The sequence below is a fragment of the Hyphobacterium sp. SN044 genome (assembly GCF_021864465.1).
In the GTDB taxonomy this organism is placed as follows: Bacteria; Pseudomonadota; Alphaproteobacteria; order Caulobacterales; family Maricaulaceae; genus Hyphobacterium.
The window spans coordinates 171,814-270,616 of the sequence record NZ_JAKKUV010000004.1 but is presented as its reverse complement, the minus strand read 5'-3'; the positions used below and the strand labels follow the sequence as shown (position 1 = coordinate 270,616).

The 98,803-nt window shown below is 63.8% G+C and carries 84 protein-coding genes and 2 tRNA genes (1 of these 86 cut by a window edge); 48 read left to right on the top strand and 38 right to left on the bottom strand.

The window, feature by feature from the left end; genetic code table 11:
• Positions 1–112: 112 nt before the first annotated feature.
• The 9 genes from L5876_RS07835 to L5876_RS07795 all read left to right on the top strand — a co-directional run bounded on the left by L5876_RS07835 (position 113) and on the right by L5876_RS07795 (position 7,221).
• On the top strand, positions 113–2,275 hold the full coding sequence (locus tag L5876_RS07835) for a prolyl oligopeptidase family protein (RefSeq protein ID WP_236955626.1): 2,163 nt from the start codon (positions 113–115) through the stop codon (positions 2,273–2,275).
• A 114-nt stretch (positions 2,276–2,389) separates the two neighbouring features.
• Positions 2,390–3,340 carry a hypothetical protein gene (locus L5876_RS07830; RefSeq protein WP_236955625.1) on the top strand — a complete coding sequence of 317 codons (951 nt, stop codon included), beginning with the start codon at positions 2,390–2,392 and terminating at the stop codon, positions 3,338–3,340.
• Between the two features lie 97 nt (positions 3,341–3,437).
• Complete coding sequence (locus L5876_RS07825; protein WP_236955633.1) at positions 3,438–4,304, top strand: mechanosensitive ion channel family protein; 867 nt, start codon at positions 3,438–3,440, stop codon at positions 4,302–4,304.
• 45 nt (positions 4,305–4,349) lie between these two features.
• Positions 4,350–4,676 carry a DUF6460 domain-containing protein gene (locus tag L5876_RS07820; protein ID WP_236955624.1) on the top strand — a complete coding sequence of 109 codons (327 nt, stop codon included), beginning with the start codon at positions 4,350–4,352 and terminating at the stop codon, positions 4,674–4,676.
• An 80-nt stretch (positions 4,677–4,756) separates the two neighbouring features.
• The gene (locus L5876_RS07815) at positions 4,757–5,566 is read left to right on the top strand and encodes a PleD family two-component system response regulator (protein WP_236955623.1); all 810 of its coding nucleotides are present in this window, start codon (positions 4,757–4,759) and stop codon (positions 5,564–5,566) included.
• 102 nt (positions 5,567–5,668) lie between these two features.
• A complete protein-coding gene (locus L5876_RS07810) occupies positions 5,669–6,154 on the top strand; it encodes a PaaI family thioesterase (RefSeq protein ID WP_039718476.1) in 486 nt (161 codons plus the stop codon).
• A gap of 1 nt (position 6,155) precedes the next feature.
• The gene (locus L5876_RS07805) at positions 6,156–6,572 is read left to right on the top strand and encodes a PaaI family thioesterase (protein WP_236955621.1); all 417 of its coding nucleotides are present in this window, start codon (positions 6,156–6,158) and stop codon (positions 6,570–6,572) included.
• 147 nt (positions 6,573–6,719) lie between these two features.
• Entirely contained in the window at positions 6,720–7,079 is a 360-nt protein-coding gene (locus L5876_RS07800) for a thiol-disulfide oxidoreductase DCC family protein (protein ID WP_236955619.1), read from the top strand.
• Positions 7,080–7,086: 7 nt separating this feature from the next.
• The gene (locus tag L5876_RS07795; RefSeq protein WP_272906904.1) at positions 7,087–7,221 is read left to right on the top strand and encodes a DUF2256 domain-containing protein; all 135 of its coding nucleotides are present in this window, start codon (positions 7,087–7,089) and stop codon (positions 7,219–7,221) included.
• Here the strand turns inward: L5876_RS07795 and L5876_RS07790 are convergent.
• Complete coding sequence (locus L5876_RS07790) at positions 7,212–8,135, bottom strand: histone deacetylase (protein ID WP_236955615.1); 924 nt, start codon at positions 8,133–8,135, stop codon at positions 7,212–7,214. The genes L5876_RS07795 and L5876_RS07790 overlap by 10 nt on opposite strands.
• Positions 8,132–9,151: an NAD(P)-dependent alcohol dehydrogenase gene (locus L5876_RS07785; protein WP_236955613.1), complete on the bottom strand. Its 1,020-nt coding sequence runs from the start codon at positions 9,149–9,151 to the stop codon at positions 8,132–8,134. The genes L5876_RS07790 and L5876_RS07785 overlap by 4 nt, the downstream gene beginning before the upstream one ends.
• 106 nt (positions 9,152–9,257) lie before the next feature.
• Between L5876_RS07785 and L5876_RS07780 the strand changes: the two genes are divergently transcribed.
• Positions 9,258–10,583 carry an MATE family efflux transporter gene (locus L5876_RS07780; protein WP_236955611.1) on the top strand — a complete coding sequence of 442 codons (1,326 nt, stop codon included), beginning with the start codon at positions 9,258–9,260 and terminating at the stop codon, positions 10,581–10,583.
• Positions 10,584–10,731: 148 nt separating this feature from the next.
• On the opposite strand, the gene L5876_RS07775 is transcribed toward L5876_RS07780, so the two are convergent.
• Positions 10,732–11,769 carry a quinone-dependent dihydroorotate dehydrogenase gene (locus L5876_RS07775; RefSeq protein ID WP_236955610.1) on the bottom strand — a complete coding sequence of 346 codons (1,038 nt, stop codon included), beginning with the start codon at positions 11,767–11,769 and terminating at the stop codon, positions 10,732–10,734.
• Positions 11,766–12,125 carry a DUF952 domain-containing protein gene (locus L5876_RS07770; protein ID WP_236955609.1) on the bottom strand — a complete coding sequence of 120 codons (360 nt, stop codon included), beginning with the start codon at positions 12,123–12,125 and terminating at the stop codon, positions 11,766–11,768. The genes L5876_RS07775 and L5876_RS07770 overlap by 4 nt, the downstream gene beginning before the upstream one ends.
• Positions 12,126–12,241: 116 nt before the next feature.
• On the opposite strand from L5876_RS07770, the gene L5876_RS07765 reads away from it, so the two are divergent.
• Positions 12,242–12,868: a helix-turn-helix transcriptional regulator gene (locus L5876_RS07765; RefSeq protein ID WP_236955608.1), complete on the top strand. Its 627-nt coding sequence runs from the start codon at positions 12,242–12,244 to the stop codon at positions 12,866–12,868.
• Positions 12,869–13,008: 140 nt separating this feature from the next.
• Positions 13,009–13,365 carry a PRC-barrel domain-containing protein gene (locus L5876_RS07760; RefSeq protein ID WP_052290394.1) on the top strand — a complete coding sequence of 119 codons (357 nt, stop codon included), beginning with the start codon at positions 13,009–13,011 and terminating at the stop codon, positions 13,363–13,365.
• Positions 13,366–13,399: 34 nt separating this feature from the next.
• Here the strand turns inward: L5876_RS07760 and L5876_RS07755 are convergent, their stop codons facing one another.
• The 3 genes from L5876_RS07755 to L5876_RS07745 all read right to left on the bottom strand — a co-directional run bounded on the left by L5876_RS07755 (position 13,400) and on the right by L5876_RS07745 (position 15,750).
• Positions 13,400–13,618, bottom strand: a complete 219-nt coding sequence (locus L5876_RS07755) for a helix-turn-helix transcriptional regulator (RefSeq protein ID WP_272906903.1) — start codon at positions 13,616–13,618, stop codon at positions 13,400–13,402.
• 3 nt (positions 13,619–13,621) lie between these two features.
• A complete protein-coding gene (locus tag L5876_RS07750; RefSeq protein ID WP_236955607.1) occupies positions 13,622–14,056 on the bottom strand; it encodes a hypothetical protein in 435 nt (144 codons plus the stop codon).
• 101 nt (positions 14,057–14,157) lie between these two features.
• A complete protein-coding gene (locus tag L5876_RS07745; protein WP_236955606.1) occupies positions 14,158–15,750 on the bottom strand; it encodes a lysine--tRNA ligase in 1,593 nt (530 codons plus the stop codon).
• Between the two features lie 131 nt (positions 15,751–15,881).
• Between L5876_RS07745 and L5876_RS07740 the strand changes: the two genes are divergently transcribed.
• A complete protein-coding gene (locus tag L5876_RS07740; protein ID WP_236955605.1) occupies positions 15,882–16,409 on the top strand; it encodes a hypothetical protein in 528 nt (175 codons plus the stop codon).
• Positions 16,410–16,421: 12 nt separating this feature from the next.
• On the opposite strand, the gene L5876_RS07735 is transcribed toward L5876_RS07740, so the two are convergent.
• The 4 genes from L5876_RS07735 to L5876_RS07720 all read right to left on the bottom strand — a co-directional run bounded on the left by L5876_RS07735 (position 16,422) and on the right by L5876_RS07720 (position 20,405).
• Positions 16,422–17,996, bottom strand: a complete 1,575-nt coding sequence (locus L5876_RS07735) for a hypothetical protein (protein ID WP_236955604.1) — start codon at positions 17,994–17,996, stop codon at positions 16,422–16,424.
• A gap of 47 nt (positions 17,997–18,043) precedes the next feature.
• Complete coding sequence (locus L5876_RS07730; RefSeq protein ID WP_236955602.1) at positions 18,044–18,556, bottom strand: YgjV family protein; 513 nt, start codon at positions 18,554–18,556, stop codon at positions 18,044–18,046.
• On the bottom strand, positions 18,556–19,947 hold the full coding sequence (locus L5876_RS07725) for a hypothetical protein (RefSeq protein WP_236955601.1): 1,392 nt from the start codon (positions 19,945–19,947) through the stop codon (positions 18,556–18,558). Before L5876_RS07725 ends, L5876_RS07730 begins: the two co-directional genes overlap by 1 nt.
• Positions 19,948–20,036: 89 nt before the next feature.
• Positions 20,037–20,405 (bottom strand): hypothetical protein, encoded by a 369-nt coding sequence (locus L5876_RS07720; protein WP_236955600.1) that lies wholly within the window; start codon positions 20,403–20,405, stop codon positions 20,037–20,039.
• A gap of 392 nt (positions 20,406–20,797) precedes the next feature.
• Between L5876_RS07720 and L5876_RS07715 the strand changes: the two genes are divergently transcribed.
• From L5876_RS07715 to L5876_RS07700, 4 genes are read left to right on the top strand one after another with little or no spacing between them, the layout of a single operon-like run.
• Complete coding sequence (locus L5876_RS07715) at positions 20,798–21,436, top strand: TetR/AcrR family transcriptional regulator (protein ID WP_236955599.1); 639 nt, start codon at positions 20,798–20,800, stop codon at positions 21,434–21,436.
• Positions 21,433–22,368: an HlyD family secretion protein gene (locus tag L5876_RS07710; RefSeq protein ID WP_236955598.1), complete on the top strand. Its 936-nt coding sequence runs from the start codon at positions 21,433–21,435 to the stop codon at positions 22,366–22,368. The genes L5876_RS07715 and L5876_RS07710 overlap by 4 nt, the downstream gene beginning before the upstream one ends.
• Positions 22,365–23,306 (top strand): ABC transporter ATP-binding protein, encoded by a 942-nt coding sequence (locus L5876_RS07705; protein WP_236955597.1) that lies wholly within the window; start codon positions 22,365–22,367, stop codon positions 23,304–23,306. The genes L5876_RS07710 and L5876_RS07705 overlap by 4 nt, the downstream gene beginning before the upstream one ends.
• A complete protein-coding gene (locus L5876_RS07700; RefSeq protein ID WP_236955596.1) occupies positions 23,303–24,418 on the top strand; it encodes an ABC transporter permease in 1,116 nt (371 codons plus the stop codon). The genes L5876_RS07705 and L5876_RS07700 overlap by 4 nt, the downstream gene beginning before the upstream one ends.
• Before the next feature lie 12 nt (positions 24,419–24,430).
• On the opposite strand, the gene L5876_RS07695 is transcribed toward L5876_RS07700, so the two are convergent.
• On the bottom strand, positions 24,431–25,750 hold the full coding sequence (locus L5876_RS07695; protein WP_236955594.1) for an alpha/beta hydrolase: 1,320 nt from the start codon (positions 25,748–25,750) through the stop codon (positions 24,431–24,433).
• Between the two features lie 301 nt (positions 25,751–26,051).
• A complete protein-coding gene (locus L5876_RS07690) occupies positions 26,052–26,534 on the bottom strand; it encodes a histidine phosphatase family protein (protein ID WP_236955593.1) in 483 nt (160 codons plus the stop codon).
• A gap of 119 nt (positions 26,535–26,653) precedes the next feature.
• On the opposite strand from L5876_RS07690, the gene L5876_RS07685 reads away from it, so the two are divergent.
• From L5876_RS07685 to L5876_RS07675, 3 genes are all read left to right on the top strand, one after another.
• Positions 26,654–27,289 carry a peroxiredoxin gene (locus tag L5876_RS07685; protein ID WP_039710763.1) on the top strand — a complete coding sequence of 212 codons (636 nt, stop codon included), beginning with the start codon at positions 26,654–26,656 and terminating at the stop codon, positions 27,287–27,289.
• A gap of 114 nt (positions 27,290–27,403) precedes the next feature.
• Complete coding sequence (locus L5876_RS07680) at positions 27,404–29,002, top strand: FMN-binding glutamate synthase family protein (RefSeq protein WP_236955592.1); 1,599 nt, start codon at positions 27,404–27,406, stop codon at positions 29,000–29,002.
• Positions 29,003–29,069: 67 nt separating this feature from the next.
• The gene (locus tag L5876_RS07675) at positions 29,070–30,647 is read left to right on the top strand and encodes a glycosyltransferase family 2 protein (protein ID WP_236955591.1); all 1,578 of its coding nucleotides are present in this window, start codon (positions 29,070–29,072) and stop codon (positions 30,645–30,647) included.
• Between the two features lie 121 nt (positions 30,648–30,768).
• Here L5876_RS07675 and L5876_RS07670 read toward each other — a convergent pair.
• The 4 genes from L5876_RS07670 to L5876_RS07655 form a co-directional block, all read right to left on the bottom strand.
• Positions 30,769–30,842 (bottom strand) — tRNA-Gly (locus tag L5876_RS07670).
• A 74-nt stretch (positions 30,843–30,916) separates the two neighbouring features.
• Complete coding sequence (locus L5876_RS07665; protein ID WP_236955590.1) at positions 30,917–32,830, bottom strand: S9 family peptidase; 1,914 nt, start codon at positions 32,828–32,830, stop codon at positions 30,917–30,919.
• A 98-nt stretch (positions 32,831–32,928) separates the two neighbouring features.
• Positions 32,929–34,941 carry an alpha/beta fold hydrolase gene (locus tag L5876_RS07660; protein WP_236955589.1) on the bottom strand — a complete coding sequence of 671 codons (2,013 nt, stop codon included), beginning with the start codon at positions 34,939–34,941 and terminating at the stop codon, positions 32,929–32,931.
• Between the two features lie 93 nt (positions 34,942–35,034).
• Complete coding sequence (locus L5876_RS07655; protein WP_236955588.1) at positions 35,035–36,054, bottom strand: 2'-deoxycytidine 5'-triphosphate deaminase; 1,020 nt, start codon at positions 36,052–36,054, stop codon at positions 35,035–35,037.
• A gap of 133 nt (positions 36,055–36,187) precedes the next feature.
• Here L5876_RS07655 and apaG point away from each other — a divergent pair, with 133 nt between their 5' ends.
• Positions 36,188–36,580: a Co2+/Mg2+ efflux protein ApaG gene (gene apaG, locus L5876_RS07650; protein ID WP_236955586.1), complete on the top strand. Its 393-nt coding sequence runs from the start codon at positions 36,188–36,190 to the stop codon at positions 36,578–36,580.
• A gap of 19 nt (positions 36,581–36,599) precedes the next feature.
• Positions 36,600–38,054 (top strand): TrkH family potassium uptake protein, encoded by a 1,455-nt coding sequence (locus L5876_RS07645; RefSeq protein WP_236955584.1) that lies wholly within the window; start codon positions 36,600–36,602, stop codon positions 38,052–38,054.
• On the opposite strand, the gene L5876_RS07640 is transcribed toward L5876_RS07645, so the two are convergent.
• The 3 genes from L5876_RS07640 to L5876_RS07630 form a co-directional block, all read right to left on the bottom strand.
• Positions 38,051–38,962, bottom strand: a complete 912-nt coding sequence (locus L5876_RS07640) for an Hsp33 family molecular chaperone HslO (RefSeq protein ID WP_236955582.1) — start codon at positions 38,960–38,962, stop codon at positions 38,051–38,053. The genes L5876_RS07645 and L5876_RS07640 overlap by 4 nt on opposite strands.
• On the bottom strand, positions 38,959–40,152 hold the full coding sequence (locus tag L5876_RS07635) for an aspartate aminotransferase family protein (protein ID WP_236955580.1): 1,194 nt from the start codon (positions 40,150–40,152) through the stop codon (positions 38,959–38,961). Before L5876_RS07635 ends, L5876_RS07640 begins: the two co-directional genes overlap by 4 nt.
• A gap of 90 nt (positions 40,153–40,242) precedes the next feature.
• On the bottom strand, positions 40,243–41,055 hold the full coding sequence (locus L5876_RS07630; protein WP_236955579.1) for an ABC transporter permease: 813 nt from the start codon (positions 41,053–41,055) through the stop codon (positions 40,243–40,245).
• A gap of 228 nt (positions 41,056–41,283) precedes the next feature.
• On the opposite strand from L5876_RS07630, the gene L5876_RS07625 reads away from it, so the two are divergent.
• The gene (locus L5876_RS07625; RefSeq protein ID WP_236955631.1) at positions 41,284–41,805 is read left to right on the top strand and encodes a GcrA family cell cycle regulator; all 522 of its coding nucleotides are present in this window, start codon (positions 41,284–41,286) and stop codon (positions 41,803–41,805) included.
• 54 nt (positions 41,806–41,859) lie between these two features.
• On the opposite strand, the gene phoB is transcribed toward L5876_RS07625, so the two are convergent.
• From phoB to L5876_RS07595, 6 genes are all read right to left on the bottom strand, one after another.
• The gene (gene phoB, locus L5876_RS07620) at positions 41,860–42,552 is read right to left on the bottom strand and encodes a phosphate regulon transcriptional regulator PhoB (protein WP_236955578.1); all 693 of its coding nucleotides are present in this window, start codon (positions 42,550–42,552) and stop codon (positions 41,860–41,862) included.
• A 10-nt stretch (positions 42,553–42,562) separates the two neighbouring features.
• Positions 42,563–43,267, bottom strand: a complete 705-nt coding sequence (gene phoU, locus L5876_RS07615; RefSeq protein ID WP_039710739.1) for a phosphate signaling complex protein PhoU — start codon at positions 43,265–43,267, stop codon at positions 42,563–42,565.
• A 23-nt stretch (positions 43,268–43,290) separates the two neighbouring features.
• Entirely contained in the window at positions 43,291–44,079 is a 789-nt protein-coding gene (gene pstB, locus L5876_RS07610; RefSeq protein ID WP_236955577.1) for a phosphate ABC transporter ATP-binding protein PstB, read from the bottom strand.
• Between the two features lie 18 nt (positions 44,080–44,097).
• On the bottom strand, positions 44,098–45,828 hold the full coding sequence (pstA, locus tag L5876_RS07605) for a phosphate ABC transporter permease PstA (RefSeq protein WP_236955576.1): 1,731 nt from the start codon (positions 45,826–45,828) through the stop codon (positions 44,098–44,100).
• On the bottom strand, positions 45,821–47,080 hold the full coding sequence (pstC, locus tag L5876_RS07600; RefSeq protein ID WP_236955575.1) for a phosphate ABC transporter permease subunit PstC: 1,260 nt from the start codon (positions 47,078–47,080) through the stop codon (positions 45,821–45,823). The genes pstA and pstC overlap by 8 nt, the downstream gene beginning before the upstream one ends.
• Positions 47,081–47,215: 135 nt before the next feature.
• The gene (locus L5876_RS07595) at positions 47,216–48,574 is read right to left on the bottom strand and encodes an ATP-binding protein (RefSeq protein ID WP_236955574.1); all 1,359 of its coding nucleotides are present in this window, start codon (positions 48,572–48,574) and stop codon (positions 47,216–47,218) included.
• A 326-nt stretch (positions 48,575–48,900) separates the two neighbouring features.
• Here L5876_RS07595 and L5876_RS07590 point away from each other — a divergent pair, with 326 nt between their 5' ends.
• The 10 genes from L5876_RS07590 (at position 48,901) to L5876_RS07545 (ending at position 65,471) form a co-directional block, all read left to right on the top strand.
• Complete coding sequence (locus L5876_RS07590; protein WP_236955573.1) at positions 48,901–50,283, top strand: efflux transporter outer membrane subunit; 1,383 nt, start codon at positions 48,901–48,903, stop codon at positions 50,281–50,283.
• 9 nt (positions 50,284–50,292) lie between these two features.
• Positions 50,293–51,582: an efflux RND transporter periplasmic adaptor subunit gene (locus tag L5876_RS07585; RefSeq protein WP_236955572.1), complete on the top strand. Its 1,290-nt coding sequence runs from the start codon at positions 50,293–50,295 to the stop codon at positions 51,580–51,582.
• A gap of 30 nt (positions 51,583–51,612) precedes the next feature.
• The gene (locus L5876_RS07580) at positions 51,613–54,822 is read left to right on the top strand and encodes an efflux RND transporter permease subunit (protein WP_236955571.1); all 3,210 of its coding nucleotides are present in this window, start codon (positions 51,613–51,615) and stop codon (positions 54,820–54,822) included.
• Positions 54,823–54,968: 146 nt separating this feature from the next.
• The gene (locus tag L5876_RS07575) at positions 54,969–57,068 is read left to right on the top strand and encodes a M13 family metallopeptidase (RefSeq protein WP_236955570.1); all 2,100 of its coding nucleotides are present in this window, start codon (positions 54,969–54,971) and stop codon (positions 57,066–57,068) included.
• A gap of 152 nt (positions 57,069–57,220) precedes the next feature.
• On the top strand, positions 57,221–59,332 hold the full coding sequence (locus L5876_RS07570; protein ID WP_236955569.1) for a M13 family metallopeptidase: 2,112 nt from the start codon (positions 57,221–57,223) through the stop codon (positions 59,330–59,332).
• Between the two features lie 144 nt (positions 59,333–59,476).
• Complete coding sequence (locus L5876_RS07565) at positions 59,477–59,602, top strand: entericidin A/B family lipoprotein (RefSeq protein ID WP_063777223.1); 126 nt, start codon at positions 59,477–59,479, stop codon at positions 59,600–59,602.
• Between the two features lie 142 nt (positions 59,603–59,744).
• On the top strand, positions 59,745–61,856 hold the full coding sequence (locus L5876_RS07560; RefSeq protein ID WP_236955568.1) for a M13 family metallopeptidase: 2,112 nt from the start codon (positions 59,745–59,747) through the stop codon (positions 61,854–61,856).
• 100 nt (positions 61,857–61,956) lie between these two features.
• A complete protein-coding gene (gene rfbB / locus L5876_RS07555; protein ID WP_236955567.1) occupies positions 61,957–63,018 on the top strand; it encodes a dTDP-glucose 4,6-dehydratase in 1,062 nt (353 codons plus the stop codon).
• Between the two features lie 12 nt (positions 63,019–63,030).
• Complete coding sequence (gene rfbA / locus L5876_RS07550) at positions 63,031–63,912, top strand: glucose-1-phosphate thymidylyltransferase RfbA (RefSeq protein ID WP_236955566.1); 882 nt, start codon at positions 63,031–63,033, stop codon at positions 63,910–63,912.
• Between the two features lie 386 nt (positions 63,913–64,298).
• A complete protein-coding gene (locus L5876_RS07545) occupies positions 64,299–65,471 on the top strand; it encodes a site-specific integrase (protein WP_236955565.1) in 1,173 nt (390 codons plus the stop codon).
• A 46-nt stretch (positions 65,472–65,517) separates the two neighbouring features.
• Here the strand turns inward: L5876_RS07545 and drmB are convergent, their stop codons facing one another.
• The 4 genes from drmB to L5876_RS07525 are packed head-to-tail and all read right to left on the bottom strand — an operon-like array spanning position 65,518 to position 77,661.
• On the bottom strand, positions 65,518–67,350 hold the full coding sequence (gene drmB / locus L5876_RS07540) for a DUF1998 domain-containing protein (RefSeq protein WP_236955564.1): 1,833 nt from the start codon (positions 67,348–67,350) through the stop codon (positions 65,518–65,520).
• A 2-nt stretch (positions 67,351–67,352) separates the two neighbouring features.
• Positions 67,353–70,835, bottom strand: coding sequence for a DISARM system helicase DrmA (drmA, locus tag L5876_RS07535; RefSeq protein ID WP_236955563.1), 3,483 nt, complete (start codon positions 70,833–70,835; stop codon positions 67,353–67,355).
• Entirely contained in the window at positions 70,832–74,680 is a 3,849-nt protein-coding gene (locus tag L5876_RS07530) for a DNA methyltransferase (protein ID WP_236955562.1), read from the bottom strand. The genes drmA and L5876_RS07530 overlap by 4 nt, the downstream gene beginning before the upstream one ends.
• Positions 74,677–77,661 carry a DISARM system SNF2-like helicase DrmD gene (locus L5876_RS07525; RefSeq protein ID WP_236955561.1) on the bottom strand — a complete coding sequence of 995 codons (2,985 nt, stop codon included), beginning with the start codon at positions 77,659–77,661 and terminating at the stop codon, positions 74,677–74,679. Before L5876_RS07525 ends, L5876_RS07530 begins: the two co-directional genes overlap by 4 nt.
• Positions 77,662–77,758: 97 nt before the next feature.
• Here L5876_RS07525 and L5876_RS07520 point away from each other — a divergent pair, with 97 nt between their 5' ends.
• The 4 genes from L5876_RS07520 to L5876_RS07505 all read left to right on the top strand — a co-directional run bounded on the left by L5876_RS07520 (position 77,759) and on the right by L5876_RS07505 (position 83,190).
• Entirely contained in the window at positions 77,759–79,303 is a 1,545-nt protein-coding gene (locus tag L5876_RS07520; protein WP_236955560.1) for a hypothetical protein, read from the top strand.
• Positions 79,300–81,708, top strand: a complete 2,409-nt coding sequence (locus tag L5876_RS07515; protein WP_236955559.1) for a hypothetical protein — start codon at positions 79,300–79,302, stop codon at positions 81,706–81,708. The genes L5876_RS07520 and L5876_RS07515 overlap by 4 nt, the downstream gene beginning before the upstream one ends.
• Before the next feature lie 139 nt (positions 81,709–81,847).
• Entirely contained in the window at positions 81,848–82,240 is a 393-nt protein-coding gene (locus L5876_RS07510) for a hypothetical protein (RefSeq protein ID WP_236955558.1), read from the top strand.
• 38 nt (positions 82,241–82,278) lie between these two features.
• Entirely contained in the window at positions 82,279–83,190 is a 912-nt protein-coding gene (locus tag L5876_RS07505; protein WP_236955557.1) for a DUF6615 family protein, read from the top strand.
• A gap of 165 nt (positions 83,191–83,355) precedes the next feature.
• Here the strand turns inward: L5876_RS07505 and L5876_RS14855 are convergent, their stop codons facing one another.
• From L5876_RS14855 to L5876_RS07485, 5 genes are all read right to left on the bottom strand, one after another.
• Positions 83,356–84,144, bottom strand: a complete 789-nt coding sequence (locus tag L5876_RS14855; RefSeq protein WP_369281019.1) for a helix-turn-helix domain-containing protein — start codon at positions 84,142–84,144, stop codon at positions 83,356–83,358.
• 3 nt (positions 84,145–84,147) lie between these two features.
• Positions 84,148–84,354, bottom strand: a complete 207-nt coding sequence (locus L5876_RS07500; RefSeq protein WP_236955556.1) for an AlpA family transcriptional regulator — start codon at positions 84,352–84,354, stop codon at positions 84,148–84,150.
• Between the two features lie 96 nt (positions 84,355–84,450).
• A complete protein-coding gene (locus L5876_RS07495; RefSeq protein ID WP_236955555.1) occupies positions 84,451–85,131 on the bottom strand; it encodes a hypothetical protein in 681 nt (226 codons plus the stop codon).
• Positions 85,132–85,259: 128 nt separating this feature from the next.
• Positions 85,260–85,336 (bottom strand) — tRNA-Arg (locus L5876_RS07490).
• Between the two features lie 127 nt (positions 85,337–85,463).
• The gene (locus L5876_RS07485) at positions 85,464–86,447 is read right to left on the bottom strand and encodes a P1 family peptidase (protein WP_236955554.1); all 984 of its coding nucleotides are present in this window, start codon (positions 86,445–86,447) and stop codon (positions 85,464–85,466) included.
• Between the two features lie 69 nt (positions 86,448–86,516).
• On the opposite strand from L5876_RS07485, the gene ggt reads away from it, so the two are divergent.
• A complete protein-coding gene (gene ggt / locus L5876_RS07480; protein ID WP_236955553.1) occupies positions 86,517–88,247 on the top strand; it encodes a gamma-glutamyltransferase in 1,731 nt (576 codons plus the stop codon).
• A gap of 53 nt (positions 88,248–88,300) precedes the next feature.
• Here the strand turns inward: ggt and L5876_RS07475 are convergent, their stop codons facing one another.
• The 3 genes from L5876_RS07475 to L5876_RS07465 form a co-directional block, all read right to left on the bottom strand.
• Positions 88,301–88,648, bottom strand: a complete 348-nt coding sequence (locus L5876_RS07475) for an endonuclease domain-containing protein (protein WP_236955551.1) — start codon at positions 88,646–88,648, stop codon at positions 88,301–88,303.
• Positions 88,649–89,311: 663 nt separating this feature from the next.
• On the bottom strand, positions 89,312–90,190 hold the full coding sequence (locus tag L5876_RS07470; protein WP_236955550.1) for a PIN domain-containing protein: 879 nt from the start codon (positions 90,188–90,190) through the stop codon (positions 89,312–89,314).
• Positions 90,191–90,262: 72 nt separating this feature from the next.
• Positions 90,263–91,714 carry a HAMP domain-containing sensor histidine kinase gene (locus L5876_RS07465; protein WP_236955548.1) on the bottom strand — a complete coding sequence of 484 codons (1,452 nt, stop codon included), beginning with the start codon at positions 91,712–91,714 and terminating at the stop codon, positions 90,263–90,265.
• A 127-nt stretch (positions 91,715–91,841) separates the two neighbouring features.
• Here L5876_RS07465 and rpmH point away from each other — a divergent pair, with 127 nt between their 5' ends.
• The 10 genes from rpmH to L5876_RS07415 form a co-directional block, all read left to right on the top strand.
• The gene (gene rpmH / locus L5876_RS07460) at positions 91,842–91,976 is read left to right on the top strand and encodes a 50S ribosomal protein L34 (protein WP_236955547.1); all 135 of its coding nucleotides are present in this window, start codon (positions 91,842–91,844) and stop codon (positions 91,974–91,976) included.
• Positions 91,976–92,386 (top strand): ribonuclease P protein component, encoded by a 411-nt coding sequence (rnpA, locus tag L5876_RS07455; RefSeq protein WP_370469064.1) that lies wholly within the window; start codon positions 91,976–91,978, stop codon positions 92,384–92,386. The genes rpmH and rnpA overlap by 1 nt, the downstream gene beginning before the upstream one ends.
• The gene (gene yidC / locus L5876_RS07450; protein WP_236955546.1) at positions 92,376–94,154 is read left to right on the top strand and encodes a membrane protein insertase YidC; all 1,779 of its coding nucleotides are present in this window, start codon (positions 92,376–92,378) and stop codon (positions 94,152–94,154) included. The genes rnpA and yidC overlap by 11 nt, the downstream gene beginning before the upstream one ends.
• 62 nt (positions 94,155–94,216) lie before the next feature.
• On the top strand, positions 94,217–94,795 hold the full coding sequence (gene yihA / locus L5876_RS07445) for a ribosome biogenesis GTP-binding protein YihA/YsxC (protein WP_236955545.1): 579 nt from the start codon (positions 94,217–94,219) through the stop codon (positions 94,793–94,795).
• Between the two features lie 9 nt (positions 94,796–94,804).
• Complete coding sequence (locus L5876_RS07440) at positions 94,805–95,833, top strand: DUF1036 domain-containing protein (protein WP_236955544.1); 1,029 nt, start codon at positions 94,805–94,807, stop codon at positions 95,831–95,833.
• Positions 95,830–96,534 carry a pyrimidine 5'-nucleotidase gene (locus L5876_RS07435; protein WP_236955543.1) on the top strand — a complete coding sequence of 235 codons (705 nt, stop codon included), beginning with the start codon at positions 95,830–95,832 and terminating at the stop codon, positions 96,532–96,534. Before L5876_RS07440 ends, L5876_RS07435 begins: the two co-directional genes overlap by 4 nt.
• Positions 96,535–96,539: 5 nt before the next feature.
• On the top strand, positions 96,540–97,361 hold the full coding sequence (gene dapD / locus L5876_RS07430; RefSeq protein WP_236955542.1) for a 2,3,4,5-tetrahydropyridine-2,6-dicarboxylate N-succinyltransferase: 822 nt from the start codon (positions 96,540–96,542) through the stop codon (positions 97,359–97,361).
• A gap of 474 nt (positions 97,362–97,835) precedes the next feature.
• Positions 97,836–98,150 (top strand): autorepressor SdpR family transcription factor, encoded by a 315-nt coding sequence (locus L5876_RS07425; RefSeq protein ID WP_039710711.1) that lies wholly within the window; start codon positions 97,836–97,838, stop codon positions 98,148–98,150.
• Positions 98,147–98,734, top strand: a complete 588-nt coding sequence (locus L5876_RS07420) for a hypothetical protein (protein ID WP_236955541.1) — start codon at positions 98,147–98,149, stop codon at positions 98,732–98,734. The genes L5876_RS07425 and L5876_RS07420 overlap by 4 nt, the downstream gene beginning before the upstream one ends.
• A 3-nt stretch (positions 98,735–98,737) precedes the next feature.
• Positions 98,738–98,803, top strand: partial view of a hypothetical protein gene (locus tag L5876_RS07415; protein ID WP_236955540.1) — the 5' portion only. Its footprint extends 141 nt past the window's final position; the window shows 66 of its 207 coding nt (coding positions 1–66); its start codon is at positions 98,738–98,740; its stop codon lies beyond the right edge, outside the window.

Below are 98,803 nucleotides of genomic sequence, written 5' to 3'. Positions count from 1 at the left end.
GGGGGCCCCCCCCAGGGGGGGGGGGGGGCAAATCCCCCCTCGCCCCCGGAACAAGTCCGGGGGCACTCCCCCCGCAAGCGGGGGGAGAAACTCGATTGCCAAGAGGACCGTCATGCCCCGCACCCTGTTTTCCGCCCTTGCCCTGACCACCGCGCTGGCCGGCACTGCCCTGGCGCAGGAGGGTGAATATCTTGACTACCCCGAGACCGCGACGGTCGATCAGGTCGACACCTATCAGACGCCGGACGGCACCGAAGAGGTCGCAGACCCCTATCGCTGGCTCGAGGATTCGGTCCGCACCAATCCGGACGTCGCGGCCTGGGTCGCGGCGCAGAACGAGGTGACGAACGCCTATCTCGAAACCCTGCCCGGCCGGGCGGCGATCGAGGACCGTCTGACCGAGCTCTGGAATTACGAACGCTTCGACACGCCGGAAGAAGATGGCGGGCGATATTTCTACAGCCGTAATGACGGGCTCCAGAACCAGTCCGTCTACTACGTCCAGGACGGGCTCGACGGCGATCCGCGGGCGCTGATCGACCCGAATGCCTGGACCGAGGACGGCACCCAGGCGCTGGCCGGCACATCGCCGAGCCCTGACGGCTCAATGGTCGCCTATCTCGTCGCCGACGGCGGGTCGGACTGGCGCACCATCCACGTGATCGATGTCGAGACCGGCGAGGTCATGGACGACCGGATCGAGTGGGCGAAATTCACCGGCGTCAGTTGGGCCGCCGACGGTGCCGGCTTCTACTATTCCCGCTATCCGGCCCCGGACGAGGGGTCGGAATTCACCTCGCTGAACATGAACCAGGCGGTGTATTTCCACACCGTTGGCACACCGCAATCCGACGACGTAATGGTCATGTCCGATCCGGACAATCCCGAACTCGGCTGGGGCGCGACCGTGTCGGAAGACGGCGACTTTCTGGTCCTCACCTCCTGGACCGGCACCGACGGCAACGGCACCTACGTTCTGAGCCTGACCGAGCCGAATGCCCAGCCGGTCGAGATTTTCGAGGGCTTCGGCAACAACCACACCTACGTCACCAATGTAGGCAGCCGCTTCCTGTTCCAGACCGATCTGGATGCGCCGAACGGCCGTATCGTCGAAGTCGACGTGTTGAACCCGGATGACCGGAGCGACGTGATCGCCGAAGGAGAGACCCCGATCCAGAGCGCCAGCGCAGTCGGAAATCATCTGATCGTGGAACGCCTCGAAGACGCCAAGGCCGCGGTCAGCGTCTATGACCTCGACGGCAATCTGGTGCGCAATGTCGACCTTCCGGGCATCGGCTCGGTCGGTGGCTTCGGCGGTCATCTCGACTCGCCGGAAACCTTCTACACCTTCTCCAGCTTCAACCGCCCGGCCACGATCTACCGCTACGATGTCGAGTCCGGCGAGAGCGCGGTCTTCCGCGAACCCGACCTCAATTTCGATCCGGAAGACTATGTGGTGGAGCAGGTCTTCTTCGAATCGTCGGGCGACGCCCAGGTCCCGATGTTCATCGTGCGCCACCGCAGCGTCGAGGCAACAGGCGTGCAACCGACCCTGCTCTATGGCTATGGCGGCTTCGGCATCGCCCAACTGCCCACCTTCGACGTGCGCCGTCTGCAGTGGATGGAGATGGGCGGCGTCTTCGCTCTGGTGAATCTGCGCGGCGGCTCGGAATACGGCCGGGCCTGGCACGATGCCGGCCGCCTTCAGAACAAGCAGAATGTCTTCGACGACTTCATCAACGCCGCCGAGGAGCTGATCGATCTCGGCTGGACTACGCCGGACAATCTCGCCATCGAGGGCCGGTCCAATGGCGGCCTGCTGATCGGTGCCGTGGTCAACCAGCGCCCCGACCTGTTCGCGGCAGGCCTGCCCACCGTCGGCGTGATGGACATGCTGCGCTTCAACCAGTTCACCGCCGGCCGCTTCTGGGTCGACGATTACGGTTCGCCCCAGGACCCGGAGATGTTCGAGATCCTGCGCGCCTATTCGCCCTACCACAACGTGGCGGAGGGCGAGGATTATCCGGCGCTCCTGATCCTGACGGCCGATACGGACGACCGCGTCGTGCCGGGACACTCGTTCAAATATGCCGCCGCATTGCAGGCGGCGGAAACCGGACCGGCTCCGACGGTGATCCGCATCGAGACGCGTGCCGGCCACGGTGCGGGAACACCGGTCTCGAAACTGATCGAGGAAACCGCCGACAAGTGGGCCTTCATCGCCTTCCACACGGGTCTCGACCTGTCCGGCGGTCTGCCGCAACTCGGGGAGTAAGGCAGGATCACACCGGGGGGAATGCGCACAAGGTCATTCCCCCTGCCTTCTTGACGGCAGATTTGCGAGCTTCACTGCCTCGAGCCGGGGGGCGAGAGCAGTGAGGGATACGACATGGCCCATGCCGTGATCGAAAGATTTCAGGAACTGGAAGAAGCCTTTGCCGGAATCGCCGGCCGGGGTGGGCGCCTGCAGGCCCGCTTCTGCGCCGCCGCCGCGCTCGACTGCGACCTCGCCACTGACACGCTGATCCGCCGCACCGAACGGGAACTGGAAGCGCTGAATGCCGGCCTGTCACGCTGGCGTACGCCCGGCCCGCAGATGCGGCTCGTCTATGCCACGGCGCTGACCACCGCCGGGCGCGATGCCGGCCTGTTCCTCAACACCAAGGACACGCTGAAGGAAACCCGCAAACAGCGCGGTGGCCGCAGCCTGCAGGATGGCGGCGCCTGCGCCGCGCTCGTCCTGGTCGCCTCGGGCGGCTATCCGAGCCATTCCGGCATGTTCTACGACATCCTCGCGGCCATCGCCGCACCCTGGTGGCGGCGTTCCCCGCAGCAGGAAGAGGCCTGTGCCGCCGCGCTGACGGCTTCGGGTGAGACGCCGGACACCGCCGGAGACCTGATGTCGCGCACGCGGATCATGATGGACGCGGCGGGCGTGCCGGGCCGTCACATCGACAAGGCAGTGTATGACGTGGCGCTGAGCGACCCCGACCCGGATATCTATGCGCGCAGCTGGACGGCCCTCAATGTCGCCGCGCGCAGTCAACGCGGCCTGGTGCGTCACAGCGGGTATGACGGGCTCGCCATTCTCGCCTCGCAGGTCGAGGACGGGTCGGAAGCCGGCGATGCCCTGATCGCCGCCACCGAAGCGGTCAAGGCGATGCGGCCGCGCGTGTCGAGCATGGCGGCAGGCCGGCTGGCCCTGCGTCTTGCCGGATCGATGTGCGGCTCGCGCTCGCCCGGGGGCGCGGCTCGGGACCTGTCGGCGATCTATGCCATGCAGGCCGCCGTCATCGCGGCCACGACCGCCAGCGCCGCCGCCGTCGTCGCGGCGAGTTGAGCCCTTCGCGGCAGGTCACTCCCTGACCAAGGTTTGACCCCACGGGCTCCGGTGCTAGGTGGTATCGAACACCCAGCAACCGGAGATGTCCGACGTGATGACACCCGCCGACGCCGTACCGTCCACCGGAGCCGAAACCGCCGAAGGCGTGTTCAACCAGCAATTCATCGCCCAGCTCGTCGATATCGGCTTCGATGCCGCGGTCAATGTCGCTCTGGCGTCGCTGATCCTGTTCGTCGGATTCCTGGTCGCCGGTTTCGCGCGGCGCAGCGTGAAACATCTCGTCGAGAAGAATCCGAAAATCGATCCCACCCTCGCGGTCTTTTTCGGCGGCATTGTCCGTTATGCCATTCTGACGGTGGTCGGCATTGCGGTTCTCACCCGGTTCGGCGTCGAAACAACCTCGCTCGTTGCCGCCCTGGGTGCTGCGACACTGGCCATCGGCCTGGCCTTGCAGGGAACCCTGTCAAACGTCGCCGCCGGGGTGATGATCGTCTTCTTCCGCCCCTACAAACTGGGCGATTTCGTCGACATTGCCGGCGCCAGCGGCACGGTTCGGGACATCACCCTGTTCACCACCGAGCTGACCGCCATCGACGGCGTGCGCATCGTCGTTCCGAACGGACAGGCCTGGGGCGACGTAATCACGAACTACACGGCGAACCCGACCCGGCGCGTCGACTGGACATTCTCGATTTCCTACGACGACGACATCGACAAGGCCATGCAGGTCTTGCGCGACACCATCCTGCCCGACGAACGCATTCATGCCGAACCCGAACCGGTCATCGTCGTGGTGGCGCACAACACCTCGTCGATCGACATCTCGGTTCGCGTCTGGGCGGCGACCGCCGATCACTGGGCGATCAAGTGGGACATGTGGAAGAAGGTGAAGCAGGCCTTCGATGCCAACGACATCGAAATTCCCTATCCGCACCAGGTCGAGATTCACAAGGAAAGCTGATAGGCTTTGCCGCGATTAGGCCCCAATCGCAGGGGAAGAAGCGGCATGAGCAACGACGCACGCACCGAACCGGTTGAGGAAAATCAGCCGCGCAGCTTCCTTGGACGCTGGCTGAAGATCACGCCGGGCGATATTCTCCGCCTGGTCCTGATCTGCGTGGTGGTGGGCCTGATCCTCGCCGCCTTCCGCGTCGATCCGCGCCGTCTCTGGGTCGATTTCTTCGGCACCATGGTTGATGCCTGGCGCGAATTTATCGACATCTCGGCCGATCTCGTAACCTGGGGTCTCGACTACTTTCTCCTCGGCGCGGTGCTGGTCATTCCGATCTGGCTGATCGTGCACACCGTTCGGGCCATGCGCCGGTCGCGTTAGTAAAGTATTCAGCCTGAATCCGCTTTCCGCAGGAAATCGCTGGACATTTACCGTATCACTCGTTCTCCGGGAGAGGACGAATGTCGGCAAATTCAGCCATCGCAACGATCGATGCGCCCCCGCCTTGGCGGGAAGGGCACGCGCTCGTGCTCGAACCGGGTTCGCTCTTCCGTCAGCTCATGACCAGCACGCTGCGCCGGGAATCCGGCGCCCGCGTCTTCGCTGTCGGGCGGCAGGATGAGGCGCTCGACGTCATCAAGAACGAAGCGCCCAGCCTCGTCGTCATGGACTGGTCCCCATTTGACGAGAACGGCCAGGAAATGAAGCTCGTGCGCGCATTGCGCGAACACGAAAACCCGTTCGTTCAGCAGATCCCGCTTCTGGTGACCAGCAATCGCGCCCGGCGGCGCGATATCCTGCACGCCCGGAATATGGGGGCGACGGATTATGTTCTGAAGCCGGCATCGCCCCAGCGCGTCGTCGGGCGCGCCGACGAAGCCGAAATGAACCCGCAACCCTTCGTGAAGGCGACCCGCTATCGCGGTCCCGATCGCCGGCGCCGTCCGCGCGACGTGACGGACGAGCGCTACAAGCGCGGTGCCGACGTCCGCGCAGGACTGATCGACCCCCTCGCCGCCGCGCGAAATGGCGCGCTCGCCGTGGCAGAGGAAGTCGCGGCGTTTGGATGCCCGCTGACCCGCCGCGTCGTGGTCTCGCTGAAACGCTATCTCGAAGCGATCGACACGTTTACCGAGCGTGAGAACGAAGTGGTGGAAATCCACCGCGCCGCACTCGTCCAGCTCGAACGGGCCCGTTTCGAAGGCGGCGCGGGAACTGCCGTCGTCACAGGCCTCGAACAGGTCGTCGCCAACCGTCTGGGCCGCGTATAGGGCGTCCACGGCAAACGCGCCTTGCGATTTTGACAGCGCCCGCCCCTGTCCAATCCGGATCACAGTGGCTAACTCTGCACGCACGAAATGCCAGAGGATGCCATGGCCGAAAGCCTTCAGGACCTGCTTCATCGCCTCGCCCCGCTGCTGGTCGACGGCTCGCCGCATGCCCAGACACTCGGCCTGGCGCTCGACGGTCTCGGACCGGGCCGGGCGACGATGCGCGCGCCCTATCGCAAGGATCTGGTCGGCGACCCGGAAACCGGCGTCCTCCACGGCGGCGTGGTCACGGCCCTGCTCGACCATGCCTGCGGTGTCGCAGCCTTCTCCGGCCTCGGCGCGAAGGAAACCCCCGCCACACTTGATCTGCGGATCGACTACATGCGCCCCGCCCAGCCCGGCAAGGACATCATCGCCGAGGCGGAATGCGTTCGCGCCCACGGCCTGATCGCTTTCGTCCGCGCCACCGCCCATGACGGCGACGAGAGCGACCCGGTCGCCACTGCGCAGGCCGCCTTCATGGTCACGCGCCCCTCGAAGGAAGCGGCCGAACGGGTCAAGACCGCCATTGCCGAAGGGAAGCTGTGAGATGAGCGACGATCTGATCCGCACCCTTCTGGAAGTGCCCTATGTCTCGAAATTCGGCGTCCGCTTCGAGCGTCGCGGCGACGAGCTGACCGGCGTCCTGCCCTATGCCGAACACCTCGTTGGCAATCCGCTCGTGCCTGCCCTGCACGGCGGCGCGGTCGGCGCCTTCATGGAAGTCGTTGCGTCGGGTGCGTTGCTGGCGGCCCAGCCGCTGATGCGCCTGCCCAAACCGATCGACGTCGCGGTTGATTATCTCCGCCCGGCCCGGCCGCAGGACGTCTATGCCCGCGCCGTCATCGGCCGGTCGGGCTCGCGCGTGGCCAATGTCCGTGTCGAGGCCTGGCAGAACCGCCGGGATGCGCCGGTCGCCACCCTGCACGGTCATTTCCTGATCAAGCCCGTCCCGGCGGACTCCTGAGGTCACCCCACCCTGACCCTCCCCTCAAGGGGAGGGAATAGGCACGGCGTTTCGACTCCCTCCCCCGGCGGGGGAGGGTTGGGGTGGGGGGAGCTGCGACGACCTGCCCCCTCGCCGTTAGGCCGGTCCCGCTCTATCTTGAAGGGCATGAAACCCGACACGGTCATTGCCTATTATGACGGCGCGTGCCCGCTCTGCGTTCACGAGATGAAACTCTATGAACGCCGCGGTCAGGGTCATGTCGTGCTGCATGACGTGACCGGCGACATTCCGGACGACATCAACCGTCAGGCTGCGCTCGACGCGCTCCACGTCCGATTGGACGATGGCCGCGTTGTCACCGGTTGGGCTGCCTTCATCGAGATCTGGCGCGTCACGCCGGGCATGGGCTGGCTCGCCGCGCTGACCCGCCCGGCCCCGATCCGGGTGCCGCTCGACTGGCTCTACAGAAAGCTCGCCCCCTACCGTCCGCGCCGCAAATGTGCCGACGGGGCGTGCAGCCTCTGAACGCGCCTTGGCGCACAGGAAGCCGAACCTTCCAGAAAAGACCTGTCCCGTCTGTCAGCGCCCCTTCGCCTGGCGGAAAAAATGGGCGCGCGACTGGGATCAGGTGAAATACTGTTCGAGGCGCTGCGCCTCTCAGGCGTAGCGGGCGAGGCCTTCACCCAGCGCCCGGAACATGCCGGCATGGCGGCCGGCCAGCGCCTCGACATCCTTCGAATACCCGCCGCCCAACACCCCGCAGAGCGGCAGGCCGAGCGCCATCACCCGCTCCGCCACCATCCGGTCGCGGGCGAGCAGGCCGTCATCACTGAGCGAGAGCAGGCCCAGCCGGTCGTCCGCATGGGGGTCGACCCCGGCATTGTAGAAGACGAGATCCGGCTTCGGGCTATCCAGCACAATGTCGAGCGCGTCCGACAACGCGTCGAGATAGGCCGCATCGCCCATGCCCTCTGGCAGGCCAATGTCGAGATCGCTGCGTGCCTTGCGGCGCGGCCAGTTCTTCTCGCAGTGCAGCGACAGGGTAAAGACCCGGTCGTCGGCCTCGAAGATGCGCGCCGTCCCGTCGCCCTGGTGCACGTCGAGATCGATGACGAGCGCGCGGCTGATCGCGCCTTCGGCCAGGAGGGCCGACGCCGCGACGCCGACATCGTTGAACACGCAAAAGCCCGCCCCGCCCTCGCGGCTGGCGTGGTGGCTGCCCCCGGCCGCGCTGGCCGCCGCGCCGTGCTCCAGCGCCATACGCGCGGCAAGCGTCGTGCCCGCAGCCGAAGTCCGGGCGCGGCGCGAGATCGGCTCGGTGACCCTGAAGCCGATCCGGCGCTGCACATCGTCCGGCAGGCTCTGGGTCAGCACGCCATCGACGTAATCGCCGTCATGCGCCAGTTCGAGCCAGCTCGCAGGCGCGGCAATCGGCACGTGAAAGGCGTCGAAGCCCGGTACGATACCGTCCGCGACCAGCCGGCGCGCGACGGCCTCGTACTTCCCCATCGGGAAGCGGTGATGGTCCGGCACGTCGTGCGCGGTGTAGTCCGGCGACCAGACGACACTCAATTCCGTCACGCGAAGTCGTTCTCCAGCACGATGCGGTAGCGGGCTTTGCCCGCGCGCAGATGGTCAAACGCCTCGTTGATCTGCGACATCTTCATGTGTTCGGTTTGCGGCGTGATGCCGTGTCGGGCGCAGAAGTCCAGCATGGTCGCGGCAATGGCCGGCGTGCCGACCGAAGTCGCCGAAAGCTGCGCCTGCCCGCCCATCAGCGCGATCGGGGCCAGCCCCATCGGCTCGGTCGCCGCACCGACGAAATTGAGCCGCCCGTCCGGCGCGAGCGCCTGGACGTAGCGGGCCCATTCCAGCGGCACATTCACCGTCGAGAGCACCATGTCGAACCGGCCGCGCTCAGCCTTCAGCGCGTCCTTGTCGCGCGAATTGACGACCCGGTGCGCGCCGAACGCCATGGCTTCCTCTTCCTTGCCGGGCGAGGAGGTAAAAGCGGTCACTTCGCAGCCCCAGGCGCGGGCGAATTTCAGCGCCATATGCCCCAGCCCGCCGATCCCGATGATGCCGACCCGGTCAGTCGGACGGATTCCATAATGCACGAACGGGTAGAAAACGGTCAGCCCGCCGCAGAAAAGCGGTCCGGCCTTGGCCGCATCGACGCCCTCCGGGATCGGGATCGCCCATGCCCCCTGCGCTCGGACCCGCTCGGCAAACCCGCCGAACCGGCCCTGCCGCGCCGAAGCCACGCCGGTCGCCTCACGGCAGAGATTGTGCTGCCCGCTCATGCAGGTGTGACAACCGAGGCAGGAGTGCGCGAACCAGCCGACACCGACCCGGTCACCGGCTTTGAGGTGCTTCACCGAAGGGCCGGCCTCCACGATCCGGCCGACGATCTCGTGGCCCGGCACAAGCGGATAGGCCGAGACATTCCATTCGTCGTCGACCAGCGACATGTCGGAATGGCAGAGCCCGCAGGTCTCGACCGCGATCTCCACCTCGTCATCGGGCAGCGGCCCGGGATCGTATTCGAACGGGGTCAGCTTGCCCCCGGCTTCTTGTGCGGCCCAGGCCCGGATCATGTGCTTGTCCTCCCTCGCATTGCGACAAACATATAGGGTGGAGGGCCGTGATGTCGCGGGGCGGTTTTCGCTTGTTCCACATCGCACTGCGATCTAAGCGCCGCGGATGACCACCACACCGCTCACCCGCCGCAACGTCTTGCAGCGCGCCTGGCCGCTGGTCTTCGCGAATGCCGCCGTGCCGCTGGCCGGGGTCGCGGACACATTCGTGCTCGGCCTGCGCGGCGACGCCAGTGATCTGGCCGGTGTGGCGCTCGGCGCGGCAATCTTCAACATCGTCTACTGGTCGGTCTATTTCCTGCGCATGGGCACGACCGGCCTGACCGCCCAGGCCAATGGCTCGGACGACGAGGCTGAGGTCCAGCGCACCCTGCTGCGCGCACTCTTTCTCGCCGCGGTCATCGGCGTTCTGGTCTGGCTGATCCGCGCCCCTCTGGCGGATCTCGGTTTCGCCATCCTGCAGGGCGGGCCGGAGGCCGAAGCCGACGGCACCGCCTATTTCACCGCCCGCAGCTGGGGCGCCCTGCCCGCTTTCGGCGTTTTCGCCGTCACCGGCTGGCTGATTGGGCTGGGGCGGTCATCCGAAACCCTGATCGTTCACGGCATCATCAGCGCGGTGAATATCGGGCTCGATCTCTGGTTCGTTCTGGGTCTCGGCTATGGTCCGGGCGGGGTCGGCGCTGCGACTGCGATCGCGGAAGCCTGCGGACTGCTCGTGGCCATCGGCCTGCTCTGGCGCATCCTGTCGCGGCGGGGCGGCCTGTTGCCCGGCATTTTCGGGCGCACGGCCCTGCTCGATCCCGGCGCAATCCGCCGCATGGTCGACATCAATCTGAACCTGATGTTGCGCACCTGGGTGATGATCATCGGCTTTACCTGGTTCGCCAATGCCGGCGCGCGGCAGGGCACGGTGGCGCTGGCGGGCAATCACGTCCTTTTGCAGGTCATCACGATCTGGGCCTTCGTGCTGGATGCCTTCGCCTTCATTGCCGAAGCTGAATCCGGGCGAGCCGTTGGCCGCAAGTCCGTGCCGCACATGCGCCGGACGCTGCGTCTGACCACCGAACTGGCGCTCGCCACCGGCGTCCTGCTCGGCCTTCTGACCTGGATTTTCGGTCCCGCCATTCTGACCGCCGTGATCGGAGATCCCGACGCACGCGCCGCCGCCATCACCTTCCTGCCCTATTGCGCAGCCGTGCCCCTGCTCGGCGCGATGGCGTGGATTTTCGACGGCATCTTCATCGGCGCGACCAGGGGCGCAATGCTGCGCAATGCCAGTGTCGCCGCGGTTGTTGTCTATCTCGCAGCCGATTTCATCCTGACCCCGCCGCTCGGCAATCACGGCGTCTGGCTGGCATTTCTGGTCTATTATCTCGCCCGGGCGGGCGCACTGGCGGCCTATTATCCGGCGCTGGAAAGGCGGTTGGCTTGAACTGTACTTCCCCTCGCCCCCATTTGGGGGAAAGGGTGGCGCATAGCGCCGGGTGAGGGGGAACACGTAACCTTGGATTGCGGAACAGAACCCCTCATCCGCCCTTCGGGCACCTTCTCCCCTTCGAAAGGGGAGAAGGGATGAGCCGCTAACCCACCCCCACCGCCTCACTTACCGAGCCGAACCCGTCCGCCTTCAGCCGCTCGGTCAGGCCGCGCTTGATGCGGGTGACCAGGCCGGGCCCGTGATAGACGAGCGCGGAGTAGAGCTGGATGACGGACGCCCCGGCCCGGATTTTGGCATAGGCCGTGTTCGCATCCTCGACGCCTCCTACCCCGATCAGCGGCACGGACGGCCCGATCGCGGCGCGGAAATCCTTCAACAACGCGGTAGACCGCTCGAACAGCGGCCGGCCGGAAAGGCCGCCGGCCTCGCCCTTGCCGGCGCTTGTCAGGCTCTCAGGACGCTCGATCGTCGTGTTCGAAACAATCAGCCCGTCGAGCCCGTGGGCCACGACAGCGCCGGCGATGTCGGCGACATCGGCTTCAGTCAGATCCGGCGCGACCTTGAGGAAAACCGGCTCCGTCCCCTTCGCCGTCATGACGCGCGACAGGAGGTCATCCAGCGCGGCGCGCGACTGCAGCGCGCGCAGGCCCGGCGTGTTCGGAGAGGAGATGTTGATCGTGAAGAAGCTGGCAAGACCGGCGAGGCGCTTCAGGCTGGTAACATAGTCCGCCGCCCGGTCCTCGCTGTCCTTGTTGGCGCCGAGATTCACGCCGACGACGCCTGCCTGTCCGCGCCGCGCTTCAAGGCGCGCGGCGAAGGCTTCGAGCCCCTCATTGTTGAAGCCCATCCGGTTGATCACCGCGCGGTCCTCGGTCAGGCGGAAGACACGCGGCTTCGGATTGCCCGGCTGCGGGCGCGGGGTAACCGCGCCGCATTCCACGAAGCCGAAGCCGAGACCGAGCAGACAGTCGGGCACCTCGGCATTCTTGTCGTAGCCGGCGGCCAGGCCGACCGGATTGGACAGCTTCAGGCCAGCGAGTTCCGTCGCCAGAACCGGATCGTCGGGATGATGCACTGCGGGGACGAGACCGGCCTTCAGCGCCTTCAGGCTCGCCTGATGCGCGGTCTCGGGCGGAAGCAGACGCAGCGCGGCCGTGCCCAGCCGGTGGATCGCCGTCATGACAGGAAATCCTCCGGCAGTGTCCACTCGCCGTCAGCGCCGCGCGACAGGAGATGCGCCTCCACAACGGCGCTCAGCGGCAGATCGCCGTAGAGATGCGGAAAATCCTCCCCGCCCCGCGACTTCTCCCATTTCAGGGCCGTGCCCAGCGCCCCGGCATCGATTGCGGCGAACACCAGCCGCGTCGCCTCGGCGAAGTGCCTGAACAGCGTGCCTGGCGTCTGATCGGCGGTAGAGAAATGGATGAAACCGTCGCGGCGATCATGCTCCGACCCCGTATAGATGCCGGACAGAAGCGCCCCCCCCCAATCGGCGGGATCGGCGATCTTGTAGATGCGGGAAGGACGCTGGCTCATGCCGCTCCGGATATCCCCGCGCCGGGCCGCGCACAAGAGTTGCGGTTGCGCCGGACCCAGAGAGAGGATAATAATCCTTTCAGGTAGCACAAAACAGAAACAAAAGGAGGGGTTGTATGTTGACCCACATGCAGGTGTGGCGCGGCGTCGACCGACTCGCCGCCCGGGCCGGGATGACCCCTTCCGGATTGGCGAAGGCCGCGGGGCTCGACCCGACCACCTTCAACCCGTCCAAACGCACATCGGATCGCGGAACCCGGCCGCGCTGGCCCTCGACCGAAAGCCTCGCCAAGGCGCTCGAGGCGACACGCGTCAGTTTCGAGGATTTCGCCGCGATGGCCACCGGCGCGTCGACCGGGCGCACCGTCCCCCTGATCGGCATGGCCCAGGCCGGGGCGCAGGGCTTTTTCGACGATGCCGGCTTTCCGGCCGGTCAGGGCTGGCGCGATGTCCACTTTCCCGGTGTCGAGGACCCGTCCGCCTACGCACTCGAAATCACCGGCGATTCCATGCTGCCGGTCTATCGTGAAGGCGATGTCGTCGTGGTGGCTCCGGGCGACAATCCGCGCCGCGGCGATCGGGTTGTGGTGAAGGCGCGCAGCGGAGAAGTGATGGCCAAACGGCTGGAGCGGATGACCAGCCAGTCGATCACCCTGTCCTCCTTCAATCCGGATTTCCCGGACCGCATTCTCGATTTGCGGGAAGTGGTCTGGATGTCGCGAATTGTCTGGGCCAGCCAGTAATCCCCCGGCCTTCACAAATCCGCCACGAATGCGTCACGAAACCGACCGCGAATCAACGGCGTAAGGGGAACCGATCAGGCGCAAAAGCGTTCGATCATGGTTAACGGACACGCGTTTCCTGAGAAGAAGGAGTTCCGCCCATGTCCATCCTCCCCCGCATCACCACGGCGCAATCCCTCCATGGCATCACGGTCGTGTCGCCCTCCGGCCGCCGCATCGGCGAGCTGGAAGACATCGCCGTCGGCGTGACCACGGGCCGCGTCCTGCACGCCGTCCTCGCGCTCGATACGCCGAGCGAACTCGGCGAACGCTTCTACGCCGTGCCGTGGGAAACCCTGACGCTCGACAGCGCTCATGACCGCTGTGTGCTGAACGTGCCGGTCGAGACGCTCCGCGCCGCCCCGGCCCTGCCGACCGCCGACGCGATCGACCATGCCGATCCGCGGCTGCGCAGTGCCATCGCGACGCATTTCGGGCGCTACCCGAACGCGGCGTAGTCACCCGCGTGAGTATCCGGTGATCCGGAGGCGGTCAGGCCTCCGGATACTGGAACACCTCCTCGAGCGGCACGCGGAAGACCCGCGCGATCTGGAAGGCGACTTCCAGCGACGGGGAGTATTTTCCCTGCTCGATCGCGATGATGGTCTGCCGCGTGACCCCGACCCGTTTGGCGAGCTCCGCCTGGGTCATCTCCTCCGAGTGAAACCGCAAGGTCCGGATCTGGTTGGTGATGAGGGTAGGCTTGGCCATGGCTCACACCCCCCGGCGGTAGTCGATCAGCTTCGACACCGCCTTGACGATTTCGCCGGCCACAAGCCCGGCCAGGATCGCATTGGCAATCATCCAGACCGGAAAGCCCAGCATTGCGAGCGCCAGCGCGCCCAGGGAGATAACGCTCTGCACCACGCCGCCGCGCTGGTCACCGCGCATCTCGATCAGCTTGTCGCGCTCATCGCGGCTGTCATCGGCCTCGGACGGTTTCAGGATGGCGATGGCGATATGCGCGATGATCGCCAGGACGATGACCACGCCAACGGTAACGATCATCGTCGCATTGGTCGCGGCCAGCGCCTCTTCCGGCGGCACGTCCGCCGTCAATATGCCCAGCACCGCCCCGCCGAAATACACGCCATAGACGCCCAGCATGATGAGCAGCATGGCGATATTGCTTTTCTCGTGAAAACTCATGTTAGCCTCATTCGACCTTGTGTCTGTTATTTTCGACATTTGCAGACATAGACAGCCGATGACGCCATGTCAAACAAATGCGACTTCGTGTCGAAAAGGGGTTACGCGTCCGCCAATTCCCCGGCGAGGCCACGCTCGATGAGGGCGATGGTTTCCGGAATGCCGTAGACCGCCACGAAGCCGCCGAAGCGCGGCCCCTGGCTCTGGCCCAGCAGCACTTCGTACAGACCCTGGAACCAGTCGCGCAGATTCTCGAACGGCTGTTCCTTGCCCGCGGCATAGACCTCGTTCTGGATGGTCTCCGCATCGGTCTCGCCCGGGTCGAGCGCTTTCAGCCGCGCGACCAGATCCTGCATCGCCGCGCGCTCGATATCCGAAGCCAGGCGATAGGATTTGTTCGGCTTCACGAAGTCCTCGTAATAGGCGACCGCGCGTTCCGCGAGGGCGTCGAGGACCGGATGCGTGTCCGGCGTCGCGCCGTCGACATAGCGGCCGATAAAGCCCCACAGCGCCGTCTTGTCCTCGGCCCCGGAAGCCGAGGCGAGATTGAGGAGCAGCGCGAAGCTGATCGGCGGCACGTCGGATGGCGGGTTGCCGTCATGGATGTGCCAGACCGGGTTCTCCAGCTGCTTGTCTGCCTCCTGGCCGGCATAGGCGGCGAGGTGCTGGTAGTATTCGTCGACCGCCTTCGGGATCACGTCGAAATAGAGCCGCTTGGCGGTGCGGGGCTTGGCGAAATTGTAGAGCGACAGGCTCTCCTGCGTGCCGTAGCGCAGCCATTCCTCGACCGAAAGGCCATTGCCCTTGGACTTGGAAATCTTCTCGCCCTGCTCGTCGAGGAAGAGCTCGTAGACATATTGCACGGGCGGCTCGACGCCGAGGATCTTGCAGATGCGCGAATAGATCGGCGCATTGGTCTGGTGGTCCTTGCCGAACATCTCGAAATCGACGCCCAGCGCCGCCCAGCGCATGCCGAAATCCGGCTTCCACTGCAGCTTCGTGTGCCCGCCGGTGACCGTCATGGTGACGTCCGTGCCGTCCTCGTCCTCGAAAGTGATCGTACCCGCCTTGGGGTCGGTCGCCTTCATAGGGACATAGAGCACGCGGCCCGTCGTCGGCGAGATCGGCAGGAAGGGCGAATAGGTCGCCTGACGCTCCGGCCCCAGCGTCGGCAGCATCACGCCCATGATGTCGTCGAACTTTTCCAGCGCCCGGAGCAGCACGTCGTCAAACGCGCCGGAGCGGTATTGCTGCGTCGCCGACAGGAAGTCGTACTCGAAGCCGAAACTGTCGAGGAAGGCGCGCAGCCGCGCATTGTTGTGCTGGGCAAAGCCCTCATGCGTGGCGAACGGGTCCGGCACATCGGTCAGCGGCTTGCCGAGATGGGCGTGCAGCATCTCCTGGTTCGGCACGTTGGAGGGCACTTTGCGCATCCCGTCCATGTCGTCGGAAAAGCAGATCAGCCGTGTCGGATACTGGTCCCCGGTCAGAACCCGAAAGGCGTGCCGCACCATGGCGGTCCGCGCCACTTCACCGAACGTGCCCATATGCGGCAGGCCGGACGGGCCATAACCGGTCTCGAAGATCACCGACCCGCCATCGAGCCCGTTCCGCTCCACGCGTTTGAGCACGTCCCGCGCCAGTTCGAACGGCCAGGCCTTGGCGTTCCGGGCAAGGGCGGGAAGGTCACTCATTGCGTGTCGCTTTCTTTCTGGTGCTGCATGTCCCGCGCGGACTAGGCCCGGCGGCGCGCGCGGTCAACCGCGCGGATTGCGGGCGCGCACGCCGCCGCTATGCTTTAGCCGATCATTCGGGAGACTGCATCATGGTCCGGACCGTCCTCATTGCCCTCGCCGCATGGTGCGTCCTTGTGGCCGGTCGTCCTGCTGAGGCCACGCCCTACGCTCCCATGCAGGTCTTCGCGCCGATCGCCGGGCGAACATTCACCGGCGAAGGCACCGCGCCCGATGGAAATGCGGTCGCGGACGTGGCCCATTGGGAATACATCATCGGCGGGCGCGCGGTTCAGGCCACGCATTCGGTCAATGACGGGGCCTATGGCGGGCGCACCATCATCTTCTACGTCGATGGCGCGCAGGCTTATGTTTTCCACTATTTCACGACCGCGGGCTTTCACACCGAAGGCGTGCTCGAACCGGTCGAGGGCGGGTTCGACTTCGTGGAAACGATCATCGGACACCCGACGATCACGGAGGTGCGCGGCGAGCTCCGCTTCACTGGCGCCGGCTACGACCAGTTCTCGCGATCACTGTCGGACGGCGAATGGTCGGAAGCCGGCGGCTTCAGCTATGTCGAGACGCCGGGCGCGGACGTCCTTTTTCCTGCGGAATAGCCCGGACGTCCGTCAGTCCGGAAGATAAGGCCGAAGCGCCAGCAAACCGCTGATCCGCGCCGCAGGTTCCTCCGGAAGTCCATTATAGAGATCGAGAAGCAACGCCTCCGCCTCGTGCCGTCTGCCGCGCGCCAGAGCGCCATCGACCCACATGAGAGCCAGTGAGGTCCCGTCGCCTGCCAACGCCCCGCCGGCCCCGGATGGCAGCACAGCCTCTCGCGGCAGGCTCACCGAAACGGCCCGCGACAGCGCCTCGCGCCGCGCTTCCGGCAAAAGATCGCGAATCTCCGCGATCTGGTATGCGAGATAGGTTTGCGCGGCCGGCTCGGAGGGCATGCCGGCCGGCAATGCTTCCGCCAGATCGCGTCCGATCCGGCTTGCCTCCTCCCTGACAAGTTCAATCGCCCCCGAAGGCAGCCCGCAGGCCGCCTGCACGATCGCCAGGTCCACGACCCGCCCGTCTTCGTGACCCGGCTGCGGGGCCTCGTAGCCGTCAAACTCTTGGGCGCTCATCATCAGCACGGCCATGCGGGTAGAGGCGGCGAGCATCTGGACCCGCAGCGCGAGCGCGCAGTCACCGGACAGAGCCAGCAGACGGGCCGCTGTGCTCAGATCGTCCGCGGGCAGCGGTGGCGCCCCGCCGCCCAGGGTCAGTGCGAGCGCTCGGCGCGCGGCCCGGCGCGTCATGTCCGCCCGCCCCGCCTCCTGGTGAGCGCCCGCCAGCGTCAGCCAGAGATACACCTGTCCGGCGCGGTCCGGATGAAGCTCCACGATGATGGCGTCGCGCGCCCGGGCGGCCGGTTCCGTGTTCATCTGATCAAGGAATTGCAGGGTCGCGAACACCACCCCGTCTTCGAATACCGGTTCGCCGGTCCGCTCGCCGTCCGCCGCGAGTTGCGTGTGCAACGCTCTCAAAGCCCCCGCAGGGTCGCCGGCATCCGCCAGCACCTGAGCCGCGCGCAGGCGCAGATACAGCGAGAAGGCATTCCGATGGGCGCTGTCGGCCATCATCTGCCGGATCGTTTCCCGCGCGCTTGCGGGATCGCCGAACTCGAGGAAGGCGCGTGCCGCGTCGAGATTCGCAGTCTGGTGACGCATCGCACTCAAAAAATCATCCGCGATCGGCGCGCGGCCCGTCACATCGCGCAGCAGGGCGATCGCCTCGCCGGTCCGCCCGGCGCCATGGAGGGCGTGCGCGAACGACACGACGGCAGCGGGGTCCGCCTCCGCCGCGATGCGCAACTCGTCTTCGAAGGCACGCAAAAGGTCGGGCAGCAAATCGTCCGCGCCAAGTTCAGCCGCACTCGACAGGATCCGCATCCGCTCCGACGCCGCAGAAATCGCAAAGCCGGAACGGATCAACACCCGATCATTGCCGGGCGCGCGAGAGACCGCCCTCGCGGCCTCAAGCTCCGCACCCGTCTGGAGTGCTTCGGCGAGCGTCAGTATCTCACGCATGGCCGCCGCCTGCGTCGGCAACTCCTCCGCCACGGATTGCGCTTCGGGTGGCGGCGCATCCGTGTCTTGCGCCGACGCGGGGACGACCGCGAGGGCGATGACAAAGAGCGGAAGCAGCAGCCTGATCATCGCCCGCAGAGTAACAGCCTGTTTGACGGGTCGCGAGCGAAAGGAACTCAGGGGAGCGGCCGCCGCCTTCGCCAGCGCCGTGCCCGTCCATAGAGCCGTGCCGCGCGCCAGACCGCCACCGCGCCGTAGACGAGCGAGAATGCGATTTGGGGCCAGCTGCCGGTCAGGACGCCATACACGCCCCACAGCGTCGTCGACAGCGCGACCAGCGCCAGCGTCCGGGCGATGCCGCGGGCGAAGCGGGCGAGAATGGCCAGCGCCGTGCCCCCGGCCGCGACCGCACTGTGCCCGCCCGCCGCCAGCGCGACCCAGACCAGCCAGCGGAACCGCCGGTGCCAGCCATAGAGCGCCGCGATATCGAGCGAGCCGTAGAACAGGGAATACCCCGCCCCCGCCGGCTCCCCCAGCGCGAAATAGTGCGCCGCGACCAGCGCCACGCCCGCCGCATCGCGCATCAGGAAGCCGCGCTTCGTCCGCGCACGGGTCGACGCGATGATCAGACCGAATCCGGCCAGCCCCAGCCCCTGAATCAGGGCCTCGGTGACCGGAAATCCGTCCATCACATCCGCCGCGCCCGGGTGAACAGGACGAAGACGATGCCGAACACGGTCGCGCCCAGCGCCCCCATGGCCCAGGCCCAGCGCCACATGTCGGCGGTGTTGATGATCTCGCTCGATCCTGACGTGCCGTCGCGGAAGAACCAGGCGAAATCGCCGATCACCGAGATCAGCGTCAGGCTCGTCAAAATGCCGAACACGACATTGGTCAGCATCTGCAGCCGTTCCTGCGCCCGCGCCGCGGCCTGGTCGTAGATCTCGTTCAGGAATTCGCGTTTTTCCTCGAGATCCCGGGCCAGCGCTTCGAACCGCCACGAACCCATCAGCTGACCCCACAGCTGGCGCTCGAACGGTTTCAGCACGCCCAGCTCGTCATGATGGCGGTGCAGGAAGAAGGTCGTCATGTCGCGGAACAGCCGGAGCCGCTCGCGCAGCTTGCGGGCCCGCGCCCCGGTCCACTTGCCCTTCGAATCCTGGGCCGTTCGATTGAGGAAGCGCTCGGCGGCGAAGAACAAGCGCTCGTCCAGCAGCAGCATCGTCGCATAGGCATAGCCGTAATAGGCGATCAGCGGCTCGGGCGAATAGCGTTCCACGCCTGCTTCCGGCGCCACGACGAAGGAATTCATGTAGCCCGACCAGGCCAGCGCGCCGGGGCCGACTTCGGCGGGGTTTAGCCCGTCGAGCGTCGCCACCTCGAACAGCGGCCGCAGCGCCGCGATCCCCCCTTCGGGCAAGGTGTCCGGCGTGAAGCTCCAGACCCGGTGGACCGAGATCGGCTGGAAGTCCCAGTCAGCATCATCGTCGAGATGCTCGATCTGGTCCTGCACAATGGTGTCGATCTGGTTCGGCAGGGTCTTGGCGATCAGGGCGCAGACGTCCTGCGCTTCCGCCGCCACGCGGGCCGGCAGCTGGCTTTCCGCCAGCCAGTCCGCGAAAGCGCGCAGCCGCTCCGACGACACGCCGTCCGGCACGTCGACCTCGAACGTCCAGCCGAAGACCAGCACGCCGAAGTCGTGGATATTGTACCAGCGCGCATTGCATCGCGCCGTCAGCCCGTCATTGGAGAACGTCTCATGCCCCTGCCGCGCCATGAGGCGCAGAAAGGCATGGGGCGTGCGCGCCTTGCCGCCATAGTCGAGCCAGCCGATCGGCCGCGCCCCGCCATCCCGGCTGTCGGTCGCGGCTTCGTGCGGCGCTTCCGGGATCAGCACGGCCCAGGCCTCGCCAGCCTTGCTGCGCAGCGCCTCGGCCGCCGTCACCTGATCGGTGCGATAGGCGCTCGCCTTGCGCGAGGTGACCAGGAATTGCTCGGTGATGATCGGGCTGATCAGGCTCAGCCGGTAGATGCCCGGCCGCACGACCGGGCCGCTGCCCGGCGTGGTCGTATCCTGCATCGGCTCGTTCCCCCGCTGTCCGCTTCACGTCGATGCCGGACCATCAGACCCGATCGGGCCGGGGATTTGAACCCTTGGGGTGTACGAAATCAGGCGGGGTCAGCTTTCGACTGGAAGCTGATCATCTGACCGTTCGGGGCCGTCAGCATGTAGATCCGCTCGCCATGGGCGTCGGTCGGGCCTTTCGGGTCGAGCCCGTTGGCGCGGGCGTTGGCCGCGAAGGCGTCGGCATCGTCGACGACGATCTGCAGCATGGTCATCTCGCCCATGCCCTCACTTGAGGGCCAGAACTCCATCCAGCTGCCCTCGCCCGCCGGCAGGACGGCGCCGTGGAAGCTGCCATCGTCCGGCATGCCGAGATCGCGCGGCGCGACGCCCAGACCGGCCGTGCCGAGAAACCCGGCCAGCGCCTCGGCGTCCTTCGAAACCTGGCACCAGCGAATACCCAGGACTTTCATGGCGTGCTCCTCCCGCGTTTGCGGCAGGGTCGGGGTTCGGAGCGGGAGAGTCCAGCCGGACGCAGTGGCTTCTCAAAATACCTGACGCTTCCCGGACGGCGAAGCCGGTCCGGGATCCATGCCGTATTGCTTCTGGAGCCCGGTCTTCGCTTCGCGAAACCGGGGAGCGTCGAAGTTGGGTGACGTAGCGGTCGTACTCGCCGGGTCTCCTGCGCAGGCAGGAAACCAGTCTGGATCCCTGCCTTCGCAGGGATCCCGGGACAATACCTGACCCCCACCCCGGTCGGCTGGCTATCGCTCAGCCTCCCGGCCCTTCCCTCAAGGGGGAGGGCGGCAGGAGTTGCAGTAGCTCTCTGTTTGCAAATGACTGACCGGTCAGTTATTAACTCCGCATGTCCCGACCCAAGCGCCAGCGCCGCCCCGAAGACCGCCCCGACGAGATTCTCGACGCGGCCCTTGCCGTCTTCACCGAACAGGGTTTCGCCGCCGCGCGCGTCGACGACATCGCGAAGCGAGCGGGCCTGTCGAAGGGCGCCGTCTATCTCTACTTCCCGTCCAAGGAGGCGATGCTCAATGCGCTGGTCGAGCAGTCCGCCGGCCTTGTCGCGCAATCGGCGGAGCGCATGGTCGCCGCGGCTGCACCGGGCGATCCCGAACAGGCGTTTCGCGCCGTGCTGCGCATGGTGCTGACAGTGCTGTCCGACCCCGAAGTCTCCGCCGCGCCGCGCCTGGTGCTGAGCGAAGCCCCGCGCTTTCCGGAACTGGCGGCCTATTACCGCACGCATGTCATCGACATCGGCCAGCGCGCCTTCCGAGCCCTCTTCGCCGCCGGGATTGAGCGCGGCAGATTCCGCGCGGTCGACGCCGACACGGCGATGCGCGCGCTCATGGGGCCGGTGATCGCACATGTGCTGCTGACCACCGTCTTCAACCGCCCCGGCGATCCCCAACACGACCCCGCCGTCATGGCCGACGCCCTCGCCGACATTGTCCTGAACGGCCTGAAGCCCCGCCCCGGAGATGTGTCATGAAGCGCCTTTTTCTGCTTCCCGCCCTTATGCTGGCAGCCTGTGCCGGCGAGCCGGACGCCGGTTTCCACGGCTATGCCGAGGGCGATTACACCAGCCTCGCCCCGCTTGCATCCGGGCGAGTCGAGAGCGTCGAGGTGCGTGAAGGCGACACGGTCAGCGCTGGCGCGCTTCTCTTCACGCTCGACACCGAGAATGAGGAGGCGGCCCTCGGCGCCGCCGAAGCGCGTCTTGCCGCCGCGGAGGCCCGGTTCGACGATGCCGCCGCCGGAGGCCGTGCGCCGGAAATCGCCGCCGTCCGCGATCAGTTGAGCGCCGCCCGCGCCAGCGCGGCGCAGGCACAGGACGACCTGTCCCGCGCCCGCGAACTCTTCGGCCGCGGGGTCGTCCCGCGCGCGCGTCTGGATGATGCCGAGGCCGCGGCCACAGCCGCCAATGCCCGCGTCAGCGAATTGCGCGAGCGGGTCACCGTCGCCGAACTGCCCGCCCGGGAAGGTCAGCTGCGTGCGCTCACCGCCGAAATCGAAGCCGCAGAAGCGAGCGTCGTTCAGGCCCGTGAAGCCCTGTCACGCCGCCGGGTCAGCGCCCCTTCGGATGGACGTATCGAACGTCAGATCCGCTTTCCCGGGGAATTGGCCGGGCCGGCCCAGCCCGTCCTGCGCTTCCTGCCCGACGGGGCCGTCTTCGCCGTGCTCTTCATCCCGGCAGAAGACCTGTCCGCGACACCGGTGGGCACAGGCCTGAGCGTCGCCTGCGATGGCTGCCCGCCCGGGCTGACCGCGACGGTGATGCGGATCGACAGCGAGGCGGAATTCACCCCGCCCATCATCTATTCCGACAATGAGCGCGCCCGCCTCGTCTGGCGCGCCGAAGCCCGTTTCGAGGGCGAGGCCCCGCCGCCGGGAACCCCGCTAGCGCTGGAGCCGCGCGGATGAACGGCCCCGACGACGGTATCGATTACGTCATAGACGTGAAGGGCCTGACCAAGACCTTCGGCGACACAAGGGTCGTCGACGAGTTCGACATGCAGGTCCCGAAGGGCGCGATCTACGGCTTCCTCGGCCCAAACGGGTCGGGCAAGACGACGACGATCCGGATGATGTGCGGCCTGCTGAAACCCGATGCCGGATCGGGAACCGCGCTCGGCCTCGACATCATCGAACAGAGCCGCGAGATCAAGGCGCGCGTCGGCTACATGACGCAGAAATTCTCGCTCTACGAAGATCTGACGGTGCGGGAAAACCTCGACTTCATGGCGCGCCTGCACGCCCTGTCCGACAGGAAGGGCAAGGTCGAGGCCGCGCTGGAGGAATACGATCTCCGCCCCCGCGCGAAACAGCTCGCCGGCCAGCTGTCTGGCGGCTGGAAGCAGCGCCTCGCCCTGGCCGCCGTGTCGCTGCACAATCCGGGACTGCTGCTGCTCGACGAACCCACTGCGGGCGTCGATCCGAAAGCCCGCCGCGATTTCTGGGACCGTATCCGCGCCCTGTCGCGCAAGGGCGTCACCGTGCTCGTTTCCACGCACTACATGGACGAGGCGGTGCAGTGCGATTCCATCGCCTTTATCGCCTATGGCCGCAAGCTGATCGACGCGCCGTCGGCCGATATCCCCAAGGAGGTCGGGCTCCACACCTGGCGGATCGAGGGCAAGGGGCTCGCGGCGATCCAGGAAGATCTGGAAGCCAATCCCGACATCGAACAGATCGCCCGTTTCGGCTCGGCGATGCACGTGTCGAGCCGCGACGAAGCCGCGCTGAGGCGTGCCGTTCAGCCCTATGCCAGCCGTGAGGGAATCGAGGTCAGCCCGGCCAGGACCGGGCTCGAGGAGGCCTTCATCTATCTGATGGCCGGGGCGAAGGACAATTTCGCATGAGCTTGCAGGCGTCCCTCTCCCGCATCGCCGCCATCCTGGCGAAGGAATTCATCCAGATGCGGCGCGACCGGCTGACCTTCGGCATGATGGTCGGCATCCCGATCATGCAGCTTCTGCTGTTCGGCTATGCGATCAACACCGACCCGCGCCATTTGCCGACCTTCGTGGAAATGGGTGACACCGGCCCGGCTGCGCGCGCCATCGTCCAGGCGATGGAGACCAGCGATTACTTCGACATCGAGGGCGTGGTCTCCGGCCCTGACGAGGCCGACCGCCTGCTGCGCGAGGGTGAAGCCAGCTTCATTCTGACCATCCCGCCGAATTTCGAGCGCGACCTCCTCCGCGGCGACAGTCCGCAACTCCTCCTCGATGTCGACGCGACCGATCCGGTGGCTGCAGGCGCGGGAACGGGTGCGTTTCCCACCATCGTCCAGGAAGCGCTCGCACCGATCCTGGGAGACCGGACCCTGCCGGTCGAGCCGGTCATCCACCGGCGCTACAACCCGGCCGGCCGCACAGCGCTCAACATTGTCCCGGGCCTTCTGGGCATCATCCTCACCATGACAATGGCGATGATGACCTCGATGGCGCTGACCAAGGAGGCCGAGCGCGGCACGCTCGAAACCCTGCTCGCCACGCCGACCCGGCCGATGGAGGTGATGGCGGGCAAGATCGCGCCCTACATCCTCGTCGGTGCGATCCAGGTGATCCTGATGCTCGCCGGCGCGCGTTTCCTCTTCAACGTGCCCTTCCTGGGCGACCCCATCGCCTTCACACTCGCCGTCTCGCTCTTCATCCTGGTCAACCTGTCGCTCGGCTTCCTGTTCTCGACGATCGCGCGCAGTCAGATGCAGGCGATGCAGCTGACCTTCTTCATGTTTCTGCCGTCCATCCTGCTGTCGGGATTCATGTTCCCGTTTCACGGCATGCCGGGATGGGCGCAAGCCATCGGCCAGATCCTGCCAACGACGCACTTCATCCGCGCGGTACGCGGCGTGATGCTGAAAGGCGCGGAGTTTACCGATGTGATCCCGGACCTGTGGCCGCTGGCGCTGATCTTCTGTGTGATCGCGGCGCTGGCGATGATCCGCTACCGCCGCACGCTGGACTGATCGCCGCCGGGCCTATTCCGGCAGCGGGGGGCAATTTTCCGTCGCCGCGCCATCCTCGTCGAACACCCAGTATGTGAATCCGTCGCGGTTCACGCGCGGCCGCATGCCACTGTGGCGTTCCTCGGGGCTAATCGCCCCGAAGCGCAAAATGCAGGACATGTCCTCGATGATCGGCGTGCGCTCCATGTATTCCGAATGCCGCATCCGGCCGCGGCCGATCAGCGACCGCGTGGCGAAACCGAGGAAGGAAAACTCCCCCTCAGTCATGTCGATCGTGTGCGGGATCGCATCATCCCAGCCGACCTCGAAATTGAAGACCGGCGGCTCCGCACCGGACTGGAAGAAGCCGATCCGTTCCTTGATGTCCCGGTCCTCGTCGCGCGACGGGAAGAGGTTGCGCAGTAACGCGCTCGACGCGACGGCCACGTCGGTCGAGGAGGTGTAGAGCGTCAGGCTCTCCATGTTCCACGCCGCGGGCTGCGCCCATTCGAGAAACAGATTCCGGTCGAGATCGCCGGACGCAAAGAAGACATGGCCGAATTCGAAGCCGGGCTCGATCAGCTCGAGCCGGCTCAGCGCCTGCGCGAAGACGCGGGTGCCCATCGAGTGCGCCACCACGTTGATCTCGGCATCGGGCAAGGCGGCGCGCACGAGAAGAAGGAAATTGACGAGGGCGTCGACGCTCAGATCGGCGTCGTCCATGTCGGAAAGATAGTGAAAGACGCTGCCGTTCGCGGGCCAGGAATAGAAGAAGACCGGCCCCGGAAACTGCAGATCATACTTGATCTGGGCGGCGCGGAAGGCGGCGTCGCGGAAGCGCACGTTGAAGCCGTGGATGAAGACGATGGCCTGGTTGTCGTACTGACCGTCCATCTGGCCGATCGCTTCTTCCAGCATGACCTGCGCATAGCCGGCAAAGGCGCGCGCATCGAGTTCTGCATAGCTCCAGATCGAAAACAGCCGCGCGCGTTCCTCGTCAGTGATATCGCGGTCATTGCGCGCGACCGCCGTGATCGGATCGCCGCGTTCCCGGCTGTCGGGGACGGAGACCGTCATCACGCCGAGCCGGCACCAGGGCAATTCGCGTGTCTCCACCCCCGGTTCGCAGCCCGGATGCGGACGGGTCGAGTAGACATCTTGCTCGTCGAGACCGCCGAACTCGGCCACCGGTGCCCGATTGGTGCCGTAGAGCAGGGAGACGCAGGAATAGCCGGCACCGGTCGCAGCGTCGCCCGTGCCGCGCGGTGCACAATCCCCGTCGAAGACGGCCTCGTCTCGCGGGTCCTGGCTGTATTCAGGCATCGCCGTAACGACCACGGGATCGATCACCACGACATCGTCCGAACCCGAGCCGTTACCTTCCGGAGCCGGTGGTGGCGGAGGCGGAGGCGGAGGTGGTGGTGGCGGAGGTGGCGGCGGCGGAGGGGGTGGCGGAACGTCTGTGTCACGCGCATCACCGCCCTGTGTGGCGGCTGATCCGCGACCCGAATCGGCTTGTTCGCCCGTCTGCCCGTCTGGCAGCATCGCGCACCCGGCCAACCAACAACCCGCGGCCAGCGCCGCCCAACCCCGTAACGTCATGACCTTCCCCTGTGGCGATTACGCTAGGCGAAACGCTCGCAACAGAAAAGGCTCAGGCTTTCGGATTGAAGGCGGTGATCAATCTCGGTTCGCCCAGCGAGGCGCTGAGTTCGAACACGGTCGCCGCGCTCGTCGGGTAACCGTCGGGCAGAGCCGCATTGGCCCCCGCCTTCCAGGCGAGGTCGTGGGCCAGCGCCCCGATGCCGGGATTGTGGCCGACCATGACGATCGCCTGCGAACTGGCGAAGGCTTCGATCGCCGCACGCTCGAGGAAATCCTGCGAGGCATGATAGAGCGCCATGGGCGAGTCCACCGGAATCTCGCCGACCGCCGCCGACAAGATCGACCAGGTCTGCTTCGTGCGTTGCGCCGGCGAAACCAGTGCCAGCGCGGGCACGATGCCGACGGCCTTCAGCGCCTCTCCGGCCCGGCCGGCATCCTCGCGTCCGCGCGGCGTCAGACCGCGTGCGAAATCGTCCTCGGCATCCATCCGGTCGACGGCCTTCGCATGACGGACAAGGATCAGGACGGGCATCGGCAGCAGTCTCTCGTATTGGCAACAAGGATTCGCGGCGGCAAACCTTGCACAAGCCGGTTCGCACCGCCATCTCCGGTGGCGAGCACAACCGTCCTTTGACGTCCAAGGAGAGAAATATGGGCCTGCTGCTGGGCGATGTCGCCCCGAATTTCGACGCCGAGACCACCGACGGCAAGATCAACTTCCACGACTGGATCGGTGACAACTGGGTGGTCTTCTTCTCCCACCCCGCCGACTATACGCCGGTCTGCACGACCGAACTCGGCTACACCTCCAAGCTCCACGGCGAACTCGCCAAGCGCAATGCCAAGGCGATCGCCCTGTCGATCGACAGCGTCGAGGACCACAAGGGCTGGATCAAGGACATCGAGGAGACGCAGGGCTGCTCGGTCAACTTCCCGATCATCGCCGACGTCGACAAGAAGGTGTCGGAACTCTACTCGATGATCCACCCGAACGCGGACCCCAAGGTCACCGTGCGTTCGGTCTATGTCATCGACCCGAACAAGAAGATCCGTGCTACCTTCACCTATCCGCCGAGCGCCGGCCGGAACTTCAACGAGATCCTGCGCCTGATCGATTCCCTGCAACTGACCGATGGCTACAAGGTCGCCACCCCGGTGAACTGGGAGTCCGGTGACGACGTGATCGTCGTTCCGTCGCTGTCCGATGCGGACGCCGACAAGCTCTTCCCGAAGGGCTACAAGAAGATCAAGCCGTATCTGCGCGTCACGCCGCAGCCGAACAAGTAACGGTCTTAAGATCCGTTCGTTGCGGGAAGGCCCGGCCGGGATACTGGCCGGGCCTTCTTGTTTTTGCCGCCAGCCGCGCCATGCTCCTGATGACAAGCCGTCTCGCGGAACATCATGCGCTACCTGCCCTTTCTGATCATCGCCCTCCTCGCCGCGGCGCTTTCCGCGCTTGCGCTCCTGCATGCGCCCTGGTGGTGGATCGGTGGCGCCCCCTTCCTTCTCCTGACGGTCCTTGGGATCTGGGACTTCGTGCAGCCCTCGCACACGCTGATGCGGAATTATCCGGTGATCGCGCGGATCCGCTGGCTGTCTGAATCCCTGCGCCCCTTCGTCCAGAGTTATTTCGTGGAGGGCGATACGGAGGGCAAACCCTTCTCCCGGGAGGAACGCGCCCTTGTCTATCGCCGGTCGAAGAATATCGAGGGCGTGCAGCCCTTCGGGTCCGAACTCGATTTCCGCGCGCCTGACGTCGAGTGGCTGGAACACTCGATCGCCGCCCGCTCCGGCAAGGACGCGAATATCCGGCTCGATATCGGCGGACCGCAATGCGCGAAGCCCTATTCGGCCTCGATCTACAATATTTCCGCGATGAGCTTCGGCTCGCTCGGCGCCCGCGCCATCGAGACGCTCAATCTCGGCGCCAGGCTCGGCGGCTTCGCCCAGGACACGGGCGAAGGCGGCATCTCGAAATACCATCGCAAACATGGCGGCGACCTGATCTGGGAGATCGGCTCGGGATATTTCGGCTGCCGCAACCAGGACGGCAGTTTCGACCCTGAAGCGTTCAAGGCCCGTGCCGTCAGCGATCAGGTCAAGATGATCGAGATCAAGCTGTCGCAAGGCGCCAAGCCCGGCCATGGCGGCGTGCTGCCCGGGTCGAAAGTGACCGCGGAGATCGCCGAAGCGCGCGGCGTGGAAATCGGTGAGGAATGCGTCTCGCCGGCGGCCCATTCCGCCTTCTCCACGCCGGCGGAGATGATGGAATTCATCGCACAGCTTCGCGAATTGTCGGGCGGAAAACCGGTCGGCTTCAAGCTGTGCGTCGGACGCCGTGTCGAACTCTTTGCCCTGATGAAGGCGATGCAGTCGACGGGGGTCCAGCCGGACTTCATCGTCGTCGACGGCAAGGAGGGCGGCACCGGAGCGGCCCCGGCCGAATTCATGGACAGTGTCGGTTCACCGCTACGCGAAGGCCTGATCGCGGTGCGCGATGCCCTGATCGGTTCGGGGTATCGCGATACGGTCCGCATCGGGGCGGCCGGCAAGGTCGTGACCGGCGTGCGCTTCGCCACCAACATCGCGCTCGGTGCCGACTGGTGCAATTCGGCGCGCGGATTCATGTTCTCGCTCGGCTGTGTCCAGTCGATGCTGTGCGACACCAATCATTGCCCGACCGGCATCACGACGCACGATCCGTTGCGCCAGCGCGGCCTCGTCGTGGAAGACAAGGCCAAACGGGTCGCCGCCTTCCACGAGAACACCGTGCAGGCGCTTGTCCACATGGCCGCCGCCGCAGGCTGCGATCATCCGCACGAATTGCGCCCGGAACACGTCATGCGCCGTGTCGGCCCCGACCGCGCCGTCTCGCTGCGCGACCTCTATCCGCAAGTGCGGTCCGGCCAGTTCTGGGACGATGCCGGGGCCACGCCCTATGGCCGTGAATGGGCCGCCGCGACCCCGGACAGCTTCCACGCCCTCGCCCCGGCGGCCTGATTCGATTCGCCAATCCGATTCGCTCGCGTTAACGTTGTTGCGGGATGGATGGACCGGGGGAGCCGGCATGCGGGGGATGGCACGGGCAAAACCCGGATACGGCGGACTGCCGTTCCGCAATGCGCTGGAACGCATCCTCTCCCCGGCACAAGCGCGCGACTGGGCTGCCGAGGCCGCCAACGGGCTCTACAACCGCACACCGCAAGCCTCCGCCCGGCAGGGCATCGAAACCCGCCAGTTCGTCGCCGTCATCGCTCCCCTCATATTCCTGTTCGTCTGGGGCACAGCCTGGCCGCCGCTGACCGGTCTGGTGCTGTCTCTCGCCTCGGTTGCGATTTTGGCCTTGTCGGCCCTTCGGCTGTCGGCAGCGATCCTGTCACCCGCACCTTTGACCTCGCCTGAGCTGGACGATGACCACCTCCCGATCGTCACCATACTCGCACCCATGTTCCGGGAAGCGGCCGTTCTGCCCCAGCTCGTCCGGGCGCTCGACCGGATCGAATACCCGGCGGACAAGCTCGACATCAAACTGATCGTCGAGGCAGTCGACGCCGAAACGCTGAAGGCGGCCCGTGCCTGTGACCTCGATGCGCGCTTCGAGATTGTCGTCGTGCCGGACGGTAAGCCGCGCACCAAGCCGCGCGCGCTCAATTTCGCGATGCGCTTCGCGGTCGGTTCGGTCGTGTGCATCTATGACGCCGAGGACGTGCCCCATCCCCGCCAGGTCCGAACGGCGGCCGAAGTGTTCACCACGCATGACAGGCGGCTGGCCTGCCTGCAGGCCCCGCTCGGTTGGTACAATCACGGACGGAACTGGCTGACCCGGCAATTCGCGCTCGAATACGCCGCGCACTTTCACGCCCTGCTGCCACTTCTGGCGCGCCTTGGCTGGCCGCTTCCCCTCGGCGGGACCAGCAACTTCTTTCGCCGCGACGCGCTCGAAGCGGTTGGGCTCTGGGATCCGTGCAATGTGACCGAGGACGCCGATCTCGGATTTCGCCTCGCCGCGCATGGATACCGGACAGGCGTCATCGCCCCTTCGACAGGCGAAGAGGCTCCTGTTTGTCTAACCGCCTGGCTGGCGCAGCGTTCGCGCTGGATCAAGGGCCACGCCCAGACCTTTGCGGTCCATACGCGCGCCCCGCAATCGCTCTTCGCGGCCTCCGGGCGGGCAGGTCCGCTGTCCCTTGCCGCGACACTCGGTGCAACCGTGGTGTCCGCCCTGCTGCATGCGCCGACCGTGCTGCTCTGCCTTCTGTGGCTGGCTTCGGAACCGGCGCAGCCGGTCAGATGGGCCGCCCTCACACTCCTGGCCGCCGGCTATGGAGCGGCGGCGGCATGCGCAGCGGTCGGTGCGCGCCGGGCCGGACTGACGCCGCGCCTCACCGATCTCCTGACCATGCCGGCCTACTGGCCGTTGCAGACGCTTGCCGCCATCCGGGCCTTGTGGGAATTGCGGTCCAATCCCTATTTCTGGGCCAAGACCGAACACGGGCATTCGCCTGCCCCCGAAACCGCGCACCGGACCGAGGCCGAATGTCCCTCAATCTCACCCTCATCCTCATCGGCGTCTTCGCCGCGGGTTTCGGCCTTGCCGCCTGGATGTCGGGCCGCCCGCCGAACCTCGCGCGCGGGCCGCGCATGATCCCGTGGACGCTGATCGCCATCCTGTGCGCCGCGACGGAGGTTTTTCTCCTCGCTCACCTGGTCAATCTTCTGGGATTCGAGACCGGAAACGGCCGGGGCTTCTAGCGTGACTGAAGCGCTGGAGCGGGTGAAGGGAATCGAACCCTCGTCTTAAGCTTGGGAAGCTTCTGCTCTACCATTGAGCTACACCCGCGATCCGCCATGCGGACGCGGCGCGACTATACGCGAACCGGCGGCTCCGCCAAGACGGAGCCGCCGTTCCTCAGGTCATTCCGCGGGAAAATGCTCGGCGAGGAAGGCCGCGCTCTCGGCCAGCACCCGGGCCCGCGATGAACCCGTCGAGAGATAGTGGTCCTGCGACTCGATCTCCCGGTAGGTCAGGAGCGGGGAATCGCGCATCACGCGCTCGATCCCGCGGCTCTGTTCGACCGGCACGGTCAGATCGTTCTCGCCATGCAACAAGAGGAGCGGCGCGCGGATCTCGCCCGCACGCAACACGGGCGCAATGGCCCGGCGGTTCTCGCGATCCATGTAGAGCGAGCCGATATAGCGCTCCCAGTAGTCGAGGCCGATCAGGCGCTCTGACGTGTAATTCTCGCCCAGCATGGCATGGGGATCGCTGACCGCGTTGATCGCGATGATGCAGCGCACATGCTCCGGGTCGAGAATGCCCCCCATCAGCGCGGCATAGCCGCCATAGGACGCCCCGGCGATGCAGTAGCCCGGCCGCGCCAGGCCTTCGCGGACGAGGATTTGTGCACCTTCCAGCGAGTCGGTGACCATCCGGCGGCCGAACTCGCCATATCCCGCGGCGACGAATTCCTGGCCATAGCCGGCCGACCCCCGGAAGTTGGGTTGCAACACGGCATAGCCGAGCGAGGCATAGGCCTGCGCCATCCAGTCGAACGTGGCGTAGTCGCGCGCTTGCGGACCGCCATGGGGCAGGACGATCAGCGAAAACGGCCCGTCTTCCTGACTCATGCCGGGCGGGAGGGTCAGCATGGCGGGGATCGAGAGCCCGTCGCCCGCATCGTAGGACAGCGAGATCACCTCTCCGGTCTCGCGCCCGGCAAGCCCCGGATAGGCTTCGCCAAGCACCGAGACCTCGCCGGAAACCGTGTTGAAGACATAGAAGATTTCCGGCACGCCGCGGCTGAAGGCTGACGCAACGACGATCGACCGGTCACTCGACCAGGATTCGAGCAGCACCCGGTCCGTGCCGAGCGCGCCGAGCAGAGCGGCCTGAATCCCCGCCAGCTCCTCGTCGATATAGATGTGTTCGGGCATATCCTCGGCCGTCACGCCGACGCCGACCAGAAGATTGCGGTTCCGGTCGATGATCGGGGCATAGGTCATCCCGCTCTCGAGGCCGGGGATGGAGACCGGCGACAGGCCGCCAGCATCGAGGTCGAGACGCTGGAGGCCGCGATTCTCGCCTTCCGGGAAGACCATCGCCAGGGCATTGCCGCCATCGATCAACCCCCAGATGCTCGGCCGGTTGGACAGGTGACGGCCGGAATAGAAGGGATCGCGCCGCGTGCCGGGGCGGCGCACCTCGTAGAGCGACTGGTTGATGTTGATGTATTGCTCCGCAACGATCTCGCCCTGCGGATCCAGCACGTCATGGGTCACGTGATCGACGGCGCGGTGGATCGAGTCGCCCTCGCCGTCCTGCAGCGAGACTTCGAAGCGCTCGACGCCGATCGAATTGCGGACTTCCATGATGATCGTGTCGGGAGAGTCGATATTCAGCGACGCCACGAAGGAGGAGTAGACCTGCCCGACATTGTTCAGCAGCTGAACGCCGTTCCGGCTCTCGACGTCGAAAGCCACGGAACGCGAATAATACCCTTCCGCACCGCGAAAGCGCTCATAGCTCTGCACGGTGAAGATCAGATAGCGGTCCCGGGCCCAGAAATAGTCGACGATTTCTCCATCGCGCCACGGCTCCAGCGCAAACGGCGCCGATCCGCCGGTCAGGTCGTAAATGCACAGGGTCGGCAATTCGCCACCGCTGCACATCGACGCCAGACGGCTGCCATCCGGCGAGACTTCGGCGGACTGCAAGGACGGCAGGGTTGCAAAGGCTTCCAGTGACGGGTCCAGCACCGGCGCGTCCTGGGCTGTGGCGGCGCCATGGAATGACAGCGCGGTCAGAACCGCGAAAACGCGTGCGAACATGATTCCCCTCCCCCGTACCGGCTTTGCCGGCAAAGTCTTTTGTCTTGAAAGAAAAGGGGGCGCTGCAGTCCGCAGCGCCCCCTCCCGATCCGGCGGCCTTAGTCGGCCGGGTTATAGCGCCCGAGGAAGCTCAGCATGGCTTCGTAGAGCTGCCGGTTGTGGTCCGGCGTCATCAGAACGTAGACGTGAGGACCGCCTTCGATCTCCACATACTCGTTCGGACGTCCGGCTTCGTTCAGCGATTGCGCCATGATCTGCGCCTGTTCAACCGGAACGATCGTGTCTTCCGAACCGTGCACCAGCAGGATGGGCGGCGTGCGGTCGGAGATGTTCTGGCGCGGCGAGACCGAACGGATACGATCCGTGTCGCGGCGCCAGTCGCCTATGTATTCGGTCCAGTAGTCGACTGCGCCGCCAGCCGCGCCGTATTCGCGGCCTTCGACCCAGTTCATCATCTCGAAGATGTCGGACACTGGAGCACCGGCAATGGCACACTGGTAGAGTTCCGGGGTCAGCGTGGCACCGGCCAGCGCGGCATAACCGCCATAGGACCAGCCGAAGATGCACACGCGGTCTTCGTCGATGATGTTCTGTCCCGACAGGTAGGTGATGGTGTCGGACACATCGTCCTGCATCGCCCGGCCCCACTCGTTGTGGCCCGCCTCGATGAAGGATTGTCCGAAGCCGTCCGAACCGCGGAACTGCGGCTGGATCACGACATAGCCACGAGACGCCAGGATCTGGGCCCACGGGTCAAACCCGTAGAAGTCCCGCGCCTGCGGACCGCCGTGCGGCAGCACGATCAGCGGCAGGTTTTCCAGTTCACGGCCTGGCGGCAGGGTGACATAGGCGAGGATCGAGCGGCCATCGCGGGCGCGATAGTCCACCGGAAGCACCTCGGCGACCCATTCGTCCGGAATGTCCGGACGTTGACGCCCGATCAGCGACAGCGAACCCGCCGACCGGTCGAACAGGTAATAGGCCCCCGCCGACCCGCCGAGTTCGCGGTGCACGACGATACGGTTGGCCGAAGCATCCCAGGTCGTCATCTGGACGACGCTGCCCGGGAATGTGGCTTCGAGTTGCGCCTGCAATTCGCGCCAGGGTGAATCGAAATATTCGTAATGGGGGACTCCGTCATCCCAATAGGCCCCGATCACGCTGTTGTCGCGCCAGTCGGTCAGGAAGCCGCCAAAGTCCGCACCATTGGTGTCGAAATGCGGGCCGGTAATTTCCCCGGTTTCCGGATCGAACTGATAGGCCTGCCGCAGATCATCGCCAACACGAAGGGCCGCCATCCACACACGCAGGCCGTCCCCCGTCAGTCCCGAAGGTGTTCCCACATCCGCGCGGATACGCCGGGCCCGATTGCCACGGCCATAGCGTTCCACGGTGTAGTCGGACCGATAGGCTGTTCTCCAGCCGCTCCCGTTTCGAACAAAGAATTCGATCCGGTTCGCCCGGCTGTCATTGTCATAGCGGATGACGGGTTCGCCGGTTTCGTCGATCACGAAGCCGGACGTGGTTGCCTCTCCCACCGACACCTGATTCCGCCGGTCGCGTTCAATGTGATGGCGGTACAGCCCGATGGTGAACGACATGCCGTCCGCAGCGCCGGTGCGCCCGCGGGCCGTGAACCGATCATCGCGCAGCGTCGGCAGCGCGACAAGGATATGCTCGGGGTCGTCCGGGCGAATCGACACGATCTGGGTCGATGCCGGCATTTCATAGGATCGGCTTCCATCCGCCTTCAGAACGACATAACGGGGCAGGTTGGCGCTGAACGATCCGGCGTTCACGGGCCGCCGCTCCACGAACGACACCAGCAAGAATTCGTCGTTCAACCAGCGCACACTCAACGGCGATGTTCCGACCTGATCGGTCGCGGTCAGCACGCGCTGTCCCGAGCCGTCGATCCCGGTAACAATAATGACGCGCTCTTCACCCTCGACGGACGACAACATCGCAAGCCGTTCGCCATTCGGCGAAATCCGCACCGACGTCATTTGGTCATTGGCGGCATAGGCTTCGATCGGTGGCGGCTGTTGGGCGTGGGCACTCCCCCCGAACGCCATCACGGCCATTGCCGCGGCGGCTAGCAACTGACGCATGTCTTACTCCCCGGTTACAGACACATGGACGTTATATTGTGGTCCGGGTGGTGTGCGGGGCAAGGCCAAGATTGCAGGCTGGGGACGAAAACCTCAGATAGGCGCGAAATGTTTCGCAAGCTTCAGGTGCTGCGCCTGATAGTGCGAACCCGCCGTGCCATAGGGCCGTTCCGGCAGATCGGTCATCGGCTCGAACACCAGTTTCGCGACCGGCTGGCCGTGTTCGAGAATGAACGGCACGTCGTGTCCGCGCACTTCCAGAACCGCCCGCCCGCCTTTTCCGCCGATCGATTCGACCCCGAATCCCGGATCGAAGAAGCCGGCATAGTGAGCCCGGAACTCACCGATTTCCGGCGCGATCGGGGCCATTTCGGCGGCTTCGCCCAGCGGGATTTCCACTGCCTCGCGGGAGGCAAGTATGTAGAATTCGCCCGGATCGAGCACGAGCCGCCCGTCACCCGCCGGGATCGGCTCCCAGAATATGGACGGATCGTGACCGCCGACCCGTTTCAGATCGATCAGCCCGGCATGACGGCGCGCCCGGAAACCGATCGGTCCCGAGCCCTTGCCCTTGAGGTCGACACTGACCGTCAGTTCCCGGCCCGGCTGTCGCCCGCCGGCGCGCAGACGCGCCTGGACCAGCCGGTCGCCCGGCCGGGCGAGGATGGAGAAGGTCCGCGGACAGATCTCGACATAGAGCGGGCCTTCATACCCCTCCGGCGCCTGATCGAACGCCGCGGCATGGTCTGCAATCACGCGGGTGAAGACATCGAGCCGGCCGGTCGAGCTTTTCGGATTCATCGCCGCGCTGATCCCGGCGGGAAGTTTCAGGCTCTCCTGCAGCGGCGCGAGATAGACGCATCCGGTCTCCAGAACCGCCCCCTCGCTGAGGTCGAGCCGGTGCATCACCACGTCGCTGTCCAGCCGGTCGCGAACCGTATGCCCCGTTCCCGGCAGGAAGCTGGCGCGCAGGCGGTAGGCCGTCGTCCCCAGCCGCAGATCGACGCTGGCCGGTTGAACCTGACCCTCCTCGAACGGGCTCAGCCCCCTGATCGCGTCGCTGGCGATCAGGCTTCGAAGGCGCCGGTCGTTCAGAATTCCGGTTTCGGTCATGGCTGGCGGTCCGTCACGGGTTGAAAGCTGCGGTGCGGAAGATCGGGTCTAACCGAAGGACGGGGCTTGAGCCAGCGCCCGCGCCATCGGAGAATGTGCGGTAACGGTCCAGACGCGGACCGGAGGACGAACCATGTATGAATGCGAAACCGAAGGCGTGTGGATCCGCGTCGAGCCGGATTATCTCGACGAGGAATCCGAACCGGATGAAGGCCGCTTCGTCTGGGCCTACACGATCGAGATCGAGAATCGCGGCGAGGCGACGCTTCAGCTGGTGTCGCGCGAATGGGAGATCACCGATTCCCGCGGCCGGATCGAGATCGTCCGCGGCGATGGTGTTGTCGGTGAGCAGCCCGTCCTGCGCCCGGGCGAGAGCTTCCGCTATACGTCCGGCGCGCCGCTGGCCACTTCGTCCGGTTTCATGAGCGGCCAATACCAGATGCGCCGCGAGGACGGCTCGCGCTTCGCCGCCCGTATCCCGTCCTTCTCGCTCGACACCCCGTTCGACCGCCCGGCGCTGCACTGAGCGCGCGGTCCAGGCTGTCGTGAACGCTTCCGTCCGTCCCGTCGTTTTCGTGATCGGCACGCTGATCGTCGTTCTGTCGGCGGCGATGATCGTGCCCTTCTTGCTCGACCTTCATGACGGCCGGACGGAGAGCGCGCAGGCTTTCCTGTCTACGGGTTTCATCGGCATCGTCGCCGGCAGCGTGATGGCGATGGCCTCACGCGGGGACAATTCGAACCTGTCGGTTCGCGCCGGTTTCATCCTGACGGCCGGATCGTGGGCGGTGCTGGCCCTGTGGGCCGCCATCCCCATGCGCTATTCCGGCATCGGCCTCGACTGGACCGATGCGATCTTCGAATCCATGTCCGGCCTGACGACAACCGGCGCGACCGTCATCACCGGGCTCGACACCCAGCCGCGCGGTCTCCTGATGTGGCGCGCCATCCTGCAATGGATCGGCGGGATCGGGATCATCGTGACGGCAATGGCGGTGTGGCCGCTGCTCGGCGTCGGCGGCATGCAGCTCTTCCGCCTCGAATCTTCCGACAACTCGGAGAAAATCCTGCCGCGTGCCGCCCAGATCGCAGCCGCCATCGCCGCGCTTTATCTCGGCCTCACCGTGATTTGCGCGCTGTGCTACTCGGCCGTGGGCCTTTCCGCATTCGATTCCATCGCCCACGCGATGACGACGATCGCGACCGGCGGTTTCTCCACCCGCGACGCTTCGATTGGCGCCTTCCTCGATCAGGGCGGGGACCTCGTCGCGCTGGTCTTCATGATCGTGGCCGCCCTGCCCTTCGTCGCCTGGCTGGTGGCATTGCGCGGCCGCCCCTCCGCGCTTTGGAACGACCCGCAGGTTCGCGGCTTCCTCACCCTTGTCGTCGTCGCCACGCTCGTCCTGACCGTTCTGCTCATGGCCACGGGGGTGCATGGCAACGAGTCGTCCTGGCGCTTCGCGGCGGTCAACACGGTCTCGGTCATCACCGGCACGGGTTACGCAACCGCCGATTTCAACGCCTGGGGTCCGATTGCACAGGCCAGCCTGTTCGCGCTGATGTTCGCGGGCGGCTGCGCCGGTTCGACGACCTGCTCGGTGAAGATCTTCCGCTACCAGATCGCCATTCTGGCGATCCGCCGGCACCTGGTGTCGCTGGTCCACCCCAATGCGATCACGCCGATGCGCTATGGTAACCAGGTGGTCAGCCAGCAGACCGTCTATTCGGTGCTCGGCTTCCTTTTCGCCTTCATCCTGATCTTCATCGTCAGCGCGATCATCCTGAACGCGATGGGCCTCGACACGGTCACGGCGCTATCAGGCGCGGCGACCTCTCTGGCGAATGTCGGCCCCGGCCTCGGCCCGATGATCGGACCGGCTGGCACGTTCCAGCCCCTGCCGGATCCGGCGAAATGGGTGATGACGGCCAACATGCTGATCGGCCGCCTCGAAGTCATCACCGTGCTGGTCTTTTTGACGCCTAGATTCTGGAAGGGCTAACTCTTCGCGCCCGAACGCGCCGCCGCGATATCGGCCTGCGCGAATTCGAACCGCCTGTTGCAGTACTCGCAGGTCATCGCGACGGGGTCGTCCTCGCCGATCTCCGACGGATCGAAACTCGCCAGCACATTGACCAGCTTGGCCGTCGTGCACGGGCAGTAGCGCGGCACGGCGACCGGTTCGAACATCCGCACCCCGTCCTCGTGGAACAGGCGGAAGAGGAGGTCGCCGGCGGAAATCGCCGGATCGATCAGCTCGTCGGGCGCGATCGTGCCGAACAGGGCCCGGACATGGTGCCAGTCCTCTGCGACATCGCCGCGCGCGGCATCCGGCGCAATCGCCTGGATGATGGCGCCGCTGCCGCGCCATTCGGCGGGCGTGTCGCCGGTGACCACTTCGCCGGCGGCAATGCGGATCATGGTCGGCACCTGTTCCGATTGCGCGAAATAGGTCTCGGCGCAGGCCGACAGGCTCTCGCCTTCCAGTGCCACCAGCCCCTGATAGCGCTCCTTGCCTTCACCGGGATCGATCGTCATGGCGAACGACCCCTTGCCGAGCAGGTCGTGCAAGCTGGCGTCATCGGCAATTGTTTCGCCCGGGATCAGCTGCGCCATGGCGCGCACGCCCTGCCCCTTCACCCATTCCGCCACGACGAAACGGACGGGGCCCTCGCCATTCGCCTGCACGATCAGCCGCCCGTCGAACTTCAGTGTGTCGCCGACGAGCACGGCCAGAATCGCCGCCTCGGCCACGAGCCGCGCGACGGGCCGCGGATAGTCGTGCGCCCCGGCGATCAGGTCGAGCGTTGAACCGAGGCGCGCGATTCGCCCGCGAACCGGCCGGTTCTCGATCTGGAAAGCGGAAACGATATTGTCGTCCGCGCCGAGACTGTGGGCCGGCTCGCTCATCCCTTGAGGGATTGCGACGCGGCCTTCAGCGCCTCGTCGAGCTTTTCCAGCGCCGTGCGGGCATCGGCCTCGGTGATGGTCAGGGGCGGGGCCATGCGGGCGACATTGTCGCCGGCCGCACCGATCAGGAGGCCCCGGTCACGAACGCTGGCAACAAAGTCGCGAGCCACGACGGCGTCCTTCAGCTTCAGACCGATCAGCAGGCCGCGGCCGCGCACTTCCTCGACGACGTCCGGATAGGTGTCGGCGAGGCCGTGCAGCTGCTGCTTCAGGAAACCGGCCACGTCATTCACATGGTCCAGGAAGCCCGGCTTGGTCAACTCGTCGAAAACGGCATTGCCGACCGCCATGGCCAGCGGATTGCCGCCGAAGGTCGAACCGTGCGTGCCCATCTTCATGTGCTCGCCGGCCGCGTCCGTGGTCAGGCAGGCCCCCATCGGGAAGCCGCCGCCGACGCCCTTGGCAACCGCCATGATGTCCGGCTGCGCGCGCTCGGCCCACTCATGGGCGAACAGCTTGCCGGTCCGGCCGGCACCGCACTGGACCTCGTCATAGATCAGGAGCAGACCCTTCTCGTCGCATAGTTCGCGCAGGCCGCGCAGGCACTGGTCGGGCACCGCGCGAACGCCGCCTTCGCCCTGCACCGGCTCGACGAGAATGGCGGCCGTCTCTTCGGTGATCGCGGCATGCAGCGCGTCATGGTCGCCGAATTTGACCTGGTCGAACCCTTCCATCTGCGGGCCGAAACCTTCGAGATATTTCGGATTGCCGCCGGCATTGATCGCGCCATAGGAGCGGCCGTGGAAGGCACCCGTGAAAGTGATCACGCGATAGCGGTGCGGCTCGCCCTTGGCGAAGAAGTAGTGCCGCGCCGTCTTGATCGCGCACTCGATCGCCTCGGTACCGGAATTCGTGAAGAAGACCCGGTCCGCAAACGTGTTGTCGGTATACTTCTTCGCCAGTTCCAGCTGCCCCGGCACGCGGAACATGTTCGACGTGTGCCACAGCTTGTCGGCCTGCGCCTTCAGCGCGCCAACGAGGGCCGGGTGATTGTGACCGAGCGCGTTCACCGCGATGCCCGCGATGAAATCGAGATAGCGCTCGCCCTTGTCCGTGATCATCCAGACGCCGTCTCCGCGCACGAAATCGAGATCGGGCGGGGAATAGGTGTCCATCAACGGAGCGGGCATGTCGGTCTCTCCTCTAGGCAAACGCCGCGCATCGTGATCCGAGGCGCGGCGCAGGGCGTGTCTGTTGAATGCCGGTTTAGGCCTGTCCTGTCAGGTCTTCAAGCGCCAGCCTGATCGCAGCACCAGATAGCAGGCAACCAGCAGAACCAGATTGATCCCGGCGACCACCGCTGCGCCGATCACAACATTCCCGTCGGCATGACCGGTGAAGCCGTAGCGGAAGCCGTCGATCATGTAGAAGAACGGATTCCAGTGGCTCAGCGTCTGGAAGGGTTCGGGCAGGATCGAGACCGAATAGAAGGTCCCGGACAGGAAGGTCAGCGGCATGATGATGAAATTCGTCACCGCCGACATGTGGTCGAATTTCTCCGCCCAGACCCCGCCGATCACGCCGACCATGCCCAGCATCAGCGCCGCACCCAGCCCGAAATAGAGCGCCGCCCAGGGCATGTCGGGGACGAGGTCGATGAAGGGCATCATCGCCGCCGCGGTCACTGCGCCAACCATGATGCCGCGCGTTGCGGCGCCTGCGATGAAGGCGGCGGCCAGCTCGCCGGCCGAAAGCGGCGGCATCAGATAGTCGACCGTATTGCCTTGGACCTTTGACACCAGGATCGAGGACGACGAGTTCGCGAAGGCGTTGTTGAGGATGCTCATCAGGATGAGGCCCGGCGCCAGGAATTCGACGAAGGGCACACCGTCCACAGCCGGCCGGTTCTGTCCGAAGGCCAGTGAAAACACGATGATGAACAGCCAGGTCGTGACCGCCGGGGCCAGCAGCGTCTGCACGAAGACCTTGAGGAATCGCTGCACTTCCTTTCGGTAGAGCGTCCACAGGCCGAGCGTGTTGATCGCGCCGATCCGGCGCGGCTGGTGAAGGGCGTTTGGCGGGGTGTCGGTCATGGCCCGGAGCTAAACCGCGCCGCGCCGTCCGGCAAGGGGTGACGCGGCGAGTCGGGCCACCACTGCGAATCGAATCAGCTTTCCACAGGCGAATCAGCGACCGCATCTTGTGAGTCGGATCATTCTGGATACTGTATCTAGCAACAACCACGATATGTTGGGGTATAAGAAAATAGACCCCCAACGGGTTGTATGGATAATGGGGTTTCCGGAGGGAGAATGAGCGCCATGGCCTGGACCGACGAACGCGTCGAAATGTTGAAGAAGCTGTGGGCCGATGGCCTCTCGGCGAGCCAGATCGCCAAGCAGCTGGGCGGGGTCACCCGCAACGCCGTGATCGGCAAGGTGCACCGTCTCGGTTTGTCAGGCCGCGCGACCCCGTCGCGTCCGGTCCGCCGTCCGGCCCCCGCACCACGTCCGCGCCCGGCCGCGCAGCCGGCCAAGCCGCGCGTGACCGCCGAAGCCGCGCCCGCCACTCGCGAGCCGGTGAAGGCCCCGGAGCCGGAACCGCTTCCCAATGGCGAATTCGCGACCGTGCTGACGCTGAAGGATTCGATGTGCAAATGGCCGATCGGCGATCCGGCGACCGGCGATTTCCGCTTCTGCGGCCGCAAGTCCGATCCCGGCAACGCCTATTGCGACGCCCACGCGAAGATGGCCTACCAGCCGCAGCAGAAGCGCCGCCGCAAGACGTCGGACGCGAGCGCGGTTCTCGACTCGCTGGCCGCGACGCGCCGCCTGAATTTCTAGACTTTCCGGTTCGACACCAACTGACAGGCGGCTGCCCCGGCAGCCGCCTTTCTTTCAGGCGCGCTCCGCGTCGAGCGCGTAGCCGGCCGAACGGACGGTGCGGATCGGGTCACCCTCGCCGGCATTGTTCAGCGCCTTGCGCAAACGGCCGATATGCACGTCGACCGTGCGCGCCTCGACATAGACGTCCGAGCCCCAGACCGCATCGAGCAGCTGTTCGCGGGAGAAAACCCGTCCCGGATGCTGCATGAGATAGTCGAGCAGGCGGAATTCGGTCGGGCCGAGATGCACTTCCGTGCCGTCGCGCTTCACCCGATGGGCCACCCGGTCGATGACGATATCGCCGCACCGGACCTGATCGTCGGCGAGACCCGGGCGGATACGGCGCATCACCGCGCGGATGCGGGCGAACAGCTCGGTCATCGAGAATGGCTTCACGACGTAATCGTCGGCGCCGGTGTCGAGACCGCGGATCCGGTCGGCTTCCTCGCCGCGCGCCGTCAGCATGATGATCGGCACATTGCGCGATTCCTGGCGGCCGCGCAGGCGGCGGCAGACCTCGATGCCGGACACTTTCGGCAGCATCCAGTCCACCAGGACGAGGTCGGGATTGCTTTCCTCAGCAAGCATCATGGCCTCTTCGCCGTCACCGGCGACGGAGACCAGATAGCCCTCCTTCTCGAGATTGTACTGAAGCAGTGTGGCCAGTGCGTCTTCGTCTTCGATCACGAGGATATGGGGCTGCATGACGCTCTCCTCAGGATTCCCGGTCCGGGTCGGACATCGAGCGGTCGCGCCGCCAGTCCTCCCCGGTCAGGACGTAGTGAACCATTTCCGCAATGTTGGTGTTGTGGTCGCCGATCCGTTCGAGGTTCTTCGCGACGAACAGCATCTGGGTCGAGGGCGAGATCGTGCGCGCGTCTTCCATCATGTAGGTCAGAAGTTCGCGGAACAGGCTGTTGTAGATCTCGTCGATCTCGTCATCGGTCTTCATCGCCGAGTGCGCATCATCGAGCGAACCGGCGGAGAAGGCGTTGAGCACTTCGTGCATCTGGCTGATGACGAGACGGCCCATCCGCTCGACGCTGCGCGTCATCTCGTGGGGTTCGCTCTCGTTCAGCACCCGGCAACGGCGCGCGATATTCTTGGCGAGGTCGCCGACACGCTCGAGTTCGTGGCTGATCCGATAGGCGGCAATCGTCATGCGCAGATCGGTCGCCATCGGCTGGCGCAGCGCGAACAGGCGGATCACCCGCTTTTCGATGTCGCGCTCCATCTGGTCGACCTGGCGGTCGCGCTCGATCACGCTGTCCGCAAGCTCGCCGTCGCGGCGCATGACGGCCTGCAGGCAGTCGGAGACCAGCGTCTCGACCAGCCCGCCCATACGCGCGACATCGTCGGAGAGCCGGTCGAGCTCTTCGCCGAAGGATTTGACGGTATGGGTCTGGGTATTGGTGTTCATCGCCTGTCTTTCGTCGGACGGCCTCAGCCGAACCGTCCCGTAATATAGTCCTGCGTGCGCTGGTCGCGCGGATTGGTGAAGATCGCCTCGGTCGGTCCGTACTCGACCAGATCACCGAGGTGGAAGAAGGCAGTCATCTGCGAGACGCGTGCGGCCTGGGCCATCGAGTGCGTCACGATGATGATGCAGTAATTCTCGCGCAGCTCGTCGATCAGCTCCTCGATCTTCGCCGTCGCGATCGGGTCGAGCGCCGAACACGGCTCGTCCATCAGGATCACTTCCGGCGACACCGCGATGGCGCGAGCGATAACGAGACGCTGCTGCTGACCGCCGGACAGGCTGGTGCCCGGCTGGTCGAGCCGGTCGGCGACCTCGTTCCAGAGGCCGGCCTTCTTCAGGCTGGTTTCCACGATGGCGTCGAGCTCGGCCTTGCCCGAAGCGAGGCCGTGAATACGCGGCCCATAGGCGACGTTGTCATAGATAGACTTCGGGAACGGGTTCGGCTTCTGGAACACCATGCCGACGCGGGCGCGCAGCACGACCGGGTCGACCGACTTGGAATTGATCTCCTCGCCGTCGATCTTCACCGACCCGGACACGCGGGCAATGTCGATCGTGTCATTCATCCGGTTGATCGTGCGCAGCACGGTGGATTTGCCGCAGCCGGACGGACCGATGAAGGCCGTGACCGAGCGGTCGGGAATGCGCAGCGCAACGCCGCTGACGGCGGTCTTGCTGCCATAGGTGACGCCGACATTGTCGAGCTCGACCTTGGCATTCTCGATCTTCGTATCGTGATAGACCGTACTCATGCGTTCACGCTGTCCATTCTACCAACGGGTTTCGAAGCGGCGGCGGAGGAAGACCGCCAGCGCGTTGAAGGTGATCATCAGGCCGAGCAGCACGATGATCGCCGCGGCCGTGCGGGCCTCGAAGGCGCGCTCCGCGCCGTCGGACCACAGGAAAATCTGAACCGGCATCACCGTCGCCGGCTCTGTCAGTCCGTCGAGGCTCAGCGACGGCACGTCGGCAATGAAGGCGACCATGCCGATCATCAGGAGCGGCGCCGTCTCGCCCATCGCCTGGGCCATGCCGATGATCGAGCCGGTCAGGATGCCCGGTGCCGACAGCGGCAGGACGTGGTGGAAGACGGTTTGTGTCTTCGACGCGCCCACGCCCAGCGCGGCTTCGCGGATCGACGGCGGCACGGCTTTCAGCGCGGCGCGCGCCGAGATGATGATGGTCGGCAGCGTCATCAGCGCCAGCACCATACCACCGACAAGCGGCGCAGATCTTGGCAGTCCGAACGTGTTGATGAAAACCGCCAGGCCAAGCAGGCCGAACACGATCGACGGGACCGCCGCGAGGTTGTTGATATTCACCTCGATCAGGTCGGTCAGCCGGTTCTTCGGTGCAAACTCCTCGAGATAGATCGCGGTGAACACGCCGATCGGCATGGCCAGCGCCATCGTCACGGCGATGGTAAGCACGGTGCCGATCATTGCGCCGAGCACGCCGGCCAGCTCCGGCTCACGGCTGTCGGCATTGGTGAACAGCCAGGTATTGAACCCTTCGCTGACATTGCCGCGCGCCTGAAGCGCTTCGGTCCAGGCGATCTGCGCGTCCGAGAAGCGGCGATCCGCTTGCGGCACGCTGAGGGTCAGGACTTCGGCGCTCGCCGCCGTGTCGGCATCGCCGTCGACCAGGATGCGCCCCGAAACCGATCGTCCGTCGGCAGAGATGGCGTCGACGGACACGAAGCCGCCGGCGATGCGCACAAGCCGGCTCGGCAATTGCGGCGTCAGCTCCAGATCGCCGCCATCGTCGCGCGTCAGGGCGCGCAGCGCGGCCGCCTGTTGGCGCGCCGCTTCCGCGTCTTGCGACGATTGTTCGGAACGCGCGGCATCGCCCGCGGCTTCCGAACGCGTTTCATAGCGCTCGGCCCGGGCCTCGATCGCATCGGCGCGAAGGTCGAGATCGGCGCGGACCGCATCGCGAACCGCCGCGAAGACCCCGGCTTCCGAAATGATCGTCGCGCGTCCGTCGGCGCGGGAAATGGTGAAACCGCCCGCCAGAACCTCGCTCTCGCGGCCGGTGATCTGGCCCTTCAGATAGAGGTCGGCGTGGTCCGAAATCGGGAAGGTGAAGTCGATCGTCTGGCCGACGAGGTCAGGATTGTCGGCGACCTGGTTCAACAGGCGCGCGGCGACCAGCGGCGTGTAGAGGCCGAAAAGGTCACGCAAATCCTCGCGCTCGGTGACGGTGGGAAATTCGGCGCGCAGCGCGTCCTGCAACACGCCGTTATAGCTGCCGCGGCGAAGCGAGTCCGGGCTGCGGTCACCGGCCGGATCAACCCGTTCCGCATCGAGTTCCACCCGCAGGGTCAACTCGTTGACCGTGAAGGCCGAGATCGCCTGGCTGCCGATCGAACCGATCAGCAGGGCGAGCATGGCCAGGGCGAACACGATCGCGGCGATTCCGAACGCCCGGAACCGCGCCTCGTCGCGATAGCGCTTGAGCAGCCGCTTTTGCACGGCGGACTGGCGGTCGGCACTAGTCATACTTTTCCCGGTATTTCTGAACGACCCGGAGCGCGATCACGTTCAGCACGAGCGTGAAGGCGAAGAGAACAAGACCCAGCGCGAAGGCGGACAGCGTCTTCGGGCTGTCGAATTCCTGGTCGCCGGTCAGCAGCATCACGATCTGAACCGTGATCGTGGTGACCGATTCGAACGGATTGCCGGTCAGGTTCGCGCCCTGTCCGGCGGCCATGACCACGATCATCGTCTCGCCAACCGCGCGGCTGACGGCCAGCAGCAGCGCGCCGACAATGCCCGGCAACGCGGCGGGCAGAATGACTTCACGCACGGTTTCGGACTTGGTGGCACCCATCGCGTAGGAGCCGTCGCGCAGCGATTGCGGCACGGCGTTGATCACGTCGTCAGACAGTGACGACACGAAGGGGATGATCATCACGCCCATGACCAGACCGGCCGACAGCGCGCTCTGCGTCACCGCATTCTGCAGCGCGACGATGCCCGTCAGGTCGCCGACCCATTCCGCCGCGCCGCGGATGGCGGGGCCGATGGTGAGCAGCGCGAAGAAGCCGTAAACCACGGTCGGAATGCCCGCGAGGATTTCCAGAAGCGGCTTCACGATGCGGCGCGTCGTCGGCCCGGCGTATTCCGACAGGTAGATGGCCGAGAACAGGCCCACGGGCGCTGCCACGATCATCGCGATCAGCGTGATCATCGCCGTGCCGGCAAACAGCGGCACCGCACCGAACGCACCGGACTGGCCGACCTGATCGGCGCGGATCGCAATCTGCGGGCTCCAGTGGAGGCCGAACAGGAAGCGGTCGATTCGCCAGTCGATCGCCTCGAAGAATCGCAGCGATTCGAACAGCAGGGAGGCCACGATGCCGACCGTCGTCAGGATCGCGATGACCGAGCTGGCCAGCAAGACGACGTCGATCAGGCGCTCGACATGGTTCCGCGCGCGGAAGCCGGTATTGATGCGCCGCCGGGCCAGGGACAGGCCAGCGAGACCGGCCAGCACGCTGAGCACCGCCGTCAGGGCTGCCGACGTCCAGGCCGACATGCCGAGCTGGCGTTCGACGATCGTCGCGATGACGACGACGGCAAGCGCGGGGATCGCCGTCCAGGCGGCCAGGAAATAGCCGTGATAGTTCGGCAGGGAATGCAGGCGCACGGGCTTGTCGCCGGACACGGCAACGGCGCGCGCGCGGCCCGCATAGAAGGCGGCCGCAATCAGGACGAGCAGGGCAAGACCTGTAATCGCGCTGACGGACATGAAAATCGGTATCCAGTGCTGCCTGTCATTCACTGAACGGATCAAAACCCGTCCAATCCGGCCAGCCTCTACACCGCGCCTCGCTGCGGCTGTATGTCAGTTCCACAACAGTTTCGTGACAACCGCCGTAGGCCGTCACTCCGTGGAAGCGGCATCCTGAATCGCGGCTTTGGCCGCAGGCATGGGCATGAAGACCGAAAACACGGAGCCTTCGCCCTGCGCGCTTTCCACAATGAAGCCGCCGCGGTGCCGGCTGATGATGTGTTTCACGATCGCCAGCCCCAGCCCGGTCCCTTCCTTGGGACCGCTTTTCTGACCGTCGACCCGGTAGAATCGCTCCGACAACCGGGGCAGGTGGCGGCGTTCGATTCCGACCCCGGCATCGCGCACGCGCATGACGGCAAAGCGGCGCTTCGCCTGGCCCGAAATCGGCCCGCCCGGCAGCGCGATAGCGACCCGCGCCGCCTGATTGCCCAGTGCGTGGCTGGAATGTTCGGCCTGATCGCGGGTCAATCCGCCGCGCACCTCGATGACAACCCGCGATCCGCTGGCGGAATATTTGATCGCGTTCTCGACCAGGTTTTGCGCCACCTCGATCAACTGGTCGCGCTGCCCCACGACCAGCGTGGCTTCGTCGGCATCGGCCTCGATCAGGACGCCCTTTTCGCGCGCGATCGGTCCGAGCACGTCGATCGTGTCTCGGGCTATGGCGGCGATATCGACCTCGTCATTTGGCGGGAGGTGCTCGTCCATCTCCACGCGGCTGAGCGAGAGAAGATCGTCGATCAGGCGCCGCATGCGTTCCGTCTGATCGTGCATGATCGACAGGAAGCGGTCGCGGGCGCCGATATCCTCGCGCGCATGTCCGCGCAGCGTCTCGATGAAGCCCGCCAGCGAAGCCAGCGGCGTGCGCAATTCATGGCTGGCATTGGCCAGGAAATCGGCCCGCATCCGGTCGGCGCGCTTGATCGAGGTTTCGTCCGCCATGACCAGCAGCGCCCGCCAGGGGAAGGGCCCTTCCTGTCCGGTCTTCAGCGGAATCACGTGGGCGCGGATATGGCTCTCCATGGGAGCGAACGTCGAATACTCCACCGGTTTCTGGTTTTCCCCGCGCAGCGCGCCGGAGATCGACTCCAGCACTTTCGGCTGGCGAAGCACGGCAGAGAGCTGCGCCCCCTCCGCGCCCAGGCCCAGAAAGTCCCGCGCCGCCGGGTTCGCCTGCTCGATCCGGCCGCCGGGACCGATCACCAGGACGGGTGTCGGCAGGCGGGCGACGATCGTGTCGGCCAGCTGCAGCGGATTTTCGGCCGGGCGCGCCGCCGGCGCGATGATCGCGGGCGGCTCCCGGTTCACCGGCGCGGTCACAAGCAGATAGTAGATGAACCCGAGTGCGGCGATGGCCGCGGCGCTGGCGATCGCCTCCCAGACCCCGATCCCCCCGGTCACGGCGAGGACCATGAACACGACCGTCGCGATCGCGATCAGGGCGATCACATCGCGGCGCCGGAGCCGCGTACGTTCCCGAATCTGGGGATCAAGGTTGCTCAAAGTTCACTCGTTAGCGTGCCGAATTTGAAGTATTGCCCCCGCCTTGTGACACGCACTCGCGCACGGGGGGAGTCCGGTCACCGACCCTGCGCATTTTGTTTGCTTTCGTAAACATTTGTTCCGGACTCCCCTGATTGGGCATCACGAAAAACGAGAGGCTTTTCATGTTACTCGCTAAGCTTTTAGCGTTTTTCGATAAAAGTTTGTTGACTTTCGAGAGCGCACACATAGGATGCATCCAAAATTCCGATGCGGGACATCTGAACAACAATATGAAACGTCGTCTCCTCCTCCTCGCTGCGGTGAGCCTCACCGCAACGTCCTGCGCCAGCACAGATCTGGCGCAGGGCTCCGCCGCACTTCCCGCGGCCGGTTCCATCTGGAGCGGTCCGGCTGAGGCCGGCCCCCTGCCGGTCGACTGGGTGGCCACCTTCAATGATCCGCGTCTTGGCGAGCTTGTCGCCGAAGCGCAGCGGGCGAACCCGTCCGTGGCGGCCGCGGCGGCGCGTTTCGACGCGGCGCGCGCGTCAGCCCGGGCCGCGAATTCGAGCCGTCTGCCGTCCATCGGTGCCGGCGGCGACGCGACCCGGACCGAGACAAACGCCGGTGGCGGCAACGCCTTCGGCGCGGATCTGTCCGTGTCTTGGGAAGCCGATGTCTGGGGCCGTCTGAGCGATCGCGCGCGGGCCGGACTGGCCGATGCCGAGGCCAGCGGTGCCGATCTCGAAGCGGCGCGCCTTTCGCTCGCCGCTCAGGTCGCCAAGGCCTGGTTCTCGCTGCTCGAAGCGCGGCTGCAGACCGACCTCGCGGCGCGCGACGTGGAAATGAAGGAGCGTTCGCTGTCCTTCGTCGAGCGCCGCTTCGAAGCCGGCGTGTCGCGGTCGTCCGACGTGCGGACCTTCCGCAGCGCCCTCGCCTCCAGCCGCTCGACCCTGGCCCTGCGCCAGCGCGCCGAGGCGTCCGCCGCCCGGTCGCTCGAAATCCTGCTCGGCCGCTACCCGTCGAACACGATCGCGCACGACAACGACCTCCCGACGCTTGGCAATCTGACAGGTCTCGGTGAGCCGGCCGATCTGCTGGTACGCCGCCCGGATATCCTGGCCGCCGAAGCACGCCTGAATGCCTCGGGCTACCGCGCGAGCGAGGCCCGGCGCGCGTTGCTACCCCGCCTGTCCTTCACCGGCCGTAGCGGAACCGGCGGCAGCGATCTTGGCGATCTGCTCGATGCCGACACGCTCGTGACCAATTTGATCGGCTCGCTGACCGCGCCGATCTGGTCGGGCGGTGCGCTGCGCGCCGAACGCGACCGCGCCGAAGCGGCCGCCCGCGCCCAGCTGCATACCTATGTGAACACGGTGCTGTCGGCCTGGCGCGAAGCGGAAGACGCGATCTATTCAGACGCGCTTCTCGCCGACCGTCTCGCAGCACAGGCCGAAGCCTTCGAACAGGCCGCGGCCGCCGAGGGCCTGGTCGAGCGGCAATACCGCTCCGGTCTGGCCACCATCTTTGAACTGCTCGATGCGCAGAGCCGTAGAATCAGCGCCGAGAGCCTTCTGATCAGCGCCCGCCGCGAGCGGGCCACCAATCGTGTGGACATCTATCTCGCCCTCGGTGGCGACTTCCTCCCCGCCTATCCGTCCGCGGCGCAGGAATAGGAGACCGTTATGAGTAAGACGAAATCCCGTCTCGTTGGCATTTTCCTGCCCGTCGGCGTCATCCTGGCCTTCGTGGCCGCCTTCATCGTGTTGCAGGTCACCGCGCCTCGACCCGAGCGCGTCGATCCGCGCCCGCGTCCGGTCGCGGTCTTCGCCGCGCCGATCGAGCGCACCGACGTGGTTCTTCATGTCGACACGCAGGGCGAAGTCAGCCCGTTGACCCAGATCGACCTGGTTCCGCAAGTGGCCGGCCGCATCACCTATGTGAACCCGAACTTCATCGAGGGCGGCTTCTTCGAGGCCGGCGAAACGCTGATCCAGATCGACGATGCGGACTATCGCCTCGCCGTGACCCGCGCCTCGGCGCAAGTGGCCCAGGCCCGTCAGGCGCTGGTTCGCGAGGAAGCCGAAGCCGAACTCGCCGCCAGCGAATGGGCAGAAATCGGCGAAGGCCAGGCGTCGCCGCTGACCCTGCGCGAACCGCAGATGGCCCAGGCGCAAGCCGCCCTGGCTGCGGCCGAGGCCCAGCTTCAGGAAGCGCGGCTGAACCTCGGGCGCACGCGGATTTACGCACCGTTCGACGGCCGCGTGCGGACCAAGTCCGCGGACCTCGGCCAGTATGTCGGCCCGGGCACGCGTCTCGGCCAGGTGTTCGCGACGGACGCCGTGCAGATCCGCCTGCCGCTGACCAACAGCCAGCTGGCGATGCTGAACATCCCGGTGGCCTTCCAGGCGACCGAAGCCAATCCCGGCCCGAATGTGACCCTGTCCGCCGAGCTTGCGGGAGTGCATCGCGAATGGCAGGCCCAACTCGTGCGCACGGACAGCACGATCGACCCGCAGACCCGCGTGCTTTACGCCATCGCCGTGGTCAACGACCCCTATGGTCAGGCAGCCGCCGAGAATGGCGCGCCGCTTCCCGTGGGCTTGTTCGTCGATGCCGAGGTCGAAGGCCGCACCGTGGAAAACGCCTACGTCATGCCGCGTTCCGCGCTGCGGGGCACCGACACGGTCTATGTCGCCGAAGCCGGGGGCACACTCGTCTTCCGTAACATCAGCGTGATTTCGTCCAGCCGCGACCGCCTGGTTGTCTCGGGCGATGTACATGAAGGCGAAATGGCGATCACCTCGCCGGTCCGGGCCGCATCCAACGGCATGCGGATCCGAACCCTGACCGCCGATGGCGAGGAATTGCCGGAGTTCAGCGCCGACCTCTCCGCTGAAGACGAAGAGGCCGAAGACGAAACCGAAACCGATGATGCAGGCGAGCAGGCAGCCAATCTCGCCAGCGCCGAATAGGGAATCGCGCCCAGCGCGAAGGAGACGGTCATGACCGACCCCAATCACCAGACCGAACACCGCGGCATCATTGCCTGGTGGGCCCAGAATTCCGTCGCCGCCAACCTGTTGATGTTGGTGGCCATTGTCGGCGGCGTCCTCGGATATTTCGCGATGAACCGGGAAGTCTTCCCGACCGCGACCATGCCGGGCGTCGAGATTTCGGTGGCCTGGCCGGGCGCATCGCCGCAGGAAGTCGAAGAGCAGATCATCCTGCGCATCGAGGAAGCGGTGTCCGACGTTGACGGCATCGACACGCTTTATTCCACGGCCCGGGAAGGTTCGGCCTATGTCCGGATCGAAGGCCGTAATTCGGTCGACACTCAGGAATTCGTGAACCAGATCGAACAGCGGGTGAATTCGGTCAACAACCTGCCGCCATCGTCCTATCGCCCGAACATTTCCCAGATGCGCGATCAGAACCAGATCGTGATCTTTGCAGTCCATGGCGACATGCCCCGCCGCGACCTGCAGCGTGTGGCCGAAGAAATCCGAGATGAAGTGGCGGCCCAGGTGCCTGGTGCCTCGCTCGTCGAACTGATGTCGGTCATTCCAGAGGAAGTCGCGATCGAAGTCGATCAGGAGGCCATGCGCCGCTACGGCCTGACCTTCGACGAGATCGCCCGCTCGGTGCGCTCCTCTTCGCTGAACGCCTCCGCCGGCAACGTCCGCACCGATATCGGCGACGTGCCTCTCACGGCGCGCCAGCTGGCGGATTCCGCGGAAGACTTTGAAGACATCATCATCCGCCAGACCTCGGCGGGCGGCACGATCCGCATCGACGACGTCGCCGAAGTCATGGACGGGCTTGTCGACGCCAACATCCACGGCACGTTCAACGGCCAGACGATGGCGCTGGTCTCGGTCATGTCGGGCGAGAACACCGACGTGGTGACCGTGTCCGATGGCGTCGCGGCCTACATCGAACGCAAGAATGCCGAGCTGCCGGACAATGTTCAGCTGACCTCCTGGCTCGACTCCTCGGACGATTACCGCGGCCGGATGGAGACCATCCTGTCGAGCGCCATCTTCGGCATGCTGCTGGTGATGCTGACCCTCATCCTCTTCCTCAGGCCCATCGTGGCGCTGTGGGTGACGGTAGGGATTGGCGTGGCCTTCCTGGGCGCATTCCTTGTGCTGCCGATGTTCGGCGTGACGCTGAACATGCTGTCGCTGTTCGCCTTCCTGATCGTAATCGGCATCGTCGTCGACGACGCCATCATTGTCGGCGAGAACATCCACAACCGCGTCGAACGCGGCGAAACCGGCCTGACCGCCGCCGTGGTCGGCACGCAGATGGTGCTGAAGCCCGTCATCTTCGCCGTCATCACGACGATGATGATGTTCGCGCCCTGGATGCTGCTGACCGGCCCCGTGGTCCAGTACACGGCCCAGATTTCGATCGTGGTCATCGCCGCGCTCGGCTTCTCGCTGGTCGAATCCCTGCTCATCCTGCCGGCTCACCTGTCGCACATGAAGCCGCAGGAAAACCGCGGCTTCTTCAAGCCTCTGCTCGACCTGCAGGAACGCATCGCCGACTCGATGGTCTGGTTCGCCCGGCACATCTATCGCCCGGTCGCGGTCTTTGCGGTCCAGCGCCGATACTCGACGCTCTTCTTCTTCATCGGTGTCTTCGTCCTGGCGATCGGCCTGCAGATGACCAACCGGGTCGGATCGGTCTTCATGCCGGAGATCGAGTCGACGATGATCCGGGTGAACATCACGCTGGCCGAAGGCACGCCCTGGAACCGGACCGAGCAGGTCCGCGCACAACTGGAGCGCGCCGAGGAAGAGACGCAGGCCTATTACGCCGAGATGTTCCCGGGCGAAGGCGACATGATCCAGGGCCGCGCCACGCTGGCCACCGATGGCGGCGTGCGCGCCTGGATCACCCTGCCCGAGCCCCCGGAACGTCCGGGTCACCTGCCGACCCGTGACGTGGCCCAGCAAATGCGCGAATTCCTCGGTCCGATCCCGGATGCCGAGGAAGTCCGCCTCGATACTTCTCTTGACGGCGGCGGCTCGTCTGTCCGCTTCGCGCTCAGCCATACCGATCTGGACGAGCTGCGCGCGGCGGCCGACGACCTGAAGGAAGAGTTGCGCAGCTACGACACGCTCTATGACGTGGTCGACAACCTGCAATCCTCGCTTGACGAACTTCAGTTCACCCTGCGCCCGGATGCCCAGGCGCTCGGTCTGACGCTGGCCGATGTGACCCGTCAGGTCCGCCAGGCTTTCTATGGCGAGGAAATCCAGCGCCTGCCCCGCAACGGTCAGGACGTCCGCGTGATGCTGCGCTTCCCGCGGGAAGCCCGGGCCTCGCTCGACACGCTGAACGATTTCCGTATCCGCACCGCGGACGGCCGCGAAGTCCCGCTCGCAACCATTGCCGACGTCGAATACGCGCCGGGTCTCAACCGGATCAGCCGCCGCGACCGCATGCGGACGGTGACCGTCAGCGCAGAGCTGACCGATCCGGCCGCGCGTCAGGAAGTCTCCCAGAATCTGGAGCAGAACTTCTTCCCGGAATGGGAACAGCGTCACCCTGGCGTCAGCCGCGAGGAGACCGGCGAGTCCGAAGGCCAGCGTGAGTTCATGGCCGAGCTTGTCCGGCTCGTCATCCTGATGCTGGGCGGCATCTACATCCTGCTCGCGATCGCGTTCAAATCCTACGCCCAGCCCTTCCTGATCCTGATTGCCATTCCGTTCGCTTTGGCCGGTGCCCTGTTCGGACACCTCGTCTTCGGGATCTCGTTCGGCCTGTTCTCCTACTTCGGGGTCGGGGCCGCGGCCGGGGTCGTGATCAACGACAACCTGGTCCTGGTCGACTTCGTGAACCGGCTCAGAACCAACGGCGTGGGGGCCTTCCAGGCACTGATCGACGCGGGTGTGCAACGCTTCCGCCCGATCATTCTGACCTCGGTCACGACCTTCCTTGGCATCCTGCCGATGATGGCCGAGACCTCGACCCAGGCGCAGTTCCTGAAGCCGATGGTCGTGGGTCTGGGCTTCGCGGTCGTGTTCGCCCTGTTCCTGACGCTCTTCCTCGTCCCGGCGATGTACGCCATCGGGGTGGACATCAAGCGCCACTTCGTGGGCGCCTGGACGGGCGTGCGTCAGCCGGGCATCGGGTCCAGCTATCACGAAACCAAGGATGGTCAGCCGGACATCGATGTCGGCACCATTCAACCGGCCGAGTAGGGCCAATCCTGAACGCCGGGCAGACCCCTCTGTCCGGCGTTCGCATTTGCAACTTGAGCAGCACCGCGTTCACTTCCGGCCCGCTCTGGGCTAGACGGTAGCGCAACAATCACCGGGCAAGTGGCCCGGCAGGTGGGAGAGACTTCATGAGGAAACTGCTTCTGAGCGGCGCGTGTCTCGCGCTTCTGGCGGCGTGCGGCGAACCGACCGCGACCGACGAAACCAACACGCCCGAACAGGTGACGATGGAAGAAACCGGCGGCGAACAGACCGCAATGGCCGGTGACGCCGAGATCGGCGACTGGGGCTTCGACCAGACGGGTATGGATACCGCTGTCGATCCCGGTGACGACTTCTATCGCTACGCCAACGGCGCCTGGCTCGACCGGACGGAAATTCCGTCCGACCTGTCGAACTACGGCATGTTCACGGAATTGTCGCTCGAGGCCGAAGAGCAGATCGAGGACATCATCGTCGACCTGCAGAACGAGAACCCGGCCGACGGTACCGTGGAGCAGAAGGTCGGCGACCTCTATGCCAGCTGGATGGACACCTCGACCCTCGACGAGCGCGGCCTGGCGCCGATCATGCCGCTGATCGAGGAGATCAATGCTGCCGAAACGCACGACGATTTCGCGGCGCTGATGTCGACCCTTCACCACCAGTCCATGTTTGGCGCGGGCATCATCCCCGATCCGGCCGACACGACCCGCTATACGGTCTTCGTCGGTCAGGGCGGACTCGGCCTGCCGGATCGCGACTACTATCTCAACGAAGACGATCGCTTTGCGGAATACCGCTCGGGCTACCGCGACTATATCGCGCGGATTTTCGATCTCGCGGGGATCGACAATGGCCAGGCGCGCGCTGACGCCATTCTCGATCTGGAAATCCGGATCGCCCAGGTCCACTGGACGCAGGAAGACAGCCGCGACATCCAGCGCATCTACAACCCGATGCCGCTGTCGCAGCTTGCGGAACTGGCCCCGCAATTCAACTTCCAGCAGGGCTTCAACGGTCTCGGCATCGGCGGTGTGGAAAGCTATCTCGTCGCCCAGCCAAGCGCGATCGAGGGCACCGGCACGATCTTCGCCGAAACTCCGGTCGATGTTCTGCGCGACTACATGACCTTCCACCTCCTGAATTCGAACACCAACGCCCTGCCGCTGGCCTTCGACCAGGCCAGCTTCGAATTCTTCGGCCGCGAGTTGAACGGCACCGAGGAGCAGCGCGAGCGCAACCGCCGCGGTGTGAACCTCGTCGGCGGTTCGCTCGGTGAGGCGGTCGGCCAGATCTATGTCGAGCGTCACTTCCCGCCGTCCTCCAAGGACCAGATGGAAGACCTCGTCGCGAATCTGGTCGCGGCGTTCGAGGAACGCCTCGAAAACCTCGACTGGATGGACGACGAGACGCGCGAGCAGGCGCTGTTGAAACTGTCCACCTTCGAGCCGCGCATCGGCTACCCGGACGAATGGACGGATTACTCGAACCTGCAGATCGAGGCCGGTGATCTGTTCGGCAATCTCCAGCGCATCGCCGAATTCAACTGGAATGAGCAGGTCGCAGACCTGGCCGGACCGGTGGACCGCAACGAGTGGCCCTACCCGCCGCAGACGGTGAACGCGTCCTACAACCCGCTGATGAACCAGATCACCTTCCCGGCCGGCATCCTGCAGCCGCCCTTCTTCGACCCGAACGCCGATGCGGCGATCAATTACGGTGCCATCGGCGCGGTGATCGGTCACGAAATCGGCCACGGCTTCGACGACCAGGGCCGCCGCTTCGACGAGCAGGGCCGCATCCGCGACTGGTGGAGCACGGCCACGAACGCCCAGTTCGAAGAACGCTCGTCGCGTCTCGGTGCCCAGTACGACACCTACTCGCCGATCGAAGGCATGAATGTGAATGGCACCTTCACCATGGGCGAGAATATCGGCGACCTTGGCGGTGTTCAGATGGCCTACTCGGCCTATCAGCGCCATCTCGACAGCTGCTGCGGCGGCGAAGCGCCGGTGATCGACGGCATGACCGGCGATCAGCGTTTCTTCCTCGCCTGGGCCCAGGTCTGGCGCCGCCTCTATCGCGAGGACAATCTGCGCGCCCGTCTGACAACGGATCCGCACAGCCCGTCGCAATACCGCACCAACGGCGTGGTCCGGAATCTGGACGAATGGTATGAGGCATTCGACGTCGGTCCCGACGACGCGCTTTACCTGCCGCCGGAAGAACGCGTGAAGATCTGGTAGGTCACCGGCCTGTCAGAATGAGGATCAGGGCCCGGCAGAAATGCCGGGCCTTTTTCGTTCACCGGCCGTGCGCACTGGCCCCTCCCCTTTGCCCGGAAGGCCATTTGCACTAGATGGGGCGCAGGAAATCACTCCTGGGGAGAATTGAAATCATGAAGGCAAAATGGCTTGGCGGCGTGTGCGCCGCTCTGCTGCTCGCGGCCTGCAGTGAGCCGGCAGAGACGCCGGAAAACACGGACGCGGCAGCGCAAACCGAAATCGACGAAACGACCACCGCGGACGCCACGGCTTCGGCCCAAGGCGAGCCGCGTTTCGGCACGTTCGGCTTCGACGCAGCAGGCATGGACACCTCCGTATCTGCCGGCGACGACTTCAGCCGCTTCGCCAATGGCGGCTGGATCGACTCGACCGAAATTCCGGCCGACCGGTCCGCCTTTGGCATGTTCACCGTCCTCTCGCTCGAGGCCGAGGACCATGTCGAAGCCATCATCACCGAGGCCCAGGCCGCGGCGGGCGAAGCGGGTTCGAACACCCAGCTCGTCGGCGACCTCTACGCCAGCTGGATGAATGCCGACGCCATCGAGGCCGCCGGGCTCGATCCGATCCAGCCCTTCCTGGCGGAGATCGCGGCGGTAGAAACGCATGACGATGCGGCCGCGCTGTTCAACTCGGTTCATCACCAGAGCCCGTACGGCTTCGCCGTCTGGGCCGACCCGGCCAACCCCGAAGCCAATGCGCTGCGCCTCTTCCAGGGCGGGCTCGGCATGCCGAACCGCGACTATTATCTCAGCGAGGACGAGCGCTTCGTCGAATACCGCAACGCCTATCGCGACTACATTGCGCGCATTCACGAACTGGCGGGAATCGCCGACGGCGAGGCCAAGGCCGATGCCATCATCGCGTTCGAAACCCGCATCGCCGAGGCGCACTGGACCCGCGAACGTTCCCGCGAAGTGACCGAGACCTACAATCCGATGCCCGTCGCCGATCTCGACGCACTGGCACCGGCCTTCAACTTCCCGGAAGGCATGGACGCCCTCGGCATCGATGTCGATCAGGTCATCGTCGTGCAGCCCAGCGCGATCGAGGACACGGCCCGGATCTTCGCCGAAACCGACATCGCGACGATCCGCGACTATCTCGCCTTCCACTTCATCTCCGACCGGGCCAGCTGGCTTCCGGCGGCGTTCGACGAGGCGAGCTTTGCCTTCTTCAACCAGACGCTGAGCGGTCAGCAGGAACAGCGGGCGCGCAACAAGCGAGGCGTTCAGCTCGTCGGCGGCGCGCTTGGCCATGCCGTCGGCCAGATCTACGTCCAGCGCCACTTCCCGCCCTCCTCCAAGGAGCAGATGGAAGGCCTGGTCGAGAACCTGATCACGGCCTTCCGTGGCCGTCTCGAAAACCTCGAATGGATGGATGACGAGACACGTCAGCAGGCCCTGGAGAAGCTCTCCACCTTCGAGCCGCGCATCGGCTACCCGGAAATCTGGGACGAGTATGACGGCCTCGAAATCGCGTCGGACGACTATTTCGGCAACCGCATCCGCATGTCGGAATTCGCCTGGGCCGAGCAGCTGGAAGACCTCTCCCAGCCGGTCGATCCGCGCGAATGGAGCTGGCCGCCGCAAATCGTCAATGCGAGCTACAACCCGCTTCAGAACCAGATCACCTTCCCGGCTGGCATCCTGCAGGCCCCCTTCTTCGATCCGAACGCCGACCCGGCGATCAATTACGGCGCCATCGGCGCGGTGATCGGTCACGAGATCGGTCACGGCTTCGACGATCAGGGCCGCCGCTATGATGCTGAAGGCCGCCTGCGCGACTGGTGGACCACCGAGACCAATGCCCGCTTCGTCGAGCGGTCCGACCGTCTCGTCGAGCAATACAATGAATTCTGCCCGCTCGAGGGACAGTGCGTCAGCGGACGCCTGAGCCTCGGCGAGAATATCGGCGATCTCGGCGGCATGCAGATGGCCTACACGGCGTGGCGCAACTACGCCGAAGCCAACTACCCGAACGGCGAAGCCCCGGTCATCGACGGCTTCACTGGCGACCAGCGCTTCTTCCTGGCCTGGGCGCAGGTGTGGCGGATCATGTACCGCGAAGACGCGCTGCGCGCGCAGCTCGTCAATGGTCCGCACTCCCCGGGCATGTACCGCATCAACGGCGTCGTGCGGAATCTCGACGCCTGGTACGACGCCTTTGGCGTCACCGAAGGCGATGCGCTCTACCTGCCGCCGGAAGAACGCGTCCGGATCTGGTAACAGGCCCGCACGTGGCAATGAACGAGGCCCGGCAGTAATGCCGGGCCTTTTTCTTGGCCGGCACGGGAACTTTTCTCGACGTTGCGCGTCTTTAGGCGGCGGCAAATGATTGCCCCGCCTGGATCAACACGGGAGATTTTCGCGATGAAGAAGTGGATCGCCTTTCTGCTTGCCGCGTCTTCGCTGACGCTTGCCGCCTGCAATACCGTGCAAGGTATTGGCCGCGATGTCGAAGCCACGGGCGACGCCATCGAGGACGCCGCCGATTGATCACGACGGCGTGAAAACCGGGCCGGACGGGCAAGCCAGGCCCGTCCGCGCTTGTTCTTAACAGTTTGTTCAGTTGTCACCCCGCTCTCGCGGGCTACCCTCCCGGTTTGATTTTCATACCCGATGGGGAGGGTTTCTTCCGATGAAGACCTATTGGCTTGGCGGCGTCTGTGCCGCTCTGCTTCTTGCCGCGTGCAGCGAACCGGTCGATGCGCCGGCCGAGAACACCGAGGACACCGCCTCCGGCGCGGCAATGACGGACGGCACGTCCGGCACCGATACCGTCATGGCCGAAGCCGATCCGCGCCTCGGCGAATTCGGCGTCGAGACGCAGCACATTTCCGAAACCGTCGACCCGGGTGATGACTTCTTCACCTACGTCAACGAAGGCTGGCTCGAAACCGCCGAATACCCGCCCGGCTTCTCGAGCCTGAACGGCTTCACGGAACTCTATCTGGAAACCGAAGCCCGCATCGAAGAGATCATCCAGCGTTCGGCCAACGGCAATCCCGCCCCCGATACGCCGGAATACCAGATCGGCACGCTGTACAACGATTTCCTGAACACCGACCGGATCGAGGAGCTGGGTCTGACCCCGCTCCAGGCCGATATCGACGGCATCCTCGCCTCCGAGACGCACGAGGACATCGCACGCTGGTTCGGCCGCCCGTCGCAGATGTCGATGTTCTCCATGGGCGTCACGATCGATCCGGGCGACCCGACCCGCTACGTGATCTCGACCGGCCAGGCCGGCCTGGGCCTTCCGAACCGCGACTATTATCTGCGTGAGGACGATCCCTTCCCGGGTCACCGCGAAGCCTATGTCGACTACATGACCGGCCTGTTCGATCGCGCCGGCATCGACAATGGCCGCGAACGCGCTGAGGACATCCTCGCGCTCGAAACCGCCATCGCGGAAATCCACTGGGACCGTGCCCAGGTCCGCGACCGCATCGCGAACTACAACCTGATGACCGTCGACGAGCTGATCGAGTTCGCGCCGGGCTTTGATTGGCGGGCCTTCCTCGAGGAAGAGGACGTGGCCGGTCAGGAAGAGATCATCGTCAACACCGACACGGCGGTTCAGGCGCTCGCCCAGCTCTTCTCCGAGACGCCGGTCGAGACGCTGCGCTCCTACCTCGCCTTCCACTTCATCGACAATCACACGGCGATGCTGCCGGAAGCGTATGACACCGCCTCCTTCGAATTCTACGGCCGCCGTCTGAATGGCACCGAGGAACAGCGCCCGCGCGAACTGCGCGCCGTGCAGTTCGTGAACGGCCAGCTCGGCGAGCTGATCGGCCAGGTCTATGTCGAGGAGCATTTCCCGCCGGAATATCGCGAGCAGATGACCGAGCTCGTGGAATATCTCCGCCGGGCCTTCGCCGACCGCCTCGAAACCCTTGAGTGGATGGATGACGAGACCCGGGCCGAAGCCTTCGACAAGCTCGAAGCCTTCATCCCGAAGATCGGCTATCCGACCCAGTGGCGCGACTATTCCTCGATCGAGATGGAGCCGGGCCAGCTGATCGCCAACTCCAACGCGGTCGGCGACTGGGGCCGGGCGGATTCCCGCTCCCGTCTCGGCGGACCGATCCGCCAGTGGGAGTGGTTCATGAGCCCGCAGACGGTCAACGCCTACTACTCGTCCCAGCGCAACGAGATCGTCTTCCCGGCCGCCATCCTGCAGGCCCCCTTCTTCGATCCGCATGCCGACATGGCCGTGAATTTCGGCGCCATCGGCGGTGTGATCGGCCACGAGATGGGCCACGGTTTCGACGACCAGGGCAGCCGTTCCGACGGCACCGGCCTGCAGCGCAACTGGTGGACCGAATTCGCCCGCAACGAGTTCGAATCCCGCACCGCCGTGCTCGAGGAGCAGTATAATGGTTTCTGCCCGATCGAGGGCGACTGCGTCCGCGGCGCCCAGACGATGGGCGAGAATATCGGCGACCTCGGCGGCCTTTCGATCGCGCTTCACGCCTACCGCATGTATCTCGAGGATCATGGCGGCGGCGAGGAGATCGACGGCTTCACCCCGGAACAGCGCTTCTTCATGGGCTGGGCCCAGGTGTGGCGCGGCATCCAGACCGAGGACTCCATGCGCAACCGGCTGATCACGGGCGTGCACAGCCCCAATCAGTACCGGGTCAATGGTGTCGTGCGGAACATGGACGCCTGGTATGACGCCTTCGGCGTGACCGAGGAGGATGCGCTCTACCTCGCCCCGGAAAACCGGGTCTCGATCTGGTAGACCGCACGCAGAACTGGTGAACGGCCCGGCCCCCAACGCCGGGCCGTTTGCTTTTTTGCCCAAGCCGTTGCAATTCAGGCGCGGGCAGGAAGGAAGACCAATGCGCGTTCTCGTTACGGGTGGAGCCGGTTTCATCGGATCGGCGGTGGTGCGCCGTCTCGTCTCCGAGGGCCACGACGTTCTGAATTTCGACCTGATGACCTATGCCGGCGACGAGCGCGCTGTCGCGATATGCGCCGGCAAGCCCAACTATGGTTTCGTCAAAGGTGACGTCGCCGACCCGGCCGCGGTCTCGGCGGCGTTCGAGAGTTTCCAGCCCGAATACGTCATGCATCTCGCCGCGGAAACGCATGTCGATCGCTCGATCGACGGACCGTCAGCCTTTATCCGCACGAATTTGACCGGCACTGCCGTGATGCTGGAATGCGCGCTGGCCTACTGGAAATCGCTATCGCAATCGGCGCGCGCCGCCTTCCGGATGCTGCACGTCTCGACCGACGAGGTCTATGGCTCGCTCGGACCCGACGACCCCGCCTTTCTCGAAACGACGCCCTATGCGCCGAACAGTCCCTATGCCGCCTCGAAGGCCGGGGCGGACCATCTCGCGCGGGCCTGGCAGGTCACCTATGGCCTGCCCGTGGTGATCTCGAATTGTTCGAACAATTACGGGCCGTTCCAGCACCCCGAAAAGCTGATCCCGACCGTGATCCGCAAGGCGCTCGCCGGCGATCCGATCCCGGTCTATGGCCGCGGCGAGAACGTCCGCGACTGGCTGCATGTTGACGATCACGTCACCGGCCTGCTGGTGGCCATGACGCGCGGCACGCCGGGCGAGAAGTACAATTTCGGGGGCAATGCCGAACGCAGGAATATCGATCTCGTCCGCGAGCTTTGCCGCCAGATCGATGATGCCTTCCCCGCGCCGGACGGCCCCCGCGCCGACCGGATCCAGTTCGTTACTGATCGCCCCGGCCATGACCACCGATATGCAGTCGATGCCGGCAAGGCGAAGGCGGAACTGGGCTGGACTCCCGCCACCCCCCTGAACGAAGGATTGCGCGCAACCGTGGCTTGGTATCTGCAGAACCCGGCATGGCTGGCGCGCGATCCGTCCGAATTGGCACGGCTCGGCCTCGGCCGCGGCGATGCGGCAGCGGAATAGGAATTCACGACGATGGCGGCACCCTGGAAAGGCCTGATCCTGGCGGGCGGCACCGGCAGCCGCCTCTATCCGCTGACCCATGCGGTGAACAAGCACCTGCTGCCGGTCTACGACAAGCCGATGATCTACTACCCGCTGACGACGCTGATGCTCGCGGGGCTCAAGGATTTCGTCATCGTCTCCAGTCCGGACTCGCTCTCCCAGATCAAGGCGCTGCTCGGCGATGGCCGCCAATGGGGGCTGAGCTTCGCCTACGCCGCACAAGACCGGCCGGGCGGGATCGCCGAAGGGTTTCGCGTTGCTGCCAACGAACTCGAAGGCCACCGCGTCGCCCTCATTCTCGGCGACAACATCTTCTACGGCGACGGTCTGTCGAAACGCGTCCAGGAAGCCACGAAGCTGGAAAAAGGCGCGACCATTTTCGGCTATGAAGTTGCCGACCCCAGCGCCTTCGGCGTCGTCGAGGTGGACGCCAAGGGCAAGGCCATCTCGCTGGAAGAGAAGCCGAAAAAGCCGAAATCGAACCACGCCGTGCCCGGCCTGTATTTCTACGACGAATCCGTCCTCGACATGGCGTGGGATCTCAAGCCCTCGGCCCGGGGCGAACTCGAAATCACCGACATCAACCGCGCCTATATGGAGCGCGGCGACCTGAATGTGATGCTGATCGGACGCGGCGTGGCCTGGCTTGATGGCGGCACCCATGCCGACCTGTTCGAGGCTTCGCAATTCATCAAGGTGGTCGAGGAACGCACGGGCCTGAAGGTCGCCTGCCCTGAGGAAATCGCCTACCGGATGAAATTCATCGACCGCGCGCAATTCGCCGAACTGGTCGATGAATCCCCGAAGACCGAATACCAGCGCTATCTGAAACGCCTCCTGAAATCGCTCTGACGCGACAACGGGAACGCCTCATTCCAGTCCCGCACCTTCTTTTTGCGCCCCCGTGTTCAAGACGAGGCCGCTGCATTACCGCGCTTCATTCCCGCCCCGGCTTCGGGGAGGCAAACCGGGCGAAATGGGCCACGGCACGGCCGAACGCCCGGATGGGCTTGAGGATCAATCGAAAGGGAAATGGCGCGCCCGAAAGGATTCGAACCTCTGACCCCCAGATTCGTAGGGCGATTTGGGGCGTTATCTGACGATATTTCTCAATCTCTGGAGATAGATAAGCTACTGATTCCTATTGCATAAGGCGACTTTGTCGTTAGACCACCATATCCACGAATTTACGCGCGGTGCGCCCATGGTGCGCCCACGAAACGCGGGGATAGACGGCGATGCCAAGGCTCACGAAACGCCTGGTCGAGGCGATCCCAGGCTCCAGGCAACCGACCTATGTCTGGGATGATCAGTTGAAAGGATTCGGGGTCCGCACCGCGGCGAACGGGGCGAAATCCTATCTCGTTCGCTACCGCGCCGGGATCGGGCGACGGGCTCGGCAACGAAAGATAACAATCGGCCGGCACGGGTCACCCTGGACCGTCGAGACCGCGCGAAAGGAGGCGCTTCGAATCCTTTCGAGTGCTGCGCATGGAGAAGATCTCCTCGACCTCCGCCAAACAAAGAACGCGGAGCTCCGCTTTGCCGAACTCGCCGAGAAGTACATCACCGAGCACGCCATTCCGAACAAGAAGCCGTCGTCGGTTCGCGAAGACCAGCGGCTTTTCAGAACCACGCTGTTGCCGAGATTTGGTTCACTACGCGTTTCGGAAATCTGCGAGCGCGACATCCTGAAACTTCACTCGGATCTCGCCGGCACGAAGTCCAAGGCGAACCACTGCCTTTCCCTGCTCTCCAAGATGTTCAATCTTGCCGAGACTTGGGGATACCGCGAACGCCGCACCAACCCGTGCTACACGATCAGGAAATACAAGGTCGCACCGCGCGAGCGCTTCCTGAGCAAGGAAGAAATCGGCCGGCTCTTCTCGGTGCTTTCCCAAGAGGAGGAGATCGGCGGCACCCACCCCCACGCAATTACGATCTTGCGCTTGCTGATGCTCACCGGAGCACGAAAAGGCGAGATCATCTCACTCGAATGGAGTGAAATTGATCTCGACCGCCGGACCATCACCAAGAAGGACACGAAGACCGGTCGAAGAACCATGCCGATCAGCCAACCGGTGATCGACATCTTGTCAAACCTTGAGCGGCAGGTGGGGTCGCCTTTCGTATTCCCGGCAGCTCGCGGTGACAGTCATTTCCAGGGCCTGACCAAGGAATGGCTCAAGATACGCAGGCGCGCGGGTCTGGAAGACGTCAGGATTCACGACTTGCGTCACACCTTTGCCAGTCTCTCGATCGCGAGCGGTGTCTCGATCGCCGTCCTCAGCAAGTTACTGGGGCACGCTTCGATCACGACAACGGAGCGGTATGCGCACCTGACGAATGACCCGGTCCGCAAGGGTGCAGAAGAGGTGGGGACCGTTCTTTCTAGCTGGCTGATGAACTGACTCGTCGAACCGACGCTCTACAAAAAGAGCCTGAGAGGACCTAGCGTCAGGCTGTATTCAAAAGGGCGAAGAGCGACTTTCGATCGAGGAGCATGTTACGCTTTTCACAGCTCGTTTCCGCAGTGAACAAACAACCGTGACACGAGGCGCCAAACCCGGAAAAATCATCGTTCGCGATTGGGGTTGGGCTCGTTGAGCAAATCGGATCGTTCCCGCAGATCTCTATTCGTTCAAGGCCTCTGCGGACCAATTCCGGCACACGATCGGCCAGCTGAAGTAGGCCACCAAGCGTGCCCTGAGATCCGCTGCCTGCGGCATAGATTAGAACACCAATTTTCGAGATGCGGGAAGCGCCAGGCGAAGAAAGCGCATATATTCGTTCACTCAGTGACGTAGAGGGATATCCAGCGTCCAACGCTATTTGTTCCATGAGCATGTGAGACAGAGAGTGCGCAAACACATACGCGTGCCCCGGATACTCGCTTCGGTCGGGCTGCTTTTGTTTCCACACCAAATACCGTTGTTCAACTTTTTCAAAGTGCGTTCGGGCGTGGGTCGAATCCAGCTTTTGGGAAAACCAATCTGGATCGATTTGCAGAAAAAAGCCCTCTCCAAACTGTTCCATTGCAGGAAGCCATCGGATCTGCTCATCCAACGGCTGACCTCGTACCTGGAGGTTGATTTCCTCAAACGTCTCATCAAAAGGGGAATTTGCGGGCTCCAAACGCGTAAAACCGTACAAGGCAGTTACTACGCATAGTCGGCTCATCGCGACGATGTCACGAATGAAGCCAGTGTCGATGATATCGCGCCCGATCCAATCCGGGCGCGGTACCCGCCACCCTGTTAAGCGCGCATTCAACCCGTCCGAGCCAATCTTTGGTGCTGAGGCGAAAAGCTCAAATTCGGCTTCTTTTGGATGCTGGACGATGGGGCTTGCAGCTGCCTCAGCGCCTTCTTTCGCACGAACAGTTTGAATCGCCTTCCATATCTCTTCATGGGAGTATCCAGAAAACGCTTGGCGAACATCTTCTTCGCTGAACTTCAGTGCGATAGCCACTTCGCTCACGTTTTCCGCGCTTTTCAATCTCGGGTATTGGGCGATGACCATCTCAAGGTCGTCCGGGTCTTCTGGTAGAGCGATCAGGCTCAGGATCTGGCTGTAATAGTTGTTGATGGCCCCTCTCGTCATGGGCACTAGGGTTTCATCACAGCCTTCATCCCGCTTTCCCTCAAGCCAAGAGCGACGCCCGACGCATGGGCCCAGAGTCCCAGCCCCTGCATACAACTCGCTAAGTGGTCGCCGAGCACCGCAGTCACAAAGAATATCGATATATTGGGGATCGCTTCCTGAGCTCCGGTCCTCCAACCACATGTCTTGCTGACAATTTTTATCGGGCGCGCTGACGTGAACAAACCACCGCCAGTCGATGTCCTGAACATGGCCGTTCTTGCAGGCACCGACCCACCGGACCGGCGTTTTAGTCGTATTTTTCCGCTGTCGCTCGTTTGCTGTATACCGCTCAAGCTTTTGCTTTGTTGCTTCTGCCCCAGTTGCACCCGCGTGCGTCACCGTAACCCAGCGAGGAAAAATAACGGCCGGAATGGCGGGTGCGTCACCCCGATTGACCGCTTCCTCATTGAGCGGCGGCTCCCATAGTTCCAGCTCCGCATCTTCCGCTAGCCAGCTCCCCCCCTCGGCGTTCTCAAGGAGCTTTTTGAGATAGTAGACGAGGCGACGCTCGCGAATTTTTCGCGGCTTGTACTTGGGCCAAGAACCTAGACCGCGAATCATAACTGATGATTTAGGCAGGTCGACAATTGAGCCCGGTCCAAAGGTCTGAATGAGCTGCGCCAGTCTGATTTCGTCTTCCGCCATACTCACGCGCCCTTCGCCAAGTATTCTTCGATCTCGATAGCGACCCCGGGCTGCACATCCCGCATCGACCAGCCGGCCTCGAACAGCCTGAACTCATCCCTAAGTTTGGAAAGGTCCTGTAGTGGCGAGTGCATCAGCCCGGCATCATCCGGTTGGTGGGTATCCCAGTTGAGGCCTTCGCCCTCGCGATCGGCGGTGATGGCCATCCACGCCGCAATCAAGCGGTCGAGGTCAGCATTGCAGTCGAACCTTGAGGAAAGAAACGCGCTGGCTTGCTGCACGGCTGGGTGCTCTTCGTTGATCGCCTGCGCCCCTCTCGGCGGTGTTAGATCTGGATCCAAGTGCCTGACCAGTCCTGCGAAGACCGCCCCGAGTGCTCGATCCAGCGCGCCAGGGGCATTCGGCGTGACGCTTGTTGCTTCAACGGCGCGATAAAAAGCCTGGTGATAGGTCTCAAAATCTTCGTAATGCGCGCGATCGCGTGCGCGGTGCATGTTGAGAATAACGGCAACCAGGCCAGGTCGTTCATCGTCTCGGCCGACGCGGCTGGTGGCCTGGATGTATTCGGCGGCGCTCTTGGGCTGATTTTGTACCAACATCAGCCCCAGCCTGGAGATGTCGAGACCGACGGAAATCATGTTGGTCGCCAGCGCGACATCGAGGGGCTTGGGGCCTTTTGTTTCCTTGCCACCAAAAGACAGCGCCAGGCGCTGCTTGGTTTCAGCGACCTTGTCCGTTGAATCCCGGGAAGTAAGTTCCTCGGGTGCCCCGATCTGACGCCCAGCAAAAGCGCTTTCAGAAACGTCCTGTCCGGATCTAAGGCGCCTGACATTCCAATCTCGAAGGTTCGACGAAACCTCGTCCTCAACGATGCGCCTGGTCGCGCCAAGCTCGCGCAGCGCATTGAAATAACAAAGGGCCGTCATGTAGGGGTCTGCAGGGTTCTTTTCGCCCGCTGCAGACGCAGAATCGAACGCCTTTTGAGCCGCGGCCAACAAAGGCACGACGGTTCGCAGGTAGACCTTTCTTGGGCCAACACCGAGCGCGCTGATGCCGAAATATTGCCGCTGCCGGCTGGGATCTTCGCGGACAATCGCGAAATAGCTGTCCTTTCGGCTAATGCCCGGTGGCGGGAAGATCGCGGTCTTGTCCCGGCCAAACAGCTTCTTGATCTGGTCGTCGGCCCGCCGCACAGTCGCGGTCGAGGCGATGATCTTGGGGCCTCGCAGCCGTCCATTGATCTTGCGGCTGGCAAGGCGGTCGATCACCGCTTCATAGAGGCCGGCAATTGTTCCGAGCGGTCCCGAGATCAGGTGAAGCTCGTCCTGGATGATCAAGTCGGGGGGCGGCAGGCACTGACGCTGCGGGTCGAGGAGCTTTCCAACGCCTGGGCTGTCAGCACCATAGAAAGTCAGGTGTTTTGGATTGTCGGCGGATTCGATACGGTCCACGTGGCCGAAAAAGCGTCCAATTTCGCCGCGCCGCGGCAGCGCGGCAAACTTGTCGACCGTCGCGACGATGAAGGCGGGAAGGCGGTCATATATCTCTTCATCGACCGCAAGGACCGGCAGTCCACCGTTCGCAGCGCTAAAGTCGCACTCCAGGTTGCCGCAATTGATGAGCATACGTTTGCCCGCGATCTTGTAAGTGTCGCGGTCGAACGCCGTCCCGCACCATGGGCATTCTGTAATCGGTGCTGGTGACCCACCGCGCTTACTACGGTACCATTCGATCTTTCCATGGGCGTTTTTGGGTGGTGATCGGTCCTGCTCGCCTCGTCCGCCAATTTTGTTGGGTGTCGCTCCGGACCCGACCCATAGGCCTATTTCAATCGGCGCTTTGCCGAGAAGTTCCTGGCCTCGTTCATCTTTCCACGCGTCGGAGCGGCGCAGGAGCTCAAGTGCGCAGATCATGGCCGCGGCTCGGCCGAGCTGGTCGAGGGTCAGGAGCCGCAAGGTGTAGCGCATGATCACGCTGACGCCGCTTCCCAGCCAATCGGTATTGTCGAGACGGCGAAGCGCAATCTGATAGGCAGCAAGGCCGAGATAGGCCTCTGTCTTGCCGCCGCCTGTCGGGAAGAAAAGCAGATCGACGATGGACCGGTCATCGCTGAGCTTGTCCGTCATCCCGCGCAGATTGAGAAGAATGAAAGCGAGCTGGAACGGGCGCCAGCCCGGATTTTCGATCCCACGAGTATTCTCGAGATAAGACTTGATGGCCAGATTCATCGCCTTGAACGCCAGCCGCGCATTATGGCTCGTTCGAAGCAGTTCGACGCCGGCGACCATGCGCTCGTGTGCGGCGCGCTGGTTTGCCACAAGCGTCTCCGCGATCTCGCGCCGCCTTGGAATATCGAGCTTCCCGATCTCGCTTTGCTGAGACGAGATGAAGTCCGCCAGGTAAGCGGCTGGAAAGCGCGCAAGCGTATCTGCAAGTTCGTCAGGGCGTTCGGTGAGCTCGGCCAGTCGGCCCATATTGAATTCGCTGAGCGCAACCAGGTCGGTATTCTGATCAACTTTCTCGACGTGCACGGCCGGCAACGGGTCGCTCCAGACGCGCCCCGCCCGGTCGCCCTCCAGGAGGTCATGACCCGTCCCTACATTCCGCCCGCCGACAAAGCGCAGAATGTCGGAATAATGGAGGTCATGGAGCCGTAGATCGAAATCCTCCGCGGTGAAGCCGCTCATGTCGGGATTGCCTATGAAACCACTGGCAGTCTTCAGCGTCAGACCGACCTGGAAGATGTTGGAGACATCCTTGAAGCGGTTCGCGGCGGTTCGCTTGTTGACCACGAAAACAGTCAGGCTGATCGCGCGCGGCCAGTCTGCCCGATCCGACGGGCGCGGCAATTTACATTCCTGGGCCACCAGGTGCAGGACCACACCACCGCCGGAAAGGCTCGGCGCAGCAGATCCCTCCAGCAGCAGCTCAATCCCCCCCGGATTCGCAAGCGCGCGATCAATGTCCTGACGTGAAATGCTCCGCTCAATCGTCCTCGGGTCGCGCTTCCAGCTGATCTCGTCGGCGACGGATTTGGGGGCACCCTTCAGGATGTCTTCGCTGATCGGCGGCTCCGGAATGTAATTGGCAAAACGGACTGAGGCGTCGACCTGTTGGCAATCGGGATCGACGAAAACCGTCAGGCCGAGGCTGGAAGGTTGAATGCGCCGCTTTTGCACATGGCTGCGCCCGCCATCCTCGTCATCCTGCGCAGGGGCATTGGCGTCATCCTGCTCCTCACCGAAAAGCTCAGACTCCAGGCCTTGCTCATCCGCATCGCTTACCATCGCGACTTCATCTGCGGGCACCAGAAAGCCGAAAAGATAGAAGGATGACGGCCGGATGCCGGAGCGCAGCGCCTCCTGGTTTGCCATATGGTCGTCATGCGCGAAATGGCGCGTATCCGGACCGAACACGTCGCCGCGAAGCGCGGCGAGAAGATGCTCGCGAACATCGGCCGAGTTTGAAAATGCCTGGTCGGTCATAGAAGCGTCCCCTTCCCTTCAACCTGTAGGACAGGGGCTTTCTTCTTGCCAGTGCCGCCCCGTTTTTCGGCGGCGGCGCGTTCCTTGTTGAGCGCCAGCAGTCGGGCGAGCACCTTGTCGCGGAAAGGGGCGGGCCAGAACAGACGTTTCTGATAGGCAAATTCCGGTTCGTCATCCTCGGTCAGGAAGCGCGGTGCGAATTCCGCGCCGGGGGCGCAGAGATCAGCTAGATCGTCCCAGCCATAGGCGCGCAACACCGCATCATCCATCTCGCCATGCAGGCGGCGCAGAGTCTCGATGTCGGCGGCGTTGTCGAGCGGATTGTGGAAGCGGTTATAGGTTTTGGTCAGGCCTTCCTGCCGGGTTTTCATCAGGTCGGCGCGGTGGGTGAGATAGCGGCTGGCGATGGCTTCAAGCGCGGCATTCTCGCGGAAACCCTGCGGCATGGGGAAGGTCTGGAAGCAATCGGTTGGCGCGTAACGCAGATCGTCCTTCATGCTGGAACTCAGCAAGCGCGCCCAAACTTCGTGGACGCGTGATTGTAGCACTGTTAACGCTTGATCGAACTCAAGCGCTATGACGACAATCGCATTGGCGAAAATCGCATCCGAAGCCAATTTGCTGAATGCGACGTGAGTTGCAGTAAAGTTCGTGGCAATGATGAAAGGTTGCGCCTGAATGGCATCATAAAGCCCCTTCGCTTGCTCACCAAATTTCCACCAATTTTTCCTCCTCGCGTCCCTTTTGTCTTTTGTCCTGTCTGGAAGAACGCGCTCTTCAACAATTTCAATGAGTTCGGGGTGAGTTGCCTTTGCCTGGGGTAGCGACAAGTTGTTCAAGTCCATGACGAGACGATCTGAGGACTGATCAAATCGGCCCATCACGTCCTCACCCGTGACAAACTTCCTAATGACGCCGGCGTTCGCTGGGTTCTGAGCAATCACGTCTTTGGCCCGTGAAACGGGTTCGCACTTTCCCGCTTCAGCTCCAACATCATCAAACAGAAAGCCATAACCATGGAGCTCCGAGCCCTTGAATGATCTTCGTAAATTTTCCTCCAGCACGGCGGGCGTCTCATCCTGATCGCCCTCGCGCAGGAAGGCGGAGATCCGAGCAACGGGCCGGCCGTCCAGTTCCGGCGCTGGCCACGCCCCCTCGCCTTTGCCTGTGTGCACCGTCGAGACCACCACAGCCGCCGCGCCCGGCCATTTCACCCGCCGCTGTGCCCGGTAGATGCCGCCGCCTGCGTCCATGAGCAGATGCCGCAGGCCGCTCTCGCGCGTATCGCCCTGGCCAATCGTATTGGTCGCGATCAGTCCGAACGTCCCGCCCTCACGGATCAGGCCATAGGCCCGCCTGAAAAAATGCGTGACAAGGTCTGCATTGCCATGCGCGCCGGGGCTGATGACTTTCAGCCAGTCGGGATAAAGCGTGCGCGTGCCGGCCGACACGGTGTTCTTGCCCGCAAAAGGCGGATTGCCGATCATCGCGTGAAAGCCGGGCGCGACACCCGCAAACACTTCGGGAAACTCGATCTGCCAATGGAAGGGCCGGATGGGATGCTCGCCCCGCGCAAGGCTCTGCGCATGCTCCCGCGCCCGCGCCCAGCCCGCCTCGCTGCCGAGCGTGAGGCTGTTGTGCAGCTCGCTCAGTGCCGATTTCCGGTCCCTGTCCTTCTTTTCCGAGAAGAACACACCCACCACCGCATCACCCGCCAGCCGCGCGCCTTCCAGCGCCTTGTCCGCCGTCTTCAAACGGCTTGCCTGAATCTCGAAGGTGATATTGTCCGGCGCCGAGCGAATGGCCCGCCGCGTCTCCAGCGCTTCATCAATTGCCTTGTCGAAGGCCTGAGCGAACAGGAAGCGCTTGGTGGTATCCTCATCCCAGGTCAGCGCCTTGATCTGGCTCGTCGTCAGCCCGACAAGGCTGTCACCGGTCTTCAGCGCATGATCGAGAAAGGAGAAATCCTCATCCCGCGCCAACGTGATCAGCCAGAGCGAAAGCTTGGCGAGATCCGTCGCCATGGCGTTCTTGTCGACGCCATAGAGGCAGCGCTTGGCGACCTCGCGCCGCGCAAACACATGCGGGTCGTCGCGGGCGTCATCGGGCAGAAGGTGGGGATGGTGTTTCCACGCCTGCTCCAGCCGCTCGCCCAGCGCGCGGCACGCCTCCACCAGAAACGCGCCAGACCCCATGGCCGGATCGCACACTTTGAGGGCGAGCACCTCGTCGGGCGTCGCCTCATCGCCCAGCTGGTCAAGGATCGGCATCAGCGCATCGGCGACAATCGGCGCGGTGAGGCTACGCGGGGTGTAATGGCTGCCGGTCTGGCGGCGCTCATCGGTGGGCTGAAGGACAATCGTGCCGGCGGGACAGGCGCGCTTGCCCGGCGAGGCGCGCTCGTCAATCGAGCGGTCAATGGCGGCGAGCAGGCCGGGGATGTCCTTGGCCTCTTTCAGCGCTTTGGACTGAGCGTCCGATGCGTCAAAGCTCAGCTCGTCCTTCAGATATTTGGACCGGTCCTTGCCCGCCTTGGCGAGCAGCGCCTCCAGATTGACGAAGGCCGGAATGCTCGGACTGCCTGCATTCGGCTTAACCTTCAGTGCAACCGACTGGCCTTTTGTGCGCGTGACGACAAAGCCCATGACCGTTTCATAGACCGAACCGATCTGTTCGACGTCGAGCGTCTTGTAGGAGAGCCGCTCGCCACCAAGGATCAGAAGCTGGGTCAGCACCTCATGGATGCAGCCATCGGAGATCGGCAGGACCTGTGGCGCGTCCCCATCGTCGAAAACGCCCTCCAGAAACGGAAAGGCCGCCGGATCGAACAGCTTGCCGCGCCGGGCATGCATGAAGGTCACGCCCGCGCCATTATAGATGAGGCGCGACAGGGCAAGAATCCGCCCCCACGCGCCATAGCGGTCTTCCATTGTGTCGGGATACTGCGAGCGGTCTTCCTCCAGCCGCGCAAACAGATCGCGTATGGAATAGCCATTGTCATAGATCCGCTTGGCGGCCTCATCCTCGCGCGACGGAATGAGATCGCGGTCTTCCGCATAAAGAACGAAGACAAGGCGCAGGAGAACGGTGAGAAGGCCTTCATAGACATGCTGCGGGCGCTTGTCGGCGAGTTGCCCCATGGTCTCGCGCGCTTCGATGCCAACGGTGAAGCCACGCATCAACGTGTAGAGCGCGCCGAGGACCTGCTCGGCGAGTTTTGTGGAGACGGTGTTCTGATGCTCCCGCGAGCGCTTCAGAATGCCGTCAAGGCGGCTTTCCGCGCCGCCCCAGATCGCGTTGCGTGCAAGCAGCAGTTTTAGACCACCGAGCATGGGCCGACCGGCGGTCGTCGCCATGGCGTCGATGGGCCATTCCAGATAGCCCGGCGTTTCGCCCACCGGCGCGTAAGTCAGGCGGATAACGTCATGGGTAACGAGTACGCCCTGACTGACGCCGGTTTCCCGAAGCAGACGTTCGAACGCCTGCTGGTGCGAGACGCCTTCCCAGCCTTCGACCGCGCCCTTGGCGTCTGGGTCCTGATTGCCGAGGGTTCGGATGAGCAGGCGGACGGACGCCTTGTCTGTGTCGAGCAAGGCAGCGTCGGCGATGAGCGTGACGCCCAGTTCAGTCAGGCGCTTGGTGCAAAGGTCCGCGCTATTGCTCCGGGTGGTGATGAGATTTGCGGGCCATCGAAGCACCTTGTCGGCGACCCGCCAGAAGTCACCGCGACAGCTCTCATAGATTTCAGAGTCCGCCGCATCCTGCGCCAAGGGGACTTCGGTCAGCGCCGCTTGCGAGACGACGAGGCCTTCCTGTCGAACGTGTTTCAGCCAGAGATCACTCACAAGGCGAAACCCTCTGGCAGCAGATAGACTAAGCCAATTGGCTCGAGCCGACGCGCCACTATTTCATACATGGCTCGAACAGCCTCGGGTTCGCTCAATATCTCCTCATCGATACGGGCCAGGCGCATCCGCCAATGTTCTTCATCTTGTTTGCGCTGCTCGATGTCCTCGGGCGCATGAAGACCCAGATCTAGCTGAACTTCTACTTCCGGCTTTTCAAGCTCACGCCGAAGCGCGCTCTTTTGACCTTCCAGCAGATTCCGGAGCGATACGGCGTGGGCTTCGGCGATCCTGGACAAATCCTTGCGCGCTGAGGCTTCGATCATTTCCGCACGAACATGCAGAAGCGGCCTGAGTACCTGCGCATCATCGACGGCCCGCGCTCGAAACACGGACTGAAGGCGGTCAGATGCCAGGACAGATTCTTCCACGGCACCTGCCAATTCCCGCAGCACTTCTCTTGCTGTTCGCCCCTCGTCCTTGAGGGCGGCAACGCTCGTCGCGTTGATTGAAGCGGTTATAGGTACGATTTCCGAATGCAGAGATGCCGCCCCTTTTGCATAGAGCGACAATCGCCCAAGCAGTACGCAGCGTGGTTGCGAACCTTTGGTCTGAAGGATCGAGGTTCGGTCCAGGCGTGAGCGAAATCCTTGCGCATTGAACTGTGACAAGAGCCGCTTCACCAGGCGGTGTTCGATGTGAAGCTGTTCCACCGATGCGTCGAGGCGCTCACCGTCCTTGATGGGATAAAAGCTGACCTTTTTGACCGGGACGTTGGCCTTGTATTCCGCTTCTGTTTCGCCGCCTTTTCGGGGCCGCGCCATCATCTCGTCGAAGACCGGCGCCCAATCGCCGGATCGAAATGATGCGTTCGCGGTGTCGATCTCGAACACGTCGTGAGAGGAATAGCCATCGCAGGCGCGCAATCCCTGCGGTGCAACCCGCTCGGCCGCATTGAGAAACACGCCTTGCAACGAGTCTTGGGAGATCGCCTTTTGCTTTCGCGATTGTTCAAGGCGCCGTTCGACGGTGGCCAACTCATCAACAAGCTTCCTGCGTCGCCTCTCTCGCTCTGGCGACAAGCGCAGCTCTTCCTTTTGACGTTCGGCTTCCAGATAGGCTTCGCTCAATAGGTCCGCTTCGAGCCGTTTGCCGGCATCGCCGAAAATCCCCTTCTCTTCGAGCCGTTTTTCAAGCGTTTCTGCAATGACCGGCCCGACTTCGCCCAACTCCCGATTGATGCGCTCGGTCTTCTTCACCAACGCGTCGAGAATGCGGTCGCTTTGGCGATTCTCGTAGATGAAATATCGACAAAAGACCTCGGGCATGGGTTGAAAGCGGCGATCGATCCGCCCGTTCCTTTGCTCGAGGCGCGACGGGTTCCATGGAAGGTCGAAATGGAACAGATCATAGCAGCGATGCTGCAAGTTAATGCCTTCCCGGGCAGCGTCAGTGCAGAGCAGGATGCGAAGCGGCTCGGTATCCGGGTCGCTGTTGAACCTCGACTTCAACATCGCCCGCTCATCAAGAGAGGTCGATCCCGTGAAACAAGCAATCCGATCGTCGTTTTCCGACAGGTCGAGCAGTTGAAGTAGCTGCTTTCTGAGCCAATCCAGCGTATCCGCGAACTCTGTGAAAATGAGCAAGCGTCGTTCATTCCATGTCGCACCGTTGCCCATGTGCGCCTTCACCCACTCCACGAGGCGGCGCGTTTTCGCATCCGCCCTTACCCGGAATGGTTTGGTGAATTCAGCAAGCTCGCAGGCCTTTGTTCGGTCCGCTTCCCCAAGCGAGTCCATTTCTTTCTCTAGGGTCAGGGCAAAGGAATGCACGCAGGACATGAGGCGCTGCTGCAGTCGAATTGCGGAACGATGATGGACTTCCGCGTTCGTCAGAAACTCAACGAGTTTCTCGGATACTTGGAGTTCCGGACAGCCGGCCGCAGTGTCGCTGATGGGGATCGGTTCAATAACGCGCTTGGGGAATGGCGTGCTCGTGAGCTCCCTGAGGTCTGCCTTGAGCCTGCGAACCATGACGGGTTCGTGCTCTTCCCGACCCACCTCAATTCCCCGTGTGAAGCGTCGGGGATCCAGCATCTCCAAGAGCGCTGAAAACGAATTCGAGTGGCCGTTGTGGGGCGTCGCCGTCAAAAAGAGCCGATGCTCAAACCTCGCTGCCAAATCACGCACAGCGCGAGTCAGTTGGGTATCCAGTCCGTAGGCCTCCCCATGAGAGGGGGCGACATGGTGCGCTTCGTCCAAAACCAGCATGGAGCGGGCTCGCAAGGCCCCCAAGACTGCGTGTAGTCCGTCGGTATATGCAGGTTCACGTAATAGGGTGTGCGAGATTATGTATCCGTTCGCGCTGTTCCACGGATTGTAGGCGAAGCCACGCTTTTCGCGTACGTCCGCAACAAACTCGCGATCAACGATCTCCGCAGAAATGCCGAACTTAGACGCCAGCTCCTCTTTCCATTGAAGCGTCATGCTGGCGGGCGCTGCGACGACGAAGAAATCAAGTCTGCGGCGGAGCATGAGCTCACGCATGACCAAAGCGGCTTCGATCGTTTTGCCCAAGCCGACATCATCGGCGATCATTAGATTCACGCGAGGAAGATCCAAGGCTTTGGCCAATGGCACGAGCTGGTAGGGCGAGATCTCGATACCGGCCCGAAAGGGCGCCTGAAACAGCGCTTGGTCGGCAGAAGTCGCAGTGCCCCATTGAAGCGTTTGGAGGAAGAGCGAAAACGCGAGTGGATCCGATGGCGCCTCTCGGCCAAGGCTCTCCCAAGCTTCATCGTCAACCCGCTTGAAGTCGATCTCACAAGCCGGAATCAGCGTCTGCGCCTGCCCCTGCGCGTCGTCGTCGATACAGACAACTTCAATAAGATCCGGGTCTCTCGTTTCCGCCGAAATTTCCTCAACTAGCCAATGTCGACGCCGGGCACGGATACAGCTACCAATAGTAGGGGATATCTTCATTTATTACCTCAGTGCGCATACAGGAGCACGCTTCGATTGACCGATCAATCTGTCTAGAATTTTGAATTGTGGAACGTAATTGAGCTTCTGTGTCATAATGGCTGAAAAACTTCACCTCCCGGAATGGACAGAGATTGGTCAAGACACCGGCCTAGATCCGCTGGCCATGGTGCGTCCGACAGAGGCGCTATACCAGCGCCTTGTTCCAGGGATCAGCACAATCACGCTGCGACTGCGCTACTACGCCTTCTTTCCTTGGTTGTTGGAGCAATATGCGCGAACGATTGGCGATACATCACTCGACACTTTTCGCGTCTTTCAACGGCGTGCAGAAGCACTCTATGCGCTGATTGGTGTCAGCAGGATTGGCCCTGACGACGTTTATGAGACCGGCATTACCGGTGCGATCTGGGCAAGCCGTACTCTCTCGGATGGCGGGGATGTCTACAATTTTGCAGACGCCGCCGCTCCGGACGCTGAGATCCGCTATCTGAAAAACAAGGCTGGAGCCTACGGTGCCATCTATGCCGGCCAATTGGGAGAGATGGGCCTTGTTCGAGTCGCGGACGGTCACCCAATCGATATTGCTGACGAGCGTGGCCGACAGGTCGCCGCAGCTTTTGCCGAGAGCGTTCGAGACCAAGATGCGCTCTTCTTGGAGGTCGTTGAGCGCGGCATTGTCACTCCCGATGAGCTGGAGCGATTGAGCGTTTTCAAGTCCGGGCGAATTCCTGAAGGCAGTGAAGAGCAACGGCTGCTACGTGCGCTGCTGGTGGGCGGATTTGAGAAGCCGCTACGCACCGATGAAGCCCGCAAGCAAACCATGCTGAAGCTGCTTGAGCTCGCAGATCAGCTTGGCAGACGTCCACGTCCCGAAGACGCAAAATGGGCTTGGTATAATACGGAGACTATGCCTGGGGTTCTCAAGGCGGGTGTTGGGTCACTCTCGCTTGCACTGTGGAGGCTCTATCATACGAATGACCTGTTGCGTTTGGCATATGAAGGCATGTTCAAACGAGCACTTGGCGTACTGGCCTCTATGCCACGACGCGCCCTCACGCTCACAAATCTCGTCGAAGAGGTCGTCGCAGAGAGCGAACTCCCGGGCACGAGCTGGGCTGAATTTCAGATTGAGACAACCCAAGGCGCGGCGGACCTAGGCGAGCGCGATTTCGAGGAAGCGATTAGTCGGAGCGGCGGCCAAGATGGTGTGATTCAACCGGAAACGCTGCGCGCTGCGGTGGGCTTGTTAGCGGTCGTTCTGTCGCGCGCGGAAGACCAGAGTGAACTTATTGAGCACGAGTTTGGGCCCTACGGATCAACGCACTTCCGCTCATTGGCGTCGGAGAGGCGGTTTATCGACGATCGCGCGAGCGCCCCGGCGGCAGACGTTTTGGCCGCCGTCCTCAAGGAGCGCGTCATCAAGCGGCATTTATGGGTGGCTGCGCGTAAGCTGCGCACTCAGCGCGCCTATACATATCTGGCCGATGTGACGGATGGTGAGCTGCGGTTCCGATCGAGCTTTGCCGCAACCCTCTCCAATCCGCGATTGGAGCAGTCCCTCACCTTCCTCACCGATGCGGGTTTGCTGGATGCCGACGGACTTACCCCGAGGGGTCGGGAGGCATTGGCGTCAGCATGAAGTACTATCGCGCCTTTGATCGCAGCGGATATCACTCCGCATTCTTCACGACCTACGCCTTCTCGGTGGGGGCATTCGAAGACACCGTTTTGCCGCGGCTTCGCAATGCGCGGTGCCGCAATATCCACGTCCTAGCCGACGAAGCGATCTTGAATGCCGAATTCGCAGAGTTTGGGCCGCCGCGCTATGCGGGGCGCTTCTATCATCTCCTCAAAATCAATGCCCCTGGCAACGCGGCCTTCCATCCGAAGATTGCGCTTCAGCTCGGCGCAAAGTCCGTACGACTGATGGTTGGCTCTGCCAATCTTACTGGGCCAGGGCTAGCGGGCAACTTGGAGCTCGTCACTGAACTTCGCTGCGATGATGCGTCCGATCCGCTACTTCCGATCGTGAGACAGGCGTTTGACTACATACTTGGGTGGGCGGGGGACGACCCTTGGCTCAATGAGGCCGCCAACCGCGCTTTGGAGGAAACGCCGCTCCTTCGAGGTGTCGAGCCGGCGACAGCGGCTGACCTACTTGGTTCCGACGGTCTCCTGTCTCTCGTTTCGGATACTGTCGATGTGGCCCTGATCGATCAAATCAGGGCGCTCATCCAGGACGATGAAATATCGCGCCTCATCGTTTTATCCCCCTATTGGGACAAAGAGCTTCGGGGCCTGAAGAGCGTTGTCGAAGCGGTCGGCAATCCTCCAACTGCGATCTTTTTGGACCAGCAGGAACATGGTTTTCCTAGCTCGGCACTAGGGGCGCTTGAGCCCAGCTTCCATACGCTCGATTTTCAGGCCAAGTCGCGCTTTCTCCATGCCAAGCTCATAATCGCGGAAGGTCGCAATGCCGATCACCTCGTGACCGGCAGCATCAATTGTAGCTGGCCGGCACTTTCAGGCCTGAGCCGACAGTCCGGCAATGCCGAGGCGGGAATTTACCGCCGCCTTGCGCCCGGTAGCGCGGTTGACGCCCTCGGGCTGAAGACGAGCCTAGAGCAGCGGCTGGATCGTTCTGAACTGAAACCGGCAACTCCAGCTGAGCTCGGTGATACGGAGTCAAAAATCTACGCTACCGACGGCGGTCGATTGATCGCGCGCGGCGGATTTATCTACTGGAGCCATCGGTCTCAGAAATCCCCTCCACGCTTGGTCCGGCTCTATTCAGAGATCGGGGAGCTCATGGCGCAGACCGACGCGCTCGACGCGGTTGACGATGATCGCTGGCGCCTTCAACTCGGCATCGCCATTGATGAGTGCATCACCGCTGAATTGATCCTTCATGACGGCCGGGCCAGCGCACCCGTCATAATTGAGCATACCGAGCGTTTGCGTGGGAATGCGTCTGCAAAGGATCGCGGTGGCGTCGGTAAGACGATTACACGCCTTCGCGACATGCCGGATGAGGGGTTGGATATCCTTGAGGCTCTCGACCTCTTCAATAATGCAGAGGTTCGAGAGTCACCGGCTGACCTCCCTGAAACATCCACCCTAGCGAAGGCCCAAGATGACGAGGCGGCTCCTGAGGGTAAGCGGCTGAGCTATGCGGACTTCGTGAGAACGAAACCAGCTCAGTCAGGTTCGCATGCACGATTATCGCTTGTCGCCGGTCGGCCCATCGAAGAAGTGCCGCGCGCGCTCAATCGCTTCATCGGCTTGATGGTCCACGATAAAGATGAAGCCGCTGACGAAGAGCTCTTGAACGAGGCATTCGACCTGTCGCCAAAAGAGTCGGGCATGAGCCAGGACGATGTCCTCGAAGGCGATCAGGATGCGGCTGGTGAGGCTGCTGCCGTGAACATCGAACCGTCTCGTCAACAGGACCAGGATGTCGAGAAAGAGCGAGAGCGACGTCAACGCAACAAGCTCATGGCTGCACAGTTAGTTTCGGCGGTGGAAGCGTTCGAGGTTCGGCTCAAGGAGCTCAAGGAAGTCGAAATGAAGCCAGTCGACCTCATTCGTCTGAGGGCTCTCATTCAAATCATCTGTGCCTTCGGAACATCGATTGGCGCTGAAGCCAGCGATGCCCGCCCGCTGCCCGTTTGGTCAGAAGAGGCCAATGGATGGCCGCGACTGATCGGACGGGTTGTCTTCGGAGTGATGCGGCTCGGGACATCACCTTTTGGGCACCTCCAGCTCGAAAACGAACTCGCTCGCACGCCCGACGAAATCATCGAGGCATGGGGAGCATGCCGGTGGGGCGTTTACGCGGCCCTGTATGCGTCCAGTCAGGTACCGGAAGCCAAGGGTTTGCTACCGATGCTCATCAAACTGGACGAGCACCTGCGGCAATGCATCAAGGATGAACTTGGCGACCGATCCCCAGACAGCGACGCGGTGGTGGCTTTCGCCAATCGATTTGGTGAGCGTTTCGAGGAGCGACTCGGGGTAGCGGCCAACACCCGGAACAAAAGCTAGCCCCACTCACTCTGCTCGGAAGGTTCGAACCGTGATGTCATTCAGCTTACCCCCGCAAATTCGGAAGCTTGTCGAGGCTCGAAATAGATTGCGTAAGTACTATCGAGCCATCCTCGCAGCCCAGCGTGCGGACGCAGATTTGTCGTTCACGCTCGATGGCAATTTGGTTGGGGACATCGGTGAGGCCATCGCTGTTGAGCTGTTCGGCATTCGGTTGGTTGAAAGGAAATCCTACGAAGGTATCGACGGCTTTGCCCCAGACGGCACAACGACGGTTCAGGTAAAAGCGACCGGGACGAAACGCGGCCCCGCTTTCCGACAGACAGAAACCCGCGCCGACCATCTGCTTTTCTTCGACCTGGATTTCGAGCGGCAGTGCGGGGAAATCGTATTTAATGGGCCTGAGCATCTGGCAGTTGCTAAGCTACCCCCGACGTTTTCCGGTCAACGCTCTCTGACGCCGGGCCAGATACGGGCCGCGGATCTGACGGTGCCGGCGGACCAACGGCTACCCATTATTTCGCAAAATTAGTCGCTTCGTTGTCGGCAGTGTGGAGCACCGGGAAGTTAATGACACAAGAAAAACTCCACCTTCAAGTTTGGCAAGATCCAATAAACAAGCTTGCCGCCCACATGGGATGTCAAAGGACACACACAATGGATATTTGTTATAAATTTCGAGATGTGTCTTCGTCCCTCTGGAATGAGGCAAATTATGCCCATCGCCAAGGTGAAACCTTTCACGAGGAAACGCTCACGCAGCGGCTAATATTCCTGTTGAAGCGTAAGCTTAGAGGCACCGGGATTTATCTCAATTCAATTTCTCGGTCGAAGGAGGCCCAAGACGGAGGCGACTGGGAGTGGGTTTTTGTTCGAAACAATGAAGCTATTAAAATGCGCCTCCAGGCAAAGCGTTTGTATCCAAGTGCGAAATACGAAAAATTACATTACAAGAATCAAACCGAAGCCCTAATTAAATCGTGCAGTTCAGATGGCTATATGCCACTTTACTGCTTCTACAACTTCGATCCTCCAATAGCCCCGATTGAGCCTAGAATTTTCACTTGTCACCATGATTATCGGCTGCCTAGCTATTGGGGTTGCTGTGTAGCCGATGCTAGGGGAATACTGACGTTGGGGAGCACAAACGACTTCGGTGCCGTGCATCCTTTGACTATGCCGTTTCACCGTCTGGTTTGTAACTACAATCAAAACCTTTTGGAAGCCGTTGAAAACAACTACTCGAAAATTCCAATTATGATACGAGATGGCGAGTATTCAGAATTAGGTCAGGAAAGAACAGTTCCGATAATTAGGGACAGTATACCACATCATATATCGAAAATGCTAAATTTATATAGAACTGAACTGTTTATCGGAGATGGACAAGAACGTGAGAAACGTGTCGATGAAATAAAGCATGAAATTTTTGATGATCGCCAGGGCGTTTCAAGAATTACAGTTTTTCATGACCGATACTAGAGCGACTTTTGCGTGACGCTTCTATAATGAAACTTATATATTTTCAGTCGAGAGGTTTATTCGTTTTAAAACCGTGCATAGCGTGCATATTTAGAGTTAACCGTGCAGCTTTTTGAATAGAGCCCCACTAGAAACGGCATTCGCCTTCGGTCTGGCCATATCGGTTCAACCACTGGAAGGACCCGCGGAAAGACTGACGCTCCGGCCGGATCCGATATCGATCAGCACCCGAACCCCGGACTTTGCCAAGAGAAGTCTATGACGTTCGTAGACCGCGAGCACTTCGAACCAATTGGCAGCGCATAGCGTGTTTCCTCGACACCGAAGCCGGGCGAGAACTCCATCTCGCCAAGCCTCTGGACCGAGAATTTTCCGCCATTGGGACCGAACTTCTGGATACGTGGTTTCGGTTAGCTCCCCACGGCCTGCATAAGCGTCAGCCTCCTTCTGATCGCGAGGGTCTGCCGACAAGAAGTCTGAGTGATCTTTCGAACCCGCTGTCGCCTTGGGGCTACAGCTATTGTTCAATGGTTCTTGTTCTAACTTAGCAGTCACGTCAGGAGTTACATCTGGTGTCGCGCCAAGCACGACTTCTGCTGTCAACTCAGAGGCGACACTCTCATTAAGCTCATCCGAACCATCGGGGTCAGCTGAGGTGAGTGATGAGAACGCAATCGAGTCGAACTGAACCGAATAGGCGCACGTCGTATTCGTTCCATTTGGGCGCACCCGCCCTCGCGCTTCGAGATAACCTAGATCCTTGAGGCGCCCGACCGCCTCATTAACTCTCTGTCTCGAACATCCAGCCAGCTTGGCAATGCGACCTTGCGAAGGGTGGCATCGGTTCGTTCGACCATCCAGATGCAAGCATATCGCTGCTAAGATTCGAACATCGATCGGGAAAAGGCGCGGATCACCAGGCGCGCCTTTCGGCAACCGAATAAAACCCGACATCGCCTATCTCTCGCTACGAGTGGCAGACGTGCTCGAGTACGATCGGCTGTCTAACCAATCTGAGAGGTCATCGAGTTTGTACCGGACCGCGGAGCCCAGCTTCAGGTAGGTCGGCCCTGTTCCATCAACCCGCCATTTGGCGAGCGTAGACGGCGCCAAACCCAGATACGCCGCCGCAGCCTTCGGCGACAAAAGAAGTTGTTCGGACATGATCGTGCATCCAATTCGAAGCCAGGAAACCGCCTGGCACGAAATCGGCTCTGCAACTGATCGTGGGTGGGTTCATCTTTGACCACCCAATTTCATCTACAACGCGCCATACTTTTTCGAGAGATACTTCCGGATCGTCTCGGGAGAGCGCCCCTTAAAATCGGTCCGCTCTGCCAGACGCTCTGCAATGTCGCGGTTACTGAGCGACGAATTGCGACTTTTCATTTGCCGCGCCTCGGCACGGGCGAACCGACGCAATTTGGCAACTTCCAGGTCCTTCTCGCGGACCTTCTTTCTGCGCGACCGGACTCCAGTCATGTAAAAGTTCATGTCATCGGCAAGAAACCGCTTTCGTCCAATTGCGGCTGAAAGTTTGAGGCCAATCAGTGCAGCTGCTGAGGTATCTCCGACCTTCAGGGCTCGCTCGAGATCGGAGCACGCACCTCTGATGTCGACACAAAGATGTCGAATAATCCGCAAGGCCTTGGCAATTGGAATGCCGTCCGCATTTTTTTGCATCGGATCAAGCGTATTAAGCCACTCGAGACACACCTCCGCCTCGTAACGGTAAACCTGAAGAAAGCGTTCTATTTCAAATAAATCAGTTTCTCTGCTTGGTCCCCCAGTTCGGTCAATGATCGATTGTTCATTCACGCATTTCGATTGGAGTGAAGGACGCTTTCCTTCGAGGTAACTCATCGCGGCGAACACAATGGTTCCGTCTTCCGCTGACAGCTCGTCGAACTCGCCAAAGTGAATCGTCGTCCTGCGCGCCATCAAGGCCTCCGCGACCGAAACTCAGCGAATAAAAAATCGCAGAAACAGTTTGGTCAAATCGGTGCGCCCATGGTGCGCCCTCGACGAAATTCGCCGCGATCCGAATTCATGTAAGCTATTGAAAGATATGGCGCGCCCGAAAGGATTCGAACCTCTGACCCCCAGATTCGTAGTCTGGTGCTCTATCCAGCTGAGCTACGGGCGCCTGCCGTTCCGGCGCGGGGGCAGACCCCTGCGCGAGAGGCGCGGAAACTAGCCGCGCTTTCCGCTCATGGCAAGGCCGCGAGCAGGCCTTGTGCAGCGCCCCGCTTGAGCCCCGTCAGGGCAGGGTTTCAGCCCGCCGTCCGGGCTTCGTGAACGCCCCGCGCGATCGCCCGGGCGAGCGTGTCGGCGGCCAGCGAACCAAGCCGCGACAGGGTCAGCGCCGCCGGGTCCGGCAAGGGCACGCGCCCCGTCGACATCACGAACACCGTGTCGCCGTCGAACGGCGTATGCGAGGGACGGATGGCCCGGGCCAGCCCGCCCTGCGCCATCACGGCGATGCGCTGCGCCTGCGCCGGGGTCAGGACCGCGTCGGTTGCGACACAGGCGATGGTCGTGTTCTGTCCCGCGCCGGGATTGATCTTTGCCGCGCCCCAATCCTCGCCCGGTGACGCGCCGGCGGGAATGGCCTGCCCGCCAAACTCACCGTTCAGCTCGAAGGGCGATGCCCAATAGGCCTCACTCCCGGGCACCAGGACCGAGCCGAAGGAATTGACCGCGACGATCGCGCCGATCGTGATGCCGTCCGCCGTGACGAAAGAGGCAGACCCCAGACCGCCCGTCACCGCACCGGCCATGGCACCATAGCCGGCCCCGGCCCGCCCGAGGACAAAGTCCTCGCCGGCGCCGTCCAATGCCGAGCGGGCCAGTGTCCGGTAGGGCGGATCCTCGCCCCACACCTTCGCCCCGCCATTGTTGAGATCGTAGAGGATGGCCGCCGGCACGACCGGCGACACCGGAATGGCCGGATCGTCGAACACCACATAGCCGCGCCGCTTCGCGCCCAGCGCCGCCGCGACCGCATCCCCGGCGGCGAGCCCCCAGGACGAGCCGCCCGACAGCACGACGGCATCGACCGCATCGACCAGCGTGTGCGGGGCCAGCGCATCGGTTTCCCGCGTGCCCGGCCCGCCGCCGCGCACGTCGACGGCGCAGACGGCGCGTTCGTCGGGCAGGATCACCGTTACGCCGGTGCGCACGGACGCATCCGCGGCCTGGCCGATCTTCACCCCCGCCACATCGGTGATCAGATTGCGCGCGCCCGGTCCCGGCATGTCTGGCCTCTTCCGCTTGTTCATTCAGGCGCTATGGTGACCGGCAGTACGAAAGGGACAAGTCTCTCCATGCGTTTTCTGCCGATTTTCGCCGCCCTCGCCCTCGCGGCCTGTTCCTCGATGCCGATGCTGGCGCAGGAGGCCCCTGCCCCCGAAGCGGCGGTCGAACCGGCGGCCGAACATCCGCAAATGGTCGCCGCGGCGAACCCGCATGCGGTGGAGGCCGGGCTGGCAGTGCTCAATGCCGGGGGCAGCGCGGTCGACGCGGCCATCGCGGTGGAGACCGTCCTGTCCATGGTCGAGCCGCAATCGAGCGGGCTCGGCGGCGGCGCCTTCATGACCTTCTATGACGGCGAAACCGGCGAGATCACTGTCTATGACGGGCGCGAAACCGCCCCGATGAGCGCGGCGCCCGACCGCTTCCTGGGTCCGGACGGCGAAGCGCTCGGTTTCATCAATGCGGCGACCAGCGGCCGCGCCGTCGGCGTGCCCGGCCTCGTCGCCATGCTGGCCCTGGCGCATGAGGATCATGGCCGCCAGGAGTGGGCGGAGAATTTCGACCCTGCGATCGAGCTGGCGGAGGCCGGCTTTGAAGTCTCCCCGCGCATGCAGGGCTTCCTTGTCGCGATGCAGGAACGCGGCCTGCCCTTCGCCACCCGCCCCTCGACGCGGGCGCATTATTACCTGCCGGACGGATCGCCCCTGCCGGTGGGCCACCTGCTGCGCAATCCGGACTACGCCGACACGCTGCGCGCCGTCGCCGCCGACTGGCGCAATTTCTACGAAGGCGAGATCGCCGAGGCCATCGTCGAAGCCGTCAATGGCGATGCCCTGCCCGGCGGCATGACGCTGGAGGATTTGAGCGGCTACGAAGCGATCCGCCGCGACGCCATCTGCCGCGCCTACCGCGTCTGGCTTGTCTGCGGCGCGCCGCCCCCGGCCTCGGGCGGGGTGACGGTGAACGAGCTTCTGGCCCTCCTCGAACCCTATGACATGACGGCGACCGGCCCCGACACGCTCGAAGGCTGGCGCCGCTTCATCGAGGCGAGCCGCCTCGCCTATGCCGACCGCGACGCCTATGTCGGCGACCCGGCCTTCGCGAACGTCCCGGTCGCGGGCCTCCTTGACGCGGGATATCTCGCTGAACGCGCCGCGTTGATCGACCGCGAGACCGCGATCGAGACCGCCCTGCCCGGCACCCCGCCAGGCGTCGACGCGCCCCAGCCCGACGCGACCGCCGAACCCGGCGGCACCACGCATTTCGTCGTCGCCGACCGCTGGGGCAATGTCGTCTCGATGACCGCGACAGTGGAATCCGTCTTCGGCAACCAGCGCATGGTCGGCGGCTTCCTCTTGAACAACCAGCTGACCGACTTTTCCTTCATCGCCCATGATGAGGCGGGCAATCTCGTCGCCAACGCGGTCGCGGGCGGCAAGCGGCCCCGCTCCTCCATGTCGCCGACCATCGTGCTCGACGCCGACGGGGAGTTTTATCTCGCCACCGGCTCGCCGGGGGGAAGTTCGATCATCGCCTATGTCGCCAAATCCCTCGTCGGCATGCTCGACTGGGGTCTGACGCCGGCTGAGGCGATCGCCCTGCCGAATGTCGTGGCGCGCGGCGACATCATCCGCATCGAGGAGAGCTTCCCGGCCGACCTCGCCGCGGGCCTCGCCGATCTTGGCTTCGTGCTCGACGCCAACCGCACGGAAAACTCCGGCCTCCACGCCGTCATCGTCCAGCCGGACGGCAGTCTCCTCGGCGGCGCCGATCCAAGGCGGGAAGGCGTGGTGGGGGAGTAACTTCCTTCTCCCTACAGGGAGAAGGTGGTCCGAAGGACCGGATGAGGGGTCTTTCAATCGCCAGCGAGCGGCGTTCTCAGCGCCTCGGCGATCACCGTCCACACGCCTTCGGGATTGGTCAGGATCTCGTTGTTCCAGAAGCGCAGCACCCGCCACCCGGCGGCCTCCAGCGCCTGCGTGCGCACGAGGTCGGCGGGATCGCCATTGTGCTGCCCGCCATCGGCCTCGATGATCAGCCGTGCAGCAAAGCAGGCGAAGTCGGCGATATAGCCCTCAACCGGCTGCTGGCGGCGGAATTTGAAGCCGAGCGGCCGGTCGCGCAGCATCCCCCACAGCTTCCATTCCGCATCGGTCATGTTGCGGCGGAGCGTACGCGCCAGCGGTGTCAGCTTCTCGGGCATCGGCGTCCTTTACGAAGACCCCTCACCCTAACCCTCTCCCTGCAGGGAGAGGGAATTATGTTGGCGCGAAATGGAGCGCAGCCGTGGACGACGCGCCGACGCGACTCCCTCTCCCTTGAGGGAGAGGGCTGGGGTGAGGGGGAAAGGAACCACCACCACCCCCGCCGGCCTCGGGCCGCGGAGCGTAGAGAGGAAGGGGTGCGCGGGAGGCAAGCTCGCGAACCGATGGCAATTTTTTGTGGGTGGCCCGCAGAGGCCTCCCGCGCGGTGATGTTTTCTCGGCCGGTCCGGGCGTCTTACGGCACAGCCGGTTTCCGCCAGCCTCGCCGGACCCGTTCCCGCGCCGCGCCCGATATTCTGGGTCTGGCCGGGGCCTCGCGGCGGGTTTCCGGTGGATGTCTCCCTAGGCCGTCTTTCAGGCTTCGGGCCTCCCGAACCCTCGCTCCGCTGCCGGTCCTGCGGGATCTCCCGGTCCCCCCGCGCTTTCGCTGCCAGGGGCTTACGTTCCGGCCGCTCTTTCACCTGACCGGTTCGTCTCGCCGGTCAGGCTCGAGGCATCACCCCCCGCCGCCGCGATTTGAGACGACTGCAGACCGCCCCCTTCCCGCACGGCGAGGTGAGACGAGTATGGGGCGAAGGAAAGAGGGTGGGGATAAAAGCGGACTAATCGTTGTCCGCACCTTCGTCGCTTAGAGGCTCTATCGAAGCCAACCAAGCCTCAATCTGATCATTGGTAATATGTGGCGACCCTTCGTGAACCGCTCGATTTCGTCGCATCCGCATCTCGACAATCTGTTCTTCAACTTTCTCGTCTTCTTGGTTAACCACCTCGTCAAGCATTTTTATCGCATCGCTTAATTTTGCTGTTATCTCGATCGGTTTTTTCCTGGAGACGCGATCTCTAAATTCACGATAAAGCCAATCGTTCAAATACATTTTCTTATTAAAATAAACACCGAAATCCTCATCCCTGGTGACAATTAATACACCTGTATTATTGGGCGACTTTGTAGCACAATCAATAATCCACTCCCAGTTTAGAGCATCACCAATTGAGTTATCGCCAGATTTTCTTGGGGGATAACCCAATATAAATCTCTTTCGGGCCAAATTTCTTATATAAAATCGACGAGAGCCCGGTCTTGATAAGTTGTTTGGACCTTTATGATCAAATATCTTATTAACGGCTTTATATACTGGATCATATTGTGCGGGTTTTTCTAATATATTTGAAAAACGTTTCTTGAGTTTTCCCTTAAATTTATTCAATTCCGCTAATCGCTTCCGAACTGCACCTGCTGGCTGCGACTCCGCCACCATCGCTGGAGGCGTAAAATTTTCTGTCTTTGGGATGCTTTCCGAACCTTGTTTAATTACGATTTGACGATTTTTTAGAAACTCCATTCTAACTTGATCGCCGGTGATTATTCTTTCTTTATGTTTGATAAGCGCCTGTGTTTGGCGTGATACGCTCTCACCACCCTGCCGATAAAAATCAAGCAGAACATTGGTGTCGATAAATACTATCCAGTCCCCAGCCATGCGCTATCTCTTAGCTCGGTAGTGAAATCATTTTCCTGACTCGAAGATAGTCGTCTGAATTATAAGTTGCAATTAATGTGTTGCCCCCAACCTGACCCCGAACACCGTCCCGTCCGCGCCGGTCGAGACCAGTTCGAGGTCGCCGCCATTGGCGCGGGCGAGCTCGCGGGCGGTGGCGAGGCCCAGCCCCGTCCCGTCCTTGCGCGATGTGCCCGAGAAGGGCTGGAACAGCTTGCCGCGCACCTTCTCCGGTATGCCCGCGCCGGTATCGGCGACGAGGATGGTGACGACGCCGTCATCCCCCTCGCCCTCCGCCCGTGAAACGGTGAGGCAGCAGCCCTCCTGCCCCATCGCCTGCAGCGCATTTCGGAACAGGTTGAGGAAGATGCGGTGGACATGGTCCGGGTCCGCCGTAACGGTCAGCCCGGCGGGCAGGGCGTTCGTCCAGTCCGCCTGACCCTCGCTGAGGAAGGCGTCGGCGGCGGCCTCCTCCACCGCGGCGTGGATATCCACAGCCTGTGGCACGGGCGGGGCTTCCTCCGACCGGCCGAATTTCAGCGTCTCCTCGCACAGGCGGATGCCGCGCCCGATGGCGCGGACGAGGCGCGAGCCCTGACGGCGGACGCGCTCGTCCTCCGACGTGGCGAGACTGTCCGAGACGAGCTGGGCGCTGGAGAGGACATTGCGCAGGTCGTGATTGATCTTGGCGATGGCGGCGCCGAGCGCGGCGAGCCGCTCGCGCTGCTTGAAGGCCTGGCGGATATCGTCCTGCATCGCGGACAGCGCGACTTCGGCCTGGCCGATCTCGTCGCGGCGGCCCGACGGGCGGATCGCCTTGGCCGGGTTTTCCGGGTCGCGCTGGAAGCGGGCCATCTCCGCCGATAGCCGCCGCATCGGCCGCACGAACATGTAGAAGAGCGTGACATAGATCAGCGCCCCGGTGACCACCGCGATGAAGGCGGACAGCCAGAACAGGCCGGCGGAATAGTTGAGGAGTTCGCGCTTCAAGGGCGCTTCGGGAACGATGACGTCGAGGATCACGTCCGGCCGGCTCATCGGCGAATCGACGATGCGCAGATACCGCCCCTCCGGCGCGACGAAGGTGCCCGCCGTCTGGACGATGTCGTCGAGCCAGTTGAGTTCGCCGCGGTCGACGCTGACCAGCGTGCCGGCGATCGGCCCGCCATAGAGGACGAGCTCGTTGCGCCCGTCGATCACCCGCGCCACGGCGACCGCGTCGGCCCCGGAGAGGAGATCGCGCACCTCCACCTCGCCCAGCGCCTCTTCCATCGCCACGTCGGCGGACAGGGCGGCGATGTGTGCGGCCTGGATCCGCTCCACCATCCACGACGAGCGGAACGCCGAGGCCAGCGGCAGGAAGATCACCATCTGCGCCAGCATCACATAGACGATAATGAACAGGAGGAGGCGTCCGGGCAGGCTGAGCAGCGCCGCCCGTCCAAAGGCGCGGACAAAGGCGAACCGCCCCTGCCCCGCTCCGGAGTCATTCTTGCTCTCGCTCATCTCCCCGTCATGTCCGCGCATAGCGCGCGCCCGCGTGTGCGGCAAGGCGGCGAACACGCCTTGACGGGCGCAATGCCAGCGCGTATTGACCGCGCCTCTTTCGAATACCTCCCAATGGAGCGCGCCCGTGAAACGTACATTCCAACCGTCCAAGCTTGTCCGCAAGCGCCGGCACGGCTTCCGCGCGCGCATGGCGACGAAGGCTGGCCGTCAGGTTCTGGCCCGCCGCCGCGCGAAAGGCCGCAAGCGGCTTTCGGCCTGATCGAAGCCCGTGCAGACAGATTGGCTGTCGGCCACCTCACGGTGCGCCGGCAGTTTCTGTTTGTGGCCCAAGGCCTTAAGGCCGTCAGACCCTCTACAGTCGTGCAAGCCCGCACTGGCGATTGTCCGCCGGGCGAAGTGCGCGTGGGCTTCACCGCGACGAAGAAGGTCGGCGGCGCGGTCGTCCGCAACCGCGCGAAACGCCGCCTGCGCGAGGCGGCGCGTGCACTTCTGCCCCTTCATGGCGTGCCCGGCACGGACTATGTGTTCGTCGCACGGCAGCAAACGGCAGCGCGTGACTGGTCACTTTTGCTTGAAGATGTAAAAAGCGCGCTCATGCAACTGGCCCCCGCGCTCCGCGGCGGGCCTTCGGGATCAGAGAAGACGGGGACCGGCGCCGATGGGCGATAATCGCAACATGTTCATCGCGATCGGCGTATCGCTGGTCTTCATCGTTCTCTACCAGGTCTTCGTACTGGGCCCGGCGTCGGAACGCCGGCAGGCCGCGCAGGAAGCCGCGCGCGTCGAGCAGGAAGCCGAACTGGCCAACCCCTCGATCGGCGACGATGGCAGCGTCTTCGGCGCCATGTCGCGCGAAGAGGCGCTTGCCGCAGAAACCCGCATCGCGATCGACGGCCCGGCCGTATCCGGCTCGCTGTCGCTGACCGGCGCGCGCATCGACGATCTGCGCCTGCTGCGCCACGAAACTTCGGTCGATGACGATTCGCCGGTCGTGCTTCTGAACCCGCGCGGCGCGCCCGGCGCCTTCTTCGCCCAGGACGGCTGGTCCGCCGCAGGCGACGGCCCGACCGACACCCCCGGCAACACCAGCGAGTGGACGCTGGTCGAAGGCAATACGCTGACCCCGGACACGCCGGTGACCCTCGAATTCCGCGGCAGCGACGGCCTCGTCTTCCGCCGCACCATCGCGCTCGACGAGAACTACATGTTCACGCTGACCGACACGGTGGAGAACACCTCGGCCAGCGCCGCGACGCTGTCGCGCTACGGCATGGTGCGCCAGACCGGCATTCCGGAAGACTTCACCAACTTCTTCATCCTGCACGAAGGCCCGGTCGGCATCGTCGGCGGCCGCCTGCACGACGCGAAATTCAACAGCATGGATCCGGGCGACGAGGACAGCTGGACCGGTTCCGGCGGCTGGGTCGGCATCACCACGAAGAACTGGCTGACCGCCGTCATCCCCGACCAGTCGGCGGAATACACCGGAACCTTCCAGCTGATCGAGCGCCAGGGCGACGACATCTTCCAGACGAGCTATCTGCTGCAGCCGTCGGAACTGGCGCCGGGCGCGTCGATGACGTCGACCTCGCGCATCTTCGCCGGCGCGAAGAATGTCGAAATCCTGCAGGCCTATGAGCGCGACCTGGGCATCGAGCGTTTCGACATGGCGGTCGACTGGGGCATGTTCTGGTTCCTCACCCGCCCCTACTTCACCGTGCTGCACTGGCTGGCCCAGCTGTTCGGCCCGCCCTTCGGCTTCGGCTTCGCGATTCTCGCGGTGACCGTCCTCGTGAAGCTGATCTTCTTCCCGCTCGCCAACCGCTCCTATGCGTCGATGGCGAAGATGAAGGCGCTGCAGCCGAAGATGGAAGAGATCCGCGCGCAATACGCCGAGGACAAGCAGAAGCAGCAGCAGGAAATCATCCAGCTCTATCAGCGCGAGAAGGTGAACCCGATCGCCGGCTGTCTGCCCATCCTGTTGCAGATCCCGATCTTCTACGCGCTCTACAAGACGCTGTTCGTGACGCTGGAAATGCGCCACCAGCCCTTCCCGGGCTGGATCCAGGACCTGTCCGATCGCGACCCGACCAGCATCCTCAACCTGTTCGGCCTCCTGCCCTATGACCCGTCGGGCATCGGCTGGCTGTCCTTCCTGTCGATCGGCGCCTGGCCGATCCTGATGGGCATCACGATGTGGGCGCAGCAATCGCTGAACCCGCCCCCGCCGGACCCGACGCAGCGGCGCATCTTCGCCTTCCTGCCGCTGCTCTTCACCTTCATGCTGGCGCCGTTCGCGGCCGGCCTCGTGATCTACTGGGCGTGGAACAACTTCCTGTCGGTGGTCCAGCAATACGTGATCATGCGCCGCCAGGGCGTGGAGACGCAGCTCGACAAGCTGGTCAAGCGCCTGACGAACCGCGGAGCCGAGCGCTGACCGGGGCGGCCGCCCCCGAAGAGGGTCGTGGCCGCCAGCTCTTCGCGCGGCCCGTCACCTTCATGCTCGGGGCCGTCGCGATGGACGGCCTGCCGCCGCCGGATCTGCCCGAAGCGGCCTTCGCCGGGCGGTCGAACGTCGGCAAGTCGAGCCTGATCAACGCGCTCGCCAACCAGCGCCAGCTGGCCCGCGCTTCCGGTGAGCCGGGCCGCACGCGCGAGCTGAACTTCTTCGACCTTGCCGGAGTGATCCGCCTCGTCGACCTGCCGGGCTATGGCTTCGCCAAGGCGCCAAAGAAGGCCGCCGAGCGCTGGACCCGCCTGACCTCCGATTTCCTGCGCGGCCGGCCCAATCTGAAGCGCGTCTTCCTGCTGATCGATTCCCGCCACGGGCTGAAGTCCAGCGACGAAGCGGTGATGAAGGATTTCGACATCGCCGCCGTCAGCTATCAGATCGTGCTGACCAAGATCGACAAGCTGAAGCCCGCCGAAGTCGAAGCCGTGATCGCTGCGACCGCGAAGAAGATCGAGAAACGCCCGGCCGCCTTCCCGGTCATCATCGCCACCTCCTCGTCCAAGGGCGATGGGATCGATGAACTCCGTGATGCGGTCGCCGCTTTGGCGCCCGAATTCACCGGTTAGACTGGCGCCATGATCCGCGTCCTGCTTGCCGCCGCTCTCGCCGCCTTCCTCCTGCCTCTCGCGCGCGCCGAGGGGGCCGAGTTGTGCAACGAGACGAGCTATATCGCCCAGGCCGCGCTGGCCTGGCGCGAGGACAATCGCATCCTCGTCGAGGGCTGGACGCGCCTCCGCCCCGGCGAATGCGTCGAAACCGGTCCGGAGATCGATCCGGACAGCGACGATCCGCTTCTGCTCTATGCCCGTTCGAGCGCCGCCTATCTCGAAGGCGTGCGCGAGTGGCGCGGCCCGATCAATCTGTGTGTCGGCCCGTCCGACTTCGCGGTCGAGGGCATCACCGACTGCGAGCCGCTCGGACTCGAACGCCGCGGCTTCATGCTGCTGGAGGGCGAGCACCGCCAGCGCGCCGTCCTGATCGAACCGGCCGATTTCGGCGACCGGGCTCAGGAAGCCGGAACCCAGCGCCTGTTGCAGGCCGCTGGCTACGACATCCGCAGCATTGACGGCGTCGAGGGCCAGCGCACCTACCGCGCGATCGCAAATTTCGTGCGCGATGCCGGCCTGCCGCGCACGCCCGACCGCGCCGAACTGATCGACGCGATCGAGGCTGCCGCGATCAACCGCAACACGCGCCTCGGCCTGCGGGTCTGCAACGACACGGAGGAACGTGCCGCCATCGCCATCGCCCGCCAGCGCGGCGACATCTGGGAATCGCGCGGCTGGTGGCGGCTCGAACCCGGCTCCTGCACCCGCGCCATTGCCGCGCGGCTGACCTCGACCGATATCTGGTTCTATGCCGAGCTTCTGGGCGAGACCCGCCGCCCGCTGGTCGGCGGCACGGAAAGCTTCTGCTACGCGCCGTCGCGCTTCACCGCCGAGGGCCGCGCCGATTGCGCGTCGCGAGGCTATGCCACCGCCGGATTTGCGCGGATCGCCGAACCGGTCGAAGGCTTGTCCACCGTGACACTGACAAATGCGAATTTCACGCCTGCAGTCGAAATGCCCGACCACACACCTGCGGGCGGAGGAGAAACCGAGTGACCGGTCCCGATCTCAGCCACATCTCGACCTGGGTCTTCGATCTCGACAATACGCTCTACCCGTCCGACGCGGAGGTGATGACGCAGGTCGACCGGCTGATGACCGACTATGTCGCAAAGCTGCTGGACCTGCCCCGCGACCAGGCGCGCGAGGTGCAAAAGCGCTACTGGCGCGAAAACGGCACGACGCTGAACGGTCTGATGGCCAATGGCCAGGTCACCGATGCGCGCGATTTCCTCGACTTCGTCCACGACATCGATCTCGACGTCATCACGCCGGACCCCGAACTGGCCGCCCGGATCGAGGCCCTGCCCGGACGCCGTCTCGTCTACACCAATGGCTCGCTGAAGCATGCCGAGCGCGTCTGCGACCGTCTGGGGATCAGCCATTGCTTCGATGACCTGTTCGATGTCGAGGCCGCCGGTTTCAACCCGAAACCCCATCGCGCCGGCTTCGACCGCTTCACCGACCGGTTTTCCATCCGCCCGGCCGAGGCGACCCTGTTCGAGGACTCCGTGCGCAATCTGAAGACCGCGCACGAGCTCGGCTGGACGACCATCCTCGTCTGGCCGAAGCCCGGCCCGCGCGACGAGGAGTGCGCCGAGCCCGGCCACCATCCGGGTCACGTCCATCACGCCACCGACTGCCTGAGAACCTTCCTCGGACAGGTGCGCACCGCCAACCATATCGCCGCGAAATGAATGCCATGACCGAGCTGAAGACCGTCATCGAGACCGCCTGGGACAATCGCGACGCGATCGACGCGAATGACACCGAGCTGCGCGCCGCGGTCGAACATGCGCTCGGTCAGCTCGACAGCGGCGAGGCCCGCGTCGCCTCGCGCGAAGCCGACGGGTCGTGGACCGTGCATCAATGGCTGAAGAAGGCAGTGCTGCTGTCCTTCCGTCTCAACCCGATGGGGATCATCGAGGGTGGACCTGGCGGCGGTGTGTGGTGGGACAAGGTCCCCTCGAAATTCGAGGGCTGGACCGAGGCCGAGTTCAAGGCCGCCGGCTTCCGCGCCGTGCCGCCCTGCGCGGTCCGCCGCGGCGCCTATATCGCGCCGGGCGCAGTGCTGATGCCGTCCTACGTCAATATCGGCGCCCATGTCGGCGAAGGCGCGATGATCGACACCTGGGCCTCGATCGGCTCGTGCGCGCAGATCGGGAAGAATGTCCACGTCTCCGCGGGAGCGGGCATCGGCGGGGTCCTTGAACCGCTGCAGGCCAATCCGACCATCATCGAGGACGGCGCCTTCATCGGCGCGCGCTCTGAAGTGGTTGAGGGCGTCATCGTCCGCGAGGGCGCGGTGCTGGCCATGGGCGTCTTCATCTCCGCCTCCACGAAGATCGTCGACCGTTCGACCGGCGAGATCACCTATGGCGAGGTCCCGCCCTATGCCGTCATCGTGCCCGGCAGCCTGCCCGACCCGAAGGGCGGCCCGTCGCTGAATTGCGCCGTGATCATCAAGCGCGTCGACGAGAAGACCCGCGCCAAGACGGCGGTCAACGAACTGCTGCGGGGGTGAAGCTCCATCACTCCCTCTCCCTTCAGGGAGAGGGCTGGCGTGAGCGTTCAGAAACTGTGCGACGTTTCCCGGACGCCCGTCAGGGCGAGCCGGGATCCAATTGGACCCCGGTCTTCGTTTTCCCCGCAGAGGCGGGGACCCCGAAACCGGGGAGCGTCAGAATTAAAGAATCCCGAAGTCCGGGGTTCCTGCGAAGGCAGGAACCCAGAATAGCCGTCAATCTGCATCCCTTCCTACGCAGGGGGCGCTGCAGTTCCAACCCTCCCCTTGAAGGGGAGGGACGCGAGCGGCTTGCGCCAGCAAGACGGGAGCGGGGTGGGGTGAGTGTGCAATTACCCCCACCCCGGTCGGCTGGCTGACGCACAGCCTCCCGGCCCTCCCCTCAAGGGGGAGGGCGAAACCCCTGACCTTGTCATTTAGCCAGATATCGAATCGTTCTTGACATCATTTCGATGATTAGCTAATCGTCGATGCATGAGCACGGTTTTCAAGGCCCTCTCCGATCCGACCCGCCGCAAGGTGCTGGAGCTGCTGCGCCAGCGCCCGATGAGCGCGGGCGAGATCGCCGCGCATTTTGACGTGTCGAAACCGACCATGTCGGCACATTTCGCGGTGCTCCGCGAGGCCGATCTCGTCGCCTCGGAGAAACAGGGCAAGACCGTGATCTACCAGATCAAGATGTCGGTGCTGGAAGATGCGCTTCTCGGCTTCGCATCGATGTTCGGGTGGGAGTTGAAGGAAGGCGCATCGCCGCCGCCTCCCCCCGCAGACAAGGAGGTGACGGAATGACCCGCACCGCAAGCCGCTTTCCCGTCTTCGCCGTGGGACTTTTGGCCGCGACCCTGTCCGGGCTCAACTGGGCCGCCGACCCGGCGAACATGCCGGTCTGGGCCGGCGTGCTGGCCGCCGCGCTGATCGCCCTGGCCGTCAACGCCTTCTTTCTCGACGGGACCAGCGATGCCGCACGGGAGCGTGACCGCAATCTGCGCCGCAGCCTCTTCCTCGGTCTCGGACTGCTCTCGCTGGCGCTCGCTTTTGCCTTCGCCAACGAGTTCGGCCTGGCCGAAGGCGCGGACAAGCGTGCGACACTGGTCGGGATCGGCCTGATCCTCGCCATCACCGGCAATTATCTGCCGAAGACCGTGCTTCCGATCGCGGCACAAGGCCGGGATCCGGCACGCCGCGCCGCCGCGGAACGCCTCACCGGCCGAATCTTCGTGCTGTGCGGGCTGGCCTTTGCCGTCGCGGCGCTCGCCGTCCCGCTCGGCTATGTGACGCTGGCGACCGGGGCCTTCGGCATGCTCGCCTTCATCTCCGCCGTCTTCGCCTGGTTCTGGGTCGCGGGCGGCCGTCAGCAGACACAGGAGGACTGATCCATGAACCGCGCATCCGGCATCCGCTTCGCGCTCTTCCAGATCCTGATGGCCATATTCTTCGTCTCC

What these genes read in the sequence shown, in the direction of transcription:
- L5876_RS07805 (WP_236955621.1), top strand. Translation starts at nt 6,156, where the DNA reads ATGAGCGACGATCTGATCCGCACCCTTCTGGAAGTGCCCTATGTCTCG.
- ggt (WP_236955553.1), top strand. Translation starts at nt 86,517, where the DNA reads ATGCGTTTTCTGCCGATTTTCGCCGCCCTCGCCCTCGCGGCCTGTTCC.
- L5876_RS07675 (WP_236955591.1), top strand. Translation starts at nt 29,070, where the DNA reads ATGCGGGGGATGGCACGGGCAAAACCCGGATACGGCGGACTGCCGTTC.
- L5876_RS07630 (WP_236955579.1), bottom strand. Translation starts at nt 41,055, where the DNA reads ATGACCGACACCCCGCCAAACGCCCTTCACCAGCCGCGCCGGATCGGC.
- L5876_RS07470 (WP_236955550.1), bottom strand. Translation starts at nt 90,190, where the DNA reads ATGGCTGGGGACTGGATAGTATTTATCGACACCAATGTTCTGCTTGAT.
- L5876_RS07655 (WP_236955588.1), bottom strand. Translation starts at nt 36,054, where the DNA reads ATGACCGAAACCGGAATTCTGAACGACCGGCGCCTTCGAAGCCTGATC.
- L5876_RS07485 (WP_236955554.1), bottom strand. Translation starts at nt 86,447, where the DNA reads ATGCCGGGACCGGGCGCGCGCAATCTGATCACCGATGTGGCGGGGGTG.
- L5876_RS07420 (WP_236955541.1), top strand. Translation starts at nt 98,147, where the DNA reads ATGACCCGCACCGCAAGCCGCTTTCCCGTCTTCGCCGTGGGACTTTTG.
- yidC (WP_236955546.1), top strand. Translation starts at nt 92,376, where the DNA reads ATGGGCGATAATCGCAACATGTTCATCGCGATCGGCGTATCGCTGGTC.
- drmB (WP_236955564.1), bottom strand. Translation starts at nt 67,350, where the DNA reads ATGGCGGAAGACGAAATCAGACTGGCGCAGCTCATTCAGACCTTTGGA.
- L5876_RS07680 (WP_236955592.1), top strand. Translation starts at nt 27,404, where the DNA reads ATGCGCTACCTGCCCTTTCTGATCATCGCCCTCCTCGCCGCGGCGCTT.
- L5876_RS07520 (WP_236955560.1), top strand. Translation starts at nt 77,759, where the DNA reads ATGGCTGAAAAACTTCACCTCCCGGAATGGACAGAGATTGGTCAAGAC.
- L5876_RS07730 (WP_236955602.1), bottom strand. Translation starts at nt 18,556, where the DNA reads ATGGACGGATTTCCGGTCACCGAGGCCCTGATTCAGGGGCTGGGGCTG.
- L5876_RS07755 (WP_272906903.1), bottom strand. Translation starts at nt 13,618, where the DNA reads ATGGCCAAGCCTACCCTCATCACCAACCAGATCCGGACCTTGCGGTTT.
- phoB (WP_236955578.1), bottom strand. Translation starts at nt 42,552, where the DNA reads ATGCAGCCCCATATCCTCGTGATCGAAGACGAAGACGCACTGGCCACA.
- L5876_RS07710 (WP_236955598.1), top strand. Translation starts at nt 21,433, where the DNA reads ATGAAGCGCCTTTTTCTGCTTCCCGCCCTTATGCTGGCAGCCTGTGCC.
- L5876_RS07640 (WP_236955582.1), bottom strand. Translation starts at nt 38,962, where the DNA reads ATGAGCGAGCCGGCCCACAGTCTCGGCGCGGACGACAATATCGTTTCC.
- L5876_RS07475 (WP_236955551.1), bottom strand. Translation starts at nt 88,648, where the DNA reads ATGCCCGAGAAGCTGACACCGCTGGCGCGTACGCTCCGCCGCAACATG.
- L5876_RS07735 (WP_236955604.1), bottom strand. Translation starts at nt 17,996, where the DNA reads ATGATCAGGCTGCTGCTTCCGCTCTTTGTCATCGCCCTCGCGGTCGTC.
- L5876_RS07690 (WP_236955593.1), bottom strand. Translation starts at nt 26,534, where the DNA reads ATGCCCGTCCTGATCCTTGTCCGTCATGCGAAGGCCGTCGACCGGATG.
- L5876_RS07705 (WP_236955597.1), top strand. Translation starts at nt 22,365, where the DNA reads ATGAACGGCCCCGACGACGGTATCGATTACGTCATAGACGTGAAGGGC.
- L5876_RS07760 (WP_052290394.1), top strand. Translation starts at nt 13,009, where the DNA reads ATGTCCATCCTCCCCCGCATCACCACGGCGCAATCCCTCCATGGCATC.
- pstB (WP_236955577.1), bottom strand. Translation starts at nt 44,079, where the DNA reads ATGAGTACGGTCTATCACGATACGAAGATCGAGAATGCCAAGGTCGAG.
- yihA (WP_236955545.1), top strand. Translation starts at nt 94,217, where the DNA reads ATGCTCGGGGCCGTCGCGATGGACGGCCTGCCGCCGCCGGATCTGCCC.
- L5876_RS07820 (WP_236955624.1), top strand. Translation starts at nt 4,350, where the DNA reads ATGAGCAACGACGCACGCACCGAACCGGTTGAGGAAAATCAGCCGCGC.
- L5876_RS07635 (WP_236955580.1), bottom strand. Translation starts at nt 40,152, where the DNA reads ATGCCCGCTCCGTTGATGGACACCTATTCCCCGCCCGATCTCGATTTC.
- L5876_RS07425 (WP_039710711.1), top strand. Translation starts at nt 97,836, where the DNA reads ATGAGCACGGTTTTCAAGGCCCTCTCCGATCCGACCCGCCGCAAGGTG.
- L5876_RS07740 (WP_236955605.1), top strand. Translation starts at nt 15,882, where the DNA reads ATGGTCCGGACCGTCCTCATTGCCCTCGCCGCATGGTGCGTCCTTGTG.
- L5876_RS07590 (WP_236955573.1), top strand. Translation starts at nt 48,901, where the DNA reads ATGAAACGTCGTCTCCTCCTCCTCGCTGCGGTGAGCCTCACCGCAACG.
- L5876_RS07660 (WP_236955589.1), bottom strand. Translation starts at nt 34,941, where the DNA reads ATGCGTCAGTTGCTAGCCGCCGCGGCAATGGCCGTGATGGCGTTCGGG.
- L5876_RS07505 (WP_236955557.1), top strand. Translation starts at nt 82,279, where the DNA reads ATGACACAAGAAAAACTCCACCTTCAAGTTTGGCAAGATCCAATAAAC.
- L5876_RS07815 (WP_236955623.1), top strand. Translation starts at nt 4,757, where the DNA reads ATGTCGGCAAATTCAGCCATCGCAACGATCGATGCGCCCCCGCCTTGG.
- L5876_RS07725 (WP_236955601.1), bottom strand. Translation starts at nt 19,947, where the DNA reads ATGCAGGATACGACCACGCCGGGCAGCGGCCCGGTCGTGCGGCCGGGC.
- L5876_RS07525 (WP_236955561.1), bottom strand. Translation starts at nt 77,661, where the DNA reads ATGAAGATATCCCCTACTATTGGTAGCTGTATCCGTGCCCGGCGTCGA.
- apaG (WP_236955586.1), top strand. Translation starts at nt 36,188, where the DNA reads ATGTATGAATGCGAAACCGAAGGCGTGTGGATCCGCGTCGAGCCGGAT.
- L5876_RS07515 (WP_236955559.1), top strand. Translation starts at nt 79,300, where the DNA reads ATGAAGTACTATCGCGCCTTTGATCGCAGCGGATATCACTCCGCATTC.
- dapD (WP_236955542.1), top strand. Translation starts at nt 96,540, where the DNA reads ATGACCGAGCTGAAGACCGTCATCGAGACCGCCTGGGACAATCGCGAC.
- L5876_RS07800 (WP_236955619.1), top strand. Translation starts at nt 6,720, where the DNA reads ATGAAACCCGACACGGTCATTGCCTATTATGACGGCGCGTGCCCGCTC.
- L5876_RS07775 (WP_236955610.1), bottom strand. Translation starts at nt 11,769, where the DNA reads ATGACGGCGATCCACCGGCTGGGCACGGCCGCGCTGCGTCTGCTTCCG.
- L5876_RS07585 (WP_236955572.1), top strand. Translation starts at nt 50,293, where the DNA reads ATGAGTAAGACGAAATCCCGTCTCGTTGGCATTTTCCTGCCCGTCGGC.
- L5876_RS07835 (WP_236955626.1), top strand. Translation starts at nt 113, where the DNA reads ATGCCCCGCACCCTGTTTTCCGCCCTTGCCCTGACCACCGCGCTGGCC.
- L5876_RS07665 (WP_236955590.1), bottom strand. Translation starts at nt 32,830, where the DNA reads ATGTTCGCACGCGTTTTCGCGGTTCTGACCGCGCTGTCATTCCATGGC.
- L5876_RS07765 (WP_236955608.1), top strand. Translation starts at nt 12,242, where the DNA reads ATGTTGACCCACATGCAGGTGTGGCGCGGCGTCGACCGACTCGCCGCC.
- L5876_RS07545 (WP_236955565.1), top strand. Translation starts at nt 64,299, where the DNA reads ATGCCAAGGCTCACGAAACGCCTGGTCGAGGCGATCCCAGGCTCCAGG.
- L5876_RS07770 (WP_236955609.1), bottom strand. Translation starts at nt 12,125, where the DNA reads ATGAGCCAGCGTCCTTCCCGCATCTACAAGATCGCCGATCCCGCCGAT.
- L5876_RS07745 (WP_236955606.1), bottom strand. Translation starts at nt 15,750, where the DNA reads ATGAGTGACCTTCCCGCCCTTGCCCGGAACGCCAAGGCCTGGCCGTTC.
- L5876_RS07565 (WP_063777223.1), top strand. Translation starts at nt 59,477, where the DNA reads ATGAAGAAGTGGATCGCCTTTCTGCTTGCCGCGTCTTCGCTGACGCTT.
- L5876_RS07700 (WP_236955596.1), top strand. Translation starts at nt 23,303, where the DNA reads ATGAGCTTGCAGGCGTCCCTCTCCCGCATCGCCGCCATCCTGGCGAAG.
- L5876_RS07580 (WP_236955571.1), top strand. Translation starts at nt 51,613, where the DNA reads ATGACCGACCCCAATCACCAGACCGAACACCGCGGCATCATTGCCTGG.
- drmA (WP_236955563.1), bottom strand. Translation starts at nt 70,835, where the DNA reads ATGACCGACCAGGCATTTTCAAACTCGGCCGATGTTCGCGAGCATCTT.
- phoU (WP_039710739.1), bottom strand. Translation starts at nt 43,267, where the DNA reads ATGAACACCAATACCCAGACCCATACCGTCAAATCCTTCGGCGAAGAG.
- pstA (WP_236955576.1), bottom strand. Translation starts at nt 45,828, where the DNA reads ATGACTAGTGCCGACCGCCAGTCCGCCGTGCAAAAGCGGCTGCTCAAG.
- L5876_RS07575 (WP_236955570.1), top strand. Translation starts at nt 54,969, where the DNA reads ATGAGGAAACTGCTTCTGAGCGGCGCGTGTCTCGCGCTTCTGGCGGCG.
- L5876_RS07825 (WP_236955633.1), top strand. Translation starts at nt 3,438, where the DNA reads ATGACACCCGCCGACGCCGTACCGTCCACCGGAGCCGAAACCGCCGAA.
- rfbB (WP_236955567.1), top strand. Translation starts at nt 61,957, where the DNA reads ATGCGCGTTCTCGTTACGGGTGGAGCCGGTTTCATCGGATCGGCGGTG.
- L5876_RS07830 (WP_236955625.1), top strand. Translation starts at nt 2,390, where the DNA reads ATGGCCCATGCCGTGATCGAAAGATTTCAGGAACTGGAAGAAGCCTTT.
- L5876_RS07750 (WP_236955607.1), bottom strand. Translation starts at nt 14,056, where the DNA reads ATGAGTTTTCACGAGAAAAGCAATATCGCCATGCTGCTCATCATGCTG.
- L5876_RS07720 (WP_236955600.1), bottom strand. Translation starts at nt 20,405, where the DNA reads ATGAAAGTCCTGGGTATTCGCTGGTGCCAGGTTTCGAAGGACGCCGAG.
- L5876_RS14855 (WP_369281019.1), bottom strand. Translation starts at nt 84,144, where the DNA reads ATGTCGGGTTTTATTCGGTTGCCGAAAGGCGCGCCTGGTGATCCGCGC.
- L5876_RS07625 (WP_236955631.1), top strand. Translation starts at nt 41,284, where the DNA reads ATGGCCTGGACCGACGAACGCGTCGAAATGTTGAAGAAGCTGTGGGCC.
- L5876_RS07685 (WP_039710763.1), top strand. Translation starts at nt 26,654, where the DNA reads ATGGGCCTGCTGCTGGGCGATGTCGCCCCGAATTTCGACGCCGAGACC.
- L5876_RS07560 (WP_236955568.1), top strand. Translation starts at nt 59,745, where the DNA reads ATGAAGACCTATTGGCTTGGCGGCGTCTGTGCCGCTCTGCTTCTTGCC.
- L5876_RS07780 (WP_236955611.1), top strand. Translation starts at nt 9,258, where the DNA reads ATGACCACCACACCGCTCACCCGCCGCAACGTCTTGCAGCGCGCCTGG.
- L5876_RS07810 (WP_039718476.1), top strand. Translation starts at nt 5,669, where the DNA reads ATGGCCGAAAGCCTTCAGGACCTGCTTCATCGCCTCGCCCCGCTGCTG.
- L5876_RS07500 (WP_236955556.1), bottom strand. Translation starts at nt 84,354, where the DNA reads ATGTCCGAACAACTTCTTTTGTCGCCGAAGGCTGCGGCGGCGTATCTG.
- L5876_RS07785 (WP_236955613.1), bottom strand. Translation starts at nt 9,151, where the DNA reads ATGATCCGGGCCTGGGCCGCACAAGAAGCCGGGGGCAAGCTGACCCCG.
- rfbA (WP_236955566.1), top strand. Translation starts at nt 63,031, where the DNA reads ATGGCGGCACCCTGGAAAGGCCTGATCCTGGCGGGCGGCACCGGCAGC.
- L5876_RS07495 (WP_236955555.1), bottom strand. Translation starts at nt 85,131, where the DNA reads ATGGCGCGCAGGACGACGATTCACTTTGGCGAGTTCGACGAGCTGTCA.
- L5876_RS07570 (WP_236955569.1), top strand. Translation starts at nt 57,221, where the DNA reads ATGAAGGCAAAATGGCTTGGCGGCGTGTGCGCCGCTCTGCTGCTCGCG.
- L5876_RS07440 (WP_236955544.1), top strand. Translation starts at nt 94,805, where the DNA reads ATGATCCGCGTCCTGCTTGCCGCCGCTCTCGCCGCCTTCCTCCTGCCT.
- L5876_RS07715 (WP_236955599.1), top strand. Translation starts at nt 20,798, where the DNA reads ATGTCCCGACCCAAGCGCCAGCGCCGCCCCGAAGACCGCCCCGACGAG.
- pstC (WP_236955575.1), bottom strand. Translation starts at nt 47,080, where the DNA reads ATGTCCGTCAGCGCGATTACAGGTCTTGCCCTGCTCGTCCTGATTGCG.
- L5876_RS07465 (WP_236955548.1), bottom strand. Translation starts at nt 91,714, where the DNA reads ATGAGCGAGAGCAAGAATGACTCCGGAGCGGGGCAGGGGCGGTTCGCC.